Annotated in this window: 118 protein-coding genes and 2 riboswitches (2 of these 120 cut by a window edge); of the genes, 69 read left to right on the top strand and 49 right to left on the bottom strand. The window is 57.6% G+C overall.

Going from position 1 to position 109802, the window contains the following annotated elements:
• Together ACHQGU_RS02495 and ACHQGU_RS02500 are read right to left on the bottom strand one after the other, a co-directional pair.
• On the bottom strand, window positions 1–183 hold the beginning of the coding sequence (locus tag ACHQGU_RS02495) for an arabinose transporter (protein ID WP_253558773.1). Its footprint begins 981 nt before the window's first position; 183 of the gene's 1164 nt are visible here — the first part of the coding sequence; the start codon lies at window positions 181–183; its stop codon lies off the left edge, out of view.
• Between the two features lie 54 nt (window positions 184–237).
• Window positions 238–687 carry a hypothetical protein gene (locus ACHQGU_RS02500; RefSeq protein ID WP_395495754.1) on the bottom strand — a complete coding sequence of 150 codons (450 nt, stop codon included), beginning with the start codon at window positions 685–687 and terminating at the stop codon, window positions 238–240.
• Between the two features lie 211 nt (window positions 688–898).
• Here ACHQGU_RS02500 and ACHQGU_RS02505 point away from each other — a divergent pair, with 211 nt between their 5' ends.
• A complete protein-coding gene (locus tag ACHQGU_RS02505; protein ID WP_395495755.1) occupies window positions 899–1942 on the top strand; it encodes a glycosyltransferase family 61 protein in 1044 nt (347 codons plus the stop codon).
• A gap of 59 nt (window positions 1943–2001) precedes the next feature.
• Here the strand turns inward: ACHQGU_RS02505 and ACHQGU_RS02510 are convergent, their stop codons facing one another.
• Window positions 2002–4152, bottom strand: a complete 2151-nt coding sequence (locus ACHQGU_RS02510) for a TonB-dependent receptor (protein ID WP_062250207.1) — start codon at window positions 4150–4152, stop codon at window positions 2002–2004.
• A gap of 647 nt (window positions 4153–4799) precedes the next feature.
• Here ACHQGU_RS02510 and ACHQGU_RS02515 point away from each other — a divergent pair.
• Window positions 4800–5885, top strand: a complete 1086-nt coding sequence (locus ACHQGU_RS02515; RefSeq protein ID WP_395495756.1) for a phosphatidylinositol-specific phospholipase C1-like protein — start codon at window positions 4800–4802, stop codon at window positions 5883–5885.
• Between the two features lie 98 nt (window positions 5886–5983).
• Here ACHQGU_RS02515 and ACHQGU_RS02520 read toward each other — a convergent pair whose 3' ends face one another.
• Together ACHQGU_RS02520 and ACHQGU_RS02525 are read right to left on the bottom strand one after the other, a co-directional pair.
• The gene (locus ACHQGU_RS02520) at window positions 5984–8212 is read right to left on the bottom strand and encodes an FUSC family protein (RefSeq protein WP_395495757.1); all 2229 of its coding nucleotides are present in this window, start codon (window positions 8210–8212) and stop codon (window positions 5984–5986) included.
• Between the two features lie 22 nt (window positions 8213–8234).
• Window positions 8235–8657, bottom strand: coding sequence for a MarR family winged helix-turn-helix transcriptional regulator (locus ACHQGU_RS02525; RefSeq protein WP_395496365.1), 423 nt, complete (start codon window positions 8655–8657; stop codon window positions 8235–8237).
• Window positions 8658–9145: 488 nt separating this feature from the next.
• On the opposite strand from ACHQGU_RS02525, the gene ACHQGU_RS02530 reads away from it, so the two are divergent.
• From ACHQGU_RS02530 to ACHQGU_RS02580, 11 genes are all read left to right on the top strand, one after another.
• Entirely contained in the window at window positions 9146–9781 is a 636-nt protein-coding gene (locus ACHQGU_RS02530) for a sorbitol dehydrogenase family protein (protein WP_062250107.1), read from the top strand.
• A gap of 19 nt (window positions 9782–9800) precedes the next feature.
• Window positions 9801–11438, top strand: coding sequence for a GMC family oxidoreductase (locus tag ACHQGU_RS02535; protein ID WP_062250105.1), 1638 nt, complete (start codon window positions 9801–9803; stop codon window positions 11436–11438).
• Window positions 11439–11739: 301 nt separating this feature from the next.
• On the top strand, window positions 11740–13029 hold the full coding sequence (locus ACHQGU_RS02540) for a cytochrome c (protein ID WP_062271488.1): 1290 nt from the start codon (window positions 11740–11742) through the stop codon (window positions 13027–13029).
• 371 nt (window positions 13030–13400) lie between these two features.
• Window positions 13401–14633 (top strand): MFS transporter, encoded by a 1233-nt coding sequence (locus tag ACHQGU_RS02545; protein WP_062250103.1) that lies wholly within the window; start codon window positions 13401–13403, stop codon window positions 14631–14633.
• Window positions 14634–14651: 18 nt separating this feature from the next.
• Window positions 14652–14912, top strand: a riboswitch (cobalamin riboswitch).
• Between the two features lie 156 nt (window positions 14913–15068).
• Window positions 15069–15491, top strand: coding sequence for a DUF1636 domain-containing protein (locus ACHQGU_RS02550; protein ID WP_063907084.1), 423 nt, complete (start codon window positions 15069–15071; stop codon window positions 15489–15491).
• Window positions 15488–16552, top strand: coding sequence for a cobalamin biosynthesis protein CobW (gene cobW, locus ACHQGU_RS02555; protein ID WP_062143794.1), 1065 nt, complete (start codon window positions 15488–15490; stop codon window positions 16550–16552). The genes ACHQGU_RS02550 and cobW overlap by 4 nt, the downstream gene beginning before the upstream one ends.
• A gap of 17 nt (window positions 16553–16569) precedes the next feature.
• Entirely contained in the window at window positions 16570–20106 is a 3537-nt protein-coding gene (cobN, locus tag ACHQGU_RS02560; RefSeq protein WP_395495758.1) for a cobaltochelatase subunit CobN, read from the top strand.
• On the top strand, window positions 20103–21554 hold the full coding sequence (locus ACHQGU_RS02565; protein WP_395495759.1) for a cobyrinate a,c-diamide synthase: 1452 nt from the start codon (window positions 20103–20105) through the stop codon (window positions 21552–21554). Before cobN ends, ACHQGU_RS02565 begins: the two co-directional genes overlap by 4 nt.
• A gap of 111 nt (window positions 21555–21665) precedes the next feature.
• A complete protein-coding gene (locus ACHQGU_RS02570) occupies window positions 21666–22355 on the top strand; it encodes a histidine phosphatase family protein (protein ID WP_082779361.1) in 690 nt (229 codons plus the stop codon).
• Window positions 22352–22978, top strand: a complete 627-nt coding sequence (gene cobO, locus ACHQGU_RS02575) for a cob(I)yrinic acid a,c-diamide adenosyltransferase (protein ID WP_395495760.1) — start codon at window positions 22352–22354, stop codon at window positions 22976–22978. Before ACHQGU_RS02570 ends, cobO begins: the two co-directional genes overlap by 4 nt.
• A 14-nt stretch (window positions 22979–22992) precedes the next feature.
• The gene (locus ACHQGU_RS02580; RefSeq protein ID WP_395496366.1) at window positions 22993–24558 is read left to right on the top strand and encodes a cobyric acid synthase; all 1566 of its coding nucleotides are present in this window, start codon (window positions 22993–22995) and stop codon (window positions 24556–24558) included.
• Window positions 24559–24679: 121 nt separating this feature from the next.
• Here ACHQGU_RS02580 and ACHQGU_RS02585 read toward each other — a convergent pair whose 3' ends face one another.
• Complete coding sequence (locus ACHQGU_RS02585; protein ID WP_197461360.1) at window positions 24680–25504, bottom strand: mechanosensitive ion channel family protein; 825 nt, start codon at window positions 25502–25504, stop codon at window positions 24680–24682.
• Between the two features lie 205 nt (window positions 25505–25709).
• Between ACHQGU_RS02585 and ACHQGU_RS02590 the strand changes: the two genes are divergently transcribed.
• From ACHQGU_RS02590 to ACHQGU_RS02600, 3 genes are all read left to right on the top strand, one after another.
• Entirely contained in the window at window positions 25710–26216 is a 507-nt protein-coding gene (locus ACHQGU_RS02590) for a DUF523 domain-containing protein (RefSeq protein WP_395495761.1), read from the top strand.
• Between the two features lie 183 nt (window positions 26217–26399).
• Window positions 26400–27425, top strand: coding sequence for a ParA family protein (locus tag ACHQGU_RS02595; RefSeq protein ID WP_395495762.1), 1026 nt, complete (start codon window positions 26400–26402; stop codon window positions 27423–27425).
• A gap of 1 nt (window position 27426) precedes the next feature.
• Window positions 27427–28275, top strand: a complete 849-nt coding sequence (locus tag ACHQGU_RS02600; RefSeq protein WP_395495763.1) for an SIR2 family protein — start codon at window positions 27427–27429, stop codon at window positions 28273–28275.
• An 82-nt stretch (window positions 28276–28357) separates the two neighbouring features.
• On the opposite strand, the gene ACHQGU_RS02605 is transcribed toward ACHQGU_RS02600, so the two are convergent.
• The 7 genes from ACHQGU_RS02605 to cbiB form a co-directional block, all read right to left on the bottom strand.
• Window positions 28358–29719 (bottom strand): MFS transporter, encoded by a 1362-nt coding sequence (locus ACHQGU_RS02605; RefSeq protein WP_395495764.1) that lies wholly within the window; start codon window positions 29717–29719, stop codon window positions 28358–28360.
• Window positions 29720–29795: 76 nt separating this feature from the next.
• Window positions 29796–30389 carry a hypothetical protein gene (locus ACHQGU_RS02610; RefSeq protein WP_156470147.1) on the bottom strand — a complete coding sequence of 198 codons (594 nt, stop codon included), beginning with the start codon at window positions 30387–30389 and terminating at the stop codon, window positions 29796–29798.
• Window positions 30390–30538: 149 nt separating this feature from the next.
• Window positions 30539–31801 (bottom strand): MFS transporter, encoded by a 1263-nt coding sequence (locus tag ACHQGU_RS02615; RefSeq protein ID WP_062249648.1) that lies wholly within the window; start codon window positions 31799–31801, stop codon window positions 30539–30541.
• Between the two features lie 69 nt (window positions 31802–31870).
• Window positions 31871–33562 (bottom strand): alpha-keto acid decarboxylase family protein, encoded by a 1692-nt coding sequence (locus ACHQGU_RS02620; protein WP_395495765.1) that lies wholly within the window; start codon window positions 33560–33562, stop codon window positions 31871–31873.
• A 40-nt stretch (window positions 33563–33602) separates the two neighbouring features.
• Window positions 33603–35477, bottom strand: coding sequence for a hypothetical protein (locus ACHQGU_RS02625; RefSeq protein WP_395496367.1), 1875 nt, complete (start codon window positions 35475–35477; stop codon window positions 33603–33605).
• Between the two features lie 503 nt (window positions 35478–35980).
• Window positions 35981–36619 carry a 5,6-dimethylbenzimidazole synthase gene (gene bluB / locus ACHQGU_RS02630; protein ID WP_253550474.1) on the bottom strand — a complete coding sequence of 213 codons (639 nt, stop codon included), beginning with the start codon at window positions 36617–36619 and terminating at the stop codon, window positions 35981–35983.
• A complete protein-coding gene (gene cbiB / locus ACHQGU_RS02635) occupies window positions 36616–37602 on the bottom strand; it encodes an adenosylcobinamide-phosphate synthase CbiB (RefSeq protein ID WP_395496368.1) in 987 nt (328 codons plus the stop codon). Before cbiB ends, bluB begins: the two co-directional genes overlap by 4 nt.
• A gap of 241 nt (window positions 37603–37843) precedes the next feature.
• Here cbiB and cobD point away from each other — a divergent pair, with 241 nt between their 5' ends.
• Together cobD and ACHQGU_RS02645 are read left to right on the top strand one after the other, a co-directional pair.
• A complete protein-coding gene (gene cobD, locus ACHQGU_RS02640) occupies window positions 37844–38836 on the top strand; it encodes a threonine-phosphate decarboxylase CobD (RefSeq protein WP_395495766.1) in 993 nt (330 codons plus the stop codon).
• Entirely contained in the window at window positions 38833–39645 is an 813-nt protein-coding gene (locus tag ACHQGU_RS02645; RefSeq protein WP_395495767.1) for a histidine phosphatase family protein, read from the top strand. Before cobD ends, ACHQGU_RS02645 begins: the two co-directional genes overlap by 4 nt.
• 26 nt (window positions 39646–39671) lie before the next feature.
• Here ACHQGU_RS02645 and ACHQGU_RS02650 read toward each other — a convergent pair whose 3' ends face one another.
• Window positions 39672–40736, bottom strand: coding sequence for an SDR family oxidoreductase (locus tag ACHQGU_RS02650; protein WP_395495768.1), 1065 nt, complete (start codon window positions 40734–40736; stop codon window positions 39672–39674).
• Between the two features lie 107 nt (window positions 40737–40843).
• Here ACHQGU_RS02650 and ACHQGU_RS02655 point away from each other — a divergent pair, with 107 nt between their 5' ends.
• Window positions 40844–41269, top strand: a complete 426-nt coding sequence (locus ACHQGU_RS02655) for a helix-turn-helix domain-containing protein (protein ID WP_062144107.1) — start codon at window positions 40844–40846, stop codon at window positions 41267–41269.
• On the opposite strand, the gene ACHQGU_RS02660 is transcribed toward ACHQGU_RS02655, so the two are convergent.
• The 10 genes from ACHQGU_RS02660 to ACHQGU_RS02705 all read right to left on the bottom strand — a co-directional run bounded on the left by ACHQGU_RS02660 (window position 41259) and on the right by ACHQGU_RS02705 (window position 50353).
• A complete protein-coding gene (locus ACHQGU_RS02660) occupies window positions 41259–41468 on the bottom strand; it encodes a hypothetical protein (RefSeq protein ID WP_062249636.1) in 210 nt (69 codons plus the stop codon). The two genes, ACHQGU_RS02655 and ACHQGU_RS02660, sit on opposite strands and share 11 nt — an antisense overlap.
• Before the next feature lie 108 nt (window positions 41469–41576).
• A complete protein-coding gene (locus ACHQGU_RS02665) occupies window positions 41577–43046 on the bottom strand; it encodes an ArnT family glycosyltransferase (RefSeq protein WP_395495769.1) in 1470 nt (489 codons plus the stop codon).
• Window positions 43047–43145: 99 nt separating this feature from the next.
• Window positions 43146–43868, bottom strand: coding sequence for a CbtA family protein (locus ACHQGU_RS02670; protein ID WP_253550494.1), 723 nt, complete (start codon window positions 43866–43868; stop codon window positions 43146–43148).
• A 22-nt stretch (window positions 43869–43890) separates the two neighbouring features.
• Window positions 43891–44115 carry a CbtB domain-containing protein gene (locus ACHQGU_RS02675; protein ID WP_043549773.1) on the bottom strand — a complete coding sequence of 75 codons (225 nt, stop codon included), beginning with the start codon at window positions 44113–44115 and terminating at the stop codon, window positions 43891–43893.
• 34 nt (window positions 44116–44149) lie between these two features.
• A riboswitch (cobalamin riboswitch) is annotated at window positions 44150–44285 on the bottom strand.
• A gap of 25 nt (window positions 44286–44310) precedes the next feature.
• A complete protein-coding gene (gene cobS / locus ACHQGU_RS02680) occupies window positions 44311–45114 on the bottom strand; it encodes an adenosylcobinamide-GDP ribazoletransferase (protein ID WP_395495770.1) in 804 nt (267 codons plus the stop codon).
• On the bottom strand, window positions 45111–46298 hold the full coding sequence (locus ACHQGU_RS02685) for a nicotinate-nucleotide--dimethylbenzimidazole phosphoribosyltransferase (RefSeq protein ID WP_395495771.1): 1188 nt from the start codon (window positions 46296–46298) through the stop codon (window positions 45111–45113). The genes cobS and ACHQGU_RS02685 overlap by 4 nt, the downstream gene beginning before the upstream one ends.
• A 110-nt stretch (window positions 46299–46408) precedes the next feature.
• Window positions 46409–47443, bottom strand: coding sequence for an adenosine deaminase (gene add, locus ACHQGU_RS02690; RefSeq protein WP_395495772.1), 1035 nt, complete (start codon window positions 47441–47443; stop codon window positions 46409–46411).
• A complete protein-coding gene (locus tag ACHQGU_RS02695) occupies window positions 47440–48840 on the bottom strand; it encodes a sodium:solute symporter (RefSeq protein ID WP_395495773.1) in 1401 nt (466 codons plus the stop codon). Before ACHQGU_RS02695 ends, add begins: the two co-directional genes overlap by 4 nt.
• A gap of 187 nt (window positions 48841–49027) precedes the next feature.
• Window positions 49028–49612: a TetR/AcrR family transcriptional regulator gene (locus tag ACHQGU_RS02700; RefSeq protein WP_395495774.1), complete on the bottom strand. Its 585-nt coding sequence runs from the start codon at window positions 49610–49612 to the stop codon at window positions 49028–49030.
• 288 nt (window positions 49613–49900) lie between these two features.
• Window positions 49901–50353: a hypothetical protein gene (locus ACHQGU_RS02705; RefSeq protein ID WP_395495775.1), complete on the bottom strand. Its 453-nt coding sequence runs from the start codon at window positions 50351–50353 to the stop codon at window positions 49901–49903.
• A 348-nt stretch (window positions 50354–50701) separates the two neighbouring features.
• Here ACHQGU_RS02705 and cobU point away from each other — a divergent pair, with 348 nt between their 5' ends.
• Window positions 50702–51238, top strand: coding sequence for a bifunctional adenosylcobinamide kinase/adenosylcobinamide-phosphate guanylyltransferase (gene cobU / locus ACHQGU_RS02710; protein WP_395496369.1), 537 nt, complete (start codon window positions 50702–50704; stop codon window positions 51236–51238).
• Window positions 51239–51256: 18 nt separating this feature from the next.
• Here cobU and ACHQGU_RS02715 read toward each other — a convergent pair whose 3' ends face one another.
• Window positions 51257–52369 (bottom strand): glycerophosphodiester phosphodiesterase family protein, encoded by a 1113-nt coding sequence (locus tag ACHQGU_RS02715; protein WP_395495776.1) that lies wholly within the window; start codon window positions 52367–52369, stop codon window positions 51257–51259.
• Window positions 52370–52713: 344 nt separating this feature from the next.
• Between ACHQGU_RS02715 and ACHQGU_RS02720 the strand changes: the two genes are divergently transcribed.
• The 4 genes from ACHQGU_RS02720 to ACHQGU_RS02735 all read left to right on the top strand — a co-directional run bounded on the left by ACHQGU_RS02720 (window position 52714) and on the right by ACHQGU_RS02735 (window position 57447).
• The gene (locus ACHQGU_RS02720; protein WP_395495777.1) at window positions 52714–54036 is read left to right on the top strand and encodes an autotransporter strand-loop-strand O-heptosyltransferase; all 1323 of its coding nucleotides are present in this window, start codon (window positions 52714–52716) and stop codon (window positions 54034–54036) included.
• 120 nt (window positions 54037–54156) lie between these two features.
• Window positions 54157–55611, top strand: coding sequence for an NAD-dependent succinate-semialdehyde dehydrogenase (locus tag ACHQGU_RS02725; protein ID WP_062142441.1), 1455 nt, complete (start codon window positions 54157–54159; stop codon window positions 55609–55611).
• Between the two features lie 404 nt (window positions 55612–56015).
• The gene (locus ACHQGU_RS02730) at window positions 56016–56600 is read left to right on the top strand and encodes an acyl-homoserine-lactone synthase (RefSeq protein ID WP_395495778.1); all 585 of its coding nucleotides are present in this window, start codon (window positions 56016–56018) and stop codon (window positions 56598–56600) included.
• A 223-nt stretch (window positions 56601–56823) separates the two neighbouring features.
• Window positions 56824–57447: an autoinducer binding domain-containing protein gene (locus tag ACHQGU_RS02735; protein ID WP_062249617.1), complete on the top strand. Its 624-nt coding sequence runs from the start codon at window positions 56824–56826 to the stop codon at window positions 57445–57447.
• A gap of 4 nt (window positions 57448–57451) precedes the next feature.
• Here the strand turns inward: ACHQGU_RS02735 and ACHQGU_RS02740 are convergent, their stop codons facing one another.
• Complete coding sequence (locus ACHQGU_RS02740; RefSeq protein WP_395495779.1) at window positions 57452–58909, bottom strand: cryptochrome/photolyase family protein; 1458 nt, start codon at window positions 58907–58909, stop codon at window positions 57452–57454.
• 234 nt (window positions 58910–59143) lie between these two features.
• On the opposite strand from ACHQGU_RS02740, the gene msrB reads away from it, so the two are divergent.
• Together msrB and ACHQGU_RS02750 are read left to right on the top strand one after the other, a co-directional pair.
• A complete protein-coding gene (gene msrB, locus ACHQGU_RS02745; protein ID WP_062142449.1) occupies window positions 59144–59527 on the top strand; it encodes a peptide-methionine (R)-S-oxide reductase MsrB in 384 nt (127 codons plus the stop codon).
• Window positions 59528–59559: 32 nt separating this feature from the next.
• Window positions 59560–59964: a DUF4112 domain-containing protein gene (locus ACHQGU_RS02750; protein WP_395495780.1), complete on the top strand. Its 405-nt coding sequence runs from the start codon at window positions 59560–59562 to the stop codon at window positions 59962–59964.
• 15 nt (window positions 59965–59979) lie between these two features.
• On the opposite strand, the gene ACHQGU_RS02755 is transcribed toward ACHQGU_RS02750, so the two are convergent.
• The gene (locus tag ACHQGU_RS02755; protein WP_252354099.1) at window positions 59980–60669 is read right to left on the bottom strand and encodes a TetR/AcrR family transcriptional regulator; all 690 of its coding nucleotides are present in this window, start codon (window positions 60667–60669) and stop codon (window positions 59980–59982) included.
• A gap of 270 nt (window positions 60670–60939) precedes the next feature.
• Here ACHQGU_RS02755 and ACHQGU_RS02760 point away from each other — a divergent pair, with 270 nt between their 5' ends.
• The 5 genes from ACHQGU_RS02760 to ACHQGU_RS02780 all read left to right on the top strand — a co-directional run bounded on the left by ACHQGU_RS02760 (window position 60940) and on the right by ACHQGU_RS02780 (window position 69231).
• Window positions 60940–62103: an AI-2E family transporter gene (locus ACHQGU_RS02760; RefSeq protein ID WP_215755367.1), complete on the top strand. Its 1164-nt coding sequence runs from the start codon at window positions 60940–60942 to the stop codon at window positions 62101–62103.
• 118 nt (window positions 62104–62221) lie between these two features.
• Window positions 62222–63886, top strand: a complete 1665-nt coding sequence (locus ACHQGU_RS02765; RefSeq protein WP_395495781.1) for a hypothetical protein — start codon at window positions 62222–62224, stop codon at window positions 63884–63886.
• Between the two features lie 111 nt (window positions 63887–63997).
• Window positions 63998–64936 (top strand): DMT family transporter, encoded by a 939-nt coding sequence (locus tag ACHQGU_RS02770; protein WP_395495782.1) that lies wholly within the window; start codon window positions 63998–64000, stop codon window positions 64934–64936.
• A 131-nt stretch (window positions 64937–65067) separates the two neighbouring features.
• Complete coding sequence (locus tag ACHQGU_RS02775; protein ID WP_062273998.1) at window positions 65068–66693, top strand: bifunctional aspartate transaminase/aspartate 4-decarboxylase; 1626 nt, start codon at window positions 65068–65070, stop codon at window positions 66691–66693.
• Window positions 66694–67023: 330 nt separating this feature from the next.
• Window positions 67024–69231 (top strand): TonB-dependent receptor, encoded by a 2208-nt coding sequence (locus tag ACHQGU_RS02780; protein ID WP_395495783.1) that lies wholly within the window; start codon window positions 67024–67026, stop codon window positions 69229–69231.
• A 77-nt stretch (window positions 69232–69308) separates the two neighbouring features.
• On the opposite strand, the gene ACHQGU_RS02785 is transcribed toward ACHQGU_RS02780, so the two are convergent.
• On the bottom strand, window positions 69309–72305 hold the full coding sequence (locus ACHQGU_RS02785; RefSeq protein WP_408874601.1) for a Hint domain-containing protein: 2997 nt from the start codon (window positions 72303–72305) through the stop codon (window positions 69309–69311).
• A 313-nt stretch (window positions 72306–72618) separates the two neighbouring features.
• Here ACHQGU_RS02785 and ACHQGU_RS02790 point away from each other — a divergent pair, with 313 nt between their 5' ends.
• The gene (locus ACHQGU_RS02790; protein ID WP_395495785.1) at window positions 72619–73236 is read left to right on the top strand and encodes a recombinase family protein; all 618 of its coding nucleotides are present in this window, start codon (window positions 72619–72621) and stop codon (window positions 73234–73236) included.
• Between the two features lie 315 nt (window positions 73237–73551).
• Here the strand turns inward: ACHQGU_RS02790 and ACHQGU_RS02795 are convergent, their stop codons facing one another.
• On the bottom strand, window positions 73552–74091 hold the full coding sequence (locus ACHQGU_RS02795) for a Dps family protein (RefSeq protein ID WP_062142458.1): 540 nt from the start codon (window positions 74089–74091) through the stop codon (window positions 73552–73554).
• A 235-nt stretch (window positions 74092–74326) separates the two neighbouring features.
• Between ACHQGU_RS02795 and ACHQGU_RS02800 the strand changes: the two genes are divergently transcribed.
• Window positions 74327–74458: a hypothetical protein gene (locus ACHQGU_RS02800; protein WP_395495786.1), complete on the top strand. Its 132-nt coding sequence runs from the start codon at window positions 74327–74329 to the stop codon at window positions 74456–74458.
• Window positions 74459–74477: 19 nt separating this feature from the next.
• Here the strand turns inward: ACHQGU_RS02800 and ACHQGU_RS02805 are convergent, their stop codons facing one another.
• Window positions 74478–74720 (bottom strand): bacterioferritin-associated ferredoxin, encoded by a 243-nt coding sequence (locus tag ACHQGU_RS02805; protein ID WP_215755319.1) that lies wholly within the window; start codon window positions 74718–74720, stop codon window positions 74478–74480.
• A 45-nt stretch (window positions 74721–74765) separates the two neighbouring features.
• Here ACHQGU_RS02805 and ACHQGU_RS02810 point away from each other — a divergent pair, with 45 nt between their 5' ends.
• Window positions 74766–75032 (top strand): hypothetical protein, encoded by a 267-nt coding sequence (locus ACHQGU_RS02810; RefSeq protein WP_395495787.1) that lies wholly within the window; start codon window positions 74766–74768, stop codon window positions 75030–75032.
• 72 nt (window positions 75033–75104) lie between these two features.
• Here the strand turns inward: ACHQGU_RS02810 and ACHQGU_RS02815 are convergent, their stop codons facing one another.
• The 18 genes from ACHQGU_RS02815 to ACHQGU_RS02900 form a co-directional block, all read right to left on the bottom strand.
• A complete protein-coding gene (locus ACHQGU_RS02815; protein ID WP_395495788.1) occupies window positions 75105–76148 on the bottom strand; it encodes a tyrosine-type recombinase/integrase in 1044 nt (347 codons plus the stop codon).
• Complete coding sequence (locus ACHQGU_RS02820) at window positions 76145–76381, bottom strand: hypothetical protein (protein ID WP_395495789.1); 237 nt, start codon at window positions 76379–76381, stop codon at window positions 76145–76147. The genes ACHQGU_RS02815 and ACHQGU_RS02820 overlap by 4 nt, the downstream gene beginning before the upstream one ends.
• Window positions 76374–76586: a hypothetical protein gene (locus ACHQGU_RS02825; protein WP_395495790.1), complete on the bottom strand. Its 213-nt coding sequence runs from the start codon at window positions 76584–76586 to the stop codon at window positions 76374–76376. Before ACHQGU_RS02825 ends, ACHQGU_RS02820 begins: the two co-directional genes overlap by 8 nt.
• On the bottom strand, window positions 76573–77016 hold the full coding sequence (locus ACHQGU_RS02830) for a DUF3310 domain-containing protein (RefSeq protein WP_395495791.1): 444 nt from the start codon (window positions 77014–77016) through the stop codon (window positions 76573–76575). The genes ACHQGU_RS02825 and ACHQGU_RS02830 overlap by 14 nt, the downstream gene beginning before the upstream one ends.
• Before the next feature lie 2 nt (window positions 77017–77018).
• Window positions 77019–77339 (bottom strand): hypothetical protein, encoded by a 321-nt coding sequence (locus ACHQGU_RS02835; protein WP_395495792.1) that lies wholly within the window; start codon window positions 77337–77339, stop codon window positions 77019–77021.
• Window positions 77332–77565 carry a hypothetical protein gene (locus tag ACHQGU_RS02840; protein ID WP_395495793.1) on the bottom strand — a complete coding sequence of 78 codons (234 nt, stop codon included), beginning with the start codon at window positions 77563–77565 and terminating at the stop codon, window positions 77332–77334. Before ACHQGU_RS02840 ends, ACHQGU_RS02835 begins: the two co-directional genes overlap by 8 nt.
• Before the next feature lie 74 nt (window positions 77566–77639).
• The gene (locus ACHQGU_RS02845) at window positions 77640–78044 is read right to left on the bottom strand and encodes a hypothetical protein (RefSeq protein WP_395495794.1); all 405 of its coding nucleotides are present in this window, start codon (window positions 78042–78044) and stop codon (window positions 77640–77642) included.
• A complete protein-coding gene (locus ACHQGU_RS02850; RefSeq protein WP_395495795.1) occupies window positions 78041–78349 on the bottom strand; it encodes a hypothetical protein in 309 nt (102 codons plus the stop codon). The genes ACHQGU_RS02845 and ACHQGU_RS02850 overlap by 4 nt, the downstream gene beginning before the upstream one ends.
• The gene (locus tag ACHQGU_RS02855) at window positions 78346–78516 is read right to left on the bottom strand and encodes a Lar family restriction alleviation protein (protein WP_395495796.1); all 171 of its coding nucleotides are present in this window, start codon (window positions 78514–78516) and stop codon (window positions 78346–78348) included. Before ACHQGU_RS02855 ends, ACHQGU_RS02850 begins: the two co-directional genes overlap by 4 nt.
• On the bottom strand, window positions 78513–78707 hold the full coding sequence (locus ACHQGU_RS02860; protein WP_395495797.1) for a hypothetical protein: 195 nt from the start codon (window positions 78705–78707) through the stop codon (window positions 78513–78515). Before ACHQGU_RS02860 ends, ACHQGU_RS02855 begins: the two co-directional genes overlap by 4 nt.
• A complete protein-coding gene (locus ACHQGU_RS02865) occupies window positions 78704–79114 on the bottom strand; it encodes a hypothetical protein (RefSeq protein ID WP_395495798.1) in 411 nt (136 codons plus the stop codon). The genes ACHQGU_RS02860 and ACHQGU_RS02865 overlap by 4 nt, the downstream gene beginning before the upstream one ends.
• Window positions 79111–79833, bottom strand: coding sequence for a DUF2786 domain-containing protein (locus tag ACHQGU_RS02870; protein WP_395495799.1), 723 nt, complete (start codon window positions 79831–79833; stop codon window positions 79111–79113). The genes ACHQGU_RS02865 and ACHQGU_RS02870 overlap by 4 nt, the downstream gene beginning before the upstream one ends.
• A 2-nt stretch (window positions 79834–79835) precedes the next feature.
• Window positions 79836–80135 carry a DUF2312 domain-containing protein gene (locus tag ACHQGU_RS02875; RefSeq protein ID WP_395495800.1) on the bottom strand — a complete coding sequence of 100 codons (300 nt, stop codon included), beginning with the start codon at window positions 80133–80135 and terminating at the stop codon, window positions 79836–79838.
• Entirely contained in the window at window positions 80132–80968 is an 837-nt protein-coding gene (locus ACHQGU_RS02880) for a hypothetical protein (RefSeq protein WP_395495801.1), read from the bottom strand. Before ACHQGU_RS02880 ends, ACHQGU_RS02875 begins: the two co-directional genes overlap by 4 nt.
• A complete protein-coding gene (locus ACHQGU_RS02885; protein WP_395495802.1) occupies window positions 80965–81351 on the bottom strand; it encodes a helix-turn-helix domain-containing protein in 387 nt (128 codons plus the stop codon). The genes ACHQGU_RS02880 and ACHQGU_RS02885 overlap by 4 nt, the downstream gene beginning before the upstream one ends.
• Entirely contained in the window at window positions 81348–81704 is a 357-nt protein-coding gene (locus tag ACHQGU_RS02890) for a hypothetical protein (protein WP_395495803.1), read from the bottom strand. The genes ACHQGU_RS02885 and ACHQGU_RS02890 overlap by 4 nt, the downstream gene beginning before the upstream one ends.
• Entirely contained in the window at window positions 81695–81934 is a 240-nt protein-coding gene (locus ACHQGU_RS02895; protein WP_395495804.1) for a hypothetical protein, read from the bottom strand. Before ACHQGU_RS02895 ends, ACHQGU_RS02890 begins: the two co-directional genes overlap by 10 nt.
• 5 nt (window positions 81935–81939) lie before the next feature.
• A complete protein-coding gene (locus ACHQGU_RS02900; protein WP_395495805.1) occupies window positions 81940–82569 on the bottom strand; it encodes a hypothetical protein in 630 nt (209 codons plus the stop codon).
• Between the two features lie 92 nt (window positions 82570–82661).
• On the opposite strand from ACHQGU_RS02900, the gene ACHQGU_RS02905 reads away from it, so the two are divergent.
• Window positions 82662–83168, top strand: a complete 507-nt coding sequence (locus ACHQGU_RS02905) for a hypothetical protein (RefSeq protein WP_395495806.1) — start codon at window positions 82662–82664, stop codon at window positions 83166–83168.
• A gap of 403 nt (window positions 83169–83571) precedes the next feature.
• On the opposite strand, the gene ACHQGU_RS02910 is transcribed toward ACHQGU_RS02905, so the two are convergent.
• Complete coding sequence (locus ACHQGU_RS02910; RefSeq protein ID WP_281700968.1) at window positions 83572–83967, bottom strand: helix-turn-helix domain-containing protein; 396 nt, start codon at window positions 83965–83967, stop codon at window positions 83572–83574.
• Between the two features lie 73 nt (window positions 83968–84040).
• On the opposite strand from ACHQGU_RS02910, the gene ACHQGU_RS02915 reads away from it, so the two are divergent.
• The 34 genes from ACHQGU_RS02915 to ACHQGU_RS03080 all read left to right on the top strand — a co-directional run.
• The gene (locus ACHQGU_RS02915) at window positions 84041–84253 is read left to right on the top strand and encodes a hypothetical protein (RefSeq protein WP_395495807.1); all 213 of its coding nucleotides are present in this window, start codon (window positions 84041–84043) and stop codon (window positions 84251–84253) included.
• A 94-nt stretch (window positions 84254–84347) separates the two neighbouring features.
• On the top strand, window positions 84348–84989 hold the full coding sequence (locus ACHQGU_RS02920) for a hypothetical protein (protein ID WP_395495808.1): 642 nt from the start codon (window positions 84348–84350) through the stop codon (window positions 84987–84989).
• Between the two features lie 352 nt (window positions 84990–85341).
• Window positions 85342–85833, top strand: a complete 492-nt coding sequence (locus ACHQGU_RS02925) for a hypothetical protein (protein WP_395495809.1) — start codon at window positions 85342–85344, stop codon at window positions 85831–85833.
• Window positions 85833–86219: a hypothetical protein gene (locus ACHQGU_RS02930; protein ID WP_395495810.1), complete on the top strand. Its 387-nt coding sequence runs from the start codon at window positions 85833–85835 to the stop codon at window positions 86217–86219. The genes ACHQGU_RS02925 and ACHQGU_RS02930 overlap by 1 nt, the downstream gene beginning before the upstream one ends.
• Window positions 86216–86710, top strand: coding sequence for a hypothetical protein (locus tag ACHQGU_RS02935; protein WP_395495811.1), 495 nt, complete (start codon window positions 86216–86218; stop codon window positions 86708–86710). Before ACHQGU_RS02930 ends, ACHQGU_RS02935 begins: the two co-directional genes overlap by 4 nt.
• Window positions 86707–87849 carry a hypothetical protein gene (locus ACHQGU_RS02940; RefSeq protein ID WP_395495812.1) on the top strand — a complete coding sequence of 381 codons (1143 nt, stop codon included), beginning with the start codon at window positions 86707–86709 and terminating at the stop codon, window positions 87847–87849. The genes ACHQGU_RS02935 and ACHQGU_RS02940 overlap by 4 nt, the downstream gene beginning before the upstream one ends.
• The gene (locus tag ACHQGU_RS02945) at window positions 87846–88055 is read left to right on the top strand and encodes a hypothetical protein (protein ID WP_395495813.1); all 210 of its coding nucleotides are present in this window, start codon (window positions 87846–87848) and stop codon (window positions 88053–88055) included. Before ACHQGU_RS02940 ends, ACHQGU_RS02945 begins: the two co-directional genes overlap by 4 nt.
• A 168-nt stretch (window positions 88056–88223) precedes the next feature.
• Window positions 88224–88709, top strand: a complete 486-nt coding sequence (locus ACHQGU_RS02950; protein ID WP_395495814.1) for a hypothetical protein — start codon at window positions 88224–88226, stop codon at window positions 88707–88709.
• A gap of 219 nt (window positions 88710–88928) precedes the next feature.
• Entirely contained in the window at window positions 88929–89324 is a 396-nt protein-coding gene (locus tag ACHQGU_RS02955) for a hypothetical protein (protein ID WP_281700960.1), read from the top strand.
• A 173-nt stretch (window positions 89325–89497) separates the two neighbouring features.
• Window positions 89498–90346, top strand: a complete 849-nt coding sequence (locus ACHQGU_RS02960) for a tyrosine-type recombinase/integrase (protein WP_253550227.1) — start codon at window positions 89498–89500, stop codon at window positions 90344–90346.
• A 235-nt stretch (window positions 90347–90581) separates the two neighbouring features.
• Complete coding sequence (locus ACHQGU_RS02965; RefSeq protein ID WP_025826156.1) at window positions 90582–91190, top strand: DUF3164 family protein; 609 nt, start codon at window positions 90582–90584, stop codon at window positions 91188–91190.
• Window positions 91187–91495, top strand: coding sequence for a hypothetical protein (locus tag ACHQGU_RS02970; RefSeq protein WP_395495815.1), 309 nt, complete (start codon window positions 91187–91189; stop codon window positions 91493–91495). Before ACHQGU_RS02965 ends, ACHQGU_RS02970 begins: the two co-directional genes overlap by 4 nt.
• Window positions 91496–91660: 165 nt before the next feature.
• The gene (locus ACHQGU_RS02975) at window positions 91661–92119 is read left to right on the top strand and encodes a hypothetical protein (protein WP_395495816.1); all 459 of its coding nucleotides are present in this window, start codon (window positions 91661–91663) and stop codon (window positions 92117–92119) included.
• An 81-nt stretch (window positions 92120–92200) separates the two neighbouring features.
• The gene (locus ACHQGU_RS02980) at window positions 92201–92944 is read left to right on the top strand and encodes a hypothetical protein (protein ID WP_395495817.1); all 744 of its coding nucleotides are present in this window, start codon (window positions 92201–92203) and stop codon (window positions 92942–92944) included.
• Between the two features lie 197 nt (window positions 92945–93141).
• Complete coding sequence (locus ACHQGU_RS02985) at window positions 93142–93717, top strand: hypothetical protein (protein WP_395495818.1); 576 nt, start codon at window positions 93142–93144, stop codon at window positions 93715–93717.
• Window positions 93683–95695, top strand: a complete 2013-nt coding sequence (locus ACHQGU_RS02990) for a phage terminase large subunit family protein (RefSeq protein WP_395495819.1) — start codon at window positions 93683–93685, stop codon at window positions 95693–95695. The genes ACHQGU_RS02985 and ACHQGU_RS02990 overlap by 35 nt, the downstream gene beginning before the upstream one ends.
• A 9-nt stretch (window positions 95696–95704) precedes the next feature.
• Window positions 95705–95998 carry a gpW family head-tail joining protein gene (gene gpW / locus ACHQGU_RS02995; RefSeq protein WP_061490419.1) on the top strand — a complete coding sequence of 98 codons (294 nt, stop codon included), beginning with the start codon at window positions 95705–95707 and terminating at the stop codon, window positions 95996–95998.
• Complete coding sequence (locus ACHQGU_RS03000) at window positions 95998–97647, top strand: phage portal protein (protein ID WP_253550208.1); 1650 nt, start codon at window positions 95998–96000, stop codon at window positions 97645–97647. Before gpW ends, ACHQGU_RS03000 begins: the two co-directional genes overlap by 1 nt.
• Window positions 97644–98483, top strand: a complete 840-nt coding sequence (locus ACHQGU_RS03005; protein WP_395495820.1) for a S49 family peptidase — start codon at window positions 97644–97646, stop codon at window positions 98481–98483. Before ACHQGU_RS03000 ends, ACHQGU_RS03005 begins: the two co-directional genes overlap by 4 nt.
• 26 nt (window positions 98484–98509) lie before the next feature.
• Window positions 98510–99094, top strand: coding sequence for a hypothetical protein (locus tag ACHQGU_RS03010; RefSeq protein ID WP_395495821.1), 585 nt, complete (start codon window positions 98510–98512; stop codon window positions 99092–99094).
• Window positions 99094–99495: a head decoration protein gene (locus ACHQGU_RS03015; protein WP_281700948.1), complete on the top strand. Its 402-nt coding sequence runs from the start codon at window positions 99094–99096 to the stop codon at window positions 99493–99495. Before ACHQGU_RS03010 ends, ACHQGU_RS03015 begins: the two co-directional genes overlap by 1 nt.
• 43 nt (window positions 99496–99538) lie before the next feature.
• Window positions 99539–100651, top strand: a complete 1113-nt coding sequence (locus ACHQGU_RS03020) for a major capsid protein (RefSeq protein ID WP_395495822.1) — start codon at window positions 99539–99541, stop codon at window positions 100649–100651.
• Window positions 100652–100663: 12 nt separating this feature from the next.
• Window positions 100664–100957 carry a hypothetical protein gene (locus ACHQGU_RS03025; RefSeq protein ID WP_395495823.1) on the top strand — a complete coding sequence of 98 codons (294 nt, stop codon included), beginning with the start codon at window positions 100664–100666 and terminating at the stop codon, window positions 100955–100957.
• Window positions 100958–100960: 3 nt separating this feature from the next.
• Window positions 100961–101365, top strand: coding sequence for a hypothetical protein (locus tag ACHQGU_RS03030; protein WP_395495824.1), 405 nt, complete (start codon window positions 100961–100963; stop codon window positions 101363–101365).
• The gene (locus ACHQGU_RS03035; RefSeq protein ID WP_395495825.1) at window positions 101307–101834 is read left to right on the top strand and encodes a hypothetical protein; all 528 of its coding nucleotides are present in this window, start codon (window positions 101307–101309) and stop codon (window positions 101832–101834) included. Before ACHQGU_RS03030 ends, ACHQGU_RS03035 begins: the two co-directional genes overlap by 59 nt.
• Window positions 101835–101849: 15 nt before the next feature.
• Entirely contained in the window at window positions 101850–102065 is a 216-nt protein-coding gene (locus ACHQGU_RS03040; protein WP_395495826.1) for a DUF2635 domain-containing protein, read from the top strand.
• On the top strand, window positions 102062–103543 hold the full coding sequence (locus tag ACHQGU_RS03045; RefSeq protein ID WP_395495827.1) for a phage tail sheath subtilisin-like domain-containing protein: 1482 nt from the start codon (window positions 102062–102064) through the stop codon (window positions 103541–103543). The genes ACHQGU_RS03040 and ACHQGU_RS03045 overlap by 4 nt, the downstream gene beginning before the upstream one ends.
• A gap of 14 nt (window positions 103544–103557) precedes the next feature.
• Window positions 103558–103932: a phage tail tube protein gene (locus tag ACHQGU_RS03050; RefSeq protein ID WP_253550188.1), complete on the top strand. Its 375-nt coding sequence runs from the start codon at window positions 103558–103560 to the stop codon at window positions 103930–103932.
• A complete protein-coding gene (locus ACHQGU_RS03055; protein WP_395495828.1) occupies window positions 103932–104582 on the top strand; it encodes a phage tail assembly protein in 651 nt (216 codons plus the stop codon). The genes ACHQGU_RS03050 and ACHQGU_RS03055 overlap by 1 nt, the downstream gene beginning before the upstream one ends.
• Before the next feature lie 117 nt (window positions 104583–104699).
• The gene (locus tag ACHQGU_RS03060) at window positions 104700–106667 is read left to right on the top strand and encodes a phage tail tip lysozyme (protein WP_395495829.1); all 1968 of its coding nucleotides are present in this window, start codon (window positions 104700–104702) and stop codon (window positions 106665–106667) included.
• A 3-nt stretch (window positions 106668–106670) separates the two neighbouring features.
• A complete protein-coding gene (locus ACHQGU_RS03065; RefSeq protein ID WP_395495830.1) occupies window positions 106671–107972 on the top strand; it encodes a DNA circularization protein in 1302 nt (433 codons plus the stop codon).
• Window positions 107969–109165 (top strand): phage baseplate assembly protein, encoded by a 1197-nt coding sequence (locus tag ACHQGU_RS03070; protein ID WP_395495831.1) that lies wholly within the window; start codon window positions 107969–107971, stop codon window positions 109163–109165. The genes ACHQGU_RS03065 and ACHQGU_RS03070 overlap by 4 nt, the downstream gene beginning before the upstream one ends.
• Complete coding sequence (locus ACHQGU_RS03075; protein WP_253550173.1) at window positions 109165–109674, top strand: phage baseplate assembly protein; 510 nt, start codon at window positions 109165–109167, stop codon at window positions 109672–109674. Before ACHQGU_RS03070 ends, ACHQGU_RS03075 begins: the two co-directional genes overlap by 1 nt.
• 24 nt (window positions 109675–109698) lie before the next feature.
• Window positions 109699–109802, top strand: partial view of a phage GP46 family protein gene (locus ACHQGU_RS03080; protein WP_395495832.1) — the 5' end (the start) only. The gene runs 397 nt beyond the window's last position; 104 of the gene's 501 nt are visible here — the first part of the coding sequence; its start codon is at window positions 109699–109701; its stop codon lies off the right edge, out of view.

Genomic DNA, 109802 nt, shown 5'->3' on the forward strand with positions numbered 1-109802 from the left:
ATAATTACGGGTGAAAATGGTGGAGAGGAACGGAATGCCCACCGCCAGACCGGCCAGCACGTTGCTGAACCCCGGCCAGGACATGACGTACACCGGCACGGCTGTCAGAGACAACGCCACGCTGAGGTAGGAAAGGAAAAGCGCCAGACTGAGTCTGGGCAGGAAGGAACGATCGGTTTTCATGGATGCGGCAGACCGTATCGTGGTCGCTGGTTTATGGCTAGAGGGTCTGTCCCCTCAGGCGGCCTGACGTGGCGGTGGCGCAGTGAAGGTGCGCCATGTGGTGTAGAGGTCCGCCTGCTCCGGGCTGGGGCAGCGTCCTTCCTTCCGTCCGTAATGGTTATAATGCGCGGCACCGGAGGGGCATTCCCCAAGCTGGACGGCAATGGCCACGTCCGGGTTCTGGCGCAGATACCAGTCTTCACAAAAGGGAGGGGCTGCTCCGTCCCGCTCTTCCCAATAGCCACGCGTGACATAGTGCTCCTGCGCGGAGGATATGTGTCCGGCCCGGATGGCGTCCGCCACATCTGGATTGGTGCGCAGGTAGGCATCTTCATCAAACGGCTGATGCCGCAGATAGTTTTCAATTAGCAAAAGCAGTAGAGAGTGAGGGACCGTCACAGAGTGTTCATCAGCCTGCTCGGCAGACAAGCCAAGAGTTCTGGAGAGAAAGGAATACGGGATCATGTGCTCTCCTCTGTCAGATATTAATATTTCCTTAAAGTATGACAGCGGATTAAGCCGGGCAAGCCACAACGCTGCCCACCGGAATGGCTGACACGTTGGGCCAGACTGTTGCAGAAAGGCCGTTAAACCCGCATCAGAGTCTCTCGGCCGGGAAAGAGGGGAGAGCACAAAAGTGGACGTGGTGGATATCCAGAGCCTGCACAGAGTGCCCGTGGCAGACGTTCCCTCTCCGGCGTTTGAACTTGCTCCCCCCCGTGTGCTCAACCCGTCTACTATCCCGCCGCATATTCTGGACGCCATGCGGCCCGGCTGGTTTACCGGCGCGTTTCCCGCAGGCTCTGTGCGCCTGACCAAGCTGTTTGATGTGTATGTCACGCTGGAAGGTCTGGTGTTTACGCGGGACAAAAAGCTGGTGCAGCAAAGCATCGCCCAGCACACGTCGGAAGAATGTGCGCAGGGGCTGGCCCAGATCCTACAGGCCGAGCAGGCGCAGACCGTGCAGGTGGTTACTCCGTCTTCCCTGCTGCTCCGCAAACGCGGGGAGCAGAATTACGGGCACTGGATGGTCGAGCTCCTGCCAAAACTCTGGCTGGCAGAAGAGTATTTGCCCCTTTGCTCTCTTGTTGTGCCGCGCCTGAGTGGCAATTTTGCCCGCGTGCTGCGGGATAGTGTGGCGCTCAGCACGTCCTTTGTGGCGCTCTACCATGAAATGGGCGTGCAGGATGTCGCCTTTTTCAAGGAACTCGTGGTGGTGGATGGCCTGACCAATCACGGGGTTTACATGTCGCCGCTGGCTTTCTCCCGCACGGATGACATGGTGGCCCGCGTGCCCGGCGCACAGGCCCGCAGGCTGTATCTCACGCGCAAAAATCGCGGCAGAACCATCAGGAATGAAGAGGGCCTGATCGCCTTTTTGCAGGAACAGGGCTTTTTGTGTCTGGACCCCGCAGAACTGACCCTTCTGGAACAGATCAAGCTTTTTAAAAATGCGGACTGCATTGTGGGCGTGATGGGGGCAGCGATGACCAACATCATGTTCTGCCGCAAAGGCACCAGAATTATCAATCTGGCACCGGGGAACATGCCGGATACGTTTTTCTATTTTATCGCCGGGCTGCGCGGTCTGGACTATTACGAAATCCGTGGAAAACTCTGCACGGAAACCGAAAGCTGGGATAGCCCGTTCGAGATTGAACGGGACCATCTGGCGCATGTTCTGAGTCTCGGCCCACAGGGAAACGCTGTCTTAGGGTAAAGCAGAACCAGCAGGCGGTCTCCTTTTTTAAAAGGATGAACGCCTGCCGAGAGCGCGGCTTAGTAGCTGAAGTTGATAAAGCCGCCGATGGTGCGACGGGCATCGGGGGAGGTGTAGTGCAGATACCCTGCCGTCCCGTAAAGCTGGTAGCCGGTGGAGAAATACTGGTTGAACATGTTCCGCACATACAGCCCAACCTGAAGGCGCTTGTTAAGCGGCAGCAGGCTGACGCGCAGGTTGACGAGGCTATAAGCCGGAACTTTTGAATAATCAGGCTGCCCGGTTACGGTCCATGTCGTGCCACGATAGGCGTAATCAAGATGCGCCTGCACGCCAAGGTGCGGTGTCAGGTCATGGTGGTAGTCAATAAAGGCATTGGCGGACCAGACCGGCGCATTGGTCAGGCGTGTATTGGTATAATTGGCTTTTGTGCTGGCGACGTAGTCCGTAAAATGGGCGTCCGTAAAAGAGACGGAGCCAGAAAGCGTCAGATCCGGAATCGGTCTGTAGGCAACATTACCTTCCACACCCTGACTGACCAGCCCGCCGGCATTCCCGATAGCACTTGTCAGAATAGTGGTGCCATTTCCTGCCGGAACAGGGGTCAGGACAGTCGCCTGAAAATCGGTAAAGTCTTCACGGAACACGTCCATGTTCAGACGCAGCTTATGGTGCATCCATTCAGACTTCATGCCGACTTCGTAGGATTTGACGGTTTCCTTGTGGTAGGGGTCGTAATTGTTCCCCACAAAAGCGATGCCTGCCGGTTTGTAGCCCGTGGAGAAGGTAAAATAGGCCATGACATTGGGGTTGAAGTGGTATTCAGGCGAAATCCGTCCTGAGAAGTTCTGCCCCGTCATCTGTCCCCACGGGTAAACAGGTGCGTTATGCGTCGGGGTAAAGGTTGGATTATAGCCCGTGACAGCCTGAGCATCCGTATTGATAAAGCTCAAACCCTGAGAATTCTTGTCATGGGTGTAACGCCCACTGATCGCAATATCAAAGTGGCGGGAAATATTGAACTTCAACTGACCAAAGGCGGCCAGAGACTCATTGCGGGACTGGAAAAGAGAGGTATTCCCACTCTGCCCGACCGCACCGGAGTTGTTATACAGGTTCTGTGCCGGAACCCCGTCAACATAGAGCGGGTCTCCTGCCGTGCCCCACTGATACTGTGTCTGGCGGGCATCAAGGCGGTTGAAGAACCCACCGGCCAGCCATTCCAGAAAATGCCCTTTGGGGGATGAAAAACGGATTTCATCGCTGAACTTGCGTGTCGTCAGGCTGCCAAAGTTATAGGGATAATAAGCAGAGACATCGAGCGGAACCAGATCGACCGGCGTGTTGTTATTATAGAGTGACTGGCGCCACGCACTAATAAAGTTGAGGTCATTTTCGCCAATTTTGGTGTGGATCTTCAGAGCCGCACCATATTCTTCTGAAACAATATTGCCATAGATGGGGTCAGCCGTGTCCGCGTTCTTTGCATTGGGATAGATACCCAGAGAATTGAGTTCAGATGTCACTGCGGCACTCTGCCCACCCACAGGGGTCCGCACGCTGCTATCCCAATGGTGGGCGTAATCGCCCTGCAGGGTAATATCCAGATTATCCGTGGGTTCGACATAGAATTTGGCACGGCCACCATATTCATTGGTTGAGCCGACCAGCTTGTTCAGCACCACATTGCGGCCAAAGCCGTCCTGCGCATTGTCAAAACCGGAAATACGGAAAGCGGCCTTACTGCCCAGCGGAATATTAACGGTTGCATTGAGAATGCGTTCGTTATGTTCACCATAGCTGGCGCTGGTGCGGGCTGTCAGTTTGTTCAGTACCGGTTTTCCGGTTGTCACGGCAATCACACCAGAGGTGGAGTTCATGCCAAACAGCGTACCCTGCGGGCCCATCATGATATCAACATTGTTGATATCCACCATGCCAATCATCCCGTTGGCGCGCTGGGCATCCATCACAACATCATCCACCACCACGCTGACGGACTTTGCATTGGAAAAGTCAAAAGACTCGCTGCCAACACCACGGATCTGAAAAGCGGCACCCTGTGTTGGGTCATACTGCACGCCGGGTGCCAGATATTGCAGGTCGGTCAGGGCGGTATAACCAGCGTTTGCAAGCGTTTTGCCATCAATGTGCTGGATGGAAATCGGCACATTCTGGTTGTTTTCTGCCCGGCGCTGGGCTGTCACCATCACGGATTCCAGGCCAGACTCTGCATGGTCCCCAGACTTTTTTGTGACCTTGAGAGTGCGGGGCGGCGCGGCCTTATGGGGGGCCTGTCTGGGTTTATGCTCCGCAGGTTTGGCGCTCTCTGTTTCCGCCCATGCCTCGCATGGAAGGACGATGCCGCAACACAAAACAAACTTAAAAAGTGTTTTCTTCATAAGGAAATTTTTCCGGGACATTCGTGGAACAGCACCAGCTGACTGCGGCATACGGACATGGTTGTGGGCATCCTTCAGTCATAGGAATTTCGAATGATTCACCCCTTACAAAGATTCACGCCCCGGCAAAAGAATGATTCCTTGTTCGTAATATAAGTTTCACAAATGCTTCTCGATTTGTATTTGTCTTATCCGGGTTAAAAAATGAAATTTATTTCATAGAGTCTGTAGATAATGGTTTGTGAAATAAATATGAAAAAGAGGAGTGGTTTCTTTACTTCCTGCGCCCTCATTCTTATTCCATGCGGGCCATCGGCCTCCCATAGACAGAGTCCGTTCTCATCCTGCTGAAATGGGACATTTCCATGAAACCGGTTTTTTGTGCGTTTCCTGCGCTCCTCTGTGCTTTTTCTGTTTTGTCAGCCCCCGCAAGTTTTGCTGACGACACCCTCAAAATGAACCAGATTCAGGTGATCGGCACGCACAACAGCTATCGGCGCAGCCTCTCTCCCACTACACTCGCCTGGCTGAAGAGCCAGTCGGCAGAGATGGCAAACGCGCTGGATTATCAGCACGGGTCATTGAAATCTCAGCTCGACGGCGGTGTGCGCCAGCTTGAGATTGATATTTATGCAGATAGTTCGGGCAAACGTTACGCGCACCCGCGCGGCGTGGCGTGGGAGAAAAAGGCAGGCTTCACCCCGGATGCGGACCAGAGTGATGCGACCGATAAGCAGGGCACAGACTTCAAGATCATGCATATTGTGGATATTGATCAGCGGTCCAGCTGTGAGCCTTTGCGCCAGTGTTTGACGATGATCAAAGAATGGTCAGACGCACATCCCAATCATCTTCCGCTCTATATTGATCTGGAAACCAAGCAGGATGTACCGCTGCCCGGCGGCAAGCTCCCCTTCACCCAGCCCGAGCAGTTTACCAAAGCGACTTATGACAAGCTGGATGCGGAACTGCTGTCCGTCTTCGGTCGGGAGAATATTCTGACCCCGGATGATGTGCGCGGTTCCTACGCCACGCTGGAAGAGGCTATTTTAAAACGTGGCTGGCCTGCTCTGGCCTTTGGGCGAGGCAAGGTTGTGTTCACGTTTGACCGCCCGCATGATACGGCGCGTTATGTGGATGGGCACCCGGCGTTGCGTGGCCGCGTTGTCTTTACCAATGGTCGCCCCGGAGACCCGGATGCTGCGTTTACGGAAGCGAATGAAGGCTTTGTCGGGCGCTCCGGTAACGGCAGCGCTGCGGTTGATAATACTGCCGCTCTCCAGAATATTCAGTCTCTTGTTAAAAAGGGTTATCTGGTCAGAACCCGTTCAGACGCCAATACGGTAGAAGCCCGACAGGGGGATGTGACCCGGCGGGAGATTGCGTTTCAGTCCGGTGCGCAGATCATCAGCACGGATTATCCCGCTTTTGAAACAGCGCCGTGGAACAACTACACTGTTGCCTTCCCCGGTGGTGCTGTTGCGCGCTGCAATCCTGTCAACGCGCCTGCCACTTGTTCTGCGGCTGATGTGACAGAGTAAGGCGCACCATCGCTTAAGCCGGTAACAAGAAAAGGTAATGCTGCGGCCCTGTGTGGAACTGTTACACAGCCGTCGCAGGATGCCCCTTGGCGGTTTGTTTACCCAAACACCACATGCCGCTGCGGCACCATGGCAGAAACAGGCGCATCCGCACCCGGCATGTCTGCCGTAAGTTGCAGTGGGCCGTGGCGGTCAAAAAAGCCCGGCACGGAGCGGATGATATAGGCCGCCTGTTCAAGACAGGACACAACACGGTCTCGCGCCAGTGCGGTGCCGGGGTGGTCAGGGATAGCGCTGATTTTCTGCGCGGCAAGGCTCAGGCTGGCTGCTGTTTCCAGCGGGGCGCGATGCAGGTGGCGGAAGGCGCCCAGAGCCTCTTCCAGAATGTCATGGGTCTGGCCATCGGGCAGGGTGTGGCCTGCGTTCCAGCGCAGCCGGACAATCAGCCGCCCGAGGGAGAGAGCGGCAAAGGCGGCATCTGTATAGCCCCGGCGGTCCACGTTGTCTGTCAGAAAGGAAAACCGCATCATCATCCGGGAGATTTTCTGAATCTGGAATCCTTCCCATGCCACCCACATCACCTTCCGGTTCTGCGGAGCAAGGGCCAGACGCTGCACACTGCGGGTGAGGGAGGAGACCAGCCGCGCCGCATCCAGCCGATGGTTTGCAGGCAAGATTACCCGGAAGACCAGCACCAGCAGAACGCACGCGACCGCCATGGTCATCCAGTTGTTGGTCAGTGTCAGGTCGTCATAGGTAATCGGGTTATTTACGGCGAGCATCATGGTGAAAAACACCGCATAGCCAAATGCACCAATGCTATAGCGTGGGTGGAACTGCAACCACACACCGGGCAGCAGAAACAGGCAGATGGTCAGCCAGAGCAGCGGATAACCATCAATCTGCGGCAGGCCGAGCGTGTGGCATAAAAAGCTGGCGGGAATGGCAAGGGCCGTGCCGCAGGCCATCAACGGGCTGGTTTTTGCGGCAGAGGGCGTTGTGGACAGCAGGCTGGAAGCCGCCACCACAAACAGCATGAGCATCGGCCCGGTGCTCCAGTGCAGCACGTACCACATCATCCCGGCCAGCAACGCAATAAACATGCCGCGTGCGCCGTTACGCAGCGCCATGGGCCATTCCAGATAGGGGCGCAGAGGCATGCGCGCACGGGTCGGGCGGCGGATCGTCAGGTCATGCAAGGCCTGATCCAGCTGCACCAGCACATCCCGCGTATTGTCCAGCGAGGCCAGAACGGTGGGGGATGTCGTCTGCTGTTCCAGCCGCTCCAGCGCATGCAGCGTGGTGCGGATGCAGGCGGAAATAGGTTTGGGGTCGTCCTGCCAGCTCGGCTTTTCCGTCAGTTCCAGAATGCGCGTTAGCGTGGCAGCCACTTCCTGATGCACCGCGCAGGAGGCCCCGTTGGCCAGAGAGAGGTTCAGCCAGTAGGGGTGGTATGTCACAATCAGCCCGGTCAGGCGGCTCAGGCCAATGCGCAACCGGTTGACGCGGGCCTGCATGTCCCGGTCATCAGCCGCGGCATATTCAATGGCGGGGCCAAGGCCGGCCATGCGGGCCAGCAGGCGGCTGCGGCTGTCATAGAGCGGTTGCGGCAACGCGCGGAAAGACGGGGCAGGGGCTGCGGTTTCCAGACGCTCAATCTGTTCCGCTGCGTGCTCCGTGGCGGCTGCCGTTGTGGGGTGCTGGCTTTCCGCTGCGTGAAAGGACAAGGCATGGCGGACTGTTTCCCGGAACGCATCCCCCAGCGCACTTAACACCCTGCCAGGCTTGCGCGGGGAGGTCAGCATGAACACAAAGGCAGTCGTCACAACGCCGGTTGTCACAGCAGAAAGCCTCCCCATGGCTGCCAGAAAGATATGCTCCGGGTTGGCAAAAGCCGGTGCGGACACAATCACAATCGTATAGCCCACCAGCACGGCGGCATAGGCGCGGAACAGCCGCAGGAAGGTGGCGACCATACAGGCCAGCCCCACAAATGCGGAAAGCGCTGCAAAATACAGCACCGGAGACTGCACAAAGGCGGCCATCACGCCCACGCTGATGGACGCGCCAATCACCGTGCCAATGACACGCCACACGCTTTTGGAAACCATGGCCCCCACCGTGGGGTTTGCCACAATCAGCACCGTTGTGGCCGCGCTCATGGGGGACTGTAGCTGGAACATAAAGGCCAGAAACAGTGCAATGCCAATGCACAGGAACACCCGCGCCGTATAGGCGGCGGTGCCCAATGTGGCCTGCCAGCGCTCATCCTCTGCAAACATGGCGGGTATCAGGCGGCGGAGTGTGTCTGAAAAACTGTTGGACATGGCGCAGGCTATTCCGAAGGCCTTAAGAGGCCAGAGAGTGGGCGGTGGTCAGAAGGGCATCCATGCGGGCCAGAAGGCCCTGCGTATCCTGCGCGGTCATGCCCTGCTTCATGCTGTGTTCCACCTCTCCTGCAACCTTGTGGAACAGAGCGCATTTTTCCCGCCCCGCTGGGGTCAGGCTCAGACATTTGGCGCGGCGGTCCTGCGCATCCGGCGTGCGGGAGAGCAGGCCTTCCTTTTCCAGAAGGTCCAGCACCCGCACCAGGGCGGAGCAGTCCGTGTCCATCACCAGAGCCAGATCCCGCTGGGTGGTGCCTTCGGGCATCATCATCAGATACGCCAGAGGCCGCATGACCGCCACAGTCATGCCGTGCGGGCGCAGGGCGCGTTCCAGCCGCGTGCGCCACACCGCTGCCAGCCGCATAACGCGGAAGGTGAGCGCCATGGAGTTGAACGCGGAATCATCCAGAGCCGGCAGGCCGTGCTGGGTCACCAGAAACCTCTATTTTGTTAGGGTGGGAATATTTGACATGTAAAATATATTGGTAGCAATATAACAGACGCCGCAGGCCGGTCAATACGGGCTACGTCTTTGTAATATTCAGAAAAGTGTGAGGCTCATCAGTCCGGCCGGGGAAGGCAATCAGGGCCGCAGTCGGAGTTCAGAGGGCGTCATGGCCAGAATAACCCTGTGCAGGCGGTCAAAACATTCTGAACAGAAAACAATGCGCCTGCAAAAATGGCAATAATATGTATTCTATTTGAGAATAAATATCATTTTGAGGAAATCCGGAAAGGCGGGAATTTCAGGCTGGATGCCTGCCGGGTACGTCATTATAGACTTTACCCCTGATGAAATAACAAAAAGGACCATGGCTCATCTGGGCCGATGGTCTGCCCGGTTATGTACAAACCTGTGGAAAAGGACTGACCATGAAGAAAGACTGGCCCTGCGTGCCTGTCAATCTGCAAAATGTCTCGCCCAATGCTATGAGAATGGCAAGACTGATGCGGATGTCCCGGCGCGATATGCTGATGACGGGCATGGGCGCTGCCGTTACGTATGGTGTTGCCAGCGGCATTGCCGGTGCGGAGGAAACGCAACCCAGCCCCGCATCTGGCGCGGACCCTGTGGCCACGCAGTTCATGGCGGTCTCTCGTTTGCTGACAGATCGGCCCACGCTGGATCTGCGTATCGGGAATGCCATCTATGCAGGAATTGTGCAGAGCAGTGCCGACCGGCAGGCGCAGATCAGCAAATTGCATGATCTGATGGGCTCCGGGCAGTTCACCAGTGCCTCCGCATTTGCTGCGGCGGCGGAGAAGGCGGACCCGGCTCTGAAGGATGTCATCCACGATATTATGACCGGCTGGTATCGCGGTGTGGCGGACGGCAAGGTGGTGGTCTATCGCTCCGCCCTGATGTTCGACATCACGAAGGACGCCATTTACCCCAAGACCTACGCCACAGGCGGCCCGTTCTACTGGACCACCCAGCCGCCGGAAGTCGACCGTCCCACAGGGCATCCAGCCCTTTCACCCTCTAAATTCGTCGTAGAACCGACCTGAGAGCGGGAATATCAGCCGTATGCCTTCTGAACAGACTCTTTCCGCCGATGTTGTCATTGTCGGGTCCGGTGTTGCCGGGTCTTCCATTGCCAATGAACTCGCGCGTGCCGGAATTTCCGTCATTGTGCTGGAAGCAGGCCCCCGTGTGGACCGCCAGCATTTTGTAGAAAACTTCCGTAATCTGGAAAACAAGCCCTCTTATCAGGGACCGTTCCCGGCTGTGCCGTGGGCCAGACATCCGCCAAACCAGATCACCCCGAACGATTACCTGCACACCTCCGGCCCGAATGCGGAAGCGTATCAGCAGGTGTACCTGCGTATGATGGGCGGCACCACATGGCACTGGGCCGGGTGCGCATGGCGTTACCTGCCGTCCGACTTTGAGCTGAAAACCCGCTACGGGCAGGGGCGTGACTGGGCTTTGAAATATGAAGACCTGGAACCGTTCTATTATCAGGCGGAAGTGATGATGGGCGTCTGCGGGCCGGACCCGGCCAAGGAAGACCTCGGCTCTCCGCGCAAGCAGCCGTACCCGATGGAAGCGCTGCCCATTTCCTACGCCGCGCAGCAGTTCCGCAAGCTGATTGACGAGAAGACGCCCTGGCGCGTGGTGCATGAGCCGCAGGCCCGTAATACCCGCCCGTATGACAGCCGTCCGACGTGTGAAGGCCACAATAACTGCATGCCCATCTGCCCCATCGGGGCGATGTATAATGGCAGCTATTCCGTGTACCATGCCGAGGCCGCCGGGGCGAAGTTCATCCCGAACGCTGTGGTTTATAAAATCGAGCGTGACAGTGCGAACAAGCGCGTGACCGGTGTGCAGTATTATGACCCGGACAAAAACTCACACCGCGTAACCGGCAAATACTTTGTGATTGCCGCGCATTGTATTGAAACCGCCAAACTGCTGCTGGTCTCCGCTGATGAGCAGAGCCCGGATGGTGTTGCCAACAGTTCCGGGCATGTCGGGCGGAACATGATGGACCATACCGGCGTGCAGGTGACGTTCATTAGTGGCGATAAAGCCCTCTGGCCGGGCCGTGGTCCGCTGGAGACGAACGTGATCGACAATTTCCGTGATGGTGACTGGCGGAATGAGCGCGGCGCGTATCTGGTGCATATGGTGGATGACAATCAGGTCGATTTCGCTACCCAGATGGCCATTTCCAAAGGCTATGTCGGGCGGGAGCTGGAAGAGCAGATCCGGTATCTGTCCTCCCACACCGTGCGTCTGTTCAGCCATAACGAGGCGCTGCCCGACCCGGATAACCGCCTGACGCTGAGCAAGACCAACAAGGACATTCTCGGCATTCCGCACCCGGACGTGTATTACAAACTGCCGGAATACACCGTGAAAAGCTGTGAACACACCCGCAAGGTGTTCAAGGAGCTGATCGGCCTGATGCACGGCACGGATGAGGAATGGACCCCCGGCTACTTCCCGCAGGACCATCCCTCCGGCAGCACCATCATGGGCACGGACCCCAAGGATTCCGTGGTGGACGGCCATTGCCGGACGCATGACCATGAGAACCTCTTTATTGCCAGTTCCTCAGTTTTCTCAACCGTGGGCACGGGCAACATCACTCTTACGGTCGCAGCGCTGGCGCTGCGTGTTGCAGATACGCTGAAAAAAGAACTGCTTCATGGCTGATTTCAGAACTCTCCTCTGTTCCGCACTCGTTGCCGGAACAGCCCTCGGTGGCGTGGCCCTTGCTCCGGTTGCTCTGTCTCCGGTCGCGCTGGCTCAGTCTGCGGATAAACCTGCCGACAAGCCTGCCGCACAGCCTGCACCAGCCCAGCCCACGGTGCCCGCACCTGTGGCGGAAGAGGGCAAGCCTGCCGCCGGGTCCGATGCCAAAACATCTGACCACAGCCCAACCTCTCAAACCCCGGCTCCCGCCGGGGAGGCTGCAACGCCTGCAAACAGCCAGTCCGCAGCAACCGGGGCTGCCATGGCGCCGGCTTCCGGCACAAATGCCGCGGCCCAGCCGGAAAGTGCGGATGCAGAACTGGCGCGTGGTGCGTATCTCGCCACAGCGGCAGACTGCGTGGCCTGTCATACCAAACCGGGCGGAAAACCCTTTGCGGGCGGCCTGAAAATCGCCACCCCGATGGGTGATGTGGTTGCCACCAACATCACGCCGGACCCGCAGCACGGTATTGGGTCTTATACGGAAGCCGACTTTGAAAATGCGCTCCGTCATGGCGTGCGCAAGGACGGGTCTTACCTGTATCCGGTTATGCCGTATGTGTCTTACGCCGGCATGACGGATCAGGACGTAAAAGCCCTGTATGCGTGGTTCATGCACGTGGTCAAACCTGTTGCGGAATCCCCGGAGGAGACAAATCTCTCTTTCCCGGCCAGCCTCCGTTCAGCCATGATGGCGTGGAACTTTGTCGCCAGTAAGGAAACGCCGGAAACGGGTGATTCCAGCACGTATGACACGCTGCGTCGTGGCCGCTATCTGGCCAATGCGCTGGAACATTGTGGCACCTGTCATACTCCGCGTAACTTCATGCTGAGTGAAAAGCAGGACCATTATCTGGCTGGCGGGTCACTCGGCACATGGTATGCCCCCAACGTCACCTCCAGCAAAACCGGTGGTATTGGTGACTGGAGCGAGGATGATCTGGTGGCTTACCTGCGCAGCGGGCATGTGGCCGGTCGTGCTCAGGCTGCTGGTCCCATGGCCGAGGCCGTGGAGCACAGCACCAGCCACCTGACGGATGCGGACCTGCACGCGCTGGCCGCCTTTATCCTGAAGGTCGCGCCGATGGATGATGATGCCGACCATACCGCGCGTGACGCTGCCGGTAAGGCAGCAGAAATGCCCGACATCCGCACCAAAGGCCCGCAGCGGATTGATGATCTGGCGGAAATGGATGGCCCGCACATCTATGATGCCAACTGTTCCGCCTGCCACGGGCATGATGGCGCTGGCACGAAGGACCATTACGTGCCGTCGCTGTTCAACAACTCCACAGTGGGGGCCGGGCGTCCGGACAACCTGATCATGACCATCCTCAAAGGGGTGGATCGCACGGCAGGCACGGAACATGCCTTCATGCCGGGCTTTGATGGTCAGTCCAACGTCCAGCGTCTGAGCGATGCGGAAATTGCGGCCCTGACAAACTACATCACGGCCACATTCGGCACCGGCGACCATCAGGTGACGCCGGAACTGGTCAAAAGTCTGCGGAAAGATACCCCGGTGGTCAATCCGCTGGCCAAAGGCAAATAAGGTAACCTCAAGACAGGCCGGACCATTCTTCAAGGGTCCGGCCCCTGATTCGGGTTGGGAAGAGGGCAGGGGATTGCCCGGTTGCCCTCTTCCTCCCGCCTCACCCCCTCCCGTCACAAAATTGTCTTCCTTCCCACCCGGTGGCTGGCATGGGGCAGGTGCGCCCTCCGGCATGTGGCCTGTGGGGCATTTCCCCAGCTTTTCCGCGGCTGCTGGCGTGGCCGATCTGAGCAGGGGCGGGTTTCGTAAAACCCGCCAACCTCACTCTCCTGTTCACGAATTGTTGCAGCGGTTTTTTAGGGGAAGATTTTTAGAAAAAATACGATATGGACACCGCCCTTTGACGAACGCTTTGAGCAAGGGTGAAAACAGTGTTCAGCACGCTTTCTGTTTCAACACGGATCGGCCTTGTCGCGCTGTGCGCGGCAACCTTTACGGCTATCACCAGTGAGCTTGCTCCCGTTGGGCTTCTGCTGGATATGGCGCGCGCTTTTAACATCAGCACAGGCCGCGCCGGGCTTGCTGTCAGCGCCTATGCGCTTATTGTCACGGTGGCCGCTGTCCCGCTGACGGTGCTGACCGCGCGCGTCGAGCGCAAACGTCTGCTGCTTATCGCCCTTTCTGGGTATGTGGTCTCCAACCTGATTTCAGCCTTCGCGCCCACCTTTGGCATCGTGTGCTTTGGCCGCGCGATTGGCGGGGGCGCGCATGCGCTGCTCATGTCCATGGTGTCCGCCTACGCGGCCCATCTGGTTCCTAAAAAACTGACAGGCCGGGCCATCTCTTTTGTGTTTGGCGGGTCTTCCATGGGGGGCGTGCTCGGCGTGCCGGGAACGGCGGCCATCAGCCAGTTGGCGGGCTGGCGCGTGGCCCTTATGGTCGTGGCGGGTCTGGCTGCGGTCCTGACGGTGCTGATTGCGGTTTGTCTGCCCCCAGTCATCAAACCCGCCGGGCGTCCGTCCGGGCCGTATAAGGTGCCGCGTGAGTCTGTCCGGGCTTTTGCGTGGGTAATCTCGGCCAATGCGCTGTTTTTTGTCGGGCATAACGTGGTGTACACCTACATCGCCCCGCTGCTGATGGCGCATGGCCTGCCGGAAACCTCCGTCAGTGTGGCGCTGCTGTTTATCGGGGTGTTCAGCCTGTCCGGCCTGTGGGCGTCCGGCCTTATGGTGGACCGCTGGCCGCGTGTGGGGGTGCTGGCCTCGGGGGCTGCTATTTCGCTGGGGATTGGGCTGCTGGGCGGCCAGTTCATGCCAGCGTGGGGTGGCGTGGGTGTCGCGGCTCTGTGGTGCGCGGGCTATGCGTCCATCATTCCGTTCATGATGTCCGGCGCCATTCGCGCCCGTGCCACCACGGCGGATACGGCCGGGGCGGCCATCAACAGCACCAGCAACCTTGGTATTCTGCTTGGTTCCGCACTGGGTGGGCAGTTGCTGGCGGTGTATGGGGTCAGCGTTCTGGTGCCGGTGGCTCTTGGCGTCTGTGCGCTCTCCATGCTGGTCATTCTGCTTAGCGGTAATGCCTTCCCCGCGCATCTGGGCGAGCATGAGGATGAAGAGGCGGCGGAACAGGTGTGTGCGGAACGCGGTCCGCTCATGACTTGAAAAATACCCCGGTTATGCGATGCTCAGCCGCATGATGGTGTCCCGCAAGGGATGAAAAGGGAAGAACGGTGCGCAGCTTCGGCTGCAAGGCCGTCGCTGCCCCCGCAACTGTAAGTGATTGCATGGTCCGCTGTGGGCCTGCCCCCTCAACCGGGCAGGTCCATGCCACCGGCCCCCACCGGGCCGGGAAGGCAGGCAGACCCGCAGACTGCATGGTTAACCCCCGCGCAGACCTGCACGACACAAGCCAGGAGACCTGCCATCATCCGTGCGCCTTTTGGGGCGGGCGGTTGTTTGAGGTGTCGTGTCCGGCGGGGTGCCCGGAAGGCGAGGGTGCGCCGCGCCGCGCATCACTCCTGCCCCGGCAGGAGCACCAGTTGTGCACTCCGTTTAAGTGCTGTTCCGCATGGGATGGTGCCTGATCGGGAAAATTTTATGCCTGCGTCTGTTACGCACTCCGCCTCTCCCCCATCATCTCCTCCTGCTGCGGCAGAAGGCCCGGTGCTGCATGTCTGCACCACCTGCCGCCGCGGTGGCCCCGCCATGGAGCATCCTCCGGGCGCACAATTGCTGGACCGCCTGCAAACGGTGCTGGAGGCCAGCCCGCAACCCATCACCCTGCGTCCCGTTGCCTGTCTGGCTGCGTGTGACCGGGGCTGCACAGCGGCCATCTCCATGCCCAACCGCTGGACCTGGCTGCTCGGCCATCTCGGGCCGGAAAAAGCGGAAGATCTGCTGGCTTACGCCAAACTTTACGCAGCCTCTGCCAAAGGCACGGTTATGCCTTCCCGCCGCCCGGCCTCACTGTCTGATATGATTCTGGGCCGCGTGCCCGCAACCGAACAGGACCCGTCATGACCGGTTTACCCGCCCGCGTTCCCGTAACCATCATCACCGGCTTCCTCGGGGCCGGAAAAACCACGCTCCTGCGGCACATTCTGCAAAAAGCGCAGGGCCACCGCATTGCCGTGGTGGTGAATGAATTCGGCTCTCTGGGCATTGATGGAGAAATCCTGCGCGGCTGCGGTGTGGAAGGCTGCCGGGAGGATGATATTGTCGAACTCACCAATGGCTGCCTGTGCTGCACCGTGGCGGATGATTTCCTGCCCACGATGGAAGCCCTGCTGGACCGGGCCGACCCGCCGGAACATGTGGTGATTGAAACCTCCGGTCTCGCCCTGCCCAAGCCGCTGCTTAAGGCCTTTGGCTGGCCCACCGTGCGCAGCCGCATGACGGTGGATGGCGTGATTACGGTGCTGGACGCCCCCGCCGTGGCCTCCGGTCGCTTTGCGGATGACCCGGAAGCCGTGGCCAAACAGCGCGAGGCGGATCCCTCACTGGATCATGACAACCCTCTGGCCGAAGTGTTTGAAGACCAGCTCAACGCGGCAGACCTGATTGTGCTGAACAAGACCGACCTGCTGGACGCCGCCCAGTTGGACGCCGTGGAAGCCGAGATCAAAAAGCTCTGCCCGCGCCCCGTGCGGATTATCCGTGCGCAGGATGGCAAGGTGGACCCCGCCGTGCTGCTGGGCCTTGGTGCCGAGGCCGAGGCAGACCTTCAGGCCCGTCCGTCCCACCATGATGCGGAAGATGGCGAGCATGAGCATGATGATTTTGAAAGCTTCGTTGTCACCGTGCCGGAGCAGCTTTCCGTCGAACGGTTCCTGACACTCTTGCAGGATGTCGCCGCCCGGTATGACGTGCTGCGCATGAAAGGCTTTGCCACCGTGCAGGGCAAACCCATGCGTCTGGCCGTGCAGGGCGTGGGCACACGCTTCCGGCATGAGTTTGACCGCCTGCTGACCCCGCAGGACGCCCGCACGGGCCGCATTGTGGTCATCGGTCAGAAGGGGCTGGATGAGGCCGCCATTACGGCAGCCCTCGCGGCAGATGCCGCCGCAACCACCGCCGGTTAAACAGGCAGGACCGCCCTATGCACCTCCTTGTTCGGGAAAACAGGACGCTTGATGAGCAGGATGAGGCCGAAGACCTCGGCCTGCCGCCTGCGGATCTGGTGGTCCTCTCCTTTACGGAGAGCGATCTGCTCGGCCTGCTCCACGCGCAGGAGCGGCTAAAGGCCGAACACGGGGCAGAGGGGGCACCGCCGTCTCTTCAGGTCACCAGTCTGGCCCGGTTGCGCCACCCCATGTCGGTGGATCTGTATCTGGAAACCACACTGGCGCAGGCCCGCTGTGTGGTGGTGCGTCTGCTGGGCGGTCTGGATTACTGGCGCTATGGCGCGGAGGAACTGGCCGCATGGTGCCGGGAGCATAAGGTACCGCTGGCCCTCCTGCCCGGTGAGGCCATGCGGCAGGGAACGAGTGCCTCAGTCCCCATGCAGGATGATACCCGTCTGGCGGACCTCTCCACCGTTCCTGAAGAAATCCGTAATCGCCTAAACGGATTTTTTCAGCATGGTGGAACCCGCAATATGGTGAACGCCCTGCGCCTGATGGCCGGTCTCGCCGGACAAGGCCCGGATGAGGGCGCGCAGCCGGAGCCTCTGCCGCAGTGGGGCCTCTATCGCACCGTGACAGGCGTTCCGGTTGTAAAAGCCACAGCCGCAGACGGGATTGATCGGGAGGCCACCCGCCTGCCGTCAGGCCGTGTCATGCGGGCCACGCTGGTATTTTACCGCGCGCATCTGATGGTAGGGGATATCGCCGCACTGGATCTGCTGGCCGAAACCCTCGCGGCGCAGGGTTGCACGGTGGAGATGCTTTTCGTCACCTCGCTCAAAGATCCAGTCGTCGCCAAAGGGGTTGCAGAGGCACTGAGGCGGTCAAAACCGGATATCCTGCTCAACGCCACGCTGTTTTCCTCCAGAAACCCGCAAGGGGACTCTCCCCTCACCGGGGCGGATGTGCCCATTCTGCAACTGCTGCAACCGGGGGCCACGCAGGCGGTGTGGGAACGCAGCCCGCGCGGTCTCTCCCGGTCGGATCTCGCCATGCAGGCGGTGCTGCCGGAACTGGATGGGAGTATCGCCACCCTTCCCATTTCCTTCCGCGCAGAAGCACCCCCCGGTCTGCCTGCCGCCCGCGTGCCGTATCTGCCCGGCATCCGCCAGACGGCAGACCGTGCGCTGGCATGGGCACGTTTGCGGTATCTGTCCCCTGAGCAAAAGCGCGTGGGCATCATCCTGTCCGATTATCCGGGGGCAGGGCTCACGCAGGAAACCGGGCACGTGGCTCACGCTGTCGGGCTGGATGGGTTCGCCAGTCTGGCTTCCATCCTCACCCTGCTGCGGGCGGAGGGGTATCAGACGGGTGCAGCACCTCTGCCGCAACCGGAACAGCTCGCGGCCCTGCTGGCGCAAAGTGCCCCCCGGCCTCTGTTCTGCGTCGCCACCTATCGTGCTCTGGCCGCCGGGCTGGATGCTGCATTTATGGCTTCCGTTACACAGGCATGGGGAGAGCCGGAGCAGGACCCGTGTGTGCAGGACGCCACATTTCACCTGCGGGCAATAGAACTGGGCCATCTGACGCTGGCCGTGCAACCGGACCGGGGGCGGCAGGCCGACCGCAAAGCCCTGTATCATGACCCGGACAGCCCACCCTGCCACGCCTATGTTGCGTTCTATCTCTGGTTGCGCAGTGTGCGGCGGCTGGATGCGCTCGTGCATCTGGGCACCCACGGCACGCTGGAATGGCTGCCCGGCAAGGCCGCCGCGCTGTCCGCCTCCTGCGCGCCTGCCGTGCTGACGGGGGATCTGCCGGTTATCTACCCGTTTATCGTCAACAATCCGGGCGAGGCCGCCACAGCCAGACGCCGTCTGGGCGCTGTCACCATCGGGCACATGACGCCCCCGGTCATGCAGGCAGACCTTTCCTCAGATATGCAGGCGCTGGAACGGCTGATTGACGAATATGCCGAGGCCGATGGTCTGGACCCGCGCCGGGGTGCGCTGCTCCGTAAGGATATTCTGGAAAAAGCATCCCGCACCGGCGTCCTTTCAGAAAGCGGTGTCCGCCCCGGTGAGGACGATGAGGCCGAAGCGCTGGCCCGTCTGGACGCTTATCTCTGTGACGTAAAAGATCTGCAAATCCGGGATGGCCTGCACGTGTTCGGCCAGAACGCGCCGAAGGCCGACACGCTCGCACAGGCTATTTTTCAGGCATGCAGGCCTCAGGATGAGCGTATTCAGAGCGAGGCACAGACCTCTGAAAAGCAAAGGGCTTTGAAAGAAGAGATTGCAAACCGCATCAACCAGAGCGGCCCGGCGGAAGCACAGGCGCTTCTGGCCGCCCTCGCTGGCCGGTTTGTCACACCCGGACCCGCCGGAGCCCCCACACGCGGGCGGCTGGATGTGCTGCCCACCGGGCGCAACCTGTTCACGCTGGACCCGCGCGCACTCCCCACGCCCTCCGCTATGGTTCTGGCAGAAAAAATGGAAAAGCTTTTGCTCACACGGCATTTGCAGGAACAGGGCGAACCGCTGACCCGTCTGGTCATGGACCTGTGGGGCTCAGCCAGCCTGCGCACGGGCGGCGAGGACATGGCCCTCGCCCTCCGCCTGATGGGTGTGGAGATCAAACGGGCCGAAGGCACGGGGCACGTCACCGGGTTTGAAGTTATCCCGCTGCCCGTGCTCAATCGCCCCCGCGTGGATGTTACGCTGCGTATCTCCGGCCTGTTCCGCGATGCCTTTCCCGATCAGATTGCCCTGTTTGATCAGGTTGTCAGCGCCGTCGCCAACCGGCGAGAGCCGCCAGAATGGAATCCTCTGGCCGCCAGCGCCAAAGGTCTGGACGGTGAAGCCCGCACTCGTGCCACTGCCCGCATTTTTGGCGCAGCGTCAGGCACCTACGGCACCGGGGTGGAAGAGGCTTTGCAAACCGGCACATGCGCGGATCAGGCCGCTCTGGGCAAAGCCTGGCTGGAAGGCTCCGCATGGACCTATGGCGGCGGGCGAGACGGCGGGCAGGACGCCGCTGCACTCGCCACCCTTCTGGGGCAGGCGGATGCCGTGCTGCATGTGCAGGACCACGCGGAGACTGACATGCTGGAAAGTCCGGAAAACGCCGCTCATGAAGGCGGTCTGGCCGCAGCGGCAGCAACCCTCGGGGCCAGCCCTGCGCTGTGGCATGGGGATACCTCGCGCCCGGACAGGCCCCGCCTGCGCGCCACCGCGCAGGAAGTGACGCGCATTGTGCGCGGGCGGCTGGCCAACCCGCGCTGGATTGAGGGCATGCAGCAGCATGGCTACGCAGGCGCTGCGGAACTGGCCCGCGGGCTGGATGCCCTGCATGGGTTTGCCGCCACGCTGCCGGAGCGGTTTGACCAGCAGTTCGATATGGTTTTTGCGGCCACATTGGGGGATGAGGCGTGTGATGCCTTCCTCCAGCGGGAAAACCCGGCAGCGCGTGAGGCCATGCGCGCCCGCTTTGCCGATGTCTGGCAGCGTGGCCTGTGGCACCCGCGCGGCAACAGCGTGGCGCAGGTTCTGGAAAGCGGAGAACGGGCATGAGCGTACGCGCTATCATGGTGGCAGCACCCCGGTCCGGCGGTGGGAAAACCACGGTCACGCTGGCCCTGCTGGCGGCCTTCCGGCGGCGGGGTATCCGGGTGGGCGCTGCCAAGACCGGCCCGGACTATATTGACCCCGCCTTCCATGCCGCCCTCACGGGTCGCCCCGGCCTCAATCTGGATAGCTGGTGCATGAACCCGGCCCTGCTGGCCGCAACACTGGAAGCCGCCCGGCAGGATGTGGACCTCGTGGTGGTGGAATCCGCCATGGGCCTGTTTGACGGATTAGTCGCCCCCAATGGCGCGCGCGGTTCACCGTCCGATATTGCCGCCCGCTTCAATATTCCCGTGCTGCTGGTGCTGGATGTGTCCGGGCAGGGCCAGACGGTGGGCGCGGTGGCGCATGGCTTTGCAACATGGCAACCGGACGTGCAGGTGGCCGGTGTGGTGCTCAACCGCGTGGCGTCCCCGCGCCATGCCAGACTGACGGAAGGGGCCATTGAGGCGGCTGGTCTGCCCGTCTGTGGCACATTGCTCCGCCAGCCCGGCACACCCCTGCCGGAGCGCCATCTGGGGCTCGTGCAGGCCCGCGAACATGACGGTCTGACCGACTGGCTGGAAGATCTGGCCGACAAGGCCGAACGCGAACTCAACCTCGACGCCATTCTTGCCACGGCCAGACCCCTGCCAGAAAACCTCCTGCCAGATACGCTCTTACAGGCTCCGAATAGTCAGTTTACCCCCCTAAACTCAGCCATCTTACAAGGCTCCAGTTCGGCTCCTATTCAGGCGCTCCCCCCCGGCGCTCTCCCACCTCCCGGCCAGCGTATCGCTCTCGCGGATGATGCCGCGTTCTCCTTCCTCTACGGGCATCTGGCGCTGTTCTGGCGGCAGGCCGGGGCGGAGCTGGTGCCGTTCTCACCACTGGCGAATGAAGCGCCAGACCCGTCCTGCGATGTGTGCTGGCTGCCCGGCGGCTACCCCGAACTGCATGCAGGCCGACTGGCGGCGGCAGAGCATTTCCGGCAGGGGCTGGCCCGCTTTGCGCAAACGCGCCCGGTGCATGGGGAGTGCGGGGGCTTCATGGTGCTGGGCGAGGCGCTGGAGGATGCGCAGGGCACCCGCCACCGCATGACGGGTCTGCTGGGCCACGTAACCTCCTTTGCGCGGCGCAAGCTCAATCTGGGCTATCGGGAGGCTACGCTGCTGGCGCCCTCCGTGCTGGGGCAGGCGGGCACCACACTGCGCGGGCATGAATTCCATTATGCAACAGTGGTGGAAGCGGGGGCGGATGCACCGCTTGCAAACCTACGGGCCGGAGACGGCACAGACCTCGGTCCATGCGGTGGGCGCAGAGGCGCTGTGTCGGGTTCATTTTTCCATGTGCTGGCTTGTGGTCATCCGGCCTCGCCCCCACATTCTGGCTGGTCTCATACCGGGTCTTCGTGAAATGCACGGAGCCGGGCGGGACGGTGCTGCGTTGAAAAGCGTGGTTTACAACAGCAGAGGTGTCAGGGCAGGGGTTATAAAGACCGGCCGCTTCTGGCTGAGGAGAGAAAAATGGCGCAGTCTTTCCCTGTTTTATTAGTGCGCCACGCACCCGTCATGGTGCCGGAGGGCGTGTGTTACGGGCGGCAGGATGTCGCCCTGCGCCCGGGGTGGGAACGGGTCACGTCCGGGCTGGCTGTGCTGGCACAGGGCGCAGTCTGCCGGGTGCTCTACAGCTCCCCCGCAGAACGCTGCCAGCAGATGGCGCGTAAACTGGCCGCTTCCACAGGGATGGACTTACGAATCGACCCCCGGCTGGCAGAAATGGATTTTGGGGAATGGGAAGGTCAGCCCTGGCAGGATATTGATCGCGGCCTGCTGGACGCATGGGCTGCGGACCCGGAGGGCTTTGTGCCACCGGGCGGGGAGAGCGGTCGTGCCCTCTGCCGCCGCGTTCTGGCCTTCTGGCAGGATGTGCAGCAGGCCGGCACACCTGCCTGTGTGCTGTCTCACGGCGGCCCCCTGCGGGTGCTGAGCGCACTGGCGGCTGGCACTCCCCCCGCCTTGCTGGCTCCCTCCATGCCGCAGGGTTTTGCGCGCCTTTTTATGGTCAATGGACCGGCCGGGCTTACGCCAGAGGTTGGAGCTGATGAACCGGCTCTGGCTCCCGTCGTGCCCCTCTGGCCGCGTGATGCCCGCCGCACACCGGCTGATGTCAGCCTCACTTTTCCCAAAACTGATACAGGACAAACCCTCACATGACCTCTGCCGCGCCGTCCTCTCCGGAAAGTGAAGCCGCCCGCCATCGCGAGAAAATGCAAAAGCGCAAGGCTGTGCAGGATCAGGAAGTCGCGGGCAAGCAGATCGAAAAAGGTTTGCTCATGGTCCATACCGGGCCGGGTAAAGGCAAATCGACCGCCGCCTTTGGGCTGGCCCTGCGCACGGTCGGCTATGGCCGTCGCGTGGTGGTGGTGCAGTTTATCAAAGGGGCGTGGGATACGGGTGAACGCCGGGCGCTGGACCGGTTTGAGGGCCTTGTGGAATTCCATGCTCTGGGCGAGGGTTTTACGTGGGAAACACAGGACCGCGCGCGGGATATTGCCGCCTGCCAGCAGGCATGGGCCGTGGCGAAGGAGGCCCTCTCCCGCCCGGATGTCGCCCTTGTGGTGCTGGATGAACTCAATATCGCCCTGCGGTATGATTACCTGCCGCTCCCTGAAGTTCTGGCAGCTTTTGCGGCCCGGCCCGAGGGCCAGCATGTGGTGGTCACAGGCCGCAACGCCAAACCGGAGCTGATTGAGGCGGCGGATCTGGTGACGGAAATGACGTTGGTCAAACACCATTTCAAAAATGGCGTCCGCGCCCAGCAGGGAGTGGAGTTTTGAGCGCACGCGTTCTCATGGTGCAGGGAACAGGCTCAAGTGTCGGAAAATCAACTCTGGTGGCAGGTCTGGCGCGGGCGTTTACCCGGCGCGGCCTGCGGGTGCGGCCCTTCAAACCGCAAAACATGTCCAATAATGCCGCTGTTACCGCAGAGGGCGGGGAAATAGGCCGCGCACAGGCGTTGCAGGCGCGGGCCTGTGGTGTGCGGCCCACGGTGGACATGAACCCGGTCCTGCTCAAACCCCAGGGCGAAACCGGGGCGCAACTGGTCGTGCGCGGGCAGGTGCGGAACAGCCTTGGCGCGCGGGATTATCAGAAACGTAAAGACACCCTTCTTCCTGTTGTGGTCGAAAGTTTTCAGCGCCTTGCAGACCAGGCGGACCTTGTTCTGGTAGAAGGTGCTGGCTCCGCATCGGAAATCAACTTACGCGCCCGCGATATTGCCAATATGGGCTTTGCAGAAGCCGTCAACGCCCCCGTGGTTCTGGTGGGTGATATTGATCGCGGCGGCGTCATCGCCAGTCTGGTGGGCACACAGGTTGTGCTGCCACCGGAGGACGCGGCCCGCATCAAAGGCTTTATCGTCAACAGAATGCGCGGCGATATCTCATTGTTTTATGATGGTATGGACTTCATAGCCCAGCGCACCGGCTGGACAGCCCTCGGCCTTGTGCCGGACCTGCCCGCTGTCCGCACTCTGCCGGCAGAAGACGCCGCCGATTTGCTCACCAATCTGACAGCCCGCCGCACCACGCCCCCTGTGTACATCTCTGTGCATAACGGGGATGATAACGCGCAGCGCCCTTTGCGCATCGCCATTCCCCTTCTGCCCCTCATTGCGAATTTTGATGATCTGGACCCGCTGTGTGCAGAACCGGGCGTGCAAATTCTCCCCGTGCAACGTGGGCAACGCCTGCCGGAGTGTGACCTCGTTTTGCTCCCCGGTTCCAAAGGCACCTTGGCGGACCTCGTAACTTTCCGGGCGGAAGGCTGGGCGGAGGATCTCACAGCCCATCTGGCCCGAGGCGGCCATGTCATGGGCCTGTGCGGTGGCTATCAAATGCTCGGCCAGACTGTCGCAGACCCACACGGCACGGAAGGCCCATCCGGCGCAGCCCCCGGCCTCGGCCTGCTGGCCGTGGAAACAGTGCTGAGTGACGATAAACATCTGGAAGACACATCCGGCACCGTTGCAGGCACACAAGCCCCGGTGTCCGGTTATGAAATGCACATTGGCCGCACCACTGGCCCGGACCGCGCCCGCCCGTTACTGGTTTTAAACGGCGCAGGGGAGGGGGCCATCGCCGCCAGCGGGCAGGTTTACGGCACGTATCTGCACGGCGTGTTCGGCCACCGCGCGGCCCGCATGGCCCTGCTGGCCCGTGCAGGCGGGGCTGCGTTCCGCCCCGGTGGGATCTGGTATGAGGCCAGCCTGCCGGAGCATCACGATACCGTCGTAGAACAGGCGCTCGACAGGCTGGCAGACCATCTGGAAGCCCATGTTGATCTGGATGCGCTTCTGGCCCTGGCCACAGTGCCAGACTACAAAACGCTCACGCCCCAAGAGAGCTGTTTTTCCTAAGCGTTTACGCCATAAAAAAACGCGGCCTTCTCTGTAAAAAAAGAAGACCGCGCTCAAAACGCTAACCAATAACAGGCCTGTTTTCCGATGTCTGGCGCTCAGACCTGCCTGTATCCCGCGTTCAGTTGGCCGGAGCCGCGCGGGTGGTGGTGCCCAGACGGTAGCCGTTCTGTTTGAGAACCTGAATGGCCGTTTCAGAATATTTACCCGTCAGCGGGGTGACGTTACCCGGAGCGCACCAGAAGCTGAGTGTCACAGCAATATTGGCAGGCTGCGGCAGGAAACCGACGGACGGGCCGGGGTTTTTCAGAACCAGCTCATCATTTTGCACAGCACCAAGCAGCAGGGCGCGGGCTTTGTCGATATCGTCGTTATAGTCAATCAGCAGCGTAACAGAGGCCTGCAACATGTCAGACTGAGAGCTGTTGACCACAATGTTGTTGGAAAGCGTGCCGTTGGGCACGTAAATCAGATCGTTTTTGGCATCCCGCAGAACAGTGCGGAACATTTCGATAGATTCCACGGTGCCTGCGCTGCCACCGGCCACAATGGAATCCCCCACCTTGAAGGGGCGGAACAGCAGGATCAGCACGCCACCGGCAAAGTTCGCAAGGCTTCCCTGCAACGCCATGCCCACGGCCAGACCGGCCGCCCCCAGAACGGCGACGAACGATGTTGTGGCAATCCCCACCATGGAGGCCACGCTGATCAGCAGCAGAGCCTTCATCAGCAGGCCGGCAACGCTCAGCAGAAAGCCCTGCAACGTCGGTTCAATATGGCTTGCCGCCATCATCCGGCCCATGGCGCGGATGACCATGTTGATAATCTTCCAGCCAACCAGAAGCACAATAAGAGCCAGAATAACCTGACCGGTGTAGCTTAATACTGTCGGCAGCCAGGCATTAAGCTGGCTCCATAATGAATTGACCTGATGTTCCATAACCATCCCTGAAGTGTCTGTTTGTCACGCGTACGCATCCGCGCACTTACCCCTTTAGTCCAGGGTATTCTGGGCAATTTCAAGACCATGGGGGGAATTGTGACCGCGCGGCCTGCAATAAAGAGGACAAAAAGCGCATGAAACAGGGTAACACCGCATCCGTTTCTGCCGTAAAACAAAGGGCATCCGCAGCAGGCAGGAAGGACGGCCCGTGACACTCCCAAAAATTCTGATCAGCGCCTGCCTGCTTGGCCGCCCTGTCCGTTATAACAGATCCGCAAAGCCCGTTTTACATCCGGCTTTGAGCGCATGGCAGAAGGCGGGGCAACTTGTTATCATCTGCCCGGAAGTCGCCGCAGGCTTCAGCACCCCACGCCCACCGGCTGAAATCACCCAAGGCCAGTCCGGCCCCGACGTACTGGCCACCACCGCCCGCGTTCAGGATACAACCGGAGCGGATGTGACAGACCTGTTCATCACCGGTGCCAAAATCGCGCTGGCCTTGGCGCAGGAACACGACTGCAAATTCGCCATCCTGACCGACGCCAGCCCCTCCTGCGGCAGCACCCACATCTATGACGGCACTTTTCAGGGCCAAAAACACCCCGGCACCGGCGTCACCACAGCCCTCCTCCGCGCCCACGGCGTGCAGGTGTTTGCGGAGACGGAGATTGATGGGCTTGTGGCGTGCTTATTAAAAGCCCGCAGAGAGAATTAATTTTTCAGTCTGTCTTGTTTGAAAAATCTTATAATAATCTGACGGCTTTCGCCTCATTCATTTCGTACAAGAATTTTTTTTGGCACATAAAGGTGAGATAGACAGCAGTTATAATAACAGCTAGAATTCAAATTAAAATCTTGGAAGAATTCCTTCAATAATTTAGAGAAAATTAGAGAAAACATGAAAATATTAACATTTTTTAATAACAAGGGTGGGGTTGGCAAAACAACTCTAACTGCAAACATAGCAGCGTATGCAGCTTTGGAGCTCGGCAAACGTGTGCTCGTAATAGATTGTGATCCCCAGTGCAATATAACACAGCATATACTTGGGGACGAAAAAATAATAAATATGTATTGGCCTGACATTAATGCTAATATTAAACATAATAAATCTAGAACAGTACTGAGCGTCGTTCAGCCTATAGTAGATGGTGATGCTCATGTAGACAAATCGATACGACCACTTCTAGCCAGAAATAATCGTTTCGGTGTTGACCTTTTACCGGGAGATCTACGCTTCTCACTTTTTGAAGACAATCTTTCTCAAGCGTGGAATGAACTCCCTAGTGGAAAAGCTGGTGGTTTCCGAGTGATCGGCTGGCTTTCCTCCTATTTACAGAATTTCGCTGATAATTATGACTTGGTTATGATTGATGTTAGTCCATCTTTGGGCCCCATCAATAGGTCCGTTATGCTTTGTTCAGATTATTTTATAACACCGTTGGGTGCCGATGCTTTTAGTCTGCTTGGAATTAGGAATATATCACAGTGGATCGTTGGGTGGAGTGAACTATACGAGACATCTGTAAAGCATGCAGATAAATTTAATCCTGGAGTATTGCAGAAATTTAGCATCAATACGAAAATTCGGATAAAAAGGGGATATCTTGGATATACTCTTCAACAATATATAGCAAAATCAGTTGGAGGTTCTAAGAGGCCAACCAAAGCGTATGAACGAATAATTTCGGATGTTCCAACAGAAGTTGGTAATTACTTATCTAGATTTGATACAAAAAAAGGAGACTTGCACCTTGGAGATATTCCTAATCTATATAGTTTAATACCAATTTCACAAAAAGCAAATTCTCCAATTATTGCCTTAAAAACAAAAGATGGCTTAGTTGGAAGTCAGTTTGGACAAGTTTTAGAATATAAAAAGATGATTGGTGAATTAACTAAATCTATTATCGGAAAAATTTGATATGAATGCTTGGCCCATCTCTCTCATTAGAGAGATTGCAGAACGAAGAGTGGTGATTTTTATTGGTGCAGGAATTTCCAAGTCTGCCCTTAGTGCATTGCCAACATGGTCTAATTTAATTAATAAATTGGCTGAAAATTTAAATACAAAGACAGAAAAAAAATTAGTTAAAAAAATGGTTTCTAAAGGTTTGCTCTTAGATGCTGCTCAGATAGTTAGCGACGGAATCAATGCTCCTGATTTAGCGACAGAATTAGGGGGAATATTTAAGGTTAAAGCACCACATTCTGAAGTTTATAAAAATATATTATCTATGGATGCAAAGGTCGTAATCACAACAAATTACGATCAGTTTATAGAAAAAAATTTCGACCATTTCACGGATAGTCATTCTCCATATAGCGTATTCAATCAATCCGGGACAAATTTACTGGATAACATAAGATCTCCGTCTAGAGCTTTGATAAAAATTCACGGGTGTATTAGTGATCCGTCGGACTTAATTCTTGATAGATCTTCATATTTTAGGTTGAAGCAAAAGAATCCTGCAACTTTTTCGACCCTTTCTGCTCTTTTTCATGTAAATACAGTTCTTTTTTTGGGTTATTCAGTTAGCGATCCAGATATGCAACTTATACTTGAGTCTATCAATCTGACTAACCAAGCCCAAAATGGGCATTATGCTCTTTTGGCGAAAATGGAACACCCGTCTTTACAAAAATCAATGAAAACCTCCTATAACATTTCTGTAGTTGAATACCCGCGACAAGATCACACCAAAGCCATTGATATGATTGCTGAATTACATCAGAAAGTAAAAGATTTCAGAGAGGAGTATGGCATTATTTAAGGATGGGGGACGATATCATTGTGTCCGTATTTTTAGATAAATCGCCTTAGCGGACATTCCGCCTTTCACTAATACCAGCCCTTTATGACTCTTTCTCACTCCGCACCACCCGCCGGGAAACACTCAGCACAGCACCAAGCAGGGCAAAAGCGGTGGCCAGTTCAAGGCAATGCACAGCGCCGCCGCTGCCTTGGGAGAGGCCGAAGACGAGGGCGACCAGTGCTGAGCCCAGCGCCCAGCCCAGTGTGCGGGCCACGGCCATCATGCCACTGGCCGCTCCGCTGCGGGTGGCGGGGCCAGAGGTCATGACGGTCAGATTATTCGGGGTCTGGTAAAACCCAAACCCAATGCCGCACAGCGCCATCCGCCAGCCCACGTCCCAAAAGGCTGGTTGTGCAGGCATCAGGCTGAGTGCGGCCAGTCCCGTCGCCAAAATTGCCAGACCAACACTGCTTAAAACCGATGCCGGGTGCCGTGTCGCCAGTCGGCCCGCAAAAGGGGCTGCCACGGCAACCAGCACAGGCCATGGCGTCACCAGCAGGCCGGTTGTTACGGCAGACAGATGCATAACCGTCTGGAACAAAAACGGCAGCGCGACATAGGCCAGAATTTGCGCAGTATAGGCGCAGATAGAGGTCAGGATTGAGAGTGAGAAGAGCGGAATAGCCAGCAGATCCAGCGGGAGCATGGGCGTCTTCAGCTTTTTCTGCTGCCTGTAAAGCAGAAGCGTGCAGAGGATACCGGCTCCGATTTCAAGCGCCGCCAGCCCGCTTTCTTTCTGCCCCAGCGCATCAACACCCAGAATGCCCAGCCCCAGAGCGCCCACGTTCAACAGCGCGCCCGCCCTGTCGAACGAGAGCGGGGCGCGCGGGCTGGAGGGAGCCACGCGCAGGAAAAGCACAACCGCCATCACGCCAATCGGCACGTTAATCAGGAACAGCCAGGGCCACGAGGCAACTGCCAGAACCGCCGCTGCCAGTGTCGGCCCAATGGCTGCGGAAATGGCAACCGCCAGCGCAATAATGGCAAACGCCTGATGCAGCATGGCGCGGGGGTAAACACTGCGCACCAGTGCGCCGCTAAGGGCTGCCATACACGCCGCCCCCAGCCCCTGCACAACACGCGCGCCAATCAAAGCGCCGAGTGAGCCGGACAGCGCGCAGGCGAGGGAGGCAGCGGTAAAAAGCGCCATCCCAAACCCGTAAACCCGTTTAAGCCCCAGAGAGTCCGCCAAAGCCGCAGCCGGCAGCAGACTGACCGCAACCGCCAGATGATACACATTGACGACCCAGACCGTCAGCGTCTCGCTACAATGGAGGTCATGGGCGATGGTCGGGAGCGCGATATTGGCAATCGCCCCGTCCAGTCCCCCCAGAACAATGCCAAGCACGGCACACAGCATGACCAGACGGCGCTGCGTATCGGAAACAGGCGGAGTGGTCATAAAGGGTTCCAGTGTCCTGTGTGTAAAAAGGCTGCCTTAATGTCTTACGGAGGAAATATCAAAATTCCGCCAGGTTTTAGCTCAACGTCTCAAAATGTCTCAGTATCCAGGAAACCTCATACACAAGTCCAAGACTGACAAACGCCATATGAAAACGACGATTGGCGGACACAATGGCAACGCCACACAGCACAAGATAGACCGGAACCCGGAACCAGTATTCAGCCGAAAACAGGGCGTAATGCGCCGAGCCTTTGAGCAGGGTATCAATCAGGTCAAAGACCACACTCAGGGCGAAAAATGAGAAAAACCACTTCCTTCTGGAAATAAAGAAGTCCTCATACCCCGTATAATCGCTGATTGAATCCGGGAACAAAAACGCGCTGAGAAAAAACAGAATAATCGCGTAAATAATGAGGAACAGATAGATCTCGAATGTCCAGCTGTGCAGCGTAACCAGCCAGAACTCCCACCACCAGAAATGCATGAGCATGAGCAGCAGCGTCAGCACCCAGCCGATATGAACCGGATAGACCCGCGTTTGTCCGGGGTGCTGAATAATGCGCACCAGACCATTCAGCAGGCGCGCCACACTCAGGCCCACCACCATTCCCATGATGATGCGGACATGCTGAAAAATTTCCGGGGAGGGTAAAGGCGGCTGGGGCAAGAGGGCTGTCCTTCTGATGGGACGCTGATATGACCCGGAATGGTCCTCAGGCTTAGCAGTCTTGTCAATAAACATCGTCCGGCGCGCACAAAAAAAGCGCGAACCCCGTAAGGTCCGCGCTCCTTTGAAAACCCAACTGGCAGAGAGGTTTATTTCTGCACAGCCCAGCCTGTCTCCCGCAGGCGGAAGGCCAGCACGATGGCAACCACAATGCCAATCACCAGCGGCAGGAAGGCCCGGTGGAAGACTTCCATGGAATCACCACCGCCACCCATCAGCGCGGATACCATGGGGGAGAGAATGCCCGTCGTGCCAAACACGAGGAAGTTCATCACACCCGCAGCCGTGCCTTTAACTTCCGGCGGGTTCACTTCCTTCATGGAAGAGAACGGGATCATCGCCGCACCGGAGGCAATGCCCATAATCAGCGCCACAGAGTAACGCGGCATCACGCCAACCGGCACATACAGCGCACACAGGGCAGCAGCCAGCAACACCAGAGCGCCACCAATCAGCACCGGTTTACGGCGGCCAATCTTGTCAGAAATCCAGCCCAGCAGCGGGCAGCCAATCACCCAGCCAATCGGCACCATAGAGATGTCGGAGGCCGCAAACGCCATGGAGACATGCTCGCCTTTGTTGAGCATGGAAGCCCCCCAGCCCAGCGCGCCAATGGTTGTGGGCACAAACAGCAGGCCGCCAATAATCCCGGCATACCAGCTCTGGGGGTTCCCGAAGATGGTCTTGAACGGCTTGAGCAGGTTTTCAGCAGACAGATGGCCGTGGTGGGCCGAGCTGTCCCCGGAATCCCGCGGCATGACAAGCCATGTCGCAATGGCCAGACAGACGCCAATTACCCCAAAGCCCAGCCACACTTTCTGCCAGGGCAGGTGGAAGGATCCGGCAGGGTCAATCAGAATACGGGTGGGTTTGGACCCAAACGCGGCCCCGGCCATACCAAGGCACTGCGTCAGCCCCACAAACAGGGCCAGCGTGCGCGCCGGCAGATACCGGGCTGCCACGTAGGAGGAGCCAACAAAGGCGCAAATGGCCCCCAGCGCCTGAATAACATACCCGCCAATCCCGGCGGGCATGCTGCCCTGTGCAAAAATCAGGCAGCCAACACTGGTTATGGCAATCCCCACCGGCATGGTGGCATGTGCGCCATAACGGTCCAGCAGCACGCCCACGGCCAGAGCGGCAAGTGCATAAACAATGTAGTAGGAGGCAATCATCAGGCCGAGGTGGCTGTTGCCCCAGGCCTGCGTCAGCTCATCCTGCATAATGCCCGGAGCAGAGCGGATGGCGTACTGATAGAAATAGAACAGGGCGCAAAGAAACCACGCCAGCACATAAAGCGGTTGTATTTTTTGCGGCTGTGGGGCGGCGCTGGGTGTGTTGGAAGCCGACATTAACAGGTGCTTTTCAAAAAGGTGCAGGCCGTGCCCGTGCCTTGCAGGGGCACGGCCATGCAGGTTGACTTATTTTGCAGGCGGACGGCCGTTTGCCGTGGCCACATGGCGGCCCCAGGAAATCAGCTCGGACGTGCAGTCATCACGCGGAATCACGCATTCGATCAGGGTCGGGCCTTCCTTGTTTTCCAGCGCGACCTTCACTGCATCGGCCAGTTCACCCGCCGTTTTGGCGCGCAGACCTTTGCCTTTGCCATCCTCAGCGTTGAAGGCGCTGATGATGCCTGCGTAATCCCAGTTCTTGATGTTGTTGTACGGACCATCATGAATTTCAACTTCGATGGTGTACCCGGCGTTGTTGATCAGGAAGATGATAACCGGCAGCTTGCGGCGGATCATCTGGGCCACTTCCTGCGCCGTCAGCTGGAAGGAGCCGTCACCCACCATCAGAATGGTGCGGCGTTCCGGAGCACCCACAGCGTAGCCAAAGGCAGCCGGAACAGACCAGCCAATGTGGCCCCACTGCATTTCCAGTTCCACACGGGCACCGCGCGGCAGCCTGGTGCGCATGACGTTGAACCAGCTGTCACCCGTCTCACCAACAATGGTGGTTTCCGGTGTCACCAGGCTCTGCAACGTCTGCTGGATGTCCGCACGGGTCAGAACGTCATCACCCTTGCCGGTGGTTTCCACCATGCGTTCGGTATGCACACGCTTGTACTGGACCAGCGTGGAATCCTTCTTCGGCTTGTTCTTGAAGTACTCTGCCAGAGCTTCCAGCAGTTCCTTCAGGTGAATGTTGTCGAAGGAGTAGCCGTGCAGCTTGGTGATGTTCTTGTCCAGAACAGCCACGTTCGGGCCCTGCGGCCATGCCGTCCAGCCTTCGGTGGAGTAATCGTTAAAGATAGGGGCCAGCGCAAGAATGCTGTCCGTCCAGTTAAAGATTTCATTCACACCCGGCGTGGAGGCGCTGCCCCAGAAGGTGCCGACGTAAGCGGGGTGATCTTCAGGGAAGAAGCTCTTGGCCGCGGCCATAGTGGCCACAACACAGCCCAGCGCGTCAGCCAGCTTCACAGCGGCTTCTTCCGCACCGGCGGCGCGCAGGCGGCTGCCAACCAGAATGGCGGGCTTTTCGTGTTTTTCAATGAAGTCCGCAACAGCTTTTACAGCTGCATCCAGCGTGTCCTTGTTGGAGGCCGGGGCATCCAGAACGGCGCTGATGGGGCCGGGGGCTGCACAGGGCTGGGCAGAGACGTTACAGGCAATTTCAATATAAGCCGGTTTCTTCTCACGCAGCGCGGTGCGGATGGCGTGGTCGATCTTTTCAGGTGCATCTTCAGCAGACGTAATGGACACTGCCGCACAGGTCAGCTTTTCAGCAATCTGCAACTGGTAGGAATAGTCCGTCGTGCCAATGGTGTGGTGCAGGATGTGCCCGCTGCCGTGGTCATTGGAGTTCGGGGCGCCGGAAATCAGAATAACCGGCAGGTTTTCCGCATAAGCGCCACCAATGGCGTTCAGTGCAGACAGCGCACCAACGCTAAAGGTCACAACTGCAGCCCCTGCGCCGTTTGCACGGGCATAGCCTTCGGCAGAGAAACCGCAGTTCAGCTCGTTACAGCAGTAAACCTGCTCACAGTCCTTGTTCATCAGAAGCTGGTCGAGCAGCACAAGGTTATAATCCCCTGCCACTGCAAAGTGATGCTTCAGGCCAATCTGGGCAAGACGCTCAGCAAGATAAGTGCCAACTGTATAAGACATCGAGTTCTCTCTCCTTTGGCGAGTATTTTGCAATTCCAATTTACTGGAACGGCAAATATCGGAAGGTGACGTAAACTGTGTTGCCCGAAGTTGTCGGGTACACACTGTTGTTGCTGCCGTCATTGCCTCTGAAGGCAAACTTCCGGATATAGGTGTATTGCAGGCCCCCCATCACACTGCCGTAGCGGCCTTCAACAAAGTGCCACCAGCCACCGGCGGTGAGGGATGCGAGCGTACGGGTCTGGGCGTTACAGGTGCCGAATTCCACATCGCACCCGCCCAGATTGAGGTCATTCACACCGTAGCCATACTGGGCGCCATCTGCGCCAATGTATCGCTTGCGTCCGGCTGTCTCGATACCCCCGTAGGTGTAGAGCAGCACGGACGGGGTGGGATGCCCGATAAGACCAAGGGAGCCCATCAGCTCCGGTACGGGGGACAGAGCGCCCCGCGCATTGGGCGTGGTATCCGGGATCAGGCTCGGCCCGTAACGGCCAATGCCTTCCCCTGCCAGAATGTTACCGGCCATCTGGAGTTTTTTGGTCCCCAGAGGCGTTGTCATGCCAGCGCCCACGCCACCGCCAAAGCTGGTGTGCTTTTTGGTGGTGGTCATGCCCGGTTCCACCGCAAGGGAGCGGAACCAGCGGGCCATGCCGAACACTTCATAATGCCCGAACGAGGTATCCGCAGCGCCTTTCAGAATAATGTCCGGCGCGGGGTTATAGCTATATTGCGTGTTCGGGTTCAGCAGCACGCCGCCTGCATTGGCATAATACACGCGCGCGCCCACCTTCTCTCCATAGGCCGCGGGCAGGGTGCTGCCGGAAGACAGGGCGGAAGAGAACCCAACCGTCGCCTGCGGATCTTCAATGGACAGGCCGAGCCAGTATTTCTCATGCCAGTCCTTGCCAATGCGGATCTGCGGGACACGGGTAAAGGTAATACCGGGGATCTGATTGTTATCCGTCACGGCAGGCAGTTGTTCCTGGCGCGGCAGAATGCCCTTGGCGTAGTTGGTGGAAAGGCTCCACGCCTGACCCATCAGGATATGCAGGCCCCACTCCTTCTGCGTGAAGGTAAAGTAGCCCTGCCGCAGGCGCGGCGTGTACCCGCTGATCTGCACACTGTTTGTCGTGCCGCCAGCCCCGGCAAAGTCACTTTCCACATAGGCCTGCAAGCGGACGTCCTTGGACGGGTTCGCTTCCATCAGCACAGACATACGGCTGAGCTGCGCGGACATCCGCTCTTCACTCAGCCCATGGTTGGGGCTGTTGGCGTAGGGGAAGTTGTTCCATGCCGTGGCGGGGCCACTGGTCATGTTGGAACTGCGCCAGATATTGGAGAAATCAATAAACCCGCCCAGCCGGACGGAAATGCCGCCAATGCTGAAAATGGGGGGCAGGCGGTCCACGTCCGTCTGGGTAATGGAGGACGGGCTGGAAGAAGTCAGGTCGATAGCGGATTTGGACGGCTGGGCTTCCGGCTGCTGCGGCATCCATCGGAACCCGGCAAACCCGGAGCCACTGTTCAGGGTCGGGTTCTGACTGGCGCCAACTTCAATCGGCTGTGCCCCGCCGGAGAAGCGAATACCCGGATCAGCCGGACCATCTGTCCGCAGGCCGGAAAGCCCCTCAGAGAAACCACCATGCGTGCTCGCGGCGGTGCGCATCCCCCCAGAGGACGCATTTTTTGCACTGGCCGTCCGCACCCCAGCCGTAGTGCGGGCTGAGGCGACCTGATGCCCGTTTTGTCCGTGTTTGAGCGCCTGCCGATGCTCAATGGCTTCCACCTGTGCTGCCAGCTTGCGCATCTGCTCTTTAATGGCTGCGAGTTCCTGCGCATCATCCGCATGAGCGAGCGATGGTTCACTCAGAACACAGACAAGAGCCGTTCCGAGGAGAAGTCTGGTATCCAGTTTTCTGGTGTCGGTAGAACCCCGGAGCGCAGGCGCTTTCACACTAAATCCTCAGAAAATTATAAAACTTTGTTATAGATAAACTGGTTTTCTGTGAAATAGGTAGAAACCTCAATGATTCATATCAATATTACATAGTGTTAATTATATCAAAAAGAGTCTGACAACATTTCGTGAGATGAGATTTATAAAAAGCGAGTATATACCAAAAAACCTTAAAATAAACTTTATGATCTTCTGAGGCTTTGAAAACGCAGGAAAGAGAAAATTACTGGTCGTGTCAGGGGGCTTTTCGGGCCGATTTCTGGTTTGAAAGACTGCCTTGATTTATCAGAAAGTCTCATAAACCATCAAAAATCTGTCATGATTTTTCGGCAGGCGCGCAGGGCAGCCCTCCGGTCCGCAGCATGCAGAAGCGCAGGCCGCGTCATGGATTCTTAATTTTGAGACGAATGTGCCGGACTCGTTCCCACGCCGTCATACGCTCGGGCAACAGGCCTGAGTCAGCGGTTAATCCATTGCCTGCGGGCCGGGTTGCGTTGCTCCCATCCCCGGCGTTCCAGCTCCGGTGTGTCGGCCTGTTCCGCCGGATAGCCCACACACAGATAGGCCAGAAACTGCCAGTCCGGCGTAATGCAGAGCGTGCGGCTGGCGTCCTCGGGGTTCAGGATGGAGACCCACCCCAGCCCGACACCCTCCGCCGTGGCCGCCAGCCAGAAGGTGTGAATGGCCATAACGGCAGACCACACGGTGGTTTCCGGCATGGTGCCACGCCCCAGCCCGCGCCCCTGTGCGGGGTTGGTGTCACAAAAGACGGCAATATGGTGCGGGGCATCATCCAGCCCGGCCAGCTTGAGCGTGGCGTAACGCTGTGCGTCATCACCGCTATGGCCCGTCAGTGCTTCCGCATTACAGCGGGCAAAGTTTTCCCGGATTTCAGCGCGACGTGCCGGAGCATCCACGCGCACAAAGCGCCAGGGCTCACTCAGCCCCACGGAGGGGGCAAGGCAGGCGGTTTCCAGAAGGCGAGACAGCACGGCCTCGGGCACCGGGTCCGTGCGGAAATGGCGCACATCGCGCCGCCACGTAAAAAGCTGGTCCAGAGAGGCACGAAAAGCGGGGGAGAAAAGGGGGGCTGTCATGCCGGGATCATGAAGAGAAGTGCCCCCACCAGCAAGACCCCCACCAGAATAAGACAGGCGCGCCGATACAGCACCAGCCCCCGGTCCAGATCCGCCACGGTTGCCTCCGGCGTGCCGGCCCCCATCCACGCATCTTCCACGCGCACCCCTTTATAAAGGCGCGGCCCCGCCAGCCGCAGGCCTAACGCTCCCGCCATAGCGGCTTCCGGCCAGCCTGCGTTGGGGGACCGATGGCGTGGTGCATCCCGTCGCACCGCCGCGCGGGCTGCGGTCCGGTTCTCCGCCGGGGCGGCTAAGATCAGGCAGAGTGCCGCAACGCGGGAGGCAGGCAGATTCACCGCATCATCCAGTTTGGCCGCCGCCCAGCCAAAAGCGGCATGGCGCGGGGTGAGGTGGCCAATCATGCTGTCCGCCGTATTGACCGCCTTGTAGAACACCGCCCCCGGCAGGCCGAACACCGCCGCCCACAGCAGGGGGGCCACAATGCCATCGGAGAAATTCTCGGCCAGACTTTCCAGCGCGGCTCGCACAATCCCGGCTTCATCCAGCGCGGCGGTGTCCCGCCCGACAATCTGCGCCACAGCCTGCCGCCCTCCGGCCAGCCCGTTCTGCCGCAGGCCAACGCCCACAGCGCGCACATGCTCCCATAAGGATTTCTGCGCGACCAATGTGCAGGTGCCCAAGGCCTGCACACCCAGCATGACGGGGGCTGGCAGAAAACGATACCCCACATCCAGCACCGCCCCGGTTATCCAGAGCGGCACGCCCACAATCAGGATCAACGCCAGCACGCCCATCCCGCGGCGTTTGCGCTCGGAAAATTCTGGCTGGTTGAGGGCGGTGTCCAGCCTGTCTATCAAGGCTCCAAACCACATTACCGGATGCCCGATGGCCGCCAGCAGGGCAGGGGGATAACCGCAAGCGGCTTCCAGAATGGCGGCAAGGGCTGCTACGGGGAGCGTGACGGAAAGAGGGAACACCATGCGGGTAGCAGACTCACTAAGCGGGCAGGCCGGAGCAGAACCGACCAAAAGCATGCAGGGAAGCCCGCAGACTACCACGCACGCCCCCTCTGCTGCCATCCCTGAGTCAGCATCCGTGCCACCAGTGCGCGCTGCCTCATCCACGGTGCGAACTGCGCTACCCGTGCCGGTTTCTGCCACCGCGTCCGCGCCGTCAGAGGCTCTCCCATTCCCCACCCACGGCGGGCAGGTCCGGGCCGTCATGGCGCATTTTCCGGAAGCACCCCGGCCTTATTATGATCTTTCCACCGGCATCAGCCCGTATGCTTATCCCCTTCGGATGCCAGACCCGGCCGTGCTGGCCCGCCTGCCGGAAGAAGACGAAGAGGCCGACCTTCAGGCTGCCGCTGCCTTCGCCTACGGGCTGAGCAATCCCGACATGGTGGTGGCCGGGGCCGGGAGCCAAAGCCTGATTGCCCTGCTGCCGCGCCTGCTGCCCGCGCAGCGCGTGTGCCTGCTGGGGCCAACCTATTCGGGCCACGCGCAGGCATGGCGTTTGCAGGGCGTGCCCGTGCAGCAGGTGACGGACCCTGCAGCACTGGAGCAGGCCGCCATTCAACCCGGCACGGTCTGCGTGGTCTGTAACCCCAACAACCCCGATGGTCGCCTTCTCTCTGCTGACTGGCTGCACACACTGGCCAACACCTGCGCCGCGCACGGCACTGTTCTGATTGTAGATGAAGCCTTCGCGGATTTTGAGCAGGAGAGCGTCGACCCCCTCCTGCCGCATCCCGCACTGGTTGTCCTGCGGTCCTTCGGCAAAACCTACGGCCTGCCCGGTGTGCGGCTGGGCTTTCTGCTCGCCAGTCCGGAAACCGCCGCACAAGCCCGCGCTGTACTCGGGTCATGGCCTGTGGGCAGCCTCGGTCTGGCTGCCGGACGACAAGCCTTGCGTGATACCGCATGGCTCCACACCGCCAGAGCACAGGCCCGCGCTGCCCATACCCGCCTGACCACTCTTCTGGATGCCACCGGCCTGCGCCATACCGGGCAGGCCAGCCTGTTCACACTGGTGCTGCATCCTGATGCCCCGAGCCTCTGGCGACATTTCTGCACCTATGGCCTCGTAACCCGCATTTTTGCAGACCAGCCGGGTCGCCTCCGCCTAGGCCTGCCTGCGACAGACGCCGCATGGTCCCGGCTGGAAACCGCCTTGCAGGCATGGGCCGCGCATCCCAGAGGCACGGCCCCATGACGGCACCCCCCGAAACCCAAACCATCCGGCTTGTCTGCCTGACATCCACCCTGCCAGACGCCGTCAAACAGGGGCGAATCCCACCGCGCGAGGCTCAGACTGTAGCCCGCACTCCCGCCGGACCGGAGGGCTTCACCCTTCAGCAACTCCGCAAACCGCCGCGTTTCACACAGATCATTCTGGCTGGGGATTGCACCTGTGAGGGCCTGAGCAGCCCGCTTCCAGCCCCGGAACAGATTACCACCCCGGTAAACCTGTCCGCGCAATTCGCCGCACAGTCACCCGCTCCGCAGGTAGACGATGCCTCACAGAAGCCCCACTTTCCTGCGGACCTGCCCATAATACGCACCGCCAGCCTGCAAGACCGCAATTACGGCACATGGCACGGACAGGCCTTGCGCGATTTGCCACCAGACGCCCTGAACGCCTTGCTGCACGACCCGGATTTTGCCCCACCGGAGGGCGAGAGCCTCCGCCAGTTTCACACCCGGATCGGCGCGTGGCTCACTACCGCATCCCAAGGGGAAATGGCAGAGGTCGAACCGGGTGCTGCCGACCTTTCAAACAGTCCCTCCAGCAGCGGCGCTCGCCCCAGTGCCCCCTCCGGTAAACAGTCACGCACACGGTCAGACACAAGCGCCCGCACGCACCTGCTCATAGCCCGCCCCGCCGTAGTGCGCGCACTCGCAACGCATATTCTGCAAGGCGGCCCGGAGATGGCCACCCGGCTGGACATCGCCCCGCAGACCACCAGCCTCTTCACCCATCACGCCGGGAACTGGCGGGTGCGCGCGCTGGGTGTGCCGTAAAGCTGCGGTAGGAGCAGAAACCCGCCTTACGGAATCAACCGCTCCGCCCGCATCCGCGTAAACAGGTCAAAAAACGCGGTGGGGGTGGCGCAATAATCGGTAAAGCCCGCCAGTCGGCTTTTGGTCATGTCCGTTACACATTCCACCGGGCGGCCCAGATCAGCATCCGTGTGCCAGGCCGAGGCCAGTCGGGTGATGTCCGGCTCCCGCAAGCCGTGCTTCTGGCTCAGACTGGCCCAGAGGTCTCCATCCTGCGCCAGCTTGGGGGCCAGCGGTGAGGCTTCTTCCGGGTAAGGCGCTGCCTCCAACCCGAACCATGCGGCCAGTTGTGGCCACAACCACTTCCAGCGGATCACATCGCCATTGACGATATTAAACGCTTCATTCCGTCCCGCCGCACTGGTGGAGGCCCACACAAGGTGCCGGGCAAGCTGGCGGGCATCGGTCAGATCCGTCAGCCCGTGCCACTGCATGGGGGAGCCGGGGAACACAAACGGACGCCCGGTTTCCTTGCAGAGAGACGCATAAACCGCCAGCGTCGAGCCCATATTCATGGCATTGCCCACGGCATAGCCAATCACGGTATGCGGGCGATGCACGCTCCATGAAAATCCGTGCTGTTGCGCCGCTTCATACAGCGCGTCTTCCTGATCGTAATAGAAGTTTTCCAGCGGCAGGCGCGGCATGTCCTCGCGGAAGGGTGTCTGCGGCGGGGTGCCGCTGGCATAGGCTTCAAACGGACCGAGATAATGCTTCAGGCCCGTGGTCAGCGCCGCGTGCTCCACAGTGTCCGGTGCGGGCAGGGCGTGAAACAGATTGCGCACCATGGCGCTGTTCACGCGGCAGTTTTCAGCTTCCGTCGCATGCCGCAACCATGAGCAGAAAAACACGTGTGTGGGCCGCAGGCCCGCCAGCGCCGCAGAGAGGGCCTCGGGGTTGAGTAAATCCGCTGCCACCGGCAAGACCCCCGCGCTCTCCATGCGCGGCCTGCGGGCCAGCCCGTAAACCACCCAGCCATCAGCCACCAGCCGCGCGGAGAGATTTTGCCCGACAATACCTGTCGCACCCACAACAAGAGCTATTCTGGACATCAGATTTTCCTTTCCGGTTTATCCTCTGTCCTGCACTCTGCGCTTCTGGTTTTTCGTGCGCCAGACGGCACTATTTCGTGCCCTGGTTACCAAAAGGTGCCCACACCATGCCTTCTTCGCTACCGTCGGTTTATCGTCAGGCCCCCTTTGTGGAAGATTGCGCGCCGCGCCGCGTGCTGCGTCTGTTCAGCGGAAAATGGACCACCATGATCCTGCATACGCTGCATCTGCTGGGGGACGCATCACGACCGGGCAAACTCCAGCGGAGTGTGCCGGGCCTGTCCAAAAAAATGATGACGCAGACATTGCGTGAGCTGGAACAGTCCGGCCTCGTCAGCCGCCATGTTCAGCAGATCATGCCGCCCAGCGTGGAGTATCGCCTGACACCCGCAGGCCTGATTTTTATTGAACCCATAGAAATGCTCTACGCATGGGCCATTGACCACGCTGCGGAGCTGGACGCTCTGACGGCAAAGCAGGCATCAGGCGCACGCCCTGCGGAGCATGCGCCCGAGCAGAGCGTTACTTTTTAGAGGTTTTGAACCGGTAAAGCGCCAGAACCATCAGCACCTGCATACCCGCCACGGCCCCATCCAGCAGCCCTTTATCAAGGTCGCTTATGGGCAGGTTTGCCACATACAGTATCGCCAGAGGCATGAACATGATGGGAAACAGCAGCATGTTCTGGAAAGACGACTTTTTCACAGCCTTTGCTTTGTACCGTGCAGGCATTGTCCAATCCCTTTTCTGCAAACGACTCACTCACAAATCGCAATGAAAACGCTCGCACACCCTGCCGCCCGGCGCAAGACTCTTCGTGCTGGGGCACGTCTGGCGGGGTCACGGAGCGCGCTGATACACCACAACCGCAGTTTGCGGACCCTGATGGCGGTAAACTTCCCGGTAATCCTGTGTCAGCGTCTGGAACAGGTGGGCGCGGATGCTCAGGTTTTCACCCGCCCAGGCCGGGGCCTGCGTCACAACGTAGCGGGGCTTTTGTGCCAGCACATGGTCCAGCTCCGCAGAGGGGTTCATCCCGGTCGAGTGGATTTCCGCCTGCTCATTGAAATGGCCGGGGAAGGGGTGGTTTGTCAGGCCGCACCAGTGTGAGGTGTCATACAAAACAGGCGGCCCTTCATACACAAACAGGCACCCTTTAGGGTCCGGCATGGCGGCCAGATAGGCCTGATAGGTCCGCATATCGCCATTCTCAAGACGGTGGTTGTGCAGACGCTTCTGCGCGGTGACGGTCTGCACAGCCAGCATAAGCACCAGCCAGAACCGGCCCGCTTTCCGGTTCCACAAAGGGCTGCTGATGACGGCAAGCGGTGCAAAAAGCGGCAGCGCATAATGGAAATACCAGCCGCCAAATACTGCCACACCGCAGCAGGCGGCCACCGCCCATAAGCTGAGAAACTGTCGCTGGGCCTGCCCCGGCGCATGGCGGCACAGCCAGACCGCAACAGCACCCCCGGCAAGCAGCGGGGCAATGGCTTTGAGCAGCCTTATTCTCAGAGCGGCCGTTTCGGCTGGCGGCATCGCCGCACGCAGAAAAATGGAATCCACATTGGCAAAAAACCAGTCATGCGCATGGCCGATGACGGCATAAAACAGGAAAACTACCGCCGTGGGCAGGACTGCCGGGAGCACCCAAAGGGCGGCATCCGCACACAGGCCGCGCCGTGTCTGCCCATGGCGTGCCGCATACCAGAGCAGGTAAAGGCCCAGAAAACAGCCTTCAAACACTGTGGTGTATTTGATCTGCATGGACAGGCCAAACAGCCCCATGGCCAGCATGCCCACCCGGCGCACCTGCCGGGGGCCATCCGGCGCCAGCACCACTTTGAACAGAACCAGCGCCATGGCGGCTGCGACAAGCAGCGTATAGAAAACCGGTGTTTGCCCGCCTTCACCCCCGCACAGGGTAAGGCCGGTGCAATACAGCATGCCCGCCACCACTGCGCCGCCGCGCGATGTCAGGGTGCGGGCCATTTTATAGAGCAAAAGGCTGGTGCCCCACACCGCCAGCGCCGCGCCTATTTGATAGGCCAGCACACGATACGGCCCAAAAAGATGAAAACCCGCGTAAAGCACAAATAAAAGCGCAGGTTTTCTGTCCCAGAAGGCGAGATAGGGCAGATCCCCGTGTAAAATCCGACCTCCGCCAAAGAGGTAGAATTCTTCATCAATATTAAGGAGGGGATTTCCGAATGTCTGAAAACGCGAGGCAACCGTAAAGAGCAGAAGCAGGACGGCAGGCATAAAACGGTGGTGGAAAAGCGTTTTAAAAAAGGGAGCGCGCAGAGACATAGAGATCCGAAGGGGCTTTTGCCAGAATGGTTTTCCAGCCCGCCGGGCCAGCAGAAGGAAACATACAAGGTTTCTTTGCTGGCCTCTGTAAAATGAAATTTAAAATTTCTGAGCGCGGCCCATTAGCACCGGCGTGGCCAGTGCCCCAAAAATCAGCCCCATGCTGCCCCAGAGCACAGCCTGCATGCCAAGCGCAGACTCCCGAAAGCGCCAGAGCACCACAGCGGGAAACCCGTCCGGCACCTCATTCACATCCGGCAGACCAAACTGCACAAGGGCGACCAGCAGGACAAACACTGCCCCGCCACACAGCCACCCGGTCCACGCATCCCGCATCTGCGCAACCTTCTGGCCAAGCAGGCAGGCAATGGCCGCCACGCAAATGGACAGCGCAATCATCACAAAATAGGTTTCCGTGCGCAGTGCCAGCGTAGCCGGGTTGCCCACAGCGGGTGGGTTGGGTGGATATTTCAGGTCCGGCACCAGCACCACGGTCACAAACCCCGCCACGGCCAGCAAAAGCGCCAGCACGCGAGGGGACTGGAAAGACAGCCGCCCATACGCAAAGGAAAACACCAGCGCGAATAACCCGCCAAAGCCCGCGCCATACAGCACCGTGGCTGTGGCCAGACCGTAACTGGCCTGCACGGAGCGGCTGATCATCTCGTGTTCGGGCGCAGCACCTTCTGCCGCACTGCGGGCGGCTTCAAACGCAATGGCCAGCGCCACCTGCGGTTCACCAAAAAAACGGGCAAACACAAAGGCGAGCGCCGCCGCAAGGCACCCGGCAATCATGCCGCGTGCCAGCAAACGTCCAGCAATCATCAGGAAAAATCCCTGCTCTTTAGTGGCAGGGGAAGCCCAGCAGATGGCGGCCATCATGCACAAACTCATGCACTTCATGGCCGGAAATCAGGGAGACAGCACCCTGTTCCGCGCCCACAAAATACAGCATCAGCACAGACAGCAGCAGGCCAAACACCGCCCAGGGCAGCAGAGCGCCAACGGGAATGGCAACAGGTGCGGGCGCCGCAATGGCCCGTGCGCGGGAGGAAGAGGGGTGCATCATCAAACAGGCTCCGCTGGTAAAAACGCGTTCCGCGGTGGAAAAAACGACGCTGAGGGTCTGACTTCCCGCTCTAAAAAAGCGGATTACAGTGGCGCGACCGTGCCGGACTCTCACCAGCTTCCTCAGATCAGCCTGTAGTCTGAACGGCCCCTCCGCCCCTGTCAATTCATACAAAAGCAGGTGGGACCTCTGGAGTCAGAGCAGCGCCGTAAAACCGGCCAGCACCAGACACTCGGTGAACACCGCAGCCGCCCCCAGCACATCGCCCGTATAACCGCCCAGCAACCGCCGCGCGGCCATGCCCACCAGCCCGCAGGCCACAAGGGCTATCGCCACAGCGGGCAGGCTTACCAGCACCGTCATCTCTCCCGCCAACGCCACAACGCTCACCCCCGCCAGAGCCAGCCCGACCCAGAGCGGCCCACGCGGCAGGGGGTTGAGCGAGCGGGCCAGACCATCAGGTCGGGCAGGGGGCAGGCAGGCGAGTAACACCAGCAGCACCGCCCGCGCCAGACATGCGGAGATCGCCAGCGCCAGCACAGCCACCCCAGCGGGAAGCGCTGCCACAGCCGAGGCCCGCACTAACAGGCTCAGGCCCAGCGCCATGACGCCGTAACTGCCAATCCGGCTGTCCCGCATAATCTCCAGCCGACGCTCCCGCGTGGCCCCGCCACAGCCGTCGGCCATGTCGGCCAGCCCGTCTTCATGCAGGCCGCCGGTCAGCACACACTGGAACGCCAGCGCAAGCCCCGCCGCCGGTAACGCCGCCACATGGCCCAGCCGCAGCAGCCAGAAGACTGCCCCGACGACCGCGCCAATCGCCGTGCCAATCAGCGGCCAGCACCAGATGGAACGGCCCATTGGCCACAGTGCCGTGCTCGCTCGTTGCGCGGGGGAGAGCAGCCAGCCCACGGGCAGGCGTGTCAGTAAACTCAGCCCGCAGGCCAGATCCAGCCGCAGCCGCGCACCAAAGGACTCAGCCGGGGCGGGGGGGCTCATGTGCGGCCCGAAACCGCAGCCTGCGCAAACGTCGCCATGCCATTATGGCAGGCCACCGCTGCCCGCAGCAGAGGCACCGCGAGTGCTGCGCCCGACGCTTCCCCCAGCCGCAAACCAAGGTCCAGCAACGGCATCAGTCCCAGCTTTTCCGCCAGCCGCGCATGGCCTGCTTCCGCAGAACAATGGGAGAGGCGCGCATGGTCCAGCCCGCCTGCTGCCAGCCGCGCCAGTGGAGCGACTGCCGCCGTGCAGACAAATCCATCCAGCAGCACCGGAATGCCGTAATGCCGCGCCGCCAGCGCCGCCCCCAGCAAGGCCGCGAGTTCATACCCGCCCAGTCTGCGGGCTATTTCCAGCGGGTCATATGCAGGCAAGCCTGCTGCGTCAGACGCAACACCAGAAGATGCAGCACCATGACTGTCACCCTCTTGCGCGGCGGATGCGGGCGTTACCGCGCCGAACGGCTTTGCGCGTTCGCCCTCCATTGCAGAGGTACCCTGTGCCGCCGCCATCTCCGCCTTGTGGTAAGCCAGAGCGGCATCAATCACCCGCGCCTTGTGCGCCACCCCCGGAGCATCCAGCCCCGTGCCACGCCCGGCCCAGTCTGCCCCGGCACCTCCAAACAGCGCCGCCGCCAGTGCTGAAGCCGCTGTGGTGTTGCCAATGCCCATTTCCCCCAGACACAGCAGGTCACACGCACGCGGCACGGCGTCATACCCCGTCTGCACAGCCTCCAGAAACGCGGCTTCTGTCATGGCCGGAGCGGTGGTGAAATCCGCTGTGGAAGCCAGATCATGCACTGGCACCACCCGCAACCGGGCGTCTGCCACGCGGGCCAGCTGATTGATAGCCGCCCCGCCGCTTTCAAAATTCTGGACCATCTGGGCTGTCACATCCTGCGGCCAGGGCGAAACACCTTGCCGCACCACGCCATGATTGCCCGCAAAAATCAGGATCTGCACCCGCTCAAGCTGAGGTCCCGCCTGCTTCTGCCAGCCGCCGAGCCAGCGCGTCAGCTCTTCCAGCCGCCCCAGACTGCCGGCCGGTTTGGTCAGCTCGGCCTCGCGGTCGGCAATCTGCTGCTGCGCCGCCGCATCCACCCCCCGCAACGCCGTACAGGCAGCCCGCAGGGCAGAGAGGGAGTCAATCGACCGTTTCGGATCGTGGAGTATGCTCGTTTTCATGGGCCGCATGGATACAATCTAAAGACCCGACATCATAACCCTGTTTTTCGAACGCTCCATCCAGCATGGGGTATGGAAACAAGGGGGAGACCTTTTTCCGCCCCACTCTTTTAGGCCGTCATGACACCGAGAGACTGAATTTCAGCCTCAAACTCCGTCTTCATGGCCGCTTTTTCCGCGTCTGAAAGCCACGAGGCGTCGAGCGTCCGCAGAGACATCGCCGCGACCTCTTCCACACTCAGGGACAGACTACGCGCCATCGTCACGTACGTCGTGCCAATATCCGTCCCGAACATCGGCGGGTCATCTGTGCAGGGAACAAGAAACAGTCCCGCCTCATGCATCGCTTTCAGCGTTTCTGCCCGCTTTTCCATGCGCTGCGGCACACAGGTATGGGAGCAGACCGTAAACGGCACCCCGCGGTCCCTGCACCGGCACGTCAGAACCGGATCCGCCAGCATATTATAGCCGTGGTCAATCCGGTCACAGCCCAGAACATCAAGGCAGGTTTCGACATTGCGCGGCGGTGCCTGTGCCAGCGTCTGATTATCCTCACAGGCATGCGCCGTGCAGCGCAGACCGGCGGACCGGGCCAGAGCATAGGCATCCTTAAACAACTCCGGCGGGCCTTTGAATTCGGCACAGTCCATGCCGATCCCAATAACCTCCTCCCGCCGATGGGCGAGCACGTCCCGCACCATCGCTAGCGCGACCTCCGGCCCGAGTTCCCGGTTGATGGCAGGGATCAGGCGGCCGGTAATGCCGAAATCTTCTTTCGCCTGTCGAAGACCATCAACAAATCCGTCCACCATGGTCTCGTAACGGACCCCGTGCGGGTAATGGTAATTCGGGCTGAAGAAAAACTCGGCGTAGCGCAGGTTGCCTTTCCGATACCCGTCCGCAAGCGCCTCGTAAGAGACGCGCGCAAAATCATCCCGTGTGATCATGCACCGGCCTATGACCTCAAGCCGCGCAAGAAAATCGTAGAAATCCGTAAACGCATAGAACTTGTCTGGGTCCGTCACCGGAAGAGGGACATTGTTCTTCGCCGCAAGAGCGAAAACGGTTTCCGCACTCAGCGAGCCTGCCAGATGGCAGTGCAGGTCAATTTTCGGAATGGCTCTTATAAGAGTGTCAAGGCTCATAACAGATCTTTCTTAGTGTGAACGCGCACCGCACCCCGGCCGCGCCACAGCGGACAAAACACGATGGCGCAGTTGGCCAGCAGTCCGATCAGCCCCGGATTAACACCACCAAGAGACATACCGGACGCAAATAACGCGATCGCCACGCCCGCCCCCGAAAAAAGCCCCAGCCCCGCAATCCGGGCAGAAGCCGGCCAGCCCGTCAGAATCAGGAACCACAAAGACGCAAACTGAATCCCGATATAACCGCTGACATTCAAAGCCGTCAGCATGATTGCGGGCGCATGCGCCGTGGCGACCAGCGCCAGCACAAGAAACAGGATAACCGCCAGATTAATGGCCCGTTTGGGGTGCCGACGGCCCAGTTTGGGTACAATATTGCGCGTCATCATCGCCGCGATATTGAGAGACGTGGCCGCCAGAACCAGCAACCCGGCCAGCACTGCGCCAGCGGCTGCCAGCGCCACCATCCACGGCGGGAGCAACACGCCCGCGACATGGAAAAACACGGCGTTCGGGTTTGATAAGGGCGGAAGAAACCGCAGGGCAAAAATCGTTGCAAACACCGCAAACGGATACATCAACATATAAAGCGGCATGAAAATCATGGCTTTGCGCACAGCCTGTGCCGAACGCGCCGTAAACAAATAGGGAGTAACGGACGGCTGAAAATAAAACCCAATGCCCTGATAAAGGATTGTGGTGATGGCAAAGACAAGACTGCTGCCAGAAGGGAGCGCAAGCGTCGGCCTGACGATGTCCGCATGCCCGCCCGAGAGTTTATACTGCATGCAGATCGCCCCGACGCCGACAGCGGCGATGCCAAACAGCATCAAAACATCCTTGAGCAAGGCGACGTAAGTCGAAGCCCGCACGCCGCCTAGTGCCACATAGGCGAATGCGATCACGGCGCATCCTGCCAGACCCGCAGCCGGTGTTGCGGAAAATCCCATTGTGTCCAGAACGGAGCGCAACCCAATAAACTGAAACTGTCCCCACGGCACCAGGGCGATAACGCAGGCCCACGCCGTCAGCCGCTCGAACGCAACACTTTTAAAATGCCGTCCGAAAACCTCGGGGAGAGTGCACGCATCATACTGTTTTGCGCGTTGCCAGATGGCAGGGCCGACAAAATACCCAACCGGAAAGGCCAGAAGCAGATAGCCCAGAAACCAGTATCCGTAGCTCACGCCATGCCCATAAAGCCCGGCGGGAAACGCAACGATCGAGCCAATACTGTAAATCTCACCCACAGTGAGAATAAACAGCATGGGCGCAGGTAACGCCCGATCTGCCACAAGCAGCGTTTCAACCGACATATGCCGGGACCGCACGCGCGCAAGCCACGCTGCACCAAGCGACAGAAGCAGGACGCAGGCGACAATAACCCCGGTCATCGCAGTTTCTCACAAAGCCACAGACACAACGATGTCAGCGGGAACCACGCAAAGAGCCAGACAAAAACAATGGGAATCCCAAACACTGAAAACGGCAGACAACTGAGAAACGGCGCGACAAGAACAATCGCAACACATGGAATGCCAAAACCGAGCGCCACGGCCCGCCTGTTCGGGAAAGTGGGCATCACGGCGTCTTCTTTTTGGTCTGAGCGGAGCGCCGGGTCTCATTCAGCACCAGTTCCATCGCCCAGCCGATGGCTGCCCCAATCTCCTTCGCATCCATGTCAAACTCTTCTCGGAGCGTCAGCCAGGATTGAACATTGTCCAGACAGGCCAGAACAGCCTCCGCCCGCACTCGGTCAGGGGCAGGGATGCCGGGTGTGTCACTCCATAAAAGGCTCCGCCTCCGGGAAGCCAGCTCATTCCGGAACGTGCTGCGCATGGAGCGCCCAACGCGCGTGAGTGCAAGAATGCGTGCAAGATCCGGACGACTATCGAACTTCCCGACGGCGACCTGAAACCCTTTTACAACCCCCTCCGGGTCATCCTGTGACGCCAGCCCGAAGACTTCCGTATTTAGCCAGTCAGCCGTTGCGGCAAGCAGAGCGTCGCGTGACGGAAAGTAACGATACACCGTCCGCAGCGAGACACCCGCTCTTTTAGCAAGAGCAGAGGTCGCAATAGTGCTATCCTCGCTTTCTTCAAGCAGAGCAATGAAAGCCTCAATAATACGTTGCCGGGTCTGGGCTGCATATTCGTCGCGGAGCATGTGACACACATATGTAGTTGTGACACATGTGTGTCACGGAAATCCGGTCCTGACAAGGTGTCTTGTTGCGGGGTCGGAATATCGCGCCATGCGGAAAGCAACCTGCGGAGTAGGGACCGCTTATGAAAGAAAAAGTCATGCCTGCTCAGGTTCGACCTAGAGAGCGAATTCCTCCTGTATGCGTTGTTGCCGTTTAGCTGACAGGTGGTTTTGGGGGGAAAGCTGACTGTCAGTTTTACAGCTACGAATTGCAAAAAGCGGACTTTGATAAAATAATTACAGATTGGATTATTTTGGAGCAATCTGTTTTGACCGAGCATCGCGGGCAAGATTGAGTTTAGCCATCTGTTTTCCAAACTCTTCTTGCGCTGTGCGAAATTCCTTAGATATGTGAGCTAGCTGATCTGGTGTAACTGGATGAGCGATTTCAAACTTCAAGCGGTTTGCAAGTCTCCATGCGGCATCTCCGTAGCTATAATAAACATTTGATCTTTCACGCCACTTTGTGTTTCTTCGAAGCAACTCTGCCCCACTAGCACTCGCTGCCAATAGACTTATACCCCAGGATGGAAGAGGCAGATAAGGAGGTAACGGAAGCAAGCCAGAGACTGATGCCAAAGCAGCGGCAACTACTGACGCCCACCAACACGCGTCGACCATGAATTCCAGCTTATGCGCTTCACAATAGTTTTTCTTATGCGCGGCTTCGAGTTCTTTTATAAGCTTGTCGCATTTATCCATTTTTAAATCCTCAAAAAGATATCTGACCTATGTCCGCTTTATAAATTCTGTACCGCATATAGGATTGACCGCAATGTAGGCGAAAACGGTCTCAATTGCCAAGGTCATAAACAACAGCTTCAACCCACATAGCCAAAACATACAAAGCACAGAGAATACCAGAAAAAAGCCGAGGCATGACCCCGCCAGCCATGCTGTGATAAACACCACAGGCACACGGCAGCAGAAAGCGGATTGCGCATGACCTCCATCACGCTCAAGGCAGACCCGGCCAGTCCGGCAGGCACACCAACAGACGGGCAAGCTACGTCTGACCCCATGCCCGTCACGGCCACGCAGAACGACACCATGCACCTCCCCGCAGGCCTGCCCGCCACAACACTCATTCTGGGCGGCGCGCGGTCCGGCAAGAGCCGCCATGCAGAAGCCCTGATAACAGCGCTGCCCGCCCCGTGGGTCTATCTGGCTACAGGCCGCGCGTTTGATACGGAAATGCAGGACCGTATCGCGCACCACCGCGCCAGTAGGGCAGAGGGCTGGCAGACTGTGGAAGAACCCTTTGCGGTGGCTGATGTTCTGCGTGTCCATGCCGACCGCCCGCTCTTGCTGGACTGCCTGACCCTGTGGCTGACCAATCTCCTGCTGGAAGAACGCAGTATTCCAGACGCCACACACGCACTCATCACCGCGCTGGCCGAACGTCGCGCGCCCACCGTGCTGGTGGGGAATGAGGTCGGGCTTGGCATTGTGCCGGAACATAAACTGGCCCGGCAGTTTCGGGATGAAGCAGGTCTTCTCCACCAGCGTCTGGCCGAAAAAGCTGGAAAAGTCCTGTTTATTGCAGCAGGCTTGCCGCTTGTCCTCAAGGACACGCCACCAGCCTGAGCCAGCGGTGACCCATCCTCAGATGTGGTCCACCGCCCGGCGGCCAATCGCCGGATCATCGGTAAAGAACCCGTCCAGCCCCATATCCAGATAGCGCTGAATTTCCTGAATGGACCCGCGCACATTGCGGGCTGCATCCCCGTCCGTATTGCGCAACTGGCGCGGCAGGAAATGGTTTTCCGGGCGGCAGGTATAGGCATGCACTAGCAGCCCCGCCGCATGCGCATCCTCCACCAGAGAGGATGGCTCAAGCCACGCCCCCTGTGCATCCCGTGGGATAAGGTCGGTCAGGGAAGGGCCAATCACATCCGCATAACGCCGCACGCCCTTCAGGCCCGTCGGGGTCATCAGGTCGCCAAAGGTGGTTTTTTCGCCTTTGGCGGCCAGATCCGGCGGCACCTCTGTCCGTTCCCCCATCAGCAGCATCAGCCGCGCCTGCGGGTTGATAGCCCGTACATCGGCCCCAATGCGCTGGAGGTTGCCGGTCTCGAAGGACTGCACTTCCAGCGGGGCCATGCGGGTATACTCATGGGCAGCTATCGTGCGCAGGAACACGGCTTCCGGGTCAAACCCCAGCGTATGGAAATGCGTGGAGTGTTTGATTTCAGGGATCAGCCCCAGAACCCGACCGCATGTGGCAGATTCAGCAGCCACAAAATCAATCATTTCCTCAAAGGTCGGAATGTCAAAGTGCCCGTCAAAACGGGTGTTATGCACACGCAGTGTGGCAAGGCGCTCTTTCGCCCGCAGGGTTTTGAGCTCCGCAAGGGTGAAGTCCGTCGTGAACCAGCCAGTGGCGGTCTTGCCATCAATGGTTGCGGTGCGTTTGCGGCTGGCAAACTCCGGCCTCTGCGCAACGTCCGTCGTCTCGGCAATATTGGTTTCATGGCGGCAGATCATCACGCCATCTTTGGTCATCACAAGGTCGGGCTCGATAAAGTCAGCCCCATCTGCAATGGCTTTGGCGTAGGCCGCCAGCGTGTGCTCAGGCCGCAAGGCGGACGCACCCCGGTGCGCAAATACCAGAGGGCGCGGGGCAAGGGAGGGGGCTGCTCCCGCCCGCCGTATAGTCCCGCAGAAGGCTGCGGCACCGGAGGCTGCGAGAACAGAACGACGAGAGAAAGTTCGCATCAAAATCGCCTTGGAATGGAGTGCTCATCACCATAACCCGCAGTGTCAAAAATAATCAGAGTGCCAAAAACAGGCAGGAATGGCATGAGGAAAGCAACCGTATGACATGGCCGGTCTCTGTAAAAGAAAAGTCTCAGTCATGGGGTTACAGTTTTATTGCTTACATTTTTAAAATAGATTTTAATGAAAAAACATCCTGATAGCGTGAGGGCGTGCTGTCTCTATCGCCTATTTTCAGGAAGAAAAAGAAAACGGTATAAAGGAATGTTAATTATTTTTATGAGAGTCTAATTAGTAAATTTTTGGTCATAAAATCTGTCTCTATTTTATATAGGTGACTCTCTTTGTCTGAAACCGCAGCTCCCGTTTCTCCCGCTCCTGCTCCACAGGCCGACGCTCCGGCTCAGGCCGCGCAGCCGGCCTCCCAGCAGCCGGCGGGTCAGGAACCTGCCGCTCAGCCTGCCGCCAAGCCCGAGGGCAAACCGGCTTACCTGTCTCCGCCGCCGCTGCCGGTGCTGGAAGGCCCGCACGGGATCCGCTTCGATTTCAATCTCGGCGCACGCGTGCATGTGCCCGAGCGGAAAGAGGGCAAATGGCGCGTCATTCTGCGCGATCTGGATACCGGGAATATCCTCTTCCATCATGAGGCCGCCGGAGCCACCATTTCCTCCAGCAAACGCTACTATGTGCGCTTTGGGATTGAGGTGACTGATATCGGCGCGGATGGTGTCGAGCGGCCTGTTTTCCAGCATGAGTATGATGCACGCGGGCAGGAGGTTGTCATTCAGCTGCCGGTGGGCACGCTGGGGGATACGCTGGCATGGTTCCCCTATGTGTCCCGCTTTGCGGAAGAACGCGGCGCGAAAGTCACCTGCCTGCTGTCCGGCCTCATCCTGCCGTTGCTTAAGGAAGCCTATCCCAACATTACCCTCATGACCTCCGAGGACGCCGAGAAGGCAGGCGTGCCGGCCAGGGCCTACGCCACGTACTGCATCGGTCTGTTTTTTGATGACAAAGACTGCAACCAGCAGCCCACGGACTTCCGCTTTGTCGGTCTGCACCGCACCGCAGGCTATATTCTGGGTGTCTCCCCGCATGAGGAAGCCCCGCGTCTGCACCTGCCCGATGACAGCCGCCCCATCCCGGAGCCGTATGTCTGCATCGCCGTGCAGGCCAGCACGCAGTGCAAATACTGGAACAACCCGACCGGCTGGCAGGAGGTCATCGCCTTCCTGAAGGAAAAAGGCTACCGGGTGATCTGTATTGACCAGAAAACCGTGCACGGCACCGGCCTTGTCTGGAACTACATCCCCCATGGGGCGGAAGATGAAACCGGCAACCGCCCGCTCTCCGAGCGTGCCCGCTGGCTGAAGCATGCGGATGCCTTTATAGGCCTCAGTTCCGGTCTGGCCTGGCTGGCCTGGGCTGCGGGCACCGAGGTCGTGATGATCTCCGGCTTCACACACCCCACCAATGAGTTTGAAACGCCTTACCGCGTTATCAACTGGCACACCTGCAACTCCTGCTGGAACGACCCCACGGAGCGGTTTGATCATCACAATTTCTTGTGGTGCCCCCGGCATGAAAACACGCCGCGCCAGTTTGAATGCACGCGTCTCATTACCAGCGTGCATGTTATCAATGAGCTGAAAAAACTGTTCGCCTGACCGGGGCAGGGGGCACCCTCCGTGCCCCCTTGCATCCCTATCCTGATGATGCTCTCTCCTTAAGGATCATAAGGCAACGTCATGGTGGCGTGTCTGTCGTTCCAGTGGGAGAGATACGCAATGTCACAGGATTTTATCAGCACACAGCTTCTGGTGGCCGGGCAGTGGCAGGATGCGGCAGATGGCCGCACACTGCCGGTCTTCAACCCCGCCACCGGTGAGGAAATCGGCAAGATTGCCCACGCCTCCAAGGCCGATCTGGCACGGGTGGCTGACGGAGCCGCGCAGGGCTTCGCCGCATGGCGGGCGCTTACGGCGTGGGACCGCTTTGTCATCATGCGCAAAGCCGCCAATCTGCTGCGTGAGCGTGCGGAGAGCATTGGCCGCATCATGAGCCGCGAGCAGGGCAAGCCGCTTGAGCAGTCCATTATCGAGATCAAGGGCGCTGCCAACGTCATCGAATATTTTGGTGAGGAAGGCCGTCGCCTGAATGATACGCTCATTCCGCCGCGTGTGCCCAATGTGGAGCAGCGCGTACTGCATCGCCCCGTGGGGGTTGTCGCGGCCTTTACGCCGTGGAACTTCCCCATCAACCAGATTGCCCGCAAGCTGGGGGCTGCCCTTGCCGCCGGGTGTGCCGTAATTGTCAAAGCCCCGGAAGATACCCCGGCCTCTCCGGCGGAACTGCTGCGCGCGTTTTGTGATGCTGGCGTTCCGGCGGGTGCGGTCTCTCTGGTGTATGGCAACCCGGCAGAAATTTCCGAATATCTGATCGCCCATCCCGTGGTGCGCAAAATCTCTTTCACCGGCTCCACTCCGGTCGGCAAACATCTGGCGTCTCTCGCCGGCGCGCAGATGAAGCCCGTCACCATGGAACTGGGTGGCCATGCCCCGGTGATCGTGTGTGAGGATGCGGATCTGGACGCCGCTGCGCAGCGCCTCTGTGCTGCCAAGTTCCGCAATGCCGGTCAGGTGTGTATCGCGCCCACGCGCTTCCTGCTGCACAAGAGCATTGCCTCCAGCTTTGTGGACAAATTCAAGGCCCAGATGAACGCCCTCAAGGTTGGGTCAGGCCTTGATGACGGCGTGACCATGGGCCCGGTGGTGAACGAACGCCGCCTGAAAGCTCTGACGGAACTGGTCGCCGATGCACGGGAGAAAGGGGGCACCATCTGGCAGGCTGATGTGCCGCTGCCCAATGAAGGCTGCTTCTTCGCCCCCACGCTGATTCTCAACCCCAACCTGTCCATGCGCGTGATGCAGGAAGAGCCGTTCGGCCCGATTGCCATTGTGTCTGAATTCACCGCTCTGAAAGACGCCGTGCAGGAAGCCAACCGTCTGCCCTACGGTCTGGCGGCTTATGCCTACACCCGCAACGAGCGCACGGAGCGTCTGCTGGGTGAACAGGTGGAAGCCGGGATGATCGCCATCAACCACCACGGTCTGGGCGTGCCGGAAGTGCCTTTCGGTGGTATCAAGGATTCCGGTTACGGCACGGAAGGCGGCCCGGAAGCGGTCAGGGCGCATACGCTGATCAAGTTCGTTTCAACCGAGCATGAAAAAGCTGATTTCTGATCCCTCCCAACACAGATTATAAAAAAGGGGAACGCATCGCGGTGTGTTCCCCTTTTTCTTTTCTGGCCTTCACTCTCCACACAGCATCACAAAGAGAGAAGGCCTCTTCAGGAACTGGAGGATTGGATAAAACAGTCTGGCATAATTCTGCTGCATTTTCTGCATAGAAGCCCGGCTCAAAATGCGTCCTTCTTTTAGGGAACGTTTGGGGTTATTGCGTGTTGTAAGCTATGATTGGTTGAATTCTTATTCTTAAAACAAACGTCATATTATGAATTTTTAGATATCACTTTGCGTGCTGTCTAATATATCCACGGTGTCTTGCAGAGTGTTAAAAGCCAAACACGACAGAGGAGGGGGACGTCAAAATTATACGGAGTTGAGACTAAGGGTAGGTGGCAATTATGATTTATGAATTTTCTTATGATGAGCGTGATCAGTATCTTTCAGTTTATGAGAAGATGCTTGGCTCACGGAAAAAGTTTTTCGAAAATTATCCGGAATGGAGCAGGGCCTTTCATCCGTGCCCGGTGGAAGACGATTATGATCGGCGCTGTAGCCCCTTTTATATCGTCGGCCTGCAGGATGGGGGAGACGCCGTTGCCTCGGTCCGGATTATGCCGACAACGGGGCCAACCATGTTGCGGGATGAATTTTCCCCTTATTTTCAGGGATGTCCGGATATCATCAGTTCCGATATCTGGGAACTTTCCTATTTCTCGACAACGGCTGACACATCCTCTCTGGCAGGGCGAAATCTGATGCTGGACGTGCTGAAAACGGTTTATGCACGCGCGTTCGCGAATGGCATCAAGCAGATCATCGGAACGTATCCCCGGTCCAAACTGCGGCTGTATCGGCGGCTGGAATGTCTGCCATCTCCCATTTGTGAGGGGGAGATCAACGGGCAGGAGTTCGGTGTAGGGGTATGGGATGTCAGCCCTCTGGCATTGCGGCATCTGGCTGAATTGCAGCTCCGTCCGTTTTGAACAAAGCAACTTATTTTTAATGAGAGGGGTCGTCGTATCAGGCGTATGCTGGCCAGAGTCCTGAGGGTACGATATCAAAGTTCGGGTTATGACATTGAGACAAACAACAGCACCGACCTTTATTCTTCCAAAAGCTTTGCAAGGCCTTGTGTCGTCCATTACACGCGCGCAGTCGCTGCCAGACTTATCCGCTGTTTTGAAGACGCTTCCTGAAAACTGCAACATGAGCAATGTTGTTTACTATTTTGCAGGTTCGGGTGGCGATTTCATGAACCCCGACGGTTTCACCTGCACGACCTATCCCCGGGAATGGCAGGAACGCTATTATAATCAGAACTACCTGCTGATTGACCCTGTCGTCAAAAGGGGTTTGCACAATGGTCTGCCGTTTGAATGGCGGGATCTGAAGATTGAAAAAGGCACGCCGGGCTACAGTATGCTCATGGAAGGGCTGGATTACAGTCTGGGTCATGCAGCGCTGAGCATCCCCCTGCTGGGGACGGATGGCTCTCGCGGCCTGTTCGCCATTACCAGTGATGATCCCCGTAAATTTGAGGGCCTCGCACGGGTCAGCTTTGTGCGGGATTACCAGATGCTGGCGAATTATGTGCATGAGGCTTATCTGCGGATAACAGCCTTTCAGGCTAACGGTGTGCAGGATCTTTCTGCGGAAGAAAAAGCCTGCCTGAAGCTGGCGGCGGAGGGGCTTCTGGGGCATGAAATTGCCCGCAAGCTCAAACTGTCAGACCCTGTCGTGCGGTTATGCCTGCGCGTGGCACGCCACAAGCTGGGGGCGGCCACAACGGATATGGCTATCCTTAACGCAAACCAGTTGGGCGTGATTTAAAGCCTCAGCTTTGCTCAGAGCCTTTCAGGTTTTTGTAACTCTCCAGCGCAATGGCGCGTGCCTGCTTTAGCTCCACAATCGGGTGCGGGTAGGTGGTACCGGGCACAAAGCGCAGATGGCGGCTCAGTGTGGCATCTATTTTCCAGGGGGTGTGGATCAGCTTGTCTGGCAGACTCGCCAGTTCCGGGACCCATGTGCGGATATAAGCCCCTGAGGGATCAAACTTTTCGGATTGCCCGACCGGATTAAAAATGCGGAACCAGGGCGAGGCATCAATCCCGGTTCCTGCACACCACTGCCAGTTCATGGCGTTTAAGGCCGGGTCTGCATCCACCAGCCGTTCATAAAACCAGCGTTCGCCTTTGCGCCAGTCTGTCAGCAGATGTTTGGTTAAAAAGGAGGCTACAACCATGCGCACCCGGTTATGCATGGTGCCGGTAGCGCGTAATTCCCGCATTCCCGCATCCACCAGCGGGTAGCCGGTGCGGCCTTCTGTCCAGGCGGTAAAAGCCTCGGGGTCATTCTGCCAGGGCATCTGGTCAAATTCCGAGCGCAGATTGCGGGTGGGCATCTGGGGTTCATAGAAAAGCTGCATCCACCCAAAATCCCGCCAGCCCAGTTCGGACAGGAATTTTTCCGTATTCACATGGTCACCGCTGCGGGCTTCTGCTTTTCGGGCAGCCTGCCAGATCTGCCGGGCAGAAATCAGCCCGGCGCGCAGATAAGGGGAAAGGCCGGATGTGCCCTCCCGGTCGGGCCGGTCGCGGTCTGTTTCATAGTGCGCTAGCGTATCGTCCAGAAAATCTTCCAGAATGGTATGGGCGTTTTCTTCACTGCACGGCCAGTATTGCGCAGCCTGCGTGGCATCTTCCGGCAACGCTGGTTTCAGCAACGCTGTGGAGACCTCATGCTTTTTAAACGCCTCCGGCACAGCGGCAAACTGAATGTCCTGCGGGACAGGCAGGGGGCGACCGGGTTCGCCCAGTTCCCGCGCAGCGCGCCACCATGCCGTGAAAATCCGATAAGGCTGTCCCGCCCCGGTGCGCACGGCCCAGGGTTCATGCAGCAGTCGTGCGGAAAGGGACTGCACCGCCACGCCCTGTTCCGTCAGCCTAGCTTTCAGAGCCGTATCAATCTCCTTGCCCACCGGGTCATAACGCCGGTTCCAGAAAACTTCTGAAATGCCAGATGCTTTTACAAGATCCTGCACAACCGGAAGCGTTTCCCCCTGCGGGGTCAGCAAGGTGCCGCCACACTTGCCGAGTGCTTCGGCCAGCGCCTCCGCAGCCTGCCCCAGCCACCAGCCAATTACTCCTTTGGGCAGACAGGCTTCATCCTGCACATAGGCGCACAGCACGGGCTGGCCGCTGGCGCAGGCGGCATGGAGCGCCGGGTTGTCGCTCAGGCGAAAATCATCCCGAAACAGGACAAGAACAGGGGAGGGGGGTATGGAAGCCGTCATGGCGGGAGAGTGCCGCCTTCCTCTCGCTTATGCAATGGTCAGCCCCGTTTGCGCCAGCGCAGCAGCCCTGATGCAACCGTTCGCCTCTGCTGTCGTTAAATAGCGTTCCGGTTCGGGGCCAAACGCTGCCTGTTTTGGCATCATGCTCATGGCCCCGGTGCAACTTATGAGAAAACCCGCTAGAAAGACGCCATAAATTCCCCAGAGACGACCAGAAAGAGAAGGACCCTCCGCATGACCCAGTCCTGTTCCCCCACCGGTTGCGGCCCGCTCACGCCAGAGCAGGAACATATTCTGAAAGAACACGGCACGGAATATCCGGGGTCCAGCCCTCTGAACCACGAAAAACGTCCCGGTCAGTATCATTGCGCGGGCTGTGGCCAGACGCTGTTTGAGTCTGACACAAAATATGAAAGCGGTAGCGGCTGGCCCTCGTTTTACGATGCCATTCCGGGCGCGGTGGAAACCACGGAGGACAGCCGCCACGGCATGGTGCGGACCGAGGTGCATTGCGCGTCCTGCAAGGGGCATCTGGGCCACGTCTTTCCGGATGGCCCGCTGCCCACCGGCCTGCGCTACTGCATGAACGGTCTGGCGCTGGATTTCCACCCCTCTTGAATCCCGTTCGGGCCTCTCCCATTTTCTGATGCATGACATACGCTCATGCCTCAGCCGGAAACGGCTCACCCCATACGGCCTCTCATACCGCTGAGGACATTGCGCATCGCCTGCGCCGTGTCCGGCGGCTGGCCTGGATTCTGGACGCCGCCTTCCGCCTCCCCGGCACGCGCTTCCGGGTGGGGGTGGACGCCATTGTAGGCCTGCTGCCGGTTGGCGGCAGCGCGGTGATGGGCCTCGTCTCCCTCTATATCGTGTGGGAGGCCTGGCGCCTGCGCGTGCCCACGCGCCTGCTGGCCCGCATGATCGGGAATGTGGTGCTGGAAACCGCAGTCGATACCGTGCCGATCGCGGGGGACCTGTTTGATGCGGCCTTCAAGGCCAACCTGCGGAACGTCGCGCTTCTGGAGCAGTATTTCGGGCATACGGCCCGCTAGAGGCCGCTCTGTGCGTTAGTCCTGCTTCACCCCAATCCCATGCAGGAACAGCGCCCACGCGCGCTCAAAAAACGCATCGCGCGCGGCCTCGTCTTCCAGCGGGGTCAGGCCAAACAGGCTCTGCTTCATCGGCCAGCCTGTCAGCAGCCCACTCCATAAATAGGCTGTCGTGGAATCGGCATGCCCTTCTTCAATCTGCCCGGCTGCCTGCGCTGCTTTCAGCAGGCGCAGAAAGCTGTCGTGAAACGGCTCGCTGATATTCTCAATCGCATGGGTAATCAGGCTGGGGTAGCGGTAAGCGTCAGAAATCAGAATCCGATACGTGCCCAGCGCGTCAGGCCGCACGACAAAATCCAGCATCAGGCGGCTGACATGCTTCAGTTCCAGCAGCGGGTCCTTCAGCGGCGTTTCCGCCATGGTGCGCAGCAGGCAGGCTGTCACGTTGGTAATCACCGCCTTGAACAGCGCTTCCTTGGACGGATAACGCCGATACAGTGTCTGTTTGCTGGCAGACGCCTTGCGGGCAATCTGGTCTACCGATGTTCCCGCATAACCATGTTTCACAAACAGGCTCGCCGCCACCTCCAGCAAATGCTGGTCCAGCTGCTCCGTCCCGGATGGGGTCGGCCGCCCGCATCGACGCTTCTTCCCCTCAAGGCAGGGGTGCGCCATGTCCAGATGACTGGCAGCGTCAGGTTTCGTCATAAAGCAACGGGCCTCAAAGAGCGGACGGGGAAAGGCGTATCAATGGCTGGCGGTACGCTGTTGTCTCGCCTTTTTTGGCGTGAAAGACAAGATGAAAGCCAGTCCGTCTGCCACCATGCCCGGATCTGCCATGCTGATAAAGCCTGTCCTCACCCCTTCTCGCATGTGTGAAACTTTGGCCGCTGGTGCCTGCGGGTAAAACGGCGCAAGATCACGCAAGTCTGCCTACCACCCGGCAACAGGGCGGGGCAGCAGGAGAAGCAGAACGTCATGGTGCCGCCCCCCACAAAAACCCCGGACACGGCAAGCGCCCCCTCCGTTTCCCACGACCCGCACCCACCTCAATCGACCGCCACGCAACCAGCGACAGCCCTCGCCGCCGTGCAGGCGCTGGAGCACACACTGGGCCGGTTCTACCGGCTGGTGATGGTTGTCGTCGTGCTGGGTGTTCTGGGGCTGATTATCGGCACCGGCGGCCCGGTGCTGATGGTTGTCTGCGCCTCCGCACTGGTGGCCGTGGTGCTGCATGGTGCGGCCCGCTGGATTACGCACTTGCTGCGCCTGCCGGAATGGCTGTCCGTCATGCTGATGGTGCTGGCTCTGGCTGCGGCGGCCACGGCGCTGGTGCGTGTGTTCGGGCCGGAACTCACGGTGCAGGCCGGCCACCTGCGCACGGCTCTGGTGTCCCAGATCAGTACGCTGCATGACCGGCTGAATAGCGGCCAGTTCGGCCATCTCATTCTGGATCACGTCCCGCAATCGCTCGGCGGCAACCAGACCGGGGGCGGCAGCCGCGCACCGGGGCTGGATTTTGCGGGTTCCATGACCAATGTGCTGACGTCCACCTTCGGCTCCGTCGGCACGATGGTGGTCATTGTCATTGCCGGGATCTATTTCGCGCTTTCTCCCCGGCTCTATGCCAATGGCATCCTGCGGCTGACGCCCGAACGACATCGCCCGCTGGTCCGCTCCCTGCTGCAAACCATTGCGCATACCCTCTCCGCCTGGGTGGCGGGGCAGATGCTGGATATGACGGTGGTGGGCGTGCTGACATGGCTCGGCCTGTGGGCCATTGGCATGCCGCTGGCGCTGCCCCTCGGCCTCATCGCGGGGACAGCCAACTTCATCCCGTATCTGGGGGCCTTTGTGGGGGCTATTCCGGCGTTGCTCATTGGCCTGTCCGTCAGCACGCAGGAAGCCCTGATGGTGCTGGGCCTGTATGGTGTCATTCAGGCGTTTGAAGGCTACGTCATGTCTCCCTTTATCCAGAAACGTGCCGTCAGCATGCCGCCCGCACTCACCATTCTCTCGCAAACTATTTTCGGGGCCTTTCTGGGTATGTGGGGCTTCATTTTTGCCTCCCCCATCACCGCCGTTCTGCTGGCTGTCGCCACCCGCCTGTCTGCTCCGTTAAAAGAAAAAGACATGCTCTAAAAACAGCGGGAGCTTTCGCCCCCCTGTTTTTTCCCTGAGGAAGTGCCTAAAAGCGGGGCATTATCTCAGGCAGACCTCCCCGTGCTGACCTGATCTATTTCAGCATGGTTCAGACAGAATGCAGTTTTTCAGGCGGTTTCCCCTCGCATGGTACGGGGTATGTGCGGTATTTTTTTCACTCATTGCTCTGCTCTACATCCACCGTGAACAGAACGTCTATTACTGGGATTACGTCACCTATTATGACCGTGCCGTTCGTCTCAACGAGCTGGCTGCGCAAAGCCCCGTAAAACCGATTTTCAAGATTTTTTCGTCTATCTGGAAGGCGGATTACAATTATCTGGCGGCCATAATCCCGTCTTTGTTTGTCAACCTTACCGGCTTCCACAGGCAGTTTTATATCCTCTCCATTCTCCTGTTCTATTTTTTTCCAGCCCTTATTCTGTTCAACACTCTTCTCAAGGCAATTTTCCCTCACACGACCAGACAGGAAACACGTCTTCTCTGCCTGATTCCGCTTACGTCCGTAGCTTTTATCGCACCGACACTGCGCGGGTTTGTGGATATTGGCGGCCTTGCCTTCATAGAACTGGCCATCCTTCTCACGTTAAAAACCGATTTTTCTGAAAAACAGTCTGCCAGAAAGGCCCTCTGGCTGGGCGCTCTGCTCTGGGGCGCCTTTCTGTTCCGGCGGTGGTATGCCTACACCATCGTTTCTCTGTTTCTTTCTCTGCCGGTTCTGAATTACGCCCTGTTTCAGAAAACCTGTGACAGGCAGCGTCTCAAAACCCTGCTGGCTCATTTTGCTCTTGCCGGTCTCTCGGCAGTTGCTCTGGTTCTGCTGTTCCAGTTCGGCCTTTTGAGAAAAATTCTCCAGACAGATTACGCCACCATCTATCATGGCTACCAAAAGCCGTTCAGCGCGTCTGTGGTCACAACGCTCAAGGCACCCGGCGCGTTGATCCTGCCCTTTTTTGTCTTCGGGCTGGTCAGCCTGCGTCAGGAAAAAGACCGGCGCGTCAGACTCTGTGTCCTGTTTTCCGCCTTTAATCTTTTCACCTCATTTTTCCTGTTCTGCCGCACCCAAAGCCCCGGCATCCAGCACGTTATTCCCTTTGCGTTCTGGAGCCTGATCATCGCGCTCTACGGCATACTGGCCGCAGGACGCAGGCTGCACTGCTCCTCTCTCCAGACAGTCTATGGGACCACGCTACTCGGGCTTTCCGGGCTGGCGACGTATTGCGCCCTGTTTACACAGGCGCCGTATCGCGTGCCTGTTCTGAACGCCCTGCTGCCTGAGCAGACAAACCCCCTCCAGATTGAAAACTACCCCGCTTATCAAAAACTCACAGCGGATCTTGTGCGGGACTATCAGCCTCACGGAGGGATTGCCGTTCTCAGCTCCAGCGCCGTGCTGAATGAGAGCATGCTGAACACGCTGGGTGACCAGAAACTCCATCTGATCAGCATCTCGCAGCTTGATTTGCGCGACCATTTTGACCCCAGTCTGCTGCGGGCCAGATATCTTGTCGTCACCACACCCGTGCAGACGCATCTGGCCCCGTCTGAACAACGGGTGATTACGCTCCCAGCCGCAGACATTCTCAGCGGCACCGGCATTGGCCACGCCTACCGGAAAATCGGCGCGTCCTATCGCCTCAGTCAGGGGACCACAGCGTTCCTCTATGAACAGGTTGCTCCCATTGCGCAGGAGGATCTGAACAGTCTGATGGACAGATTTTGCGCCTTTTACCCGGACTGGAAAAAGTCCCCCGCGCACTAGCCCAACACACCGCAGACCCTTTGTTTCGCGCAGGATAAATCTTCTCTTTCGCCCCGTCCGTACATGCTGCATAGGGTGCGCCATATTGCGGGCAGAAAGGGACAAACAAGCATGAACACGCGCAAGCCGCTGGATGCAAAAGCCACCAGCCTGATGGTCGGCCTGTGTTTCTGTTTCGGGCTGCAACAGGTCGCGCTCAAAGCCTCGGCGCAGGACATGGCCCCCATCCTGCAAATCGCGCTGCGCTCCGGTCTCGCGGCGGTGCTGGTGGTGGTCCTCATGCTCTTCCGGCGGGAACGTCTGGTGCAACTGGCCCAGACATGGAAGCCCGGTCTGGCCGTGGGCGTGCTGTTCTTTCTGGAATATCTGTTTCTAGGGCAGGCGCTGCGTTACACCTCCGCCTCACGCTCGGTTGTATTCCTGTATACAGCCCCCATTTTCACAGCTCTCATCCTGCATTTTATGGAAACGTCAGAACGCATGGCCCCGCTCCAGTGGGCGGGTATCCTGCTGGCGTTTGGCGGCATCGGCACCGCCTTTCTCGGTCATTCCGCCGGGGCAGGGCAGGGCGCGGGCCTTCCCTTGCTGGGGGATGCGCTGGCTCTGCTGGCCGGGGCAAGCTGGGGTGTCACGACGGTTGTTATCCGCATGTCCTCTCTGGCACGTCTGCCCGCCAAACAAACGCTGCTCTATCAGCTTGTAGGGGCCTGCGTGCTGCTGCTTCCTATGGCGATATTGTTCCATCAGACGGCTTTTACTGTCACGCCCATCCTGCTGCTCAGTCTGGGCTATCAGGTGGTCGTCCTCTCCTTCATCGCGTTCCTGCTGTGGTTCTGGCTCCTGCGCCATTATCAGGCCTCCCGCATTGGCGTGCTGTCTTTCATGACACCCCTGTTCGGCGTGGTGCTGGGGGCCGTGTTGCTGCATGAGCCCGTGGAACCGGGCTTTGTCACCGGCGCAGTTCTGGTTGTGGCCGGACTGGTATTGGTCAGCGGCTATGGGTGGATCACCCAGAGTCTGAAAAAGGCCCGCGTTGCCCCCAAACGCTGAAAGCCGTTCATCACAACGCTGAGACCCGCAGACCTCTCACACCCCTTATCTGACTATAAAGGTAGCAGCCGGCACTTTTTTTGTGCATGTTTGGCCCCTTCTTTGCGCAGCCCCTGCTTCAGGAACCGGCCATGCCTACGCCTCCCGACTACGAGAAATTCAACACCCTCAGTCCGTTTGAGCTGAAGGACCAGCTCATCAAACTGGCGTCCGGACGCGCCCAGCGCGCCATGCTGGATGCCGGGCGCGGCAACCCAAACTTTCTGGCCACACTCCCCCGGCAGGGGTTTTTCCAGCTTGGCCTGTTTGCTACGGCGGAATCGGAACTCTCCTTTTCCTATATGGCGGAAGGCGTAGGCGGCTTCCCCCGGAAAGACGGCATAGAGGCGCGCTTCAACGCCTTTGTCGCTGACCATAAAGCCGAACCCGGCGTCGCTTTTCTCCGCCGCGCGCTGTCCTACGTGCGGGACCAGCTCGGCCTCTCCGCCGAGGGCTTCCTGCAGGAAATGACAGCCGGCATTCTGGGCTGTGACTATCCCACACCCCCGCGCATGCTGCGCTACTCGGAGCAGGTCGTGCGCCATTACCTGCTGCGGGAAATGGCGGGCGGCACCATGCCCGATGCCACAACGGACCTGTTCGCGCTGGAAGGCGGCACAGCGGCCATCAGCTATATCTTCGCCTCCCTGCGGGAAAACGGGCTGATCCGCCCCGGTGATAAAGCCGCCATCGGCATGCCCGTCTTCACCCCGTATGTGGAAATCCCGGAACTGCGGGACTATCAGCTGGATGAAGTCCCAATCTACGCCGCGCCGGAAGCCGGCTGGCAATACCCGGATAGCGAGCTGGACAAACTGCTGGACCCTGCCATCAAGGTGTTTCTGGTGGTCAATCCCAGCAACCCGCCTTCGGTGAAGATGAATGATGCGGGGCTGGCCCGTATTGCCGAAATCGTCAAAACCAAACGCCCGGACCTCATCATCGTCACGGATGATGTCTATGGCACGTTTGCAGACAATTTCCGTTCGCTCTACAGCGTCTGTCCGCAAAATACCGTTCTGGTCTATTCCTTTTCAAAATATTTCGGCTCCACCGGCTGGCGACTGGGCGTTGTGGCAACACATACGCAAAACGTGCTGGACCGGGCCCTCGCAGCCCTGCCGGAAGAGGAAAAGGAGGCGCTGGACAAACGCTACGCCTCTCTCACGCCGGATGTGCGCGGCCTGAAATTTATTGACCGTCTGGTAGCCGACAGCCGCACCGTGGCGCTCAACCACACCGCAGGCCTCTCCACCCCGCAACAGGTGCAGATGGTGCTGTTTGCGCTCTTCGCCCTCATGGACGGGCGGGAAGCCTATAAAACGGCCCTGAAAAATCTGCTGCACCGGAGGGAAATCGCCCTCTACCGAGACCTCGGTGTGCCAGCCCCCAATGACCCCGGCTGCACGCACTATTACACGCTGATCGACCTCGCCAACGTCGCCACCCACCTTTACGGCACCCGCTTTGCCCGCTGGCTGATCACGCGCGTGGACTACCAGACCATCCTGTTCCGCATTGCGGATGAAACCGGCGTGGTCCTGCTGCCGGGTGATGGCTTTGCCGTGCGTCGCCCCTCAGCGCGTGCTTCCCTCGCCAACCTGAACGAATACCAATACGCCGCCATTGGTGCCGCGCTTCGCCGCATGGCGGACGAATATTACGAACGCTACAAAAAAGAAAAAGCCGCCGACACCACAGGCAAAAACACGCCCTGAATTCATTCCGCTGCGGCGGACAGACCCAGCGCACAGACACCACAGCCCGGGGGCAGGGGAGACCGCTCTGCCCCGTAAGCGCCAGTGCCGCCGCCAGTTCTGCGGGTGATGTGCCGAGGCTCGTTCTGTGACTTAATATCACGATATAAATCGTATTAAATAGATAACACAAAAATAAAGATACGAATCGTTATATGCGGATTGACGGTGTGAATTGTTCCCGATATCTCAGACCTTCAATACACTAAACATGGTCGTGCTATAATGATATCACCAAGACGTTTCGTTTTAATTGGAACTGCTGTATCGTCTTGCGGGATGGGCATGGGCATGGTCATGGCGCACGCGCAGGAAACGGCCGCCAAAACGCCCGCAGAAATCCGCACTGCTGCAAAGAAAAAGACCTCAGCCACGCCCCACCAGCAATCGGTCACCCAGCAGGCCCATAAGCCCCACTCTGCTCAGACGCAGCCGGGTAAATCCCCGTCCGCTCCGGTGCAAACGGCTCCAACCGCACCCGGAAAACCGCAAATTGCCAGGCGGGAAGATCTGGATGTGCATGGCACCGCAACCCCGGCCTTCTCTGGCGGAGCACTGGGCAGCAAGAGGCCGCTGGATACGCCCTTTTCCATTCGCACCATCACCAGTGCGGAAATACAGGAACGACAGGTGAAATCCCTGTCCCGCCTGCTGTCTCAGGATGCGTCTGTCGTCACCAATGGGGATACCTATTCCTTCAACGCTTACAGCGTGACGGTGCGCGGCGTGCCGCTGGATGATTATAACGGCTACAAGATCAACGGCTCGCCCTTCTATATGACAACGGTTGAGCTGCCGCTGGAAAGTTTTGAAAACGTCCAGCTTCTTAAAGGCGCATCCGGCTATATGTATGGCTTCAACGCGCCGGGCGGCATCATCAACTACCAGACCAAAAAGCCCACGGAACATCGCACGTTCGAGGTCGATGCCGGGTATAGTTCAGGCGCGATTGCCAGTGAGCATATTGATACCGGCGGCCGCCTGTTCAACAAGGTGTTCGGATACCGCCTGAACCTGACGCATGAAAAAGGCGAGACCTATAACGGCTCCCATGTGGAGCGATATTCCGGCTCTCTGGGCGTGGATGCCCGCATTGCCAAAAACCTGCTCTGGACCGCCGATGCCATTTATCAGGACAGAAAAATACGCGGGCTGGTGCAGGATTTCTTTATCGACCCCACAACCTACCCCTCAAACAAACTGCCTGACCCCATCAGCGGCAATAAGAACCTGAACGCCTATCCGGGTTCCATGTTCACGTCGCATGTGCTGTTTCTGACAACCGGCCTGAAGTGGGACATCAGCAACAACTGGAAATTCCGTGTGGATTACAGCCACAGTCAGGACTGGCGCTCCTATCAGAGCGAATGGATGTCGCTCAATAACAGGGCAGGGGATTATGATTCCTACCTGTCTACAGACCCGCGCAGCTGGTCCGACTATAATCAGGCGCAGGGTATTCTGGAGGGCAGTTTTCACACCGGCTTTGTCAAACATGACGTGACACTCGGGGCCACATGGCAGGGGCTGACCAAATATCTCCCCACCAACAGCGAGTATGTGAATATCGGCTCCCAGAACATGTACGCGCCGATTATCCCCCGCCCATGGAACGTCAATAACGAGTCTCCCGTTTATCGGAACTACCGGTCAGATCAGGTCGGCCTGTTCCTGAGTGATACAGTCACGTTCACGCCCCAATGGTCTCTGCTGGCCGGGGTGCGCTACACCAATTTCCAGCAGAACAGCTATAGCGCTGCGGATGTCCGAACGACTTACAAGGTCAATCCCGTCACCCCCACGGTGGCGCTGCTCTACCATCCTGTTCGGAACATGACAGTCTATGCCAGCTATGTTCAGGCTCTGGAAAATGGCGGGACGGTTGGCGATACCTATAAAAACGCCCGCCAGACGCTTCCACCCATCCGGTCCGATCAGGTGGAAGTCGGGGCCAAAATCACCCGCCGCACGTGGGATCTGACCGGCGCGCTCTATCGCATCACGCGCGGCGCGCAATATGCCAATGCCGATAATTACTATGTCTCAAGCGGCACGCAGGTTTATCAGGGGTTTGAACTGAACGGCCACGTGGACCTGCCACTCGGCTTTGTGGTGACGGATAGTCTGGGGATCGAGGCCTCAAAATACAAAAAGACCGATCCCTCCATTCAGGGCAACACGGCAGAAGCCATTCCCACATTCCAGAACATGTTTACGCTCACAAACAACATTCAGGCCGTGCCGGGCCTGTCTGCCTCAGCCGAGGTACATTACACCGGCAGAATGTGGGGGGACGCCATGAACGTCTATCACATCCCCGGTTACACCCTGCTCAACCTGCGGGCCAGCTACCGCACACATATCGGCAAACACCGTGTAACTTTCAGGGCCGAACTGGATAACGTCGCCAACACCCACTACTGGGGCGTTCTGGCCTCCGACTACTTCTTCGTCGGTGCCCCCCGAAGTGTCTATCTCAACGCCCGGTTTGACCTGTAAGGCCAGTCCAGGAAGCACAAAGAAAAAAGGCACCATTCCGCAAAGAATGGTGCCTTTCATTCGATTATGCAGAAAGATCAGGCGGTGAGCTTTTTCACAGCGGCCGTCTGCTCAGCATCAACACCATAGTTTTCAGCCGGCAGAGCGGTGATGATCAGCAGACCCATTCTGCCGTCTGTCTGTTCAGACAGCGGAAGCAGGGCATTGCCGTTTGTCCAGATCGTTTCGCTCTGGCCGTTCGCTGCATGCCAGCCGTCCAGGCCCGCATCATTCAGATACGTGGTAATCTGGTTCTGCATTTTGCTGCTCAGGAAGCGGACAGAACTCACAGCAACGCCCAGATACCGGCGATCATCCACAAACGGGCCAATCACATCACTGGGGCGGCTTGCGCGTGAGACAATCCGGACAGCCTCAACGCCAGCCGGGATCATGAAGCTGTAATCCTGTCCATCGCGCCGGACGGGGCGAATAACAGCGCCATTTGCCATAACCAGATGCAAATCTGCATCATGCGTCATCGCCACACTTGCTGCTGGCGTCTGACAATTTTCGACTTTATTTTCCCGCGCTTCCAGAGTGCGGAACAGGGATTCCACAAAGTTTCTGGCAACGCACAGCGGTGCGGCGGCATCAGCGTCCCAGCTCCGTGCGCCTGTAGCGCGAAATGCTGCGACCTTACCATCCTGGCGGAAGGTAGAACGGTTGCCGGTATCCAGATAGCTTTCGGTCAGCATCCCGTCGGCCGTGATCACCGAATGTTCTGCCGTTTCCACATGATAATAGTCATAGGAAGTAATGCTGGTGTCGTAGAAAATTGATTTACCATTAACCAGCATCCGCACAGGCACAAAGTGCCCATCAAAGAACAGGCAATGTTCAGGCGTAATCAGCATATCTTTGTAAGGAACGCCGTCAGCAATAGCATTTTTCAGAACACGGACAGGATAGCCGGCTTCATCATGCGGCAACTCGGTACGCACTCTGCTGTGTGCCTTGCCAGCCCAAACAACAGGGCGGATAACTTCACGACCGTTCTTCCAGTCAAACGTAACAAGCTGGGTGCCCAGCGTAACATTTTCAACCGGCATTTCCCCGCTGGTCGTCCGGATCATGCTGCCAGGAAGGAAGCAGGTCTCCGTGTCAGCATTTTCAATCAGCCATCCGTTGTTGGAGGCGTCCTGCACAATCTGGGTAGAGGTGGGCGTGTAACCATCAGCCGGCACAATGGTGCCATAGGTGACTTTTTGCCCGTTCGCGAGCCCAATGGTCAGGGTGTAAGAAGAGTTATCTGCGTTGGGTGTATACGTCGCAGAAACAGGGGCCGCGGTCAGGTCTGCAATGCCAAAACGCGTATCAGCAGAAACACCGTTTACAACCACGTTCTGTGCGGTCGTCTTATCCCCACTGTCGTCAATATAGACGGTATTGATCGTAGAAGGATCAACATTAACAGTGGTTGCGCTGCTGTAGCTGATCCCGGGCTGAGCAAACACTGTGCTATTGCCGGTCATGTTGACCGTGCCACCCTGTACCCAGACAGGCTTGTCGACGGTTCCCAGTGAGGCATTGATCAGGTTCAGTGTGCCACCATTGTCCAGTTCGCCGTTATCAAGCGTCACGTTCCCCTGGTTGTTCATGATGGTAATCGTGCCGCTTGCACGATTCATCGCAACACCACCCAGTTCAACATCAGAGGGGGTATCAATAATAATATTACCGTTATTTTCAAACCCAGCGGTGGCAAACACATTGCCAACGTAATTGTTGCCCGCCTGGGCGGTAATTTTTAAAGTTGCGTTCTGCCAGACACTCAGGCTGCGGATCTGGTTGTAATCAGCAACATTGTCAACAACAGTGATCGGCGTCGTCGAGTTGCCGCTGCTATCGCCAATATTGACGTCAGCATTCTGCTCCAGTTGCGGGATAGCTGTGCCGCCCATGTTGGAGGTATCGACGACATTATTGGTGCTGTCATAGAGCGTCCAGTTTGCCGGATCATTCCAGTCACCGCCTGTGCTACCTGTCCAGCGCCAGGACATGTCGTGCTGGTGGAAACTTGTGGCAGTGTTGCTGTACTGGGACGTATCCCCACCGGCATCGGTTGAACTTGTGGAGACTGCCGCCATTTGCTGGTGCAGGTCGTTGTCCGTATACCCGCCGGTTGGTGCAGCGGAGGACGTATCTTCAACATCCCAGCCGGAGCTGCTGTCCTGCACGATGGAAAGCGTTGCAGGCGGTGTGTAGCCGTCTGCCATATGAAGGTTTTTATAAGTCAGATCGCTGCCATCAGCCATGGTGATCTGGAGGGTGTAGCTCCCATCAGAGTTTTCCGTATAGGCAGCTGAGGTCGGGGCTGTCTCAAGGCCGGCAATGCCAAAATGGGTGTTTTGTGAAACACCGTTAATAGTGGCCGTCTCGTTATTTGTGCTGCCAGAGCCGGTATGGAATACGTTATTGTCCTGAATATAAATCGTATTAACGGTGGCCGGGTCTACGTTGATAGTGCCCGACACACCGGAATTCAGGAATACGCTACTGTTCTGCTGCAGGTTAAGAGTATTGCCACCGGTAGAAACAGGCTCACCAGCAGACCCCAGAGACGCATTAATCAGATTGATAGTGCCAGAACCATTCAGATTGCTATCATCGAAAACGACGTTTCCATGATTGTTCATGATGGTGAAAACGCCAGTATCACGGTTCTCTGTAACGCCACCAAATTCTACGCGAGAAGGCGTATCAACAATGATGGTGCCGTTATTCTCAAAACCGGCGACGGCAAACACAGTCCCTTTAGTACCACCAGAACCCTGCGCTGTAATTTTCAGGGTGCTGTCCTGCCAGATACTCAGGCTGCGAAACTGATTGTAAATGGCCGCATTGTCGACAACTGTGATCGGGGACGTCGAGGTGCCTGGCCCGATATTGACGTCAGCATTCTGCTGCAATTGCGGAATGGCTGTGCCGCCCATGCTCGAGGTATCGACGGTATTATTGGTGCTGCTGGAGAGCGTCCAGTTTGCCGGATCACTCCAGTCCCCGGTTGTACCGCCTGTCCAGCGCCAGGACATATCATGCTGATGGTAACTCGTTTCACCGCTTTTGTATTGGGAGTTATCGCCGCCAGCAGATGAGGCATTGTTTTCAATAGTCTGGAAATCGACTGCTGTTTCAGATGTATCACTCAATTTTTTATATATCCTGATTTATGCAAATTTCTTCTAATTAACAATTTTACCGTAAATTAACGTTTCTATTGATCTAACAATGTTTATTGGGGTAATAATTTTAACGACTTTTTAACGTTTCAGGCGTGTGAAAGCGCGTTTGCATAAATCAGGATTTTAAAAAACAACAGTCTCTTTTATGTGACGCTGTGAGTTTATGAGGGTATGTGACATTCGTAGAAAAATTGGATACGCACGGGTGAGTACGATCGGACAAACCCTTGATACGCAATTAAAAACCCTAAAAAATTACGGATGCGAAAAGATTTTCTGTGAAAAAGTTAGTGGTGCGAATGCGCAGCGTGATCAGCTTCGCAAAATGGTCAGGAGTCTCAAAAAAGAGGATACTGTGATCGTTGCAAGAATTGACCGGCTTGCAAGAAGTACTTTTGACCTTTTCGCAATTGTTCATGACATTACTAAAAAAGGAGCCCATTTTTATTCTTTGGCAGAGCCATGGGCCGATACGAATACCAGCACGGGCCGGCTTATGCTGGCCGTTTTAGCTGGTCTTGCGGATGTCGAGCGTGACCTGATCCGAACGCGTACAGCGGAAGGTCGTGCCAGAGCCATTGAGCAAGGCAAGCGTATGGGCCGCCCTTCCAAAATAAGCGAGCAGGAAAAGCAGGATGTGATCCGGCGGCGATCAAAGGGAGAATCGTTGAAATCCGTAGCAAAAGATTTCGGAATCAGTGTAGCAACGGTCTCTCGCCTTACCGTTGCAGCAGCCTGTGTGCAGACGGAACAAAAGAAAAGGGCGCTTTCCAGTTATTGAAAGCGACATTTCCATCAGATGCGATCTAAGTCTTTTTTGAAAGTATATCTGCCCATAAACTATATTCAATGAAATACAGATAAAATAAAAGAATAAATACTTTTTCTGAATGAAATTTTCAAAAAAGTGATGCCCAGAAAAAGATTATTTTAAGGGGTTCTGTTTTCTATATAAGAAGAATGCAGGTTTATGGAGATAAAATCTTATTTATGAGAAATTTTTCTCATAAAAATCTTTTTTTGAAATGCAATTTTTGGAATTTTTTAGGCGAATCCGGCGTCTTTTTGGAGAACTAAAAAGACGCCGGAGTATCATTTAGTCGTTTTTACCAAACGCCGGGCGGGTGGCTTCAAACAGGAACCACGTGCGCCGTTCCGTCTCATCAATCCAGTTTTCCAGCAGGCTGGCAGTCGCCACATCGTTGGCGTCATCACACACGGCATGCACTTTGCGCATCCGGGTCGTCAGCGCCAGATTGTCGTCGCGCAGTTCGGCCAGCATATCTTCCGGCGTCACATACAGCGCATCGTTGTCCAGCACCTGCGTGCGGCGGGAAATTTCACCAATGGAATGCAGCGTCGTGCCACCAATCTTGCGGGCACGTTCGGCCATCGGGTCGGTCATGGCAAAAATCTGCGCGCTCTGTTCGTCCAGCAGCAGATGGTAATCGCGGAAGTGGCGACCGCTCATATGCCAGTGGAAATTCTTCGTTTTGACGTACAGCGCAAACACGTCGGCCAGCGTATCGGCCAGACCTGCCGCAACTTCTTTAACAGCATCGGCCTTCAGGTCGGTCGGTGTGCCAAGATATTCGCGGATATGAGCTTCTTTCGCAGTCGGAGCTGTTTTCGGCATGAATCTCGTCCTTGTTTGCTCAGGCGCTACAGATGCAGCGTTCTGTTGTTACAAATGACGTGGGAAGGCAAAAGTTCCGTTGCAAGCCATATGGAGCCAGCCATGCTCTTTACGCAGACACCCTTAACATCCTTGCGCCACAGCCCACAGCCCACAGCCCACAGCCCACAGCCCACAGCCCACAGCCTGAGGCCATGCATGTGATTTGGTAGGGAGGAGGGAAGAGGCGCGACGAATGCCCAATACAACGGAGCGGCCAAAGCACCCGTTCACGCTGTCAGGCAGTTATCAGAGCGTTTTTGAGCGCGGCGATGTCATGCCGCAGCAACGTGCCTACAAGGCGGAAAGCCAAAGCAGACAGGCCTGATAAGCCCAGAGCACTCCGATCAGGCACTCAGCGCTTCGGACTGGACTGCGACTGGCAGGCAGGCTGCATGGGCAACAGTTTCGGCAGCCTGACGCTGACGCATCCGCACTTCCTTCAGCATGCACACCACGCCGGGCACGCAATTCCCGCACTGCGCCTTGCAGCGTTTGGAGGCGTAAATTTCACTGGGGCGGGTAGCGCCATGCGCCACGGCTGATTCGACGTCTTTGTGAGTCAGGCTGTTGCAAGAGCAGATGACCATTCAGAAAGCCCCTATCTCTGATGAGAGATACCCTAAAAAGCACGAATGAGAACCATTCGCAATACCTTTTCGCAAAAACAGCATCCACAAATGCGCAACGCCCAGCTGCGGCCAGCGCGGGAAGCGGACGCCAGGAAGACCACCGCACAGAAGGGAGCAGGCGACCGCAGTCTCTTCACTGCCAAAGCAGGTCCAAAACAGCCCGTCAGATGCACAAAAATCGCATCTCAACGTCTTGTTGTAATTGGTAATTTTAAGGAAGTGGTGGACCCGAGAGAACTCCATAAATTTATATTTATCAATGGGTTGTGATTGGCAAACTCACAATTTGCGCTTTCTCGAATCAATGACTTACGCCCATTTTGGCAAACCCAAACAGGCGCATCAGGTCATCTTTTTCATGGCCTCAATGGCGAGTAGGGACTGATCTGCGGCCCGCGTATAGCGCTCAACCTCAGTCAAAGTCTTGTGCCCGAGAATCGCGGCGATCTGGTGTGGCGTGCACCCGGCCTCAGCCAGCTTGCGCCCGGCGGCCTTACGCAAGCCATGCGGGCTGCATCCGGTCGGTAGGCCGGCTTCCCGGCACCAATCGCTGAATGAATTATAGAACCCATTTGCTGAGTAGGGCTTGCCGCGCTCAGCCAACAGGAATGTAGGCTGTCCTTCAAATATCCATGCGTCCAGCTCCCTTTGCAGGCTGCCATGAATGGGGATCAGGAGCTTCACATTCGTCTTTTGCTGGGTGACGGAAATCATCCGCTGCCCTGAGATTTCCTTATAATCTGACGGCCCCATCTTCACGATGTCGCTGCGCCTCTGTCCCGTATAGAGAAGCAGGGCAAAGGCTAGCCTCTGCTTTGACCCGGACGGCCAGCGCGCCTCGTAGGCTTTGATTTCAGCATCAGTCCACGAATGGATGCCCTCAGACTCCACGCGAATACGCTTGATCCCAAAGCACGGGTTGTTGTCCCGCCACCCCAGGTCGATAGCAGCATCCATCAGGGAATTGAGGATCGTCAGAATGCGGTTGGCCGTGGTCGGACTGTCTGAAAACTGGCGCATGATGTAGCGCACGTTGGCCGGCGCCATGGTCGCCGCAGCTGCTCGCGAGTAATCAGCCTGCTCAATGCGCTTTATCAGCCGGTTGTAAACTGCCTGCGTGCTGGGCTCTTTCGACTTGTAGGCATGGGTGGTCCGCCAGTGGCAGATAAGATCTGCCAGACTGCCTGGGATTGCTGACCTGATAGGCTGGCTCTTGGCGGCTTCTGGTGGCAGCCCGTTCAGCAGGCGCTCATACTCGCGATAGAAATTTTTGTCTGCCGGGTCAGGTAACGGAGCGCGCTTGCATCCGGGCTTTCTAAGGTAGTGCCGAACACGCCCATACCTATCCTTGAAGCGATGGACGTATTTCAGCCTGATAACTGTCACGTAAATTGTTCCCACCCGGTCGGGCCGGATGCCTGTAATGCCTTCCCAGATAGGCGGTCGAGGTAGGCGTCCAGATCCTGCAGGAGATAGACGATACGACCCGGAGACACTCTGACTGGTGTTATGGAGGGGGCGATATTCATCCGGAAGTTTGTCGGGGAGACGCCGATATACTCGGCAGCCTCCTTGACGTTCATCGTGCGCTTCTGGACGGGCGCAAGCGTCTCACCCATCAAACCCTCCCTTATTCCTTAAATTTTCTAAAAATTTCTCCAGATCAATATCGCCGTTATCAAGCAGAGGGGGCTTGGCACCGTCCTTTGCCCAAACACAAAGAACACCGGCTCTCAAGAAAGCATCAGCCCAGTTCTTTCTGTTGAATGAGTCCAGCGCGCGGTCCATGGCCCACATGCGGATTTCGGCATCAGTTACTGCCATCAACCCCTCCCAACTCAGAGATACGCTTTTTCAGGACAGGTATAACGTCCTTCTTCACCAAGGTCCGGCCACAGAATGGCTCTCCACTTAAGGCCTCTCCCTCATAGCTGTCAGCACTGATGATGCGGATCAGCATCTGCACTTTCCAACAATCGGACGGGGGCAAGTCGATGATTATGGAGCCGCCAACGCTCGGCCCGTCCGTCGGCTCAATCCCTTCAGGCAGCACGGCACGCGGCACATCCGGGTGCGCAACCCAATCCTCCAAAAACGCCACAGCCTTGCGCAGATCCTCGGCCTCGTCGCCCTTGCGCCCGGCCCGGTAAACATACTGGAACGCCTGCGCCATGTTTCCGGACATGTACCGTGTCACGTCCCAGACCTGTAGGCCGCTTTCGGTTTTATAGTGGTTGGGGGCTATTGTGTTCATGGTCAGTAACCCTCGCTATCTTCGGGTTCCGGCAGCCTCTCGATAAGCTTTGCCTCTTTTCGCATATTGTCGCTGAGTCTTATGCAGCACTCGACCACATCCTCAGTTTCTTCGATGCCATCAAGGAAGCGCATGGATTGCCCGATGGTGAGAGGAAGGGTGATTTCATACCGGCCATAATAATTAATGGGATTTCCTGCGGTCACAGCATCACTGGCTTCAATAGCTGCCCGCGCCAACATTTCGGCGTCGGGTGAGGGGCCATGTTTCGTCATAGCCTCACGGATTGCTTTCGCAGCCGCCTCGATCCTCGGGTCAGTCATTGGCGTTCTCCTGTGCTGCGTCGATGGCCGCTCTTGCTGTGTTGCAGCACAAAGCGCGCGCGATCTGACCAGTGGCAACCGTCCATCCTTGATCGAACAACTGGAGCATGGTGAACGGTTGCTGCTCCAACCAATCCAGACGCTCACTATCGCGCCCAATCTCCGCCCGGACGCGCTGTTCTGCACGGCGCTCGGCTTCGAGGATGTATTCCCGAGCTAGAGACATGCAATCGTCAATATTGCCGGGTCTTTCGTTAAAAATGGCGCACGACAAATGAGAAATCTGCTCTTCTCTCGTCCTCATGGCGCGTCTCCTAGGTTGCGGATTTTCACCCAGCAATCATCTACAGCTTCAATCTTCTCTTCGGCACTGTTTGTGGCCATCACAGTTCCGACTTCTTCTGCGTTCTTCCGGTATTCTTCTGCAACATCTTGCAGGGCCTCTACACACCGCTCCCGCTCCCCCGCCAGAAGCTCGGTTAGCTGGGTGGGGGTGAGGGCAGTAGATTTATACGAAAAACCTTCATCTTTAGCATTCTCGGGCGACAGAAAACCGTCTTCTCCCTCAATCCCCCAAGCACTGATATTTTTCATCCAAAAAGCTGCGACGGGAATTTCTTCTTTACTCAGGAAGTGCAACCCATCCCGCTCCGGAAACATCGGATAGCCGGGCCGCTCGGGGTTGGGCCAGTTGGTGGGGGTCATGATTCAACAACCTTTACGCTGCGATGTCTTTGTAGGGCTACAAGGGCATCAATCGTATTTTTGTATCCGTCTGCATTTTGCTCGATTATGTATTCTGGTATCCTTACATCATACATTAACGATGTTCCTTTTGCTCTCCAGAGAAATTCAAGAACCCCATATGCTTTGCTTATGCTTGAGGAATATAATATGAACGGGGTTCTTTCTTCTTGGGGCGGTGGAATTATGGGTTGTTTTGCTTTAAACGCCTTCATGAAAGCCCAATAAATTAAAACCCCAGTAACAAGCCCTAATGAAAAACTCATACCTTCTCTCCTGCGCGGGTGTTCCATGCGGCGATGGCTTCAGGAAAGGTTTTTTCAAGAGGAGATGATTGATCACAATCATCGCACACGCAAAAAAACCAGTGCTCCCCTGTGACATGAACATTTCTGCTCCCGCAATTAGGGCACGCCTTAAGTTCCTCGCTCATGCTACCCCCTGCCGCTTCGATGCTGCAATCGCAGCTGCAAGAACCACTTTTGATCTTCTGAGGTATTCATCGCGTTCTTTGTCAAACCTGAACTCGTCCACACTTTTTAAAGTGGGGCAGTCAACCTGTGAGGCATCGAAATTGGCCATAGCAAGAGCACCAGCCTCAATGACTTCTTGTGTAAGGGTCATGCTGCCGGGCCTTTCAGAGCTTCTTCAATCACGTCCAGCGCACCACATCTTGCCATTACAGACGGCGCTTCTTTGAGGTATGACCGCACTGTTTCCAGATGATCCCGCAACCACGCAATCTCCGCCTGCGCAGCGGCAAGGGCGGCTTCTGCATCCACGAGATTGATATCGTCCGGCCCCGTATCGGCGCCCCCAAACATCAAAACAGCCTGTTCAGGACCAAGATCCTTTGCATTTTCGCGGCTTACGTTCCCCCAGATTTTGAGCTCCCCACCCGCAACAGGCGTGCCGATGGCGAGAAGTCCTTGCTCAATACTGCCTCCCATTTTTACGCCAGAAGTTAGTGCCATTTTTTCGTTATCACTCAGCGGCAACCGAACGACTACGGCTGTGGGTTTACTGGTCATGCTCCAAACCCCAGATAGCGGGTTTCTTTGATCTGGCTACGTTTCTCGCCTTTCATGCCTGCCTGCAAGCGGGTTTTTCGGCCTTCGCTGATCCCGTCTGAATAGGCGTCGGATGACTCGCCAGCGCTGAGGCCTGCGCCGCGCATGTCTGCTTTCCCCAGTGATGGAAATTTCTGGCGCGTGAAAAGGTCTGACAAGCGCTTTTCCTTTTCTGACGGCTGATACGGCATGATATTGCTGCGTACGCCCATCACCCAGCCTTCACAGTAGGTATCTGCCCGCGCTTCCCGTTTCCCAGGGCTGCTTTCACGCATGAGGGCAACGAATTTGTATTCGCTCCGCTTTTTCTGCAGCAGGCGAGCCAGCACGGTGAAGCTGTATGCGGCAATTTCTGTTTTAGACTGCGGGCCGATCCAGATCACCTTTGCTTCCCGGCCATCGGTATCCCAGACAGCTGACGCACCGAATGCGGATTCAATCACGCTGCAGAGCATCCCTGCGTAAATAGGCAGGCGCTGGCGGGGCTTGATAAACACGGCCGGGCTTTCGGTTGTGCCGTAGTCTGCCAGATCCAGATCATCTTCCGTAATGGAAAACTCACGCATCAAAGCCTGCGCTTTTTCCAATGCGGATGCGGCTTCATGCTCATTTGCGCTACGGCTGAGCGCCATCAGTTTTTTAAGACGCTCCAGCAGCTTTTTTTTCTGTTCGTCGTTCATGGTCACATTCCAATGGCGCGGCGGTAAATGTCGAGCAGTGTTTCCTGCTCTTCCACTTCGCTCGGTTCCATCTTGCGAATTTTAATGAGCTGGCGAATTACTTTCACATCAAAGCCAGCAGACTTGGCTTCTGTGAAAATGTCTTTGATATCGCCAGACAGCGCCTTGCGCTCTTCTTCCAGCCGCTCAATGCGTTCAATGATGCTCCGGAGCCGTTCGGCGCTGATACCGCCCGTGACAGGATCTGCTTCATCATCCACTGTGAAGTCATTCTTACCGTCAAAGTCGCTCTTGTCGGTCATGCTGCGGCCTTTTCTTCTGGCACAACACCTTCAGAAATCAGACGCTGGCAGGCCCACCGGATGGCTGAAACAAGGCGGTAATTAGTGAATGAATAGTCAGTCATGATGGGATAATCATCAAGGTATTCAAAGCTTCTGAATAATTCTATAGCCCCATCTTCGCTGCTGCACATATCAATAATAGCGTCGCGCATTTCTCGGCGGTATGATGGTTTCAGAACATTTTTCAGCTCGTCATCTGACCATTTTTTATAATGGCCAAACCCCTCCAACACCTTCCAAATCTGCACCCATTTGTCCCAGACTTCACTGAACGACCAGAAGCGTTCAGGGATATCAAATTCGGGGCATGCTGAAGGGGTTGAGACTCCTTTTCTCCTATGGAAAAAATAAATATCGTAGTCTTCTAAGTCCTCTTTTTCTAAAAGGCCTTTCCTGACTTTTTGTGCAATTTGCCGCGCACCATCTAAGCGGCTTTTCCCAAACCATTTTGATCCATTTAAGGCTTCAATGACGGCGCTATTAGCATCTTGAATGATGAAATTTGCCGTCTTTTCACCGTCATATTCTTCCCGCACATTGCTCTTTCCGAGCAAGTATTGGTTCTCAGCATCGGCAGCCCAATGCACGGCCTTTTCAAAGGTCGGCATAGCGTAATAATGCTCAAGCATCAGCTCGCCCATATCGCCCGATATGCTGAGGTGGCCATAGCTCCACGTTAGATTGAAGGCATAGAAGCTCGAACCGTCAGCACGGCGAAAATTGAAACTGCGGCTGACCGCCTCTTTCATGACATGGGTGTCCAGGTCATTGTGCAGATAGTTTGTGGTCACAGGGAAATCCCCTCAAAAAACCATTCGATGCTGACGCCGAGGACGGTGGCCAGCTGATAGAGCGTGGCGGCCTTAATGGCGTCCCGCCCGATTTCATACTTCTGGATCTGCTGGCCACAGCGGCCCACGCGGGCACCCAGTGCCGGCATGGCAAGCCCGCGGGCGGCGCGGGCGGAGCGCAGGCGCTGGCCAAGGTGCAGGTTCAGGGCGCGGGTGGCTGCCTCGTTCGGTCCAAAGCGACCAAGGGCCTCCTCCAGATCGACCTGACGGCCGTCATCAATGCGTGCCCCTTGACCCGGCGCCGGGCCGCTGAGCAGCATGCCCGCAGCGCGGCCCATGCCACGCAGCGCAGCAGAAGCATGATTGGTGCTGGCATGGCTCACTGGTGGACCTCCACCAGCGGCACATGGCGCGGGATATCCAGCACGATCAGGTTTGTGCTGGCGGGCTCTTCCGGAAGGATATGCACTAGCGCGGCCGGAGCTGTTGCCTGAGTACCGTCAGGCAGTGTCAGGCGGTAATTGAGCGGGTGGCCGCATAATGTGCGCAGGCGCTCAAGCTGGCAGATCTGCGGGCGGGCAAAGTCCGCGTATTCCCCTGTGCGGTCCCAGACCTGTGCGGTGCCGGTGCAGGGGTAGGACTTGATGCCATAATCCTGCGGGGCTGCAGGCATGGGGGAGCCGACAACGGCAGAATGAAAGCGGCGGCCAAATTTGCGGAGTGAGGTCAGGCGCATTTGCGGGGCTCTCCCAGTGTGTTGATGCTGTCAGACAGGGCGGTGGCGCGGAAATTGAGCCAATGGGCCTCGCTTCGGGCCAGATTGGCCAAGCGCCGCCATGCGGATGCGCCTTCTGTGTTGTTGGTCGCTGCACACTGCTCTGTGCTGGCATCCAGATCTTTGGCATGGGCCAGAAGCTGGTCACGCTGGGCGCGGAGAGTGGTGATTTTCACCAGGGCATCGGTCATGGCCATTACACCTTCACCTCAAACCTGAGCGCGCCGGTGGGGAGGCTCTGGCCCGGATTGTTGTTGGCGTGGGTGCGGATGACGCGCAGATCATTGATGATCTCGTCTTCCGGGGCGGCCAGCATGGCTTGCAGGTCCAGCGGGTGGTCATGGCGATGACACTGCAGCAGCACGTCCTGCGCCAGCTTGCGCACTTCATCGTAAATTTCTGTGCCGCGTGTGCTGGTGAAATCTGCTACGCGAAAAGAGATTTTGCGGATTGTCTCGGAATCCATGTAGCGCTGGGCCGTGCTGATTTCCGGGCTTTCCGCAATGGGGAACTGCTCGCAGATATCAAACGAGGCGGACAGGGCGCGGTGCTTGAGCCAGTCTGACACAGAGGATGCGCTCCATGTGCCGGTGGGCTCTCCATCCTCAATATTGGGGAAATTCGTCAGGAGCCAATTATGGTGGTCTCCAAACAGGCCACTGATGATGTGGCGCTGGCTGATTTCGTGCTCACTGAGGACGCGGGTGCGGCCCAGAGCATCAACAAAATGATACTTCTTGGCCGTAATACCAACAGGGCGAACCGGGCAGCCGGGGAATGCTGCGGGGCTGCGAGCCTCTGCTGTGGTGCGTGGATGCGTGTTCATGCCACGCCTCCCATGTGGGAGAGCCGGTTGCCCAACTCTCCCTTTTTTTCCATTCTCGTCTTGTTCACAGAACCGAGAAAGGAAAACTGCATATGTCTGATACCGAAACAGACGTTGTTCATGAGGCAATATGGAGAGGAATTCTGAAAGGTCTTGCCAGAAGGCCTTATGAAATCATTAATAATACTGACGAGCTTTGTGAAAAATCCGTTCCAATGATGGATTTTCTTGTTAACCTCAAATACATTGCGGACAATGATCTGTGTGACGCACAAATCTTTGAGTCTCTTGTTGGTATAAATGGTTGGGGAGGGGCGCGTATTACGACGCGCGGCCTTGATTTCCTGAGAGACGATGGCGGATTGAGCGCCCAGCTGGGCGTGGTCACCGTTCGGCTCGACGCGGATACGCTCAAGGCACTTATCTGCACCCAGATTGATAAAGAAGATGGGGAAGGGGAAGAAAAGAGTGCTATAAAACATGCTATTCAAGCCCTTCCAGCTGAGAGCTTAAAAACCCTAACTTCCGAACTGGTAAAATCGGGTTTGAAAAACATGCCGGACCTAATGCACTGGCTTGAAACAGCTTTCCTGTCTTGAAATAAGAAGAGAAAGAAAAGCGTACAGGAATTTTATTTTCCCCAATAAGTAACAGGGTAATAAAATCCGAATTGTTTCTCTGATAATCATTACAGATGATCATCAGGCGAGCTCCCTCCTCAAGAGGTTCAAGCCATGCATCTGTGACTATAACAGAGGCCTGCCTGTGGAAATTCTTTTCCAGTTCCTCTTGAGGGCTTTTGGAGAGAGGATTGCCTGATGCTGTGTTGGGGTATGATCCACGTAGGCGATCTAAAAGCGACGGCTTGAATGGTTCGTTTTTAAATGCCGGATTGGGCCGGGGCGGCGCTGGCATCTTTGCCATGGGGTTTCTCCATCACGGGTTGTGATGGAGTTAACTAAGCAAAACTAAGTTTCTGGGTCAATAAAAAACTTAGAGAAACTAAGTTTCCTTCTTTGAGAAGGCTTTTGCTGCTGATCTTACAATCTCTAGAAACTTTTCTTGGTTCTCGATCGGCACAGAGCGAATCAGTGCGAGCTGTTCCAATTCGGTCTCAGTTTGAGCGCGTCGTGTCTGGTCAGGGTCATTCCCCGTTAGCAGCCAAGTCATAGACACCTTCAGAACACGTTCAAGGAGCGCAGCTTTCTTGGGTGTTAGGCCTGTAGATCCAGTCTCCCACTGTCCTACCAATCCAGCTGACACTCCTATCTTATCAGCTAATTCAGCTTGCGTAAGTTCTATTTTTGTTCTTGCCTTGGCGATACGGCGTCCACGCTCTCTATCTGCTTCGGTAGCCTTGGGTTTTGCATTTGATGATGGCGTGTTCATAGCCGACATTCTCTCATAGCATCCTTAAGGCCCCGCTTAGTTTCGCTTGCAATTTCTACTTAGCAAAACTAAGTTGCTGGGCATGAAAGACGCTGTTCTGACTGAGATCATGATGCTGAGAGGCTTGAATAAGGCTATTTCTGAGGCCTGCGGTCTCAGCACGGCTGCTGTTTCCCAATGGAAGCGCGTGCCGAAAAAGCACGTGGAGAAGGTCTCTGCTGTTACAGGGCGCTCGGCAGCAGAACTACGTCCTGATTTATTCCCTAATCCTGAAAATATAGAAGAAGCGGCATAATCATGTCTCATGAGACGAACCATGCCGCTTGCGCTTTTGGCTGTCAGCCGAACTCAGTCCGCTTGCCGCGTATGCAAGCAACACGGATGCAATCATGAAAAAATCTACCTCCATGCCCAAAATGACTCAGGGTGAAGGCATTCCCTCTGATTGCATCCGTGAGCAGATGCTTATCCAAACGCGCCAGTGGTGTCTGGAGCGTGTACGGTTCAAGGCATCCTATACAGATGATGAACTCAAAGCATCTGTTGAATCTGCCAAAATACTGGAAGAGTATTTACTTTCCGGCATGAGCAATCATAAGCGGACCTTTATCAATTATAGCTGCTACCTTTTCCAAAAGATCAAGAATATAATTTCTGTCTGCTATAATCCGATCTTTAGTGTCTGTTTTCCCTTCTGCTGCGGCAATAGTCAGCGCCACTTTCCAGATAAGGCCTTCACGCGTGAGAGGGGGATTGGAAACCATAAAGAATCGTCCTTCTGTTGTTGTGGAAAACACAAAATGGACGATGTGGGCGGCTGCGGCAACGTGGCCGCCCAGCAGAACGATGCGCCAGTGATTGAAACTTTGAAGGGGCAGACCGGCCCATCAGGCTTCAATATCCTCTCTGATGAACGAGAGGCTGAAATCAGGGCTTTTGCGTCTTACAAATCTCCAAAATCTTCATCCAGTCTGCTGCGACGCGTGATGAGTGGCATCGTGCATATTCTTGATCGATGCCGTCCGTTATGAGTGTGGGCTCCTTTTCTTCTGTCGCTTTTATGATGGCAGAGACCTCAGCCAAAACGCTGGTGGCTGCATCTCTGAGTAATGCAGCCACAATTTGCCGTAGATATATGCTCTCAGTTTCAAGAGCCTGCACATGTACGGCAAGTTTGTATGTGAAAGGATCAAGAGTAGCGAGAGTGTCAGCCATGCGCAGTGCTCCTCTTAGAGAGGGCATTTCGTGGTGCAGGCTGCTTTTTAATTTCAATTTTCATACAAGTTTCACCATGTCTTGTTGGGCAACCGGCACGGTGAAGGCAGCAGGCCGATCTGACAACAGATCGGCCTGCAAAGCGTGTATGCAGTCAGGAGGGTACGCATGACCTCCCCTTATTCCCACCGGTTTGTGCCCAGCCTGAAAACGGCGACCAAGCAGACTGGTGGGCGTTCTCCCTCCTTAATCAAGATTGTCCTGACGGCAGGAGCGGTCACTCTTGGCTTTGAGGTGGCGCAGCAGTTTTTGGCCCGCTCCTATTATCGGCATGCATGGAAAGTCTACATGCAAAAGAAAAAAAGCGGGCAGCTTTCAGTTCTGGAATCTTTCCGGACAAGCTCTCCAGCTGAACTGCGTTCACAGTGGATGCCCAAGTTCTATAAAGCCATGGGGGGGGATGTTGTCTTCTGGCTGCTTAAGAACCCCCGATACATTCCTCATGACATGCGAGCCTATATTTGCATTGCCTCTCTCTGGATATCTCTTCGTCCTGAAGATCGAAAAAAATTTAAATCCAGAGATGAGTTTTATGATTTCTGTAAGGAGCTTGGGGGTTCCATTAGAGATTTGCTTATCAAGCGGGAAGGGAAGCTCTAATGGCGCAGATGATCTCTTCTTTTTCAGCTCTTAATGCATCAAGAGCCTCTGCTTCTGACAATCTCGTGCATGAGCAGTTGATAGCGTTTTCAAGCGCGGGAATCCCGTCTGGAAGACGAGCAAGTATTTCGAGGAGAATATTCTCCTCCACGGTTGCTTTCGTCTGGTCAGATAGTGGGGTGCATTCAAACGATGTGACCGACCTAGCGCCCGGTTCAAGAGTGTTAGAGGGTGCTTGGTTTGCGGCTTCCCGGCCAGCTTTTGCCTTTGCTGCCAATGTTCTTACGTCCATCACGGAATCGTCCTTTTGTTGTTGTGGAAAGCACAAAATGGACGATGTGGGCGGCTGCGGCAACGTGGCCGCCCAGCATGGGAGGGAGCCATGACTTCCCCTTATTCCTACCGGTTTGTGCCCAGCCTGAAAACGGCGACCAAGCAGGCGGTTGAGCATGTGGGGGGCATTGATGCCGCTGCCACTATCAGCCGCGTGGGGCGCACCCAGTTTTCCGATTATTCCAACCGGCAGCGGGACGGCATGGTGCCGGTCGATGTGGCCCTTGATCTGGACCACTGCGCGGAAAAGCCGCTGATTCTGGCAGCCATGGCGCAGGCTCTGGGGTATGTGGTTATTCCCATGCATATCGGCCCAGGGGATTTTGGCAGTGATATGAGCGAATTTGCCATGTCCTCGGGTGATATCCTCAGCACGGCTATGCGGATACTGGATGACCACCAGATTGATCTGCCCGAAGCCAATGAAATTGCCCCAAAGCTGTCACGGGCCATCCATGTTCTGCAGCGCGCCATGGGCATTGTTCATGGTGTGCAGAAGAGCGGCCAGAGTTATGTGGTCAGCGATAAAGGGGCAGGGGCATGACCTCACCCAATCTCAAAACCTTTGACCGCTCCGGCATGACGCCGCTGCGCGTTCTCCGCTCCATGGCGCCAGAACTGCGCGGCGTGGTGGTCAATCTGCATGATGCGCTCAAGGAAATGCGCAGCAGCGTGTTCCGCGCTGGTAGCATTGTGCTGACGGATGAGCAGATTGCCCGGCAGGCCAGCCTTGGGCTGGATGATCTGGCCCGTACGCTGCCCACCATCCTGCAGGCCGGGTTTATGGCGCGGGATGACGCAGGCGCGCTCTACAGCCCACATCTGTACGACAAGGCTCTGCGCAGTGAGGCCCGTGCAGCCCGCAAGGCACAGGCTGACCAGCGCTGGGAACAGGCACAGGCAGGTGGTGCTGATGATGAGGGCCTGACCCGCAAGCAGATTACAGCGCGGGAGAACGGCAAGCGTGGTGGACGCCCCCGCAAAAACCCTGTGGCTTCTGCTGATGACCAACGCTCCATGCCCCTGCTTTCTGTGGTCCCGGCTGGGCAGGACAAAAACCCAAACAAAAAACCCAACGCTGTTTCGGTTTCTGGTTCGGTTTCTTCGGTTTCCATAGATCTAGAATCAGAGAGAGATATACATATTCCTTCTTGTTCTATTTCTAGAGAACCGACGGAAACCGAAACCCAGCCGGCAGCTGCTGCCCAGGTGCAGCAGCTTGCAGCCCGCATGCTCGCAGCCTCGGGCCTCGGTGGAGACCAGGCCGGGTTTGCAGTCTCTTTTGCTCGGGGATGGCTTAAGGATGGCGTTTCAGCAGACCTCATAGTCTCCGCCATTGCTGCGCATCGGCGGAAAATGGACGAAAATCGAGAAAATCCCCGCACCATGGGCGTGTTTAAGGCCCCGGTGCAGCGCGCCATAAGCGGAGAAGAGGTTGTGCAGCTGGTCGCTGAGGTAGCCCCCGATGCTCCGCCTCCTACGCCAGACTGGAAGCGGAAGGCTGATGAGGCATGGATGCGCCAATGTTCCGTATTTGGTGCTGCTGTGCGTGACGATGGCAATTACTCTCGCGTGCAGCGTGAGTGGCCAGAGATTGCCGCCCGCAATGGCCTGCCGCCGTGCGAGCGTGACCGTTCCGCCTATGAGGCGTTTTTCCAGCAGAATGCACGGGCAGCGGCATGAAAAAGCCCTGCCATCTGGCGCTTGTTGCGCAGAACCAGCGCTGCCCGGCCTGCAACGGCTCCGGCATTCGTATTGGCACATGGACTGGCGGAGATCTGTTCCACCGGATCAGCGTGCCGGCTTATGGCCTGTGCCTGACGTGTGACGGCAAAAAGGTTGTGCCGCGTATGCGTGTTTCCAGCGAGGGAGAGCAAGTGCGTGCTTAGTGCGTTCCTGCAGGCGGCGAAACGCCGGGTTGATCACAAATTTTCAGAAATTCGGAAACGGCGCGCCAATGAGGAGCTGGAAGCCAGCATGGCGCGCCGTCGGGACGCATCACGCGGGCAGCCCCGTGACGTTTACGGTCGATACACACAGGCAGGCGGGGCAGCAGCATGCAGAAAACGATAGAGCCGACACCAGAGCGGCTCGCAAAAGGCGATATTGCGGAGACAGATATCGAGATCCGCAAGGGCATCTACACGCCCTGCCTGCGGTCTTCCGGTGCGCTCTACACGTTGCGCAAGTCCGGAGCCATTAAGGACTGCCACGTTGCAGCTGCGGAAATGTGGGCGCGGGATTATGAGACGGGCGTTGAGGGCGCGCGGGATCCGGAAGCGGGGAAGTCTGGCGGGAAGGCTGACCCTGAGTTGTCTCTTATTTCCCGCGCTGCAGCGGTAACCCGGTGTGAGGCTGTGCGGCGCTCTCTCGGCAAGGTCAGCTGGCGGTTCCTGCACATGATGATGATTCAGGGCATGTCCATCAACAAGATGAAGGCCGAGTTGAAGAAGGACCACGCCAAAATTTCTGGTGCCATTGAACTGCTGCTGGAGCAGCTGGTGGAGCTTTATGACGATATGCCGGGGAGGAATATGCGGTGATCAAATTCCGTCTTCTGTCCACCACTGCATGGTTTCCAGTGTCTTTGCCTGCGCATGCCTATATTATGGCGATGGGAGCCATTTTTGAAAATAACGAAAAACGCACCCGATAACAAAAAACTTGCTTTCCGAAAGCGGGCAAACTAAGTTGCCAAGATCAGAAGTCGTGTATCCGCAAGGGTCACGGCTTTTTTTGTATCTCCTGAAAAGTGATGACGCATGGCCGATCATGTGCAGCCTGTCTGCCGTGGGGATGTTGTGCTGCGCAAACACCGTGCCTGGCTGATTGTGTCGGTGCGCCGGAAATCGTGCGACGCGGTGCCTATTATCGGCGCAACGCTGCCCCGGCACCGTGCTGATGTTACCGTCACCGGTCTTTGCGTGGCGGGAGACATCGCCCGCTGCCGTTCGATTGCGTCTCTTTCTTTGCGCCAGCTATGCCGCGTGCAGAGGGTTGCAGGCCCCATTCTGGCAGAAGTCGATGGTGCGCTGGCGCGTGAGCGGCAGGCCATCCAGACGGAAAAATTTCCGGCCGGAATGCTGCGGAGCGTGCTTGGTCATGGCCCGCGCATAGGGAGCAAGGGACGCAAAAAAGGCGGTGCGCCGTCTGATTAAACCCGCAAGAATAACCCCGAGTTATCACGCATCCCCTACGCGGGGATGTGCAAGATAACCCGCAGATGCCCCATAAAACCCGCAAGATAATTGATGTTATCACGCGGATTTTTGAGGGGGAAAAGTAGCCACAAATCTAGGCATTTCAAATGGTTAGTGGAGATACTGCCGGAATGGCGGTTCAGACCGCGCAGAAAAGCAGCCCATCTCCTGCTGACAAAATGCTCATCAGAGCGTGGCTGCATAGCAAGTCCGAAAACACACGCCGCGCCTATGAGCGCTTTGCGCTGGCGCTCCTCGCTCATGCGGGGAAGCCACTGGCGGACGTGACGTTGCCGGACCTGCAAAACTGGTCGGACAGTCTGGGAGGCGCAGCCTCTTCTCGCCGCCTGGCGATGGCCGCAGTGAAATCTCTCACCGCGTTTGGCGCGGAGACTGAAATGCTGACGCGCAACGTAGGGCAAGCCCTCAGACTGGACCGGGAGCGTGACAGCCTGCACGAGCGCATTTTGTCGCAAGTGCAGGTTGCCACGCTCATTGATATGGAAAAATGCCCGCGCCGCCGCGCACTGTTGCGGCTTCTCTACGTGATGGGACTGCGCATTTCTGAGGCGTGCCGCCTGACATGGCGGGACGTGACGCGCAGGCAGCAAGGCGGCGTGGCCTCAGTTTTCGGTAAGGGCAACAAGACAAGGCCGGTGGAAATACCAGCCAGACTCTTCAAAGAGCTTGTGGCGCTGCGCGTTGACACCGAGCCAAAGGCTCCGCTTGTCCCCGGCCACAATGGCGGCCCGCTCTCGCATGATGCGGCTCATCGCATCGTCAAGCGGGCCGGGAAGCGTGCCGGATTGCCATCGTCGTTTTCGGCGCACTGGCTCCGGCACGCTCATGTTTCGCACTCGCTGGATCGCGGGGCGCACGTTCACGCCGTCCAGCGGTCTGTGGGGCATGCGTCTCTCGCCACGACAACACGCTACGCTCATGTGCAGGACGGTGACGGCTCCGGGAAATTCCTGGACTGACCGACTTTGCGTTCATGGCAGCATTTTTCAGGAGATGTTCATTGGCTCGCAAAGAACCCCGGCACCGCCGCAAGCAGTATGAGGAAGAAAATCCTATGCTGGCATTTTGGCGCCGGACTGCTTTTCATTACGAAGTGCTGCGGGAAACGGCTCCACTTCCTGGGCAACGCTTGTGGGCCACAGAACGTGCGCATGAGTGTTGGGAGAAATCTCGCCAGGCAGCGGAGAGTGCGGCATGAGCATTCCTGACGGATACATGATGGACGCTCAGGGGCGGCTTGTCCCTCGTGAGAATGTCAAGCCGCAGGACCTGCTGGAAGATGAGCTGGTCCGCAGCCTGCATGCCAAGGCCGGTGTGATCGCGCAGGACCTTTCCACCTTCAAGAAAGAAGGGTTCAGCGAGGTCGCTGCGCTGCAGGAGCTTCTGCACGAAAAATATCAGGCCCGGGTTGGTGGCGCGAAAGGCAACACCACCCTGAGCAGTTATGATGGGCATTTGCGCGTGTCCGTGTGCATGGGCGAAAATATCTCGTTTGGCCCGGAACTGCAGGTTGCAAAGAGCCTGCTGGATGAGGTGTTTGAGCGCTGGACTGACGGCGCAAACGCGAACCTCAAAACCATTGTGATGGATGCGTTTGACGTCGGGAAAGAAGGCAAGCTTTCCGCCACGAAAATTCTTGGCCTGCGCCGGCACAATGTCTCGGACCCCGAATGGAAGCGGGCCATGGACGCTATTGCAGACAGCATCCGCATCGACAGCACAAAGGCCTATCTCCGCCTGCATGTGCGAGAGACCCCGGCACAGTCCTGGCAGATGCTTCCGTTGGATCTGGCGAAGGCATGACAGCGCCGGACGCATTTGCGCGGCTTGCAGCGAGCAGAACCAATCCTCCCGATGTGGTGATGTTCATTGTTGAAGAGCGGCGCAAAGGCCTGTCATTGCGTGAGATTGGCCGCAAGGCTGGCTTATGCATGGAAGGCGTTCGGCAGGTTCTTCTGCGTTATACCGCAGCGCGCTCTGAACATTCTGATGATGATGAGCCAGTGCGTGATGACTGCGAACCGATGTGCGCCGGGCATCCTGTGTCTATGGATGCCATATGGCGTGGGCTTGAGCGGTGGAGGGGACGGGCTGAACTACACAAATGATACTCTGCCCCAGATTGTCATTCTGGGCTGGCTCGTGATGGCTACGGCCAAAGAAGGCAAAGAGCCAACATAGCCAGTGTATTGAAATTGGGAGCCATGCTACCGCTGATTGCGCTTGCACCACTATATACTTGTCAGGTGCGAGTCTGATTAGGAGATAAGTGCGTGGCTTACTTAAGAACAGCAATTTCAGCGTTGGCTATCAGCATAGGGATTTGTGGGGCCAGCTTGGTTCATGCAGAGCCATCGGCAGTTGATCCTGCTGGGGATGCCAGCAGTTCTGGACAAAATTCAGCGACTTGCTCAGAAGACTGGAAAGCATGCAAGGACAACGCAGACCTTATGAATAACTATTCAAAGGCCATAGATGCGCGGGTAACTTGCCAGATGGAGGCCGAACAAGGGGCCAAATTTGGGACACCAGTTTTCCCCAGTGTTTGGTCTGGCGGGTCATTCCACTCTTTTCTTAACGGGAGCGATTACCCGAAAAAGGGTTACGCGATACTGATTGAGAATAACGCCCAGTTCCAGAACCAGTATGGTGCGATGGTTCATTCAACAGTGTTCTGCAAATACAACTTTAAATCGGGGAAAGTGGATGAAATCCACGTCGAACCGCATTGAATGAAGTTGTATTCTTTCTGCGTATCTATGCCGCGCTCTCGTAAGAGGCGCGGTTTTTTGTTGTGGTAAAAGGGTAAGCTGGTGTTCACAATTAAGGTCGATATGAAGAAGGTTCAGAACTCGCTGTCTGACCTTTCCGATCACGCCATCAAAGACGCATCAGCCTTTGCCCTCAATAAACTGGCGAAACAGTCAGTTTTTGCATTGCAGGCAGAAATGAAAGATGTGTTCGACAATCCGACACCTTTCACGTTGAATGCATTTTATTCCAAGCCTGCTAATCCCAACAATCTCGCAGCTACTATTCAAGCCAAAGATTATGCGCCCAAAGGAACGCCAGCAGGAGAGTATCTCAAGCCGCAGATATTTGGCGGGGATCGTCCTTTAAAGAAGTTTGAGAAGGCTCTTGCTCCTTTGTCTGGCGGCCAATATGCAGTGCCGGGGCCGGGAGCAAGGATCAATGGTTACGGCAATATGAGCCAAGGTCAGATCATCCAGATACTGAGCCGCCTTCAAGTTATGAGAGATCCTTCACAAAACGTTGCAGTGAAAACACTGAACAGGCTGCGGAAGCAAAAGAAAGTCGCGCGAGGAGCGCAGACTGATTATTTTGTTGGTCGTGACAAAGGGAACGGGCGTCCGACGGGCATTTATCAACTGGTAGGAAAGGGGCGGGTGGTTCCAGTGCTATTCTTTATTCCGAGAGCACCATCCTACCATGTTCGTCTAAAGATGCAGGACGTTGTTGAAGACGTTGTGGCGAGGAAAGCACCGGGCGTGATGGCTGAAGCCATTGGCAAGGCTGTGGCTAAGGCGTTTAAATAATGAGACGAGGGGAAGGCAAGCTTGCCTCTGGCCTTTGAGGTATGCGTAAAGAGCATGCATGACTGATATGCTATGCGTATACCCCTCCCCATGTTGGGTCCTTCCCGGCCCAAAATGCGCCAAGGGAAGTTCGCGCCCCGTTTGATCCCTAGCTAAGGCCGAAATTTTGGGTTGCAGTTGCAGGTTGCAGTTTTGCCATGAGTAGCGAGACAATCAGCCAGAGCGAAGCTGCGCGCCGCGCTGGCGTGAGCCGTGCGGCAATCCAGAAAAATCTTTTGTCGGGCCGCATTGTTGCCAATGGTAAGCGTGTTGATCTGGCGTCATTCAACGAATGGCTGGCGGTCAGAAAATCCATACAGGGAGGGGTGCAACCTCCCCTGCAACCAAAGGTGCAACCTGCCGAACAGGTTGCAGGTGCAGCGGTGCAGGTTCCGCTTGCCTCACCAGACTGCTGGCCCCCTTCCTGTGACGGGCTTTTGCCCATGGCGCTGGCCCTTCAAGTCGAGCAGAACGCCAAGGCAAACCTTAAGCAACTGGAGTTCGACCAGAAATCAGGGGCGGTGGTTGAAGTCAGCGTCGTGGTGGCAGCCGTGGGCAAAGAGTATGCCGCGGTGCGCCGCAAGCTTCTCGCGCTCCCAGCCGAACATGCCCCCTCTATCCACCGCTGCAAAACCGTTGCGGACGTGCAGGAGAGACTGAGGGTGCTGATTACCCGTGCCCTGGAAGAACTGACAGCAGATGGAGATAGCAACTCAGGGACTGCGGTATCTTAAGGGATACGAGAATTTTCTCAGCGAGCTGACGCGCCAGAAGCAGGCCAACCTCAAGCCGCCTCCTAAACTGACGCTCAGCGAATGGGCCGAGAGGTATGCCGTCCTATCAGCAGAGACGAGTGCGCAGACCGGTAAATTTGAGGCCTTCCCGTATCAGATCGGGATAATGGATGCGTTCACGGATCCGTCTGTGGAAAAGATCTCGGTCATGAAATCAGCCCGCGTGGGCTACACCAAGATCCTTGACCATGCCATTGGCTACTATCTGCATCAGGACCCATCGCCCATTCTGATGGTGCAGCCGCGTGAGGGCGATGCCGAGGGCTACAGCAAATCCGAAATCGCGCCCATGCTGCGTGATACGCCAGTCCTGGCGGCTCTAACGGGAGACCCAAAGAGCAAGAGCAGCGAAAATACGTTGCTCAAAAAGACTCTGCTGAACGGTTCCTCTCTCACCATGGTGGGTGCCAATAGCCCCGGTGGCTTCCGGCGTATCACAGTCCGCATCGTGCTGTTTGATGAGGTGGACGGCTATCCAGTCGGCGGTGCTGGGTCCGAGGGGGACCAGATTGCTCTGGGCTCCAAGCGCGCAGAAACATTCTGGAATCGCCTGATTGCAATGGGGTCAACACCCACGGTTGCGGGCATCAGCCGCATTGAGCGCGCGTTCGATCAGGGCGACGGGCGGCATTACCATGTCCCATGCCCGCATTGCGACGAGTATCAGGTGTTAGAGTGGGGCGGACCCGACACCCCGCACGGCATCAAGTGGGACAAGGACGAGCAGGGCAACCATCTTCCGGAAACAGCCCGCTATGCCTGCAAGCACTGCGGTTGCCTTATTGATGAGGCAGAAAAGCCGGACATGATTGCCAAAGGCAAGTGGATCGGTATGCGCCCGTTCAAAGGTCATGCGTCGTTCCACATCTGGGCTGGATACTCGCTTTTCCCAAATGCGGCATGGTCGCGTCTGGTCGCTGAATGGCTTGATGTCAAAGACAAGCCGCTGGAACGCCAGACATTCATCAATACGGCTCTGGGCCTGCCCTATGAAGACCGGGGCGACGGCGCGCTAAACGAGCGCACGCTGGCCGCCCGTGTTGAGGTTTGGGAAGGGGAAGTCCCTGAGGGCGTGGCCGTCCTGACAGCCGGTGTCGATACGCAGGATGACCGGCTTGAGGTCGAGATTGTGGGCTGGGGCCGCAATGAGGAACGCTGGTCTATTGCCTACATCGTCATTGATGGTGATCCTGAGCAACCAGAGGTTTGGGACCAGCTGGACGCTCTGCTCAAACGCGAGTGGTACCGTGCCGATGGCCGACCTTACAAGCTCATGGCGGCGTGCATTGATTCCGGTGGCCACCATACGCAGCGCGTCTATGACTTCTGCCGGGCGCGTCTTGGCCGCCGCATCTGGGCGATCAAGGGTGAGTCTGCCAGAGGTGGCCAGCGCTCTCCAGTCTGGCCCACAAAAAAGCCAAGCGTCCGTAACAAGGCCTCATTCCGGCCTGTCATCATCGGTGTCAACGCCGCCAAGGATGTGATCCGCGCAAGACTGCATCTTAAACCGCCGGATCCCGGCCAGCCCAGTGCGGGTTACATGCACTATCCGGCAGACAGGGATATCAACTTTTTTGCCCAACTTGTGGCGGAACGGTCCGTCAAAAAGCATGAGCGGGGGCAGATATTCCGTGTCTGGGAGCTTATGCCAGGGCGACGGAATGAAGCACTGGATTTGGCCGTCTATAGCTACGCCGCTCTCTGCGGCCTGACCTACATGGGCCTGCGCCTCAACCGTAAGGCAGATGCCATTGCAGCAGAAGCCACCCAGCATCCGCCGCCACCGGCACCGGTGACGGAAGATGCAGCCATCGTGCCCAGTGAGTCCGTCCAGTCTCTGACTGAAGCAGACACAGCAGCAGCCAAACAGAAACGCAGAACAAATCTGGCAAAACGCTTTTCGCGCTTGCCGGGATAAGGAGTGACCATGTCCGGATTTTTCGGCAGGCTGCCGCAGGCCCGTTACAACCCGAACACCAGCCTGTTTGCCGGTATGAGCCGGGAACAGGTGCAGGCTTATCTGGCATCATGCCAGCAGGCCTATATCGAGTTGCAGAGCGGGGCAAAGGTTGCCTCCGTTAGTTATGCACAGGCAGATGGTAGTCGCGCTGTAACCTACACACAGGCCAACGCCACCGGGCTTGCCGCCCTCATCAAGCAGTTGCAGCAGCAGCTGGGTATGCCTGGCGTACGCCGCAAAGCCCTGCGTCCGGTATTCTGATGGCCAAAAAACAGAAAAAATCGAAGCAGGCGAAGGCTTTTGCCCAGTCCACGGGGCAGCGGGCCAGCGCTCTGAATGGTGGCTGGCAAGGTGTTCCGTTTGATGCGGCAGATATCTACGGCCAGCATACCCAAAGCTGGATGCCGCCACTCTGGTCCGCCGATACGGAGCGCGGCCCATTTCGTAACCGGGTTGTCAGCCGTGCGCGGGATCTGGTGCGCAATGATGGCTGGGCAGCAGGCACAGTTACCCGCGTGCAGGATAATGCTGTCGGCATTAGCCTGCGGCCCATCAGCAAGCCAGACTACCGGGCTCTTGCGCATATGAGTGGAAATTCTGCTTTCGATGCGACATGGGCGCGGGAGTTTGGCCAGGCGGTCGATGCGCTTTGGCGATCATGGGCTGATGATCCTCTCCATTTCAACGATGGGGAACGCATGCTGACATTTGGCCAGCAGATGCACCTCGCATTCCGTCATCTCATTGTAGATGGGGATGCGTTAGGCGTTCTGCCGTGGCTGGAGGATAGGGTGTGCCGAGGGGGTGCCCGCTACGCAACAGCCCTGCAACTGGTGGACCCTGACAGGCTCAGCAATCCCCAGATGCAAATGGACCTCCAGAACATCCGCAATGGTGTCGAGATTGATGCTCTCGGGGTGCCCGTCGCCTACCATATCCGGCAGGCGCATGAGGCGGACTGGTATTCCGCTGCAAAATCCGTGCAGTGGGACCGTATCGAGCGGGAAACCAGCTGGGGCAGGCCCAGAGTGGTCCACATGTTTGAGCATCACAGGGCCAGCCAGCATACCGGGGCAACCGGGATCCTGACGCCGGTCATGCAGCGCCTGAAAATGCTGATCAAATATGACGGATCAGAACTCGATGCGGCCATCATCAATGCGATCTTTGCTGGCTATATTGAAAGCCCTTATGATCAGGACATGGTGGCCGAGGCTCTGGAAGGTGGAGACGATTCACTCGGGTCACTTGGAGCATATCAGGACGGTCGCATTGCGTTCCATCAGAACCGCAATATCAACCTCAATGGTTCCCGTCTGCCCATCCTGTATCCGGGCGAAAAGATCAATACGGTATCAGCCTCGCGGCCCGCCGGGAATTTCAAGGATTTTGAATCTGCGGTTTTGCGAAACATTGCCAGCGGCGCGGGCCTGTCCCCTCAGCAGGTGAGTAATGACTGGTCTGACGTCAATTACTCATCGGCGCGCGGTGCGATGCTGGAGGCATGGAAAACCCTCAAGCGTCGGCGGGATGATTTCGCAACAGGCTTTGCCGCACCAATACGCCTTGCATGGCTGGAGGAGTGCATGGAGGTCGATAACCTCCCGATGCCCACGAATGCCCCTGAATTTATTGATGCCCGGCAGGCCTATGCCCGCGCCAACTGGCTGGGGCCGGGGCGCGGCTGGATCGACCCGGTAGCAGAAAAACAGGGTGCTATCCTTGGTATGGACGCTGGCCTCTCCACGCTCGAAGAGGAATGCGCCGAAAACGAAGGTGGCGACTGGATCGAAAAAGTCGACCAGCGCGCAGAAGAAGTTCAGGCATTTAAAGATCGTGGCCTCCCCATCCCGGATTGGGGCGGCTATCTGCCGCCCGAGCAGGCCCCCAGAAAGCAGGATAAGTCATGACACCACGCAGCATGGCGCTCACGCGGCAACTGCTCAACCGGCCTCTGGCGCTGTCATCCCATCACGCAGACATCCTCAGCAGCATGCTCCTTAAAGGTGGGGATGACGTCATGCTGTTCGGGCCGCCGAGTGACCTGGAACAGTTCATCGTTCAGCAGATGACCACGCGGGTTGATGGTGTCGCAATCATCAAGATCAGCGGCGTTCTGTTTCCAGGTAGCAGTAATGGATTTGGCTGGTTTTGGGGTGGCGCAACCTTTTATGACGACATCGGCACTGCGTTCGATATTGCCTTGCGGGATGAGAGCATCAAAGCCATCGTCCTGCATATCGATAGCCCAGGCGGCACCGTAGCCGGGTGTTTTGACACGGCAGAGCAGATCTATCAGGCCCGCTCTCAAAAACCGATTGTAGCGATTGTGGACGAGATGGCCTGCTCCGCCGGCTACGCTCTGGCGAGTGCAGCAGATACCATCACGCTCCCCCGCACTGGTGAGGTCGGGTCCATCGGCGTTGTCAGTATGCATGTCGATATCACTGGGGCTTTGGAACAGGATGGCATCAAGGTCACCACGTTCCAGTTCGGTGCCCGGAAAACGGATGGTTACCCGACAACCCCTCTGTCTGACGAAGCAGTCAAATCCATGCAGGCGGATACTGACCAGCTGGGTGAGTTGTTTGTCTCAACCGTTGCCCGCAATCGTGGCCTCAAACCCGAGGCGATTACGGAAATGCAGGCAGCAGTCTATCGCGGCCAGCTCGGTGTAGATGCCGGGCTGGCTGACGCCGTGATGTCACGCACAGATGCGTTCACGGACCTCATAAAAAACCTCTGAAACTATCAAAAATCGGAGATTACCGAATGGCGAAGCGCACTGCTTCTTCCAGCCCCTTTGCACATCTGGCTTCTGCCAATGCTCAGGATGACGACGAAAACAAGACCAACGCTTCGGGTGATGGCGAACAGGACGGCGGAGAAGAAGGGGAGGAAGGCGAGAACAAAAACGCCAAGTCCAAACGAGCCCGGTCCAAAAAAGCCAAAGCTGATGGTGACGGCGCGGGCGACAACAACGATGACGATGATGGCGACACCGAGGACGAGGAAGACGAAAAGGACGATCAGGCCAAAGCTGCTCGCTCCCGCGAACGCGCCCGCTGCGCTGCAATTTTCGCCTCTCCTGCTGCTGCACGCAATCTTCCGGCCGCGGCTCACCTGGCGTTCAACACGCCCATGCCGCGCTCTCAGGCCGTAGGCCTGCTAGGCACGCTGGCACCGGCTGAAACAGCCCCGACAGCCAACGCCAAAACGGAAACCAAAGGACTGCGTGACCGCATGCAGGCCTCTCCGTTTGGAGGGGTCAAACCGGAAAACAGCGGGGCGCAGGCTCTGGCTCGACCCGGTGCAGGCCTTCTGGCCGCACAGAATATCCGTAAGGGAGGTCAGTAATGTCAGGTTCCAACTCTTACGGGTTTTATCCCGGTGCCCGTTCCACCATGTTTGTGCCGGACCAGCTCATTGCCGGTAACCTCAAACTCGTTACGGACACAGTTACGTTTGCTCAGGGCAATACGTTTATCCGCGGGCAGGTTGTTGGGCGCGTGACGGCATCCGGGGAATATGCCCCCTGTGTCAAAACAGCGACAGATGGCAGTCAGGTTCCGTGCGGCATCGTGGTCGATACGGTCGATGCCTCGGCAGCAGCCCAGACCGGAGGCCTCTACCAGATGGGCGAGTTCAACTCCAACTACATGACGTTTGACACAAGCTGGACGCTGGATGACCTGAAACAGGCACTCCGCCAGTGGAGCATTTTCGTCAAAACCGGGATTTCCAACGCCAACGTTTGATGGCGGGTTCTCTCTTCTAAAGCCTTTTTATAGGGATTTCTGAATGTCCGGAACTACCGGAGAAAGCGGCGTGAACGCCTCCCTCGTTGATATGCTCAGCGCCTACTCCATCGTTGAGCTGGTCTATTTTGTCCGCAACATGAAGCTGGCACAGACTGGCCTGCTGGATATGTTTTTCCCCAACATTGTCGAATCTAATGCGCCTGAAGTAGCGATTGATGTCGATCTCGGCAAACGGCGTATGGCACCCTTCTGCTCACCGCTGGTTGAAGGTAAACTGGTGGAAAGTCGCCAGTGGCAGACCAATCTTTTCAAGCCAGCCTATATCAAGGATCGTCGCAACCCGGATCTGCTCAAGCCGGTTCGCCGCGCCATGGGTGAACGCCTGATGGGGTCTATGACCCCAGCGGAACGTTTGGAAGCCAATCTGGCATGGGAAATTGCAGACCAGATCGACATGATCAACCGCCGCATGGAATGGATGGCGGCTAACGCCCTGGTCAATGGGTCCGTGACTATTGTAGGCGACGGATACCCCACCCCCATTGTGGTTGATTTTCAGCGTGACGCTGCCCTGAAAATCGCCCTGACAGGTACAGCGCAGTGGGGGCAAGCCGGAATTTACCCCTCTGACTACCTGACAGGGTGGGCCGCGCTCGTTCTTCAGAAATCCGGTGTTGCTCCCACAGATGTTGTTCTGACGAATACCCCCTTCAATGCGCTCAAAAGCGACTTGAAATTCCTCAACTCTGTCATCTGGGCAGGGGACAGGACTGGCGGATCTTCCATTGACCTGGGTGGCCGTGTCCAGACCGGGAAAATCTATATGGGCCAGTGGGGGCAGTTCCGTATCTGGCTCTACAATGACTGGTATGTGGATCCCGTAACGGACAAGGAAGAGCCGATGATCCCTGACGGGACCATCATCATGTCCGGGCCGGGCCTTGAAGGCACTCGCGCTTTCGGCCAGATTCTTGACCCGGCCTTTAATTATGGTCCGCTCGCCTATGCCCCCAAGATGTGGTACAAGGAAGACCCGGCCGCCATCAATTTGCTGATGCAGTCTGCACCGATTGTGATTCCGTCGCGTGTCAATGCTGGCCTCAGCGCCACCGTCATGGAGGCTGGCGCCGATGCTCCGGCCCCCTCAGTTTAAGGGAGCCGCATCATGAGTGAGGACACCCAGCCCAAACAGGTGGCCAAGGCTGCCAAGACAGCTGCCGTCATTACCCTTCTGCCCGTTTATCCGGCAGCAGGAAGGGCACCGTATCCTATCGGGACAAAACTGAACGTAGACCCTGATCGCGCTAGTTTCTGGGTCTCCCGCGGGATTGCACGTATGGCAAATTCCAGTGCTGAAGAGGTAGATCGGGTTGGACCCACAGCGGACAATTCGGTTAAGTCCGCTCCCCTCCCGGACGCGCCGCCCATGACACCTCTGCCGCAGCAGTTGGGGTCCTGACGCATGGGGCCGGTCGATTTTGATAAACTCGTTCTGGCCCCTTGCGATGCTGTGTTTGGAGAGACGGTGCTGTTTGAGTCAGCTCTCCTCGGGAGAAAAGTCACACTCAGCGGGATTTTTGATGATGGCTACAGGGCTATCTCTCCGCTGGGTGACCTTCCGGGGCAGAGCCACACTCACATCACCGGCTCAGATGCGCGCGTCGGTGTGCGTCTTTCCATCTTCCCGGTTCCTCCTGCACAGGGTGACCTGCTGACAATTCGGGACCGGGTCTGGCGCATTCGTGAGGTCCAGCCAGATAGCCATGGCGGCGCGCATATCGAGCTGAATGCTGCCGACGGAGAAAACGATGCTCTATCGTGTGGAATTGCGGGAGGCCGCGGCCAAACTGCTGTCAGACGCAACTGACGCCGGGCCGAACGTCTTTTCCAGGCGCGCTTTGCCGATCACGCAGGATGCCCTGCCAGCCATCTACCTTTCGGCTCCGTCTGATACAGCCCGCAGCACAGGCCGCAATGCGCCAGAGTTTGTGCGTACCGCGCAGCTTAATGTGGATGCCATGGTTTCGGAAGGCACCCCGGAGGCTACTCAGGATGCGCTGGATGCCCTGACAGAGCAGATCGAATTGCTCATCATGCAGGATGTGGAATTTCAGGCCAGACTTTCGCAGGTGTCAGACATCAGCATACTGCAAGAAGTTACGAGCGAAAATTCAGCCTATATCGGCAAAGCCCGCGTAGCATTCTCCCTTGAATATTTCGAAGAATTTTCTCCGGGTGGCACGCCTGTCACCAGTCTTGATCTGCACATGCAGGCGCGGGGGAATACGGACTTCGCAGAAGCACGGGATACATTCCCGCTACCAAATCTCCAGTAACATCAAGGAACATTGATGAAGGTAAAACCAGCCGAGGGGCGCGCTGTGCGGTTCCCTGGCACGCTCCGTCTGCTGGAAAAATCCGGGGCAGACGTGCCTGAAACAGCATTCTGGCTCCGCGCACTTGCCCGTAAGGACGTGCAATGTGTCACGGATTCCACACCTTCCACCGTTTCCCCGGCGCAACCTGCTGCCAGTTCTGAGACGGCAACTGAAAAGGCCTCTACATGAGCGGCTCTATCTCTGTTCCCGGTTATGCTGCCAATAACCGTGTCCCCGGATTTTATTTTGCACTGGATGGATCCAAGGCAAATACGGCTAGCGTTACCCGCCGGGTCCTGCTTATTGGCCAGCAGCTGAGCAGCAGCACAACGGCAGCTGGCATTGCCACGCTCTCTGGTGGTCCGTCTGACGCCATTGCGAAATACGGTGCCGGGTCCCAACTGGCACGCATGGTCATGGCCTACTGCCAGATTGATACATCAGGCGAGGTCTGGTGCCTGCCTCTGGCAGACCCGGCAGCAGGCAAGCCTGCCTCTGGCACCATTACGCTGACTGGTTCCGCCACCGCATCTGGCACTCTGCCTCTCTATGTAGAGGATCAGCTGGTGCAGGTTGGCGTCACGTTGGGTGATGCAGCTGCCACAGTTGCCACCAATGCTGTCACGGCACTGTCCGCCATTGCTTCCCTCCCGGTTGCTGCATCTGCGTCCGGCGGCACGATCACCCTGACGGCCAAAAATAAGGGCGTGACCGGGAATGATATCATGCTGGGGGTTGCCCTGCTGGGGCAGATGGGGGCGCAGTCCATCCCCGATGGCCTCACTGTCACTACGACCAGTCTGAGCGGGGGCACCGGCACACCGGAAACACTGGCATCGTTCATGGCCAGCCTTGGCGACCGTGTGTATGACCTCTTTGTCCATCCCTACACGGACACAGGCAGCCTTGAGGTATTCAAGGCGCTGTTTGACAACACCACAGGCCGATGGTCTCCCATGGAGCAGCTCTACGGCCACGGGATTGCGGCCATCCGGGGCACCTATGGGCAGGTGACAGCCGCAGGCATGACGCTCAATGACCCGCATACCACCATCATGCCTATTTCAGACAGCCCGTCCTCACCTCTCGTCTGGGCTACCCAGATCGGTGCATGGGTGGCCACGTCCATGCGGGACAACCCGGCACTCCCTGTTACAGGGCTTGCCCTGACGGTCCTGCCTCCAACTGACGCAGGCCGCTTTGGCCGGGATGAGCAGAACAGCCTGCTGTATGATGGCCTGTCTACCCACACGGTGGATGATAGTGGTACAGTGCTGATCCAGCGTCTCATCACTACCTACCAGACCAACACGTCCGGGCTGCCGGATGATAGTTATCTGGGGATTGAAACGCTGATGACGGCCGCCATCTGCCTGCCGGATATGCGCAGCTATCTGGCGGCACAGGTCGGCGGGTATATCCTGCTGGATGATGCCGCCAAGATTCCGGCTGGCGCCAAAGCCACCACAGCCAAGCTTATCGGAAAACTCTGTGTTGCCCGCTACCGGTATCAGGCCACGCAGCTCTGGGTTCAGAATGCGGATACCTTTGCCGCCAACATCGTCTGCCAGAATGCCGGAAACGGCGAGGTCAAGCTCCTGATGCCCTATGACTTCGCAAATCAGCTCTGGATCATCGCGGGCAATGCCCAGTTTGTTAAATCGTAAGGAGGCCACAGGACATGGCAGCATTTCGTGGCCCTCTTGCGGGTACAGCAACTCTCACCATCAATGGTGATGCCTGGAGCGTCGTCGGGGAAGCTCAGTGGCAGGCCGCTGGTATGGTCAATGAAACCCTCAAAGGCCAGAGTAGCGTTGAAGGCTTTTCCGCCATGCCGGGGCAGGGCTTTATCCAGGCAACATTGCGAGACCGTCGGGATGCCAAGGCCTCGGACCTTCAGGGGGCAAGCGGCTTAACCGTCATCCTGGAACTGGCAAACGGCAAGGTCATCACAGCCGTTGATGCCTGGCAGACTGAAAATATCAACGTCAACACGCAGGAAGGCACATTCGAACTGCATGTTGAAAGCGATACCGTGACTGAGGACACTGTCTGATGGATCCGCTGGAAGAAGAACTGTTCGGTGGGAAGTCCTCTGAAACCGAGGGCGACGAGCAGGACGGCGTTTTTGTCACAGCACCCATCCGCACCAAGGATGATCGTGAATGGACAACACTTTCCTGCCGGGAGCCATCGGTAGGGGAATGCCTTCTGGCCACGCGCACGATCGGGAAACGTCCTACGCTGGAAACGGTCTATGCATCGGAAATCGCGCTTCTGTGCCGCGTAACCGGCTGGCCCCAGACAGCAGTAGACCAGCTTCCCACCCGGACGCTGGATGCGGCCGTCGCCTATATCTCCCATTTTGAGGAAGAAGCGCGCCGGAAACCGGATGAAGAGCCCGACTGTCAGGATACGTTCCACCTGTCACTGATCCCACCGATCACGGCGGTTAACCGGGACTGGCAGGATATGGACTTGCGGGAGCCGACAGTCGCTGAGCGCCGCCGGTTCAAGGCGCAGGAACAGCGTGGCAGCATGGCAGATTTTCTGGAAGCTGAGATTAACCTGCTGACGGATGTCAGCGGCTGGCAGAGGGCCGCAGTGCTCAAAATGCCGATCAGCCAGTTTGCCAAAGCATCGGACTATCTGAACGGTTTTTTTATCGCTGGCCAGAAAACTGGGAGCGTCTCCCTGCCGATCTGAGCGCCTTCTGGCCCGGCTGGTCCCGTCAGGATGCGGAAACGCTGACTGGCTCAGGCATGATGTGGTGGATCGCGGAATCAAACCGCATTGCCGAACAACGGCGCAGGGAGGCCCAGCGTGGGCGCAGTCGCAACAACTAGCGCGCAGATCACTATTGGTGTGCGGGCACAGAAAGCCATAAGCGTTATTGATAATTTCAATAACAAAATGGCCTCTATTCAGGCCCCGGTTCTGCGTGCCACCAGAGCAATGCGGCGCTTTTCAGACCTGACGGGTTTGACACAGGTCCGTAATGCCATGGGGGCGCTTGGGCGCGGTACGCTCAATGCGTTCCGCTCGGTCAGTCGTATAGTGCCGGTTCTCGGCTCCATTACCGGAGCCACAACCCTTGCGGGGATTTATAAACTCTCCACAGCATGGGCGGACTTTGGCTCAAAGATGCGGACTACGTCGCGTTCCATAGGGATGCCGACAAGCCGCCTTATGGCCTTGCAAAATGCGGCGCAGCTTTCGGGTGGCTCTGCGGATGCTATGACGGGGGCATTAGGGCAGCTCTCCCAGCTTAAATGGGAAATGCCGCATGGTTTTGCGCCGGAGGCAGCTGCTCAGTTTCAGGCGCTCGGTATCAGCATGCAGGAGGTTGCAAAATCTTCGCCTGATAAATTGTTCGCGCGTATTGCTGACAAAATCCGGGGGATAAAAGATCCCGCAGCTCAGACAATTGCCGCCATGAAAATTTTCGGGCAGGCGGGGGAGGGGCTTCTTCCTATTTTCCAGCAATCCGCCGCAGAGTTTCGCCAGAATATTGAACTGGCCAGACGCTATGGCGTGATGAATGAAAAAGGGGCAGACGCAGCCCGGCAGCTACAAAAAGCACAGGCAGAGCTGGAACTGGCCGTTAAAGGGTTTGGCTTTAGTGTGGCTGAAGCTGTAGAGCCAGCCTTACGCCCGGTCATCCACCAGATAGCCGAGTGGATTGCAGTTAACCGGGAATGGATTTCTCAGGACATTGCAGGATATGTCCGGCAGGTAGTCAAATGGCTGAAAGATGGCGGCTGGGACCAGATTAAAAATGGTGTTCAGGGCGTCATGCACAGCATTTCAGATGTTGTGGACTATCTGGGGGGCTGGAAAAAGGCTGCTCAGGATGTTGCTGTTGGGATGCTGGTTCTTGGGGGTGTTAAGGTTCTAGGGGCGCTTGCCAGCCTGACGACAACCCTTCTCGGGGTGGCTGGAGCTTTCAAGGCAATCAAACTTGCACGACTGGGACTGGCCGGGCTGGCCGGTTATGAAACGGACGCGTGGCTCAAAAATCAGGACCCGCAAGATCGGCTTGGTGCATGGATTGACAAGAATGTGCCCGGTGCATCTTTTATTGATAATGCAGCCAGTCATATAGGATTTGGGCGGAGTTATGATGAGCAGGGCCGCGCGCAAAAAGAGATAGACGCCTCAGATAAGCAGAAACTCGCTACGGGCCGCCGCATCCGGGACTTTTATATGCGGAACGGCCTAACAGCTGAGCAAGCCGCCGGAATGGTCGCTAATCTGGATGCGGAAAGTGGTTTTAACCCATCGATTGTTGGCGATAAGGGAAGTGCCTATGGGCTTCTCCAGTTGCACAAAGATCGGCAGGATAATTTCCGCCGCGTGATGGGTCGGGATGTCCGTGGTTCATCGCTGGAGGATCAGCTCAAATTTTCAATGTGGGAATTTGGGCATACCGAAAATTCAGCATGGAATGCAATCAGGACCGCCCGCACAGCAGCCGCAGCAGGGGCAATTACATCTTATGATTATTTGCGCCCTGGCCTGACAGAAGGCGACAAAAGAGCAGAAATGCAGAGCCGTGGGGCTCTTGCCGGACAGTGGGCCTCACGTCTGTCTGCTCCGCCGGTAAGTGTTCCTTCTGGTGGAGGTTCTGGATCTGATCCGCATCAGGCCATGCTGCTGGATCTGCACGTCACCACAACCGGCCCGCATGGTGTCTCAGCCAAGGCAACCAGTAAAAGCGGCGGCCTTAAGGTACGCTCTGTCACCCAGCAGAGAGCCATGGATCCGGAAAGCACAGCCGTAGGACAATAAAAAATGCAGCTTGGCGGCCTCTCAAAACTTGCAGGAGAGTTCCTGCAGGGATCGTTTCGTGGCGTGCCTTTTGTTGTAGTGGGTAATGGCGGGCAGGCTGGGCGAAAACAGGCGGTGCATGACTATCCCTACCGGGACACGCCATGGGTAGAGGACCTCGGTCGCCGGGGTCGCCTCTATCGCATCACCGGCTTCCTGTGCGGCGCAACCTGCTATGTGCAGCGGGACCTATTGACTACTGCATCAGAGGCCAGTGGCCCCGGCCTGCTTATCCACCCGACAATCGGCGTAATCCGCGCCTCCTGCATGTCCTTTGAGTGGCGGGAGCGGGATGGCGTTACGGGCGTTATCGATATCCAGCTGGAGTTGCTGGAGCAGCGTAATCTGCTCACGTCTCTGGTCAAGACGGCTCTTGATGCTGCAGTCGCTACCGCAGCCATTGCTATGCAAGCATCTGCTTCCTCTGATTTCTCAGGGAAGGCTGTTCCTGCGTGGTCCGTTGGGGAGCCGTCTATCACAGCAGGGAAAGCAGCATCGGCCAAATGGGCAGCATCAGCTGCATCTTCCATCCGTTCTCCCGCTGTCATGGGGGCTTCTATCGCAACACTCCCTGGCAATAACGGGCGGTATGCCGCGCGGAACAACGGCACAATAGATCCCACGGCCACAGTTGATTCTGTCTGGTCCTCTCTCAGTGCCAATACAGCCTCTCTGGATGGGCAGATTGAAAGCCTGCAAACCACTACGTCCGTGGCAGATCTGGCAACAGTCATCCTCACAATACCCGAGAGCCTGCGGGGTGCTGTGGCCGATCCCGGCACGCAGCTGTCTGTCCTGCTTCCCCTTACGGTTTATAGCCCCGATAGCATCCAGACAACGGCCCCCATTGGCGGCGCCATTTCCACATTGGTCAGCGCGGTTGCGGCTCTATGCCGCCGGTCTGCTCTGGCAGCTATCGCGCAGGCCTGTGCAGACTGGCAACCAACATCCTCGCAGGAGGCTGAGGCTCTGCGACTGCAGGTAGCGGAGCTACTTGATGCTGAGGCTCTGGTGGCAGCTGATTCCGGGGATGACGCAACATGGCAGGCTCTGCGCACTCTCCGGGTGCAGGTTACGCAGGACCTTTCAGAACGTGCCAGCCGGCTTCCGGATCAGATCACCATCACACGCAATGCCTGTCTCCCGGCCCTTGTGCTGGGGCAGCAGGTTTATGCGGACGCGACACGCGCACCTGATCTGATCAAGCGGGCAGACCCCATTCACCCGGCATTCATGCCCGCCAGCTTTGAGGCTCTGTCAGCATGACCGTCTTATCTGATGCATCAGACTTTTTCGGATGGAGCGGTGAGGATCAGGACGAGGTTTCAATCCACGTTGCCGGGATGACGATCAGCGGCTGGCAAAATGTCTCCATCCGGATGGGGCTGGAGGTCATGCCATCCACTGCCCGCCTTGCGTTTACCGAGTATCAGCCCGATGGGCAGTACATGCTCAGCGTGGATCCGGGCATGCGCTGCCAGATCAGCATCGGCAAAGATCTGGTCATCACCGGTTACGTGAGCGTGGTGGAAACCAACACAGATGCCGCAGGCAATCTGATGTTTATGGAGATTGATTCTCTTTCCATTGACCTGATCGAGTGTTCTGCTGAGTTTGCTACCTATCAGATGAGCAGCACCAACGCTCTGGCGATATGCCAACAGGTGAGCCGCCCTCGTGGTGTGACTGTCACCAGTACGCAGGGGGCAGGCAATACAGACATCCAGCAGTTTTCTGTTATTCTGTCAGAAACGGCTTATGAGGTCATGGAGCGCGTCTGCCGCCTTGCCGGCTGTATCTTTTACGATCAGCCGGACGGCAGTGTGCTGCTCTCGCCGGTAGGTGCAACACAAGCCTCAGGTGGCTTCACCGAAGGTGAGAACATAGAGCAGATTTCCACCCGTCGTTCTATGCGCGGCAGGTTCTCGGAAGTCCGGGCCGTCATTCAGAACCCGGTTGTGCTGTTTACCCCACCAGATGGAGACGATTACGTCTCGCAGATGGATGCCGTTTCGGCCCCGGTCAATGCCGTTGCGACGGATCCCGGCGTGACAAGATCTCGCCCTTTGCTAATCCCGGTAGAATTGGGAGACGCAGACTACGCGGTTGCAAAGCAGCGTGTGCAGTGGGAAGTAGCTCGCCGCTATGGCCGCTCTCAGGTGATCGACCTGATCTGCGATAGTTGGCGCGACAAAAGCGGCAAGCTCTGGACCCCAAATACCAGGGTGCCGGTGAAGCGAAAATCATGGTCATCAGCGCAGATGTGGCTGATTGCAGAGGTAGAATTTTCGCGTGGGGAGGACGGAAGCCGTGCCCACGTCACCCTGATGCCACCCGAGGCATTTAAACCCGAGCCGATCCTGCTTCCCATGCAATCTAACGAGGCAGTAGCCGCAGCTAACAGCAGCGTAGGCGATGCCGGCGCGGATAGAACGCCTGTCCAGCAGGAGGATATTTGATGGCCAATCTTGCGCAGCGCGCGGCGCGCCGGATCGCTATGGCTCTTGGGGTAGGGCGGCAGACAGCGGATACAAACGAGCAGCCCTCCACACCGACAGTCCAGGTTGCTCTGCCCGCAGGTGAAATGCGGAGCGATGTGCCGTTTGTTCAGGAATATGGATTTGCCAGCCGACCTGTTCCCGGATCGGACATCGTTGTTATGTTTCAGGCAGGGGACAGATCACGAGGCGTCGCAATCGCCAGTGGCGACCAGCGCAACCGGCCCAAGGATCTGCAACCGGGAGAAGTCTGCGTATTCCACCCGCCAAGTGGGTCTCAGATCAAAATGCAAAAGGACGGCACCATCCTGATCAAACCCTCAGCAGGGAAAGGCACGTGGGATGGTGACCTTGATGTCAGCGGCACTGTTTCTGCTCAGGAATGCAAGGCGGGAAACATCGCCTTATCCACGCATAAACATAGCGGCGTGCAGCCCGGCAGTGGAGACAGCGGCCCCCCGTCCTCCTGACGCCCAAAGAGAAGAAAAATCCTGATGGATGTAGCGATTGTCTGGAATAATGCGCAGGCGCGGGGAGACTGGTCTATCCAGAACAGTGATCTCGCACTCGATAACCCCCTGCGCACAGCAATCATGGT

Source organism: Acetobacter sp. KSO5, assembly GCF_044094635.1.
Classification (GTDB): Bacteria; Pseudomonadota; Alphaproteobacteria; order Acetobacterales; family Acetobacteraceae; genus Acetobacter; species Acetobacter cerevisiae.

What these genes read in the sequence shown, in the direction of transcription:
- ACHQGU_RS02500 (WP_395495754.1), bottom strand. Translation starts at nt 687, where the DNA reads ATGATCCCGTATTCCTTTCTCTCCAGAACTCTTGGCTTGTCTGCCGAG.
- ACHQGU_RS02510 (WP_062250207.1), bottom strand. Translation starts at nt 4,152, where the DNA reads ATGGTGACAGCCCAGCGCCGGGCAGAAAACAACCAGAATGTGCCGATT.
- ACHQGU_RS02515 (WP_395495756.1), top strand. Translation starts at nt 4,800, where the DNA reads ATGAACCAGATTCAGGTGATCGGCACGCACAACAGCTATCGGCGCAGC.
- ACHQGU_RS02520 (WP_395495757.1), bottom strand. Translation starts at nt 8,212, where the DNA reads ATGTCCAACAGTTTTTCAGACACACTCCGCCGCCTGATACCCGCCATG.
- ACHQGU_RS02525 (WP_395496365.1), bottom strand. Translation starts at nt 8,657, where the DNA reads ATGGCGCTCACCTTCCGCGTTATGCGGCTGGCAGCGGTGTGGCGCACG.
- ACHQGU_RS02530 (WP_062250107.1), top strand. Translation starts at nt 9,146, where the DNA reads ATGAAGAAAGACTGGCCCTGCGTGCCTGTCAATCTGCAAAATGTCTCG.
- ACHQGU_RS02535 (WP_062250105.1), top strand. Translation starts at nt 9,801, where the DNA reads ATGCCTTCTGAACAGACTCTTTCCGCCGATGTTGTCATTGTCGGGTCC.
- ACHQGU_RS02540 (WP_062271488.1), top strand. Translation starts at nt 11,740, where the DNA reads ATGGCGCCGGCTTCCGGCACAAATGCCGCGGCCCAGCCGGAAAGTGCG.
- ACHQGU_RS02550 (WP_063907084.1), top strand. Translation starts at nt 15,069, where the DNA reads ATGCCTGCGTCTGTTACGCACTCCGCCTCTCCCCCATCATCTCCTCCT.
- cobW (WP_062143794.1), top strand. Translation starts at nt 15,488, where the DNA reads ATGACCGGTTTACCCGCCCGCGTTCCCGTAACCATCATCACCGGCTTC.
- cobN (WP_395495758.1), top strand. Translation starts at nt 16,570, where the DNA reads ATGCACCTCCTTGTTCGGGAAAACAGGACGCTTGATGAGCAGGATGAG.
- ACHQGU_RS02565 (WP_395495759.1), top strand. Translation starts at nt 20,103, where the DNA reads ATGAGCGTACGCGCTATCATGGTGGCAGCACCCCGGTCCGGCGGTGGG.
- ACHQGU_RS02570 (WP_082779361.1), top strand. Translation starts at nt 21,666, where the DNA reads ATGGCGCAGTCTTTCCCTGTTTTATTAGTGCGCCACGCACCCGTCATG.
- cobO (WP_395495760.1), top strand. Translation starts at nt 22,352, where the DNA reads ATGACCTCTGCCGCGCCGTCCTCTCCGGAAAGTGAAGCCGCCCGCCAT.
- ACHQGU_RS02580 (WP_395496366.1), top strand. Translation starts at nt 22,993, where the DNA reads ATGGTGCAGGGAACAGGCTCAAGTGTCGGAAAATCAACTCTGGTGGCA.
- ACHQGU_RS02585 (WP_197461360.1), bottom strand. Translation starts at nt 25,504, where the DNA reads ATGGTTATGGAACATCAGGTCAATTCATTATGGAGCCAGCTTAATGCC.
- ACHQGU_RS02595 (WP_395495762.1), top strand. Translation starts at nt 26,400, where the DNA reads ATGAAAATATTAACATTTTTTAATAACAAGGGTGGGGTTGGCAAAACA.
- ACHQGU_RS02600 (WP_395495763.1), top strand. Translation starts at nt 27,427, where the DNA reads ATGAATGCTTGGCCCATCTCTCTCATTAGAGAGATTGCAGAACGAAGA.
- ACHQGU_RS02605 (WP_395495764.1), bottom strand. Translation starts at nt 29,719, where the DNA reads ATGACCACTCCGCCTGTTTCCGATACGCAGCGCCGTCTGGTCATGCTG.
- ACHQGU_RS02615 (WP_062249648.1), bottom strand. Translation starts at nt 31,801, where the DNA reads ATGTCGGCTTCCAACACACCCAGCGCCGCCCCACAGCCGCAAAAAATA.
- ACHQGU_RS02620 (WP_395495765.1), bottom strand. Translation starts at nt 33,562, where the DNA reads ATGTCTTATACAGTTGGCACTTATCTTGCTGAGCGTCTTGCCCAGATT.
- bluB (WP_253550474.1), bottom strand. Translation starts at nt 36,619, where the DNA reads ATGACAGCCCCCCTTTTCTCCCCCGCTTTTCGTGCCTCTCTGGACCAG.
- cbiB (WP_395496368.1), bottom strand. Translation starts at nt 37,602, where the DNA reads ATGGTGTTCCCTCTTTCCGTCACGCTCCCCGTAGCAGCCCTTGCCGCC.
- cobD (WP_395495766.1), top strand. Translation starts at nt 37,844, where the DNA reads ATGGCGCATTTTCCGGAAGCACCCCGGCCTTATTATGATCTTTCCACC.
- ACHQGU_RS02645 (WP_395495767.1), top strand. Translation starts at nt 38,833, where the DNA reads ATGACGGCACCCCCCGAAACCCAAACCATCCGGCTTGTCTGCCTGACA.
- ACHQGU_RS02650 (WP_395495768.1), bottom strand. Translation starts at nt 40,736, where the DNA reads ATGTCCAGAATAGCTCTTGTTGTGGGTGCGACAGGTATTGTCGGGCAA.
- ACHQGU_RS02655 (WP_062144107.1), top strand. Translation starts at nt 40,844, where the DNA reads ATGCCTTCTTCGCTACCGTCGGTTTATCGTCAGGCCCCCTTTGTGGAA.
- ACHQGU_RS02660 (WP_062249636.1), bottom strand. Translation starts at nt 41,468, where the DNA reads ATGCCTGCACGGTACAAAGCAAAGGCTGTGAAAAAGTCGTCTTTCCAG.
- ACHQGU_RS02665 (WP_395495769.1), bottom strand. Translation starts at nt 43,046, where the DNA reads ATGTCTCTGCGCGCTCCCTTTTTTAAAACGCTTTTCCACCACCGTTTT.
- ACHQGU_RS02675 (WP_043549773.1), bottom strand. Translation starts at nt 44,115, where the DNA reads ATGATGCACCCCTCTTCCTCCCGCGCACGGGCCATTGCGGCGCCCGCA.
- cobS (WP_395495770.1), bottom strand. Translation starts at nt 45,114, where the DNA reads ATGAGCCCCCCCGCCCCGGCTGAGTCCTTTGGTGCGCGGCTGCGGCTG.
- ACHQGU_RS02685 (WP_395495771.1), bottom strand. Translation starts at nt 46,298, where the DNA reads ATGAAAACGAGCATACTCCACGATCCGAAACGGTCGATTGACTCCCTC.
- add (WP_395495772.1), bottom strand. Translation starts at nt 47,443, where the DNA reads ATGAGCCTTGACACTCTTATAAGAGCCATTCCGAAAATTGACCTGCAC.
- ACHQGU_RS02695 (WP_395495773.1), bottom strand. Translation starts at nt 48,840, where the DNA reads ATGACCGGGGTTATTGTCGCCTGCGTCCTGCTTCTGTCGCTTGGTGCA.
- ACHQGU_RS02700 (WP_395495774.1), bottom strand. Translation starts at nt 49,612, where the DNA reads ATGCTCCGCGACGAATATGCAGCCCAGACCCGGCAACGTATTATTGAG.
- ACHQGU_RS02705 (WP_395495775.1), bottom strand. Translation starts at nt 50,353, where the DNA reads ATGGATAAATGCGACAAGCTTATAAAAGAACTCGAAGCCGCGCATAAG.
- cobU (WP_395496369.1), top strand. Translation starts at nt 50,702, where the DNA reads ATGCACCTCCCCGCAGGCCTGCCCGCCACAACACTCATTCTGGGCGGC.
- ACHQGU_RS02715 (WP_395495776.1), bottom strand. Translation starts at nt 52,369, where the DNA reads ATGCGAACTTTCTCTCGTCGTTCTGTTCTCGCAGCCTCCGGTGCCGCA.
- ACHQGU_RS02725 (WP_062142441.1), top strand. Translation starts at nt 54,157, where the DNA reads ATGTCACAGGATTTTATCAGCACACAGCTTCTGGTGGCCGGGCAGTGG.
- ACHQGU_RS02730 (WP_395495778.1), top strand. Translation starts at nt 56,016, where the DNA reads ATGATTTATGAATTTTCTTATGATGAGCGTGATCAGTATCTTTCAGTT.
- ACHQGU_RS02735 (WP_062249617.1), top strand. Translation starts at nt 56,824, where the DNA reads ATGAGCAATGTTGTTTACTATTTTGCAGGTTCGGGTGGCGATTTCATG.
- ACHQGU_RS02740 (WP_395495779.1), bottom strand. Translation starts at nt 58,909, where the DNA reads ATGACGGCTTCCATACCCCCCTCCCCTGTTCTTGTCCTGTTTCGGGAT.
- msrB (WP_062142449.1), top strand. Translation starts at nt 59,144, where the DNA reads ATGACCCAGTCCTGTTCCCCCACCGGTTGCGGCCCGCTCACGCCAGAG.
- ACHQGU_RS02750 (WP_395495780.1), top strand. Translation starts at nt 59,560, where the DNA reads ATGACATACGCTCATGCCTCAGCCGGAAACGGCTCACCCCATACGGCC.
- ACHQGU_RS02755 (WP_252354099.1), bottom strand. Translation starts at nt 60,669, where the DNA reads ATGACGAAACCTGACGCTGCCAGTCATCTGGACATGGCGCACCCCTGC.
- ACHQGU_RS02760 (WP_215755367.1), top strand. Translation starts at nt 60,940, where the DNA reads ATGGTGCCGCCCCCCACAAAAACCCCGGACACGGCAAGCGCCCCCTCC.
- ACHQGU_RS02765 (WP_395495781.1), top strand. Translation starts at nt 62,222, where the DNA reads ATGCAGTTTTTCAGGCGGTTTCCCCTCGCATGGTACGGGGTATGTGCG.
- ACHQGU_RS02770 (WP_395495782.1), top strand. Translation starts at nt 63,998, where the DNA reads ATGAACACGCGCAAGCCGCTGGATGCAAAAGCCACCAGCCTGATGGTC.
- ACHQGU_RS02775 (WP_062273998.1), top strand. Translation starts at nt 65,068, where the DNA reads ATGCCTACGCCTCCCGACTACGAGAAATTCAACACCCTCAGTCCGTTT.
- ACHQGU_RS02780 (WP_395495783.1), top strand. Translation starts at nt 67,024, where the DNA reads ATGGTCATGGCGCACGCGCAGGAAACGGCCGCCAAAACGCCCGCAGAA.
- ACHQGU_RS02785 (WP_408874601.1), bottom strand. Translation starts at nt 72,305, where the DNA reads ATGTCCTGGCGCTGGACAGGCGGTACAACCGGGGACTGGAGTGATCCG.
- ACHQGU_RS02790 (WP_395495785.1), top strand. Translation starts at nt 72,619, where the DNA reads ATGAGGGTATGTGACATTCGTAGAAAAATTGGATACGCACGGGTGAGT.
- ACHQGU_RS02795 (WP_062142458.1), bottom strand. Translation starts at nt 74,091, where the DNA reads ATGCCGAAAACAGCTCCGACTGCGAAAGAAGCTCATATCCGCGAATAT.
- ACHQGU_RS02800 (WP_395495786.1), top strand. Translation starts at nt 74,327, where the DNA reads ATGCCCAATACAACGGAGCGGCCAAAGCACCCGTTCACGCTGTCAGGC.
- ACHQGU_RS02805 (WP_215755319.1), bottom strand. Translation starts at nt 74,720, where the DNA reads ATGGTCATCTGCTCTTGCAACAGCCTGACTCACAAAGACGTCGAATCA.
- ACHQGU_RS02810 (WP_395495787.1), top strand. Translation starts at nt 74,766, where the DNA reads ATGAGAACCATTCGCAATACCTTTTCGCAAAAACAGCATCCACAAATG.
- ACHQGU_RS02820 (WP_395495789.1), bottom strand. Translation starts at nt 76,381, where the DNA reads ATGGGTGAGACGCTTGCGCCCGTCCAGAAGCGCACGATGAACGTCAAG.
- ACHQGU_RS02825 (WP_395495790.1), bottom strand. Translation starts at nt 76,586, where the DNA reads ATGGCAGTAACTGATGCCGAAATCCGCATGTGGGCCATGGACCGCGCG.
- ACHQGU_RS02830 (WP_395495791.1), bottom strand. Translation starts at nt 77,016, where the DNA reads ATGAACACAATAGCCCCCAACCACTATAAAACCGAAAGCGGCCTACAG.
- ACHQGU_RS02835 (WP_395495792.1), bottom strand. Translation starts at nt 77,339, where the DNA reads ATGACTGACCCGAGGATCGAGGCGGCTGCGAAAGCAATCCGTGAGGCT.
- ACHQGU_RS02840 (WP_395495793.1), bottom strand. Translation starts at nt 77,565, where the DNA reads ATGTCTCTAGCTCGGGAATACATCCTCGAAGCCGAGCGCCGTGCAGAA.
- ACHQGU_RS02845 (WP_395495794.1), bottom strand. Translation starts at nt 78,044, where the DNA reads ATGACCCCCACCAACTGGCCCAACCCCGAGCGGCCCGGCTATCCGATG.
- ACHQGU_RS02850 (WP_395495795.1), bottom strand. Translation starts at nt 78,349, where the DNA reads ATGAGTTTTTCATTAGGGCTTGTTACTGGGGTTTTAATTTATTGGGCT.
- ACHQGU_RS02855 (WP_395495796.1), bottom strand. Translation starts at nt 78,516, where the DNA reads ATGAGCGAGGAACTTAAGGCGTGCCCTAATTGCGGGAGCAGAAATGTT.
- ACHQGU_RS02860 (WP_395495797.1), bottom strand. Translation starts at nt 78,707, where the DNA reads ATGACCCTTACACAAGAAGTCATTGAGGCTGGTGCTCTTGCTATGGCC.
- ACHQGU_RS02865 (WP_395495798.1), bottom strand. Translation starts at nt 79,114, where the DNA reads ATGACCAGTAAACCCACAGCCGTAGTCGTTCGGTTGCCGCTGAGTGAT.
- ACHQGU_RS02870 (WP_395495799.1), bottom strand. Translation starts at nt 79,833, where the DNA reads ATGAACGACGAACAGAAAAAAAAGCTGCTGGAGCGTCTTAAAAAACTG.
- ACHQGU_RS02875 (WP_395495800.1), bottom strand. Translation starts at nt 80,135, where the DNA reads ATGACCGACAAGAGCGACTTTGACGGTAAGAATGACTTCACAGTGGAT.
- ACHQGU_RS02890 (WP_395495803.1), bottom strand. Translation starts at nt 81,704, where the DNA reads ATGCGCCTGACCTCACTCCGCAAATTTGGCCGCCGCTTTCATTCTGCC.
- ACHQGU_RS02895 (WP_395495804.1), bottom strand. Translation starts at nt 81,934, where the DNA reads ATGACCGATGCCCTGGTGAAAATCACCACTCTCCGCGCCCAGCGTGAC.
- ACHQGU_RS02900 (WP_395495805.1), bottom strand. Translation starts at nt 82,569, where the DNA reads ATGAACACGCATCCACGCACCACAGCAGAGGCTCGCAGCCCCGCAGCA.
- ACHQGU_RS02905 (WP_395495806.1), top strand. Translation starts at nt 82,662, where the DNA reads ATGTCTGATACCGAAACAGACGTTGTTCATGAGGCAATATGGAGAGGA.
- ACHQGU_RS02910 (WP_281700968.1), bottom strand. Translation starts at nt 83,967, where the DNA reads ATGTCGGCTATGAACACGCCATCATCAAATGCAAAACCCAAGGCTACC.
- ACHQGU_RS02915 (WP_395495807.1), top strand. Translation starts at nt 84,041, where the DNA reads ATGAAAGACGCTGTTCTGACTGAGATCATGATGCTGAGAGGCTTGAAT.
- ACHQGU_RS02920 (WP_395495808.1), top strand. Translation starts at nt 84,348, where the DNA reads ATGAAAAAATCTACCTCCATGCCCAAAATGACTCAGGGTGAAGGCATT.
- ACHQGU_RS02925 (WP_395495809.1), top strand. Translation starts at nt 85,342, where the DNA reads ATGACCTCCCCTTATTCCCACCGGTTTGTGCCCAGCCTGAAAACGGCG.
- ACHQGU_RS02930 (WP_395495810.1), top strand. Translation starts at nt 85,833, where the DNA reads ATGGCGCAGATGATCTCTTCTTTTTCAGCTCTTAATGCATCAAGAGCC.
- ACHQGU_RS02935 (WP_395495811.1), top strand. Translation starts at nt 86,216, where the DNA reads ATGACTTCCCCTTATTCCTACCGGTTTGTGCCCAGCCTGAAAACGGCG.
- ACHQGU_RS02940 (WP_395495812.1), top strand. Translation starts at nt 86,707, where the DNA reads ATGACCTCACCCAATCTCAAAACCTTTGACCGCTCCGGCATGACGCCG.
- ACHQGU_RS02945 (WP_395495813.1), top strand. Translation starts at nt 87,846, where the DNA reads ATGAAAAAGCCCTGCCATCTGGCGCTTGTTGCGCAGAACCAGCGCTGC.
- ACHQGU_RS02950 (WP_395495814.1), top strand. Translation starts at nt 88,224, where the DNA reads ATGCAGAAAACGATAGAGCCGACACCAGAGCGGCTCGCAAAAGGCGAT.
- ACHQGU_RS02955 (WP_281700960.1), top strand. Translation starts at nt 88,929, where the DNA reads ATGGCCGATCATGTGCAGCCTGTCTGCCGTGGGGATGTTGTGCTGCGC.
- ACHQGU_RS02960 (WP_253550227.1), top strand. Translation starts at nt 89,498, where the DNA reads ATGGCGGTTCAGACCGCGCAGAAAAGCAGCCCATCTCCTGCTGACAAA.
- ACHQGU_RS02965 (WP_025826156.1), top strand. Translation starts at nt 90,582, where the DNA reads ATGAGCATTCCTGACGGATACATGATGGACGCTCAGGGGCGGCTTGTC.
- ACHQGU_RS02970 (WP_395495815.1), top strand. Translation starts at nt 91,187, where the DNA reads ATGACAGCGCCGGACGCATTTGCGCGGCTTGCAGCGAGCAGAACCAAT.
- ACHQGU_RS02985 (WP_395495818.1), top strand. Translation starts at nt 93,142, where the DNA reads ATGAGTAGCGAGACAATCAGCCAGAGCGAAGCTGCGCGCCGCGCTGGC.
- ACHQGU_RS02990 (WP_395495819.1), top strand. Translation starts at nt 93,683, where the DNA reads ATGGAGATAGCAACTCAGGGACTGCGGTATCTTAAGGGATACGAGAAT.
- gpW (WP_061490419.1), top strand. Translation starts at nt 95,705, where the DNA reads ATGTCCGGATTTTTCGGCAGGCTGCCGCAGGCCCGTTACAACCCGAAC.
- ACHQGU_RS03000 (WP_253550208.1), top strand. Translation starts at nt 95,998, where the DNA reads ATGGCCAAAAAACAGAAAAAATCGAAGCAGGCGAAGGCTTTTGCCCAG.
- ACHQGU_RS03005 (WP_395495820.1), top strand. Translation starts at nt 97,644, where the DNA reads ATGACACCACGCAGCATGGCGCTCACGCGGCAACTGCTCAACCGGCCT.
- ACHQGU_RS03010 (WP_395495821.1), top strand. Translation starts at nt 98,510, where the DNA reads ATGGCGAAGCGCACTGCTTCTTCCAGCCCCTTTGCACATCTGGCTTCT.
- ACHQGU_RS03015 (WP_281700948.1), top strand. Translation starts at nt 99,094, where the DNA reads ATGTCAGGTTCCAACTCTTACGGGTTTTATCCCGGTGCCCGTTCCACC.
- ACHQGU_RS03020 (WP_395495822.1), top strand. Translation starts at nt 99,539, where the DNA reads ATGTCCGGAACTACCGGAGAAAGCGGCGTGAACGCCTCCCTCGTTGAT.
- ACHQGU_RS03025 (WP_395495823.1), top strand. Translation starts at nt 100,664, where the DNA reads ATGAGTGAGGACACCCAGCCCAAACAGGTGGCCAAGGCTGCCAAGACA.
- ACHQGU_RS03030 (WP_395495824.1), top strand. Translation starts at nt 100,961, where the DNA reads ATGGGGCCGGTCGATTTTGATAAACTCGTTCTGGCCCCTTGCGATGCT.
- ACHQGU_RS03035 (WP_395495825.1), top strand. Translation starts at nt 101,307, where the DNA reads ATGCTCTATCGTGTGGAATTGCGGGAGGCCGCGGCCAAACTGCTGTCA.
- ACHQGU_RS03040 (WP_395495826.1), top strand. Translation starts at nt 101,850, where the DNA reads ATGAAGGTAAAACCAGCCGAGGGGCGCGCTGTGCGGTTCCCTGGCACG.
- ACHQGU_RS03045 (WP_395495827.1), top strand. Translation starts at nt 102,062, where the DNA reads ATGAGCGGCTCTATCTCTGTTCCCGGTTATGCTGCCAATAACCGTGTC.
- ACHQGU_RS03050 (WP_253550188.1), top strand. Translation starts at nt 103,558, where the DNA reads ATGGCAGCATTTCGTGGCCCTCTTGCGGGTACAGCAACTCTCACCATC.
- ACHQGU_RS03055 (WP_395495828.1), top strand. Translation starts at nt 103,932, where the DNA reads ATGGATCCGCTGGAAGAAGAACTGTTCGGTGGGAAGTCCTCTGAAACC.
- ACHQGU_RS03065 (WP_395495830.1), top strand. Translation starts at nt 106,671, where the DNA reads ATGCAGCTTGGCGGCCTCTCAAAACTTGCAGGAGAGTTCCTGCAGGGA.
- ACHQGU_RS03070 (WP_395495831.1), top strand. Translation starts at nt 107,969, where the DNA reads ATGACCGTCTTATCTGATGCATCAGACTTTTTCGGATGGAGCGGTGAG.
- ACHQGU_RS03075 (WP_253550173.1), top strand. Translation starts at nt 109,165, where the DNA reads ATGGCCAATCTTGCGCAGCGCGCGGCGCGCCGGATCGCTATGGCTCTT.